This window comes from Kitasatospora sp. NPDC050463 (assembly GCF_040655255.1).
Classification (GTDB): Bacteria; Actinomycetota; Actinomycetes; order Streptomycetales; family Streptomycetaceae; genus Kitasatospora.
The window spans coordinates 1-110,068 of the sequence record NZ_JBFAJO010000029.1 but is presented as its reverse complement, the minus strand read 5'-3'; the positions used below and the strand labels follow the sequence as shown (position 1 = coordinate 110,068).

At 73.2% G+C, this 110,068-nt stretch carries 85 protein-coding genes, 1 pseudogene and 2 riboswitches; of the genes and pseudogenes, 36 read left to right on the top strand and 50 right to left on the bottom strand.

Translation table 11 applies throughout. The features are described from left to right. Positions 1-164: 164 nt before the first annotated feature. The 9 genes from pgm to AB0J08_RS19910 form a co-directional block, all read right to left on the bottom strand. Positions 165-1,820, bottom strand: a complete 1,656-nt coding sequence (gene pgm, locus AB0J08_RS19950; RefSeq protein WP_360635495.1) for a phosphoglucomutase (alpha-D-glucose-1,6-bisphosphate-dependent) — start codon at positions 1,818-1,820, stop codon at positions 165-167. A gap of 194 nt (positions 1,821-2,014) precedes the next feature. Continuing rightward, positions 2,015-2,602, bottom strand: a complete 588-nt coding sequence (locus AB0J08_RS19945) for a hypothetical protein (protein ID WP_360635492.1) — start codon at positions 2,600-2,602, stop codon at positions 2,015-2,017. Beyond that, positions 2,599-4,224 (bottom strand): DUF58 domain-containing protein, encoded by a 1,626-nt coding sequence (locus tag AB0J08_RS19940; RefSeq protein WP_360635489.1) that lies wholly within the window; start codon positions 4,222-4,224, stop codon positions 2,599-2,601. Before AB0J08_RS19940 ends, AB0J08_RS19945 begins: the two co-directional genes overlap by 4 nt. Beyond that, positions 4,221-5,318, bottom strand: a complete 1,098-nt coding sequence (locus tag AB0J08_RS19935; protein WP_360635486.1) for a MoxR family ATPase — start codon at positions 5,316-5,318, stop codon at positions 4,221-4,223. Before AB0J08_RS19935 ends, AB0J08_RS19940 begins: the two co-directional genes overlap by 4 nt. 113 nt (positions 5,319-5,431) lie before the next feature. Beyond that, on the bottom strand, positions 5,432-6,070 hold the full coding sequence (locus tag AB0J08_RS19930) for a hypothetical protein (RefSeq protein WP_360635483.1): 639 nt from the start codon (positions 6,068-6,070) through the stop codon (positions 5,432-5,434). After that, positions 6,067-7,119: a DUF4129 domain-containing protein gene (locus tag AB0J08_RS19925; RefSeq protein ID WP_360635480.1), complete on the bottom strand. Its 1,053-nt coding sequence runs from the start codon at positions 7,117-7,119 to the stop codon at positions 6,067-6,069. The genes AB0J08_RS19930 and AB0J08_RS19925 overlap by 4 nt, the downstream gene beginning before the upstream one ends. Positions 7,120-7,274: 155 nt before the next feature. Beyond that, positions 7,275-8,333, bottom strand: a complete 1,059-nt coding sequence (locus AB0J08_RS19920; RefSeq protein ID WP_360635477.1) for a phosphatidylinositol-specific phospholipase C domain-containing protein — start codon at positions 8,331-8,333, stop codon at positions 7,275-7,277. A 185-nt stretch (positions 8,334-8,518) separates the two neighbouring features. Then, positions 8,519-9,745 carry a tetratricopeptide repeat protein gene (locus tag AB0J08_RS19915; RefSeq protein ID WP_360635474.1) on the bottom strand — a complete coding sequence of 409 codons (1,227 nt, stop codon included), beginning with the start codon at positions 9,743-9,745 and terminating at the stop codon, positions 8,519-8,521. A 33-nt stretch (positions 9,746-9,778) separates the two neighbouring features. Beyond that, positions 9,779-13,258, bottom strand: coding sequence for a CHAT domain-containing protein (locus AB0J08_RS19910; RefSeq protein ID WP_360635471.1), 3,480 nt, complete (start codon positions 13,256-13,258; stop codon positions 9,779-9,781). Positions 13,259-13,416: 158 nt separating this feature from the next. Between AB0J08_RS19910 and AB0J08_RS19905 the strand changes: the two genes are divergently transcribed. Further along, positions 13,417-13,845: a hypothetical protein gene (locus AB0J08_RS19905; protein WP_360635468.1), complete on the top strand. Its 429-nt coding sequence runs from the start codon at positions 13,417-13,419 to the stop codon at positions 13,843-13,845. Next, a complete protein-coding gene (locus AB0J08_RS19900; RefSeq protein ID WP_360635465.1) occupies positions 13,842-14,753 on the top strand; it encodes a hypothetical protein in 912 nt (303 codons plus the stop codon). The genes AB0J08_RS19905 and AB0J08_RS19900 overlap by 4 nt, the downstream gene beginning before the upstream one ends. A 23-nt stretch (positions 14,754-14,776) precedes the next feature. Here the strand turns inward: AB0J08_RS19900 and AB0J08_RS19895 are convergent, their stop codons facing one another. The 6 genes and pseudogenes from AB0J08_RS19895 to AB0J08_RS19870 form a co-directional block, all read right to left on the bottom strand. Beyond that, positions 14,777-15,529, bottom strand: coding sequence for a hypothetical protein (locus tag AB0J08_RS19895; protein ID WP_360635462.1), 753 nt, complete (start codon positions 15,527-15,529; stop codon positions 14,777-14,779). 185 nt (positions 15,530-15,714) lie between these two features. Next, positions 15,715-18,777, bottom strand: a complete 3,063-nt coding sequence (locus AB0J08_RS19890; protein ID WP_360635459.1) for a bpX6 domain-containing protein — start codon at positions 18,775-18,777, stop codon at positions 15,715-15,717. Next, positions 18,774-20,453, bottom strand: coding sequence for a hypothetical protein (locus tag AB0J08_RS19885; protein WP_360635456.1), 1,680 nt, complete (start codon positions 20,451-20,453; stop codon positions 18,774-18,776). The genes AB0J08_RS19890 and AB0J08_RS19885 overlap by 4 nt, the downstream gene beginning before the upstream one ends. Then, positions 20,450-20,977, bottom strand: a complete 528-nt coding sequence (locus tag AB0J08_RS19880) for a hypothetical protein (protein WP_360635453.1) — start codon at positions 20,975-20,977, stop codon at positions 20,450-20,452. The genes AB0J08_RS19885 and AB0J08_RS19880 overlap by 4 nt, the downstream gene beginning before the upstream one ends. Then, positions 20,974-22,206 (bottom strand): AAA family ATPase, encoded by a 1,233-nt coding sequence (locus tag AB0J08_RS19875; RefSeq protein WP_360635450.1) that lies wholly within the window; start codon positions 22,204-22,206, stop codon positions 20,974-20,976. The genes AB0J08_RS19880 and AB0J08_RS19875 overlap by 4 nt, the downstream gene beginning before the upstream one ends. A 185-nt stretch (positions 22,207-22,391) precedes the next feature. After that, positions 22,392-22,580, bottom strand: a pseudogene (locus AB0J08_RS19870) (IS5/IS1182 family transposase); the annotation flags it as partial. 192 nt (positions 22,581-22,772) lie between these two features. On the opposite strand from AB0J08_RS19870, the gene AB0J08_RS19865 reads away from it, so the two are divergent. Continuing rightward, positions 22,773-24,203, top strand: coding sequence for a cytosine permease (locus AB0J08_RS19865; protein ID WP_360635447.1), 1,431 nt, complete (start codon positions 22,773-22,775; stop codon positions 24,201-24,203). On the opposite strand, the gene AB0J08_RS19860 is transcribed toward AB0J08_RS19865, so the two are convergent. Both AB0J08_RS19860 and AB0J08_RS19855 read right to left on the bottom strand, forming a co-directional pair. Beyond that, entirely contained in the window at positions 24,086-24,766 is a 681-nt protein-coding gene (locus AB0J08_RS19860; protein WP_360635444.1) for a helix-turn-helix domain-containing protein, read from the bottom strand. The genes AB0J08_RS19865 and AB0J08_RS19860 overlap by 118 nt on opposite strands. Positions 24,767-24,770: 4 nt before the next feature. Beyond that, positions 24,771-25,532 (bottom strand): PucR family transcriptional regulator ligand-binding domain-containing protein, encoded by a 762-nt coding sequence (locus AB0J08_RS19855; RefSeq protein WP_360635441.1) that lies wholly within the window; start codon positions 25,530-25,532, stop codon positions 24,771-24,773. A gap of 168 nt (positions 25,533-25,700) precedes the next feature. On the opposite strand from AB0J08_RS19855, the gene AB0J08_RS19850 reads away from it, so the two are divergent. The 3 genes from AB0J08_RS19850 (at position 25,701) to AB0J08_RS19840 (ending at position 28,502) form a co-directional block, all read left to right on the top strand. Then, a complete protein-coding gene (locus AB0J08_RS19850; protein ID WP_360635438.1) occupies positions 25,701-26,135 on the top strand; it encodes a nucleoside deaminase in 435 nt (144 codons plus the stop codon). Between the two features lie 36 nt (positions 26,136-26,171). Beyond that, positions 26,172-27,140 (top strand): 2-oxoglutarate and iron-dependent oxygenase domain-containing protein, encoded by a 969-nt coding sequence (locus tag AB0J08_RS19845; protein WP_360635435.1) that lies wholly within the window; start codon positions 26,172-26,174, stop codon positions 27,138-27,140. A 678-nt stretch (positions 27,141-27,818) separates the two neighbouring features. Beyond that, the gene (locus tag AB0J08_RS19840) at positions 27,819-28,502 is read left to right on the top strand and encodes a response regulator transcription factor (protein ID WP_360635504.1); all 684 of its coding nucleotides are present in this window, start codon (positions 27,819-27,821) and stop codon (positions 28,500-28,502) included. A 67-nt stretch (positions 28,503-28,569) separates the two neighbouring features. On the opposite strand, the gene AB0J08_RS19835 is transcribed toward AB0J08_RS19840, so the two are convergent. From AB0J08_RS19835 to AB0J08_RS19820, 4 genes are all read right to left on the bottom strand, one after another. After that, on the bottom strand, positions 28,570-29,847 hold the full coding sequence (locus tag AB0J08_RS19835) for a sensor domain-containing protein (protein WP_360635432.1): 1,278 nt from the start codon (positions 29,845-29,847) through the stop codon (positions 28,570-28,572). Then, positions 29,840-31,345: an ABC transporter permease gene (locus AB0J08_RS19830; RefSeq protein ID WP_360635429.1), complete on the bottom strand. Its 1,506-nt coding sequence runs from the start codon at positions 31,343-31,345 to the stop codon at positions 29,840-29,842. Before AB0J08_RS19830 ends, AB0J08_RS19835 begins: the two co-directional genes overlap by 8 nt. 17 nt (positions 31,346-31,362) lie before the next feature. Beyond that, a complete protein-coding gene (locus tag AB0J08_RS19825) occupies positions 31,363-32,115 on the bottom strand; it encodes an ABC transporter ATP-binding protein (RefSeq protein ID WP_360635426.1) in 753 nt (250 codons plus the stop codon). A gap of 151 nt (positions 32,116-32,266) precedes the next feature. Next, positions 32,267-32,758 carry a nuclear transport factor 2 family protein gene (locus AB0J08_RS19820; RefSeq protein ID WP_360635423.1) on the bottom strand — a complete coding sequence of 164 codons (492 nt, stop codon included), beginning with the start codon at positions 32,756-32,758 and terminating at the stop codon, positions 32,267-32,269. A gap of 329 nt (positions 32,759-33,087) precedes the next feature. On the opposite strand from AB0J08_RS19820, the gene AB0J08_RS19815 reads away from it, so the two are divergent. From AB0J08_RS19815 to AB0J08_RS19785, 7 genes are all read left to right on the top strand, one after another. After that, a complete protein-coding gene (locus AB0J08_RS19815) occupies positions 33,088-33,954 on the top strand; it encodes an alpha/beta hydrolase (protein ID WP_360635420.1) in 867 nt (288 codons plus the stop codon). Between the two features lie 493 nt (positions 33,955-34,447). Next, a complete protein-coding gene (locus AB0J08_RS19810; RefSeq protein WP_360635417.1) occupies positions 34,448-46,525 on the top strand; it encodes an amino acid adenylation domain-containing protein in 12,078 nt (4,025 codons plus the stop codon). An 87-nt stretch (positions 46,526-46,612) separates the two neighbouring features. After that, the gene (locus tag AB0J08_RS19805; protein WP_360635414.1) at positions 46,613-47,920 is read left to right on the top strand and encodes a hypothetical protein; all 1,308 of its coding nucleotides are present in this window, start codon (positions 46,613-46,615) and stop codon (positions 47,918-47,920) included. Between the two features lie 11 nt (positions 47,921-47,931). Next, complete coding sequence (locus tag AB0J08_RS19800; protein ID WP_360635411.1) at positions 47,932-49,356, top strand: MFS transporter; 1,425 nt, start codon at positions 47,932-47,934, stop codon at positions 49,354-49,356. A 52-nt stretch (positions 49,357-49,408) separates the two neighbouring features. Beyond that, positions 49,409-50,617: an acetyl-CoA C-acetyltransferase gene (locus AB0J08_RS19795; protein WP_360635408.1), complete on the top strand. Its 1,209-nt coding sequence runs from the start codon at positions 49,409-49,411 to the stop codon at positions 50,615-50,617. Then, entirely contained in the window at positions 50,614-51,465 is an 852-nt protein-coding gene (locus AB0J08_RS19790; RefSeq protein WP_360635405.1) for a hypothetical protein, read from the top strand. The genes AB0J08_RS19795 and AB0J08_RS19790 overlap by 4 nt, the downstream gene beginning before the upstream one ends. Before the next feature lie 497 nt (positions 51,466-51,962). Continuing rightward, positions 51,963-53,480: an MFS transporter gene (locus tag AB0J08_RS19785; protein WP_360635402.1), complete on the top strand. Its 1,518-nt coding sequence runs from the start codon at positions 51,963-51,965 to the stop codon at positions 53,478-53,480. An 87-nt stretch (positions 53,481-53,567) separates the two neighbouring features. Here the strand turns inward: AB0J08_RS19785 and AB0J08_RS19780 are convergent, their stop codons facing one another. From AB0J08_RS19780 to AB0J08_RS19770, 3 genes are read right to left on the bottom strand one after another with little or no spacing between them, the layout of a single operon-like run. After that, complete coding sequence (locus AB0J08_RS19780) at positions 53,568-55,658, bottom strand: PQQ-dependent sugar dehydrogenase (RefSeq protein ID WP_360635399.1); 2,091 nt, start codon at positions 55,656-55,658, stop codon at positions 53,568-53,570. Then, complete coding sequence (locus AB0J08_RS19775; protein WP_360635396.1) at positions 55,658-56,977, bottom strand: glycosyl hydrolase family 8; 1,320 nt, start codon at positions 56,975-56,977, stop codon at positions 55,658-55,660. The genes AB0J08_RS19780 and AB0J08_RS19775 overlap by 1 nt, the downstream gene beginning before the upstream one ends. 11 nt (positions 56,978-56,988) lie before the next feature. Continuing rightward, positions 56,989-58,011, bottom strand: coding sequence for a chitinase (locus tag AB0J08_RS19770; RefSeq protein WP_360635393.1), 1,023 nt, complete (start codon positions 58,009-58,011; stop codon positions 56,989-56,991). 366 nt (positions 58,012-58,377) lie between these two features. On the opposite strand from AB0J08_RS19770, the gene AB0J08_RS19765 reads away from it, so the two are divergent. Further along, complete coding sequence (locus AB0J08_RS19765; RefSeq protein ID WP_360635501.1) at positions 58,378-59,763, top strand: APC family permease; 1,386 nt, start codon at positions 58,378-58,380, stop codon at positions 59,761-59,763. Between the two features lie 59 nt (positions 59,764-59,822). On the opposite strand, the gene AB0J08_RS19760 is transcribed toward AB0J08_RS19765, so the two are convergent. Beyond that, a complete protein-coding gene (locus AB0J08_RS19760) occupies positions 59,823-59,996 on the bottom strand; it encodes a hypothetical protein (protein WP_360635390.1) in 174 nt (57 codons plus the stop codon). A 46-nt stretch (positions 59,997-60,042) separates the two neighbouring features. Beyond that, positions 60,043-60,225 carry a hypothetical protein gene (locus AB0J08_RS19755; RefSeq protein WP_360635387.1) on the bottom strand — a complete coding sequence of 61 codons (183 nt, stop codon included), beginning with the start codon at positions 60,223-60,225 and terminating at the stop codon, positions 60,043-60,045. A gap of 656 nt (positions 60,226-60,881) precedes the next feature. Between AB0J08_RS19755 and AB0J08_RS19750 the strand changes: the two genes are divergently transcribed. Both AB0J08_RS19750 and AB0J08_RS19745 read left to right on the top strand, forming a co-directional pair. After that, the gene (locus tag AB0J08_RS19750) at positions 60,882-61,727 is read left to right on the top strand and encodes a helix-turn-helix transcriptional regulator (protein WP_360635384.1); all 846 of its coding nucleotides are present in this window, start codon (positions 60,882-60,884) and stop codon (positions 61,725-61,727) included. Beyond that, positions 61,724-61,942, top strand: a complete 219-nt coding sequence (locus AB0J08_RS19745) for a DUF397 domain-containing protein (protein ID WP_360635381.1) — start codon at positions 61,724-61,726, stop codon at positions 61,940-61,942. Before AB0J08_RS19750 ends, AB0J08_RS19745 begins: the two co-directional genes overlap by 4 nt. 68 nt (positions 61,943-62,010) lie before the next feature. On the opposite strand, the gene AB0J08_RS19740 is transcribed toward AB0J08_RS19745, so the two are convergent. Next, entirely contained in the window at positions 62,011-62,820 is an 810-nt protein-coding gene (locus AB0J08_RS19740) for an arylamine N-acetyltransferase (RefSeq protein ID WP_360635378.1), read from the bottom strand. Positions 62,821-63,138: 318 nt separating this feature from the next. Between AB0J08_RS19740 and AB0J08_RS19735 the strand changes: the two genes are divergently transcribed. From AB0J08_RS19735 to AB0J08_RS19725, 3 genes are read left to right on the top strand one after another with little or no spacing between them, the layout of a single operon-like run. Continuing rightward, complete coding sequence (locus AB0J08_RS19735; RefSeq protein ID WP_360635375.1) at positions 63,139-63,612, top strand: GNAT family N-acetyltransferase; 474 nt, start codon at positions 63,139-63,141, stop codon at positions 63,610-63,612. A 16-nt stretch (positions 63,613-63,628) separates the two neighbouring features. Continuing rightward, a complete protein-coding gene (locus AB0J08_RS19730) occupies positions 63,629-64,447 on the top strand; it encodes an IS982 family transposase (RefSeq protein WP_360635372.1) in 819 nt (272 codons plus the stop codon). A 53-nt stretch (positions 64,448-64,500) separates the two neighbouring features. Beyond that, complete coding sequence (locus tag AB0J08_RS19725) at positions 64,501-64,863, top strand: hypothetical protein (protein ID WP_360635369.1); 363 nt, start codon at positions 64,501-64,503, stop codon at positions 64,861-64,863. Between the two features lie 34 nt (positions 64,864-64,897). Here the strand turns inward: AB0J08_RS19725 and AB0J08_RS19720 are convergent, their stop codons facing one another. Continuing rightward, a complete protein-coding gene (locus AB0J08_RS19720) occupies positions 64,898-67,990 on the bottom strand; it encodes a tetratricopeptide repeat protein (RefSeq protein WP_360635367.1) in 3,093 nt (1,030 codons plus the stop codon). A 490-nt stretch (positions 67,991-68,480) separates the two neighbouring features. Between AB0J08_RS19720 and AB0J08_RS19715 the strand changes: the two genes are divergently transcribed. Further along, the gene (locus AB0J08_RS19715) at positions 68,481-69,887 is read left to right on the top strand and encodes a lamin tail domain-containing protein (RefSeq protein WP_360635364.1); all 1,407 of its coding nucleotides are present in this window, start codon (positions 68,481-68,483) and stop codon (positions 69,885-69,887) included. A gap of 44 nt (positions 69,888-69,931) precedes the next feature. On the opposite strand, the gene AB0J08_RS19710 is transcribed toward AB0J08_RS19715, so the two are convergent. Both AB0J08_RS19710 and AB0J08_RS19705 read right to left on the bottom strand, forming a co-directional pair. Then, entirely contained in the window at positions 69,932-71,158 is a 1,227-nt protein-coding gene (locus AB0J08_RS19710) for an ROK family transcriptional regulator (protein ID WP_360635361.1), read from the bottom strand. Between the two features lie 221 nt (positions 71,159-71,379). Then, complete coding sequence (locus tag AB0J08_RS19705; protein WP_360635358.1) at positions 71,380-72,225, bottom strand: SDR family NAD(P)-dependent oxidoreductase; 846 nt, start codon at positions 72,223-72,225, stop codon at positions 71,380-71,382. An 89-nt stretch (positions 72,226-72,314) separates the two neighbouring features. On the opposite strand from AB0J08_RS19705, the gene AB0J08_RS19700 reads away from it, so the two are divergent. Beyond that, positions 72,315-72,788, top strand: coding sequence for a MarR family transcriptional regulator (locus tag AB0J08_RS19700; protein ID WP_360635355.1), 474 nt, complete (start codon positions 72,315-72,317; stop codon positions 72,786-72,788). 173 nt (positions 72,789-72,961) lie between these two features. On the opposite strand, the gene AB0J08_RS19695 is transcribed toward AB0J08_RS19700, so the two are convergent. The 7 genes from AB0J08_RS19695 to AB0J08_RS19665 form a co-directional block, all read right to left on the bottom strand. Next, the gene (locus AB0J08_RS19695; protein ID WP_360635352.1) at positions 72,962-74,155 is read right to left on the bottom strand and encodes an aminotransferase class I/II-fold pyridoxal phosphate-dependent enzyme; all 1,194 of its coding nucleotides are present in this window, start codon (positions 74,153-74,155) and stop codon (positions 72,962-72,964) included. 170 nt (positions 74,156-74,325) lie between these two features. Further along, positions 74,326-74,622 (bottom strand): hypothetical protein, encoded by a 297-nt coding sequence (locus tag AB0J08_RS19690; protein WP_360635349.1) that lies wholly within the window; start codon positions 74,620-74,622, stop codon positions 74,326-74,328. 142 nt (positions 74,623-74,764) lie between these two features. Continuing rightward, positions 74,765-75,517, bottom strand: coding sequence for a hypothetical protein (locus AB0J08_RS19685; protein ID WP_360635346.1), 753 nt, complete (start codon positions 75,515-75,517; stop codon positions 74,765-74,767). Positions 75,518-75,739: 222 nt separating this feature from the next. Continuing rightward, positions 75,740-76,819 (bottom strand): signal peptidase I, encoded by a 1,080-nt coding sequence (lepB, locus tag AB0J08_RS19680; RefSeq protein WP_360635343.1) that lies wholly within the window; start codon positions 76,817-76,819, stop codon positions 75,740-75,742. Positions 76,820-76,875: 56 nt separating this feature from the next. Next, complete coding sequence (locus tag AB0J08_RS19675; RefSeq protein ID WP_360635340.1) at positions 76,876-77,559, bottom strand: helix-turn-helix transcriptional regulator; 684 nt, start codon at positions 77,557-77,559, stop codon at positions 76,876-76,878. Positions 77,560-77,656: 97 nt separating this feature from the next. Further along, on the bottom strand, positions 77,657-78,742 hold the full coding sequence (locus tag AB0J08_RS19670; RefSeq protein WP_360635337.1) for a helix-turn-helix transcriptional regulator: 1,086 nt from the start codon (positions 78,740-78,742) through the stop codon (positions 77,657-77,659). A gap of 233 nt (positions 78,743-78,975) precedes the next feature. Continuing rightward, a complete protein-coding gene (locus AB0J08_RS19665; RefSeq protein ID WP_360635334.1) occupies positions 78,976-79,890 on the bottom strand; it encodes a TIGR03620 family F420-dependent LLM class oxidoreductase in 915 nt (304 codons plus the stop codon). A gap of 193 nt (positions 79,891-80,083) precedes the next feature. Between AB0J08_RS19665 and AB0J08_RS19660 the strand changes: the two genes are divergently transcribed. Continuing rightward, positions 80,084-80,695: a helix-turn-helix domain-containing protein gene (locus AB0J08_RS19660; protein ID WP_360635331.1), complete on the top strand. Its 612-nt coding sequence runs from the start codon at positions 80,084-80,086 to the stop codon at positions 80,693-80,695. A 46-nt stretch (positions 80,696-80,741) separates the two neighbouring features. Here the strand turns inward: AB0J08_RS19660 and AB0J08_RS19655 are convergent, their stop codons facing one another. Together AB0J08_RS19655 and AB0J08_RS19650 are read right to left on the bottom strand one after the other, a co-directional pair. Continuing rightward, the gene (locus AB0J08_RS19655; RefSeq protein WP_360635328.1) at positions 80,742-81,911 is read right to left on the bottom strand and encodes a magnesium and cobalt transport protein CorA; all 1,170 of its coding nucleotides are present in this window, start codon (positions 81,909-81,911) and stop codon (positions 80,742-80,744) included. A 444-nt stretch (positions 81,912-82,355) separates the two neighbouring features. Next, positions 82,356-82,529: riboswitch (M-box (ykoK) riboswitch) on the bottom strand. 190 nt (positions 82,530-82,719) lie between these two features. After that, positions 82,720-83,679 (bottom strand): alpha-L-glutamate ligase, encoded by a 960-nt coding sequence (locus AB0J08_RS19650; protein ID WP_360635325.1) that lies wholly within the window; start codon positions 83,677-83,679, stop codon positions 82,720-82,722. Between the two features lie 490 nt (positions 83,680-84,169). Between AB0J08_RS19650 and AB0J08_RS19645 the strand changes: the two genes are divergently transcribed. Next, on the top strand, positions 84,170-84,577 hold the full coding sequence (locus AB0J08_RS19645) for a sugar dehydrogenase complex small subunit (protein WP_360635322.1): 408 nt from the start codon (positions 84,170-84,172) through the stop codon (positions 84,575-84,577). Between the two features lie 22 nt (positions 84,578-84,599). Continuing rightward, positions 84,600-86,291, top strand: a complete 1,692-nt coding sequence (locus AB0J08_RS19640; RefSeq protein WP_360635319.1) for a GMC family oxidoreductase — start codon at positions 84,600-84,602, stop codon at positions 86,289-86,291. Between the two features lie 34 nt (positions 86,292-86,325). Here the strand turns inward: AB0J08_RS19640 and AB0J08_RS19635 are convergent, their stop codons facing one another. Further along, on the bottom strand, positions 86,326-86,940 hold the full coding sequence (locus tag AB0J08_RS19635; protein ID WP_360635316.1) for a histidine phosphatase family protein: 615 nt from the start codon (positions 86,938-86,940) through the stop codon (positions 86,326-86,328). 159 nt (positions 86,941-87,099) lie between these two features. Continuing rightward, a riboswitch (cobalamin riboswitch) is annotated at positions 87,100-87,193 on the top strand. A gap of 60 nt (positions 87,194-87,253) precedes the next feature. Here AB0J08_RS19635 and AB0J08_RS19630 point away from each other — a divergent pair. Then, complete coding sequence (locus AB0J08_RS19630; protein ID WP_360635313.1) at positions 87,254-87,478, top strand: CbtB-domain containing protein; 225 nt, start codon at positions 87,254-87,256, stop codon at positions 87,476-87,478. Between the two features lie 17 nt (positions 87,479-87,495). Beyond that, the gene (locus tag AB0J08_RS19625) at positions 87,496-88,263 is read left to right on the top strand and encodes a CbtA family protein (RefSeq protein WP_360635310.1); all 768 of its coding nucleotides are present in this window, start codon (positions 87,496-87,498) and stop codon (positions 88,261-88,263) included. Positions 88,264-88,421: 158 nt separating this feature from the next. Here the strand turns inward: AB0J08_RS19625 and AB0J08_RS19620 are convergent, their stop codons facing one another. Together AB0J08_RS19620 and AB0J08_RS19615 are read right to left on the bottom strand one after the other, a co-directional pair. Then, a complete protein-coding gene (locus AB0J08_RS19620; protein ID WP_360635307.1) occupies positions 88,422-89,447 on the bottom strand; it encodes a hemolysin family protein in 1,026 nt (341 codons plus the stop codon). After that, the gene (locus AB0J08_RS19615; RefSeq protein WP_360635304.1) at positions 89,444-90,841 is read right to left on the bottom strand and encodes a hemolysin family protein; all 1,398 of its coding nucleotides are present in this window, start codon (positions 90,839-90,841) and stop codon (positions 89,444-89,446) included. Before AB0J08_RS19615 ends, AB0J08_RS19620 begins: the two co-directional genes overlap by 4 nt. A gap of 361 nt (positions 90,842-91,202) precedes the next feature. Here AB0J08_RS19615 and AB0J08_RS19610 point away from each other — a divergent pair, with 361 nt between their 5' ends. Further along, a complete protein-coding gene (locus tag AB0J08_RS19610) occupies positions 91,203-92,564 on the top strand; it encodes an MFS transporter (RefSeq protein ID WP_360635498.1) in 1,362 nt (453 codons plus the stop codon). Between the two features lie 37 nt (positions 92,565-92,601). Here the strand turns inward: AB0J08_RS19610 and AB0J08_RS19605 are convergent, their stop codons facing one another. Together AB0J08_RS19605 and AB0J08_RS19600 are read right to left on the bottom strand one after the other, a co-directional pair. After that, positions 92,602-93,396: a metal-dependent hydrolase gene (locus AB0J08_RS19605; RefSeq protein ID WP_360635301.1), complete on the bottom strand. Its 795-nt coding sequence runs from the start codon at positions 93,394-93,396 to the stop codon at positions 92,602-92,604. A 296-nt stretch (positions 93,397-93,692) separates the two neighbouring features. Further along, positions 93,693-94,349, bottom strand: a complete 657-nt coding sequence (locus AB0J08_RS19600) for a TetR family transcriptional regulator (RefSeq protein WP_360635298.1) — start codon at positions 94,347-94,349, stop codon at positions 93,693-93,695. A gap of 80 nt (positions 94,350-94,429) precedes the next feature. Between AB0J08_RS19600 and AB0J08_RS19595 the strand changes: the two genes are divergently transcribed. Together AB0J08_RS19595 and dnaE are read left to right on the top strand one after the other, a co-directional pair. Beyond that, positions 94,430-95,368, top strand: coding sequence for an oxidoreductase (locus tag AB0J08_RS19595; protein ID WP_360635295.1), 939 nt, complete (start codon positions 94,430-94,432; stop codon positions 95,366-95,368). A gap of 382 nt (positions 95,369-95,750) precedes the next feature. After that, entirely contained in the window at positions 95,751-99,308 is a 3,558-nt protein-coding gene (gene dnaE / locus AB0J08_RS19590; RefSeq protein WP_360635292.1) for a DNA polymerase III subunit alpha, read from the top strand. 166 nt (positions 99,309-99,474) lie between these two features. Here the strand turns inward: dnaE and AB0J08_RS19585 are convergent, their stop codons facing one another. After that, positions 99,475-99,894 (bottom strand): helix-turn-helix domain-containing protein, encoded by a 420-nt coding sequence (locus AB0J08_RS19585; protein ID WP_360635289.1) that lies wholly within the window; start codon positions 99,892-99,894, stop codon positions 99,475-99,477. Positions 99,895-99,999: 105 nt separating this feature from the next. Between AB0J08_RS19585 and AB0J08_RS19580 the strand changes: the two genes are divergently transcribed. After that, positions 100,000-100,944, top strand: a complete 945-nt coding sequence (locus AB0J08_RS19580; RefSeq protein ID WP_360635286.1) for an NADP-dependent oxidoreductase — start codon at positions 100,000-100,002, stop codon at positions 100,942-100,944. A 128-nt stretch (positions 100,945-101,072) separates the two neighbouring features. Here the strand turns inward: AB0J08_RS19580 and AB0J08_RS19575 are convergent, their stop codons facing one another. Then, entirely contained in the window at positions 101,073-101,474 is a 402-nt protein-coding gene (locus AB0J08_RS19575; RefSeq protein ID WP_360635283.1) for a hypothetical protein, read from the bottom strand. A 10-nt stretch (positions 101,475-101,484) separates the two neighbouring features. Beyond that, positions 101,485-102,057 (bottom strand): IS3 family transposase, encoded by a 573-nt coding sequence (locus AB0J08_RS19570; protein ID WP_360635280.1) that lies wholly within the window; start codon positions 102,055-102,057, stop codon positions 101,485-101,487. 25 nt (positions 102,058-102,082) lie between these two features. On the opposite strand from AB0J08_RS19570, the gene AB0J08_RS19565 reads away from it, so the two are divergent. The 4 genes from AB0J08_RS19565 to AB0J08_RS19550 all read left to right on the top strand — a co-directional run bounded on the left by AB0J08_RS19565 (position 102,083) and on the right by AB0J08_RS19550 (position 104,727). Beyond that, positions 102,083-102,631 carry a hypothetical protein gene (locus AB0J08_RS19565; RefSeq protein ID WP_360635277.1) on the top strand — a complete coding sequence of 183 codons (549 nt, stop codon included), beginning with the start codon at positions 102,083-102,085 and terminating at the stop codon, positions 102,629-102,631. A gap of 340 nt (positions 102,632-102,971) precedes the next feature. Next, positions 102,972-103,190 (top strand): hypothetical protein, encoded by a 219-nt coding sequence (locus tag AB0J08_RS19560; RefSeq protein WP_360635274.1) that lies wholly within the window; start codon positions 102,972-102,974, stop codon positions 103,188-103,190. A gap of 22 nt (positions 103,191-103,212) precedes the next feature. Beyond that, positions 103,213-103,503: a hypothetical protein gene (locus AB0J08_RS19555; protein WP_360635271.1), complete on the top strand. Its 291-nt coding sequence runs from the start codon at positions 103,213-103,215 to the stop codon at positions 103,501-103,503. 243 nt (positions 103,504-103,746) lie between these two features. After that, a complete protein-coding gene (locus tag AB0J08_RS19550; RefSeq protein WP_360635268.1) occupies positions 103,747-104,727 on the top strand; it encodes a hypothetical protein in 981 nt (326 codons plus the stop codon). A gap of 360 nt (positions 104,728-105,087) precedes the next feature. Here the strand turns inward: AB0J08_RS19550 and AB0J08_RS19545 are convergent, their stop codons facing one another. The 3 genes from AB0J08_RS19545 to AB0J08_RS19535 all read right to left on the bottom strand — a co-directional run bounded on the left by AB0J08_RS19545 (position 105,088) and on the right by AB0J08_RS19535 (position 107,437). Further along, the gene (locus AB0J08_RS19545; RefSeq protein ID WP_360635265.1) at positions 105,088-105,984 is read right to left on the bottom strand and encodes an SDR family NAD(P)-dependent oxidoreductase; all 897 of its coding nucleotides are present in this window, start codon (positions 105,982-105,984) and stop codon (positions 105,088-105,090) included. A 215-nt stretch (positions 105,985-106,199) separates the two neighbouring features. Then, complete coding sequence (locus AB0J08_RS19540; protein ID WP_360635262.1) at positions 106,200-106,571, bottom strand: hypothetical protein; 372 nt, start codon at positions 106,569-106,571, stop codon at positions 106,200-106,202. 149 nt (positions 106,572-106,720) lie between these two features. Beyond that, positions 106,721-107,437: an FCD domain-containing protein gene (locus AB0J08_RS19535; protein WP_360635259.1), complete on the bottom strand. Its 717-nt coding sequence runs from the start codon at positions 107,435-107,437 to the stop codon at positions 106,721-106,723. A gap of 426 nt (positions 107,438-107,863) precedes the next feature. Between AB0J08_RS19535 and AB0J08_RS19530 the strand changes: the two genes are divergently transcribed. Together AB0J08_RS19530 and AB0J08_RS19525 are read left to right on the top strand one after the other, a co-directional pair. Further along, on the top strand, positions 107,864-108,640 hold the full coding sequence (locus AB0J08_RS19530; RefSeq protein ID WP_360635256.1) for a TnsA-like heteromeric transposase endonuclease subunit: 777 nt from the start codon (positions 107,864-107,866) through the stop codon (positions 108,638-108,640). After that, a complete protein-coding gene (locus tag AB0J08_RS19525; protein WP_360635254.1) occupies positions 108,606-109,997 on the top strand; it encodes a hypothetical protein in 1,392 nt (463 codons plus the stop codon). The genes AB0J08_RS19530 and AB0J08_RS19525 overlap by 35 nt, the downstream gene beginning before the upstream one ends. Positions 109,998-110,068: the final 71 nt, after the last annotated feature.

Below are 110,068 nucleotides of genomic sequence, written 5' to 3'. Positions count from 1 at the left end.
CGTCCGTCGCCGGCTTGACCTGCCCAGGGCGTGGCATCCAGGCACCTCCTGGGCAGGCAGCCTACCATCAGCGATCCTTAAGTCACTGGTATTGCACCTAGGGGCCCGGGCGGCGAGCGCAGGCTCGCCGCCCGGGCCCCGGTCCGGCGCCGTGCAGCGGGAGGTCAGGCCGCAGGGCCGGCGAGGACCTCGTTGACCAGCTCGCGCGCCTCGGCCTGGACCCGGGCGAGGTGGTCGGCGCCGTGGAAGGACTCCGCGTAGATCTTGTAGACGTCCTCGGTGCCCGACGGGCGGGCCGCGAACCAGGCGTTCTCGGTGCAGACCTTGATCCCACCGATCGCCGCACCGTTGCCCGGCGCCTCGGTGAGGACGGCGGTGACAGGCTCGCCGGCCAGGTCACCGGCACGGACCTGCGCCGGCGACAGCCGAGCCAGCAGCGCCTTCTGCTCCCGGTCGGCCGGGGCGTCCACCCGCGCGTAGGCGGGAGCCCCGAAACGGCCGGTGAGGTCACGGTAGTACTCGCTGGGCGTGCGGCCGGTCACCGCGGTGATCTCCGAGGCCAGCAGGGCCAGCAGGATGCCGTCCTTGTCGGTGGTCCAGACCCCGCCGTCCCGGCGCAGGAAGGACGCCCCGGCCGACTCCTCACCGCCGAACGCGATCGAGCCCTCCAGCAGCCCGTCGACGAACCACTTGAAGCCGACCGGCACCTCGACCAGGTCCCGCTTGAGGTCACCGGCGACCCGGTCCAGCATCGAGGAGGACACCAGCGTCTTGCCCACGGCCGCGTCGGCCGGCCAGTCGGCGCGGTGGCGGTAGAGGTAGTCGACGGCGACCGCCAGGTAGTGGTTCGGGTTCATCAGGCCGCCGTCCGGGGTGACGATGCCGTGGCGGTCGGCGTCCGCGTCGTTGCCGGTGGCGATCGCGAACCGGTCCCGGCGCTCGATCAGCGAGGCCATCGCGGCCGGCGAGGAGCAGTCCATCCGGATCTTGCCGTCCCAGTCCAGCGTCATGAAGCGCCAGGTCGGGTCGGTGACCGGGTTGACGACGGTCAGGTCCAGGCGGTGCGTCTCGGCGATCCGCCCCCAGTAGGCGACGGACGCCCCGCCCAGCGGGTCCGCGCCGATGCGCAGGCCCGACGCCCGCACCGCGTCGAGGTCCAGCACCGAGACCAGGTCCTCGGTGTAGGTGGTGAGGTAGTCGTGGCGGCCGGTGGTCGCGGCGGTCAGGGCGCGGGCGTAGGGCACCCGCTTGACGCCCCGCAGGCCGTCCCGGATCAGGGCGTTGGCACGGTCCTGGATCCAGCAGGTGGCCTCCGAGCCGGCCGGACCGCCGCTCGGCGGGTTGTACTTGAACCCGCCGTCCCGGGGCGGGTTGTGGGAGGGGGTCACCACGATGCCGTCGGCCAGCCCCTGCGGGTGGCGCCGGTTGTGGGCCAGGATCGCGTGCGAGACCGCCGGGGTGGGGGTGTAGCCGTCGGCGCTGTCCAGCAGGACGGCGACGCCGTTGGCCGCCAGGACCTCGACGGCGGTGGCCCGGGCCGGCTCGGACAGGGCGTGGGTGTCCGCGCCGAGGAACAGCGGGCCGGTGATCCCCTGCGCGGCCCGGTACTCGCAGATCGCCTGCGTGGTGGCGGCGATGTGGTCCTCGTTGAACGCCGCGTCCAGCGAGGAGCCCCGGTGCCCCGAGGTGCCGAACGCCACCCGCTGACCCGGCTCCTCCGGGTCCGGGTGCAGCGTGTAGTACGCCGTCACCAACCGCGCCACGTCCACCAGGTCGTCCGGCTGCGCCTGCTGCCCGGCCCGTGCGTGTGCGTGTGCCATCGTCTCTCCCACCAGTGTTCCTCGCCGTACGCCGGCCGCGCGGCCCGGCGCGTCCTGTGCCCCGTGCTCACCGATCGTAGCCAGCGCGCGACCTCCGGCCCACCCGGGGCGCCGGGGCGCCACGCGCGGACCGCGGCCACCCCACCCCGAGCCGAAGGGCCGCGCCGGTGCCGAAAGGGAGAAGCGAGGACGCCTCACTCGCCGGTGTGCGGCTCCGCCGGCCGCGCCCGGGGGCGGCGCCCCGGCCGGAGCGCCTGCGTGACGCCCCAGCCCGCGGCCGCCAGACCGGCCAGGGCGATCGGACGCGACCACTCCCCCGCCCCGGTCGACGCGGACGCGACGGACAGCACCAGGCCGGTCGCGGCGACGGCGGCCAGCACGTGCACGGGCCGGGCCCGGTGGCGCTGCGGGCCGAGGACGTCGACCAGCAACAGATAGCCGATCAGCAGGGCGGTCACCGCCGCGATCCGCCCGGACGGGGGCTCGCCCAGCGCGGCCAGCAGCACGCTCGCGGCCGCCAGTACGGTGCTGCGCGACGAGGCGAGCCGGCCGGTCCAGCTGTGCGGACGGCGCGGCGGGTCGTCGAGCGGTGGGGCGGCCCAGAGCGCAAAGGCCGCGGCGGCCACCGCGGCGGCGGGCCCGGCCCGGTCCACCGCACCGCCGGCGGTGCCGCCGACCCCGGCGGCGGTGAGCGCCAGCGCCACGCCGGTGCAACGCAACGCGGCCCGCTCGGCCCATGGGACCCACCGGGCACCGGTCGGAATGTCGTCGGTCGTGGTCATCGGGCTCCTCCCCCGATCCGGCGGCGCAGCAGTGGGGCGAGCGCCAGGTCGAGCGCCTCGCCCGGGGTGTAGCGCGCCACCGGGATGCCCCGGGCGCGCAGGGCCGAGCGCATAGCCTCGCGTTCGGCGTGCCAGAGCCGCCGGGCCACCGCGCCGATCTCGTCGCCGGGCTCCACCGCCGGTTCGCCGGCCGGGATCTCCACCACGACCAGCGGATTGCCACGGTCGCGGACCTGGCCGAGCACGTCCAGGATGCGCTGGTCGGCGAGCGAGGTGAACGCGTACACCAGTGCGTGGCCGGGCAGCGCCGCCGCCGGGAGCCGGGGCGCGAGGGGGCTGCGGTGGCCCCGGTCCTGACGGACCTCCAGCACGCTCTCCACCATCCGGTGGAACTGCCGGTCGCCGCTGCCCGCGGTGAGCCAGCGCAGCTTCCCGCCGACCGCGATCAGGCCGACCCGGTCGTGCCGGCGCAGGTAGGCGCGGGTCAGCCCGCCGGCCGCGCGCAGGGTCTCGTCCAGGCTGGACAGGCCGGTGGCCGCGTCCCGGAAGTCGGCCAGCGTGTCCAGCAGGACGACCGCGTCGGCGGCCCGCTCGGCGGCGAACTGATTGATCTGGACGGCGTCGCGGCGGGTGGTCGAGGGCCAGTGGATGCGCCGTTGGCGCTCGCCCGGTACGTGCGGGCGAACGCCCACGACCTCGACGCCGGTGCCCTCGTGTGCGGTGGTGTGCTCGCCGAGGCGCTCCGGCAGCCGCACCGGGATCGGGGTGAGGCGGGCCGCGCTCGGCACCGGGAAGACGTCCACCGCGCCGAGTTCGGTGCGCACCGTCCGGCGGGTCAGACCGCCGGCGTCGTAGACGTCGATGTCGACGCTGCCCAGGGTCCAGCGGCCCCAGCGTCCAGCCTGGACCACCAGGTCGACCTCGGTGGCACCGACGGTCACCGCTGTCAGGGTGACACCCGGGCCGAGGGCGACGGTCGGGTCGAGCCGGCCGATCCGCCCGTCGTGACGGACGGTGATTCGTACGCTGATCGCATCGCCCTCCAGGCAGCGGCGCGGCGCGACGGTGGTCTCGGCGGCCAGCCGGGACGGACGGCCGTTGCCCGGGGCCGCCAGGGCGAGCAGGACGGCCGGACCCGCCGCCAGCGCGAGCACCCAGGCGTGGCCGGTGGCCAGTGCGGCGACGGCCGCGACGGTGGCCACCGTGAGCAGACGCAGGGTCCGCTCACCGGGCCGCCAGTACGGCGAGGGCGGCGTGCTCGGCAGGCCGGCCAGCGTCGCCCGGGCGCTGCGGGCCACCAGGCGCGCGGCGGCGTGCTCCGGGCCCCGTGCGCCCGCCCGGCGGCCGGGGCGCGGACCGGTGTTCCGGCCGGTGCCAGGTCCGGCGGGCGGACCGGTACCGAGGCCGGTGCGCAGGCCGTTCCGCGTGTCGGTCGGGCTTCCGGTCCGGGCCGGGCGGCCTCGCGCGGGGCGCGGGGCGGGGCTCGCGGCCGGGCCGGCGAGCCGCCGGACCGGGCGCCCACCGGGTGCGCCGGTCTGGGCGGCGAGCCGGCGGGCCCGCTGCCCTGGCCCGTCGGCGGCGGAGCGCTCGGCGGAGGGCTCGGCGGAGGGCTCGGGGCTCACCGGGCGAAGCCCGGGGCGTCCACCCGGCCGCTCCCCGGCCCGCCGGCCGCGCGCGGCAGGGTCTGCGGCGCCGGAACGGCGGCGACCAGGCGCGCCAGGACGTCGTCCGCCTCGACCTGGCGCACCCACAACTCCGGGGTCAGGGTGATGCGGTGGGCCAGCGCCGGGACGGCGAGCGCCTTGACGTCCTCCGGAGTGAGATAGTCGCGGCCCTCCAGCATCGCGCGGGCCCGGGCCAGTTGGACCAGTGCGAGACCGCCCCGGGGCGAGGCGCCGACCTGGATCTGCGGGTCGTTGCGGGTGGCGTGGACCAGCGCGATCACATAGTCGACCAGGTCGTCGTCGACCTCGACCTGCTCCAAGGCCGCCCGCATCGCGAGCAGTTCGGCCGGGCTGCTGATCGTCTCCAGGACCGGCTCGGGCACCGCGCGGTCCAGCCGGGCCCGGAGCATCGAGGCCTCCAGGCCGGTGGAGAGGTAGCCCATCCGCACCCGGAGCAGGAAGCGGTCGAGCTGCGCCTCCGGGAGCGAGTAGGTGCCCTCGTACTCGATCGGGTTGGCGGTGGCGATCACCACGAACGGCTGCGGCAGGCGGCGGGTGGCCCCGTCGACGGAGACCTGGCCCTCGGCCATCGCCTCCAGCAGCGCGGCCTGGGTCTTCGGCGGGGTGCGGTTGATCTCGTCGGCCAGCAGGAGCTGGGTGAACAGCGGCCCGGGCCGGAAGACCATCTCGCCGCTGCGCCGGTCGTAGAACGGCGCGCCGGTGACGTCCGAGGGCAGCAGGTCGGGGGTGAACTGGATCCGGCGGAAGTCCAGGCCGAGGGTGGTGGCGAAGGAGCGTGCCAGCAGGGTCTTGCCGAGCCCGGGCAGGTCCTCGATCAGCACGTGGCCGCCGGCCAGCACACCGAGCATCACCAGCCGCAGGGCCTCGGGCTTGCCGACCACGGCCCGTTCGATCTCCTCGACCACCGCGCGGGCGCGCCGGCCGGCCTCCTGCGGCGTCAGCTCGGCCGCCTCGGTCGGACGGCCCGCGGTGGGTTCGGCCTCCGGGGCGTGCTCGGTGTCCGGGGCGGGGGCCTGGGGAACGGCGGTCATGGTTCTCCTGAAGAGCGGCGTCGGTCGGCCGACTGCCGGGACGACGGGGAGTACGGGGGTGCGGGGAGTGCGGGGAACGGAGCGTGCTGAGCGTCCTTCGGGGACGGCGCCGGCTACCCGGAGCTCGGCGGCTTGGGACCGGGCGGCCGCAGGGACTCGAGCCGGTCGACGAGCGCGAGGAGGACGGGGCCCGGGAGGGTCGCATCCGGGTCCGCGGCGTCCGGATCGATCCACGGCCACAGCCGGGGCCCGACCAGTTCGGCGGCCCGGTCGCGGTCCGCGGTGAGCGAGATGCCGTGGGTCTCGGACAGGCGCGCGGCGAAGAGCCGCCGGAGCCGGCCGCGCAACGGCTTGGCGTCGCCCTGCGGGTCGAGGCCCTGACGGACGGTCCAGCGCCAGTCGCCGAGGCCGGGCTCACGGGAGTCCATCAGGCGCTGCCGGCTGCGCAGGCCGATGTCGAGGAACCCCGCGCCGGCCACGTACCGGCCGGCGACCAGTCCGGCGGCGGTCAGCAGGACCGCTCCGGCGGCGGCCGCGGGCGCACCGCCGACCAGGGCGAACAGGACCTCGGCCAGCACGGCGGTCACCGTCAGCTCGATCAGGCTGTGCCGGACCGAACCGGGCGCGGCGAGGCCGCCACCGGCTCGGCCCTTCGGATCGGCGGCGTCGGCACGGTCGGCGCGGTCGGCGGCGTCGGCACGGTCCGCACGGTCGGCGCGGTCGGCCTTCCGCCCGTTCCGACGGGCGCTCATCGACGGCCTCCGGTCCGGGCCGCTCCGGCCACTGCGGCCACTCCGGCCGCCGCGGGCTCCGGGGACGGGCCCGCCCGGTCGGCCAGCCGCTCGGCGAGGGCGTCCAGCGCGCTCTGCGCCCGGCGCACGTGGGTCTCGTCCATCGGGTGGGTGGAGTACCGGGCCTCCCGGAACAGCACGGTGAGCGCCCGCGCGTGGACAGGGTCGACGCGGTCGTCGGTCACCGCACGCTCCAGCAGTTCGGTCGGGCTCTCCGGAGCCCGGCGGGACAGTCCGGAGGCCGCCAGCGAGGCCTCCATCGCGGCGTAGCAGGCGATCACCGCCGCCCGCGCGTCGGCGCCGCCGAGGGCGCGCCGACCGGTGTCGACCGCGGCGGCCAGGGCGTCCTCGCCCCGGGCCGGCGCGGCGGGCAGCGACGCCGGGGGCCGCCGCCGGATGATCCGCAGCCGCCGCAACAGCAGCACGGCGGCCACCACTGCGGCGACCACCAGGGCGATGGCGAGCCCGCCGAACACCACCACGATCACGGTCGAGAGCGAACTGTCGGCGGGCACCCGGTCGGGCCAGACCGGCGGCGGGGACGTCGGAAGCGGGGTGAAGTCCGGCAGGGGCGGCACCGACGGCGGATCGACCGAGTCGGTGTGCGCCCGGCGGTGGAAGACGAACATCAGCACCGGTACCGCCGCGGCGGCCCCGGGCAGCAGAACCGCGGCCGCCTCCCGCAGTCGCTCGGCCCACGGCGTCGGCCCGTTCAGGTGGCGGACCTCCGCGCGGAAGCGCACCGCGAAGCGGCCGATGACGACGAGCCAGCCGAGCGCGAGCAGCAGGACGAACCCGAGGGCCTCCACCGGCACCGTGGCGGGGGGCGTACCGAGCAGGCCGCCGTCCGGTCGCAGGGCCGAGGCGGCGAGCAGCAGGCCCACGACGGCCACCAGGACGCCGGCGATCCGGCCGCCCTGTCCGGCGGCGCGGTCGGTGGCACCCGCACCGTCGTCCGCGCGGCTCCGGCCGTCGTGCCGAGGCCCGCTCGGCTGCGCTTCGTCCTCCATGCGGCCGCCCCTCGGTCCCCCGCAACGCGGTCGGCTCCGCGCGAGGTGCAGCGTCGCACACCAACTGTCGTATTGTCACCCCGCGTCGCGGGCCGTCGACCGTCGCGCCCCCACCCCCGGACCTGCGGCGGGCGGGGGGCCCGACGGGTGGACGGTCAGCCTCGCGGCAGGGCGAGCGACTGCACGGCGGGGAGCCCCCGCCAGTCGCTGGAGACGATGCTCGCGTGCGCCCGGGCGAGCTGCTCCGTGCGACCGCGGGCCTGGTCGGCGGTGGGGTCGGTAGCGCTGATCGCGGGCGCGACGTTCTGCGCGTCGGTCATCGTCAGCAGGTAGTGCCGGCTGTCGTACCAGGCGGTGTCGATGCCGCCCAGGTAGGCGGCGGCATCACCGTCGAAGACCACGAACCACGGGCGGATCGCCGTCTCCGCGTACTTCGTGCGGGGGTCGCCGGCCGCGGCGCCGTGCACGGCGGGGAAGACCTGGGCGTCGCCGATCCGCCCGGCCGCGGCGAGGTCGCGCAGGTGGCGCCCGTACTCGACGTCGGTGGGCAGGGTGTCGAACGGGTTGCCCTCCTCCAGCGATCCGGGGATCACGTACACCAGCACCCGCCCGGCGAGCGCCGCCCTGGTCGGCCAGTTGCCGGCCCGGACCGCCTCGTCGGCATTGGCGTACGAGCCGCCGCCCGGCTTGGCGAGCAGGTCGGCCGGGCGCAGCACGGCGGAGCCCAGGTGGCCGGCGATCAGGGAGTCCAGCTGCGCGGGGCCCATGCCCCGGTTGGCGGCGAAACCCGCCTTGAGCTCCAGCTTGACGACCAGCGGGCCGGCGCCGGGGTGCGCCCCGAGCCAGACCCGGACGTCGTCCAGGCAGGTCTCCAGGTTCTTGTTGGCGCCACCGGTGTAGAGCTGGGCGGGCGTGCTCGCGGTGACGCAGTTGTTGGCGTTGCCCAGCGGGTTGGAGTGGCTGACCTTCCACTCCTTGGTCACGGTGTCCGTCCAGGCGTCCAGCTCGATCATGCCGGTGCCGGTGTCCAGGCCCTGGGCGAGGTAGCCGAACGCGGCCGGGTCGTAGGTGTTGTGGAGCCCGACGGTGGTGGCCGAGCCGAACGGGAGCTCACCGGCGCCGCTCGCACCGGCCGACTGCACCGGCAGGAGGGCGGCGGCCGTGGCGAGCAGACCGGTGGCGATGGTGCCGGCGAGGGCACGGCGTGCGGTCACGATGACTTGTCCCCTTGTCAGAACGCGGTCGGCGGTCGCTTCCGCCGATCGGAAGGATGCCGCGGCTGAGCATCCCTCACATGAAGGGGACACAACAAGACCATGACGGGGGCGGGACGATCCCGCGGCGCCCTCCGGGGTTGCCCTGAGCTGACCGGCGGGGGGTGTCCGGCGGTGACCGGCGGTCAGGGCAGGTGTTCGCGCAACCAGTCCAGTTGCTCGCGGACGACCTGCACCCGGGGGTGGCCGGGACCGTGGATCCGGCTGTAGTCGGCGGCGCAGCGCGTCAACAGGCCGGCCGCCTCGGCGAGGAGGCCGGCGTCGATCAGGACGTTGGCCAGGTTCTCCCGGGAGCTCACCGTGATGGGGTGGCCGTCCCCGTGCAGGGCGGTCCGCCGGGCCAGGATGTCCCGAAGCAGGGGAACGGCCTCCTGGTAGCGCTCCATGCCGTGCAGGACGGCGGCCAGGTTGTTGCGGGCGGAGAGGGTGTTCTCGCCGTTCGGCCCGGTGAGCGCCTCCCAGGACGCCGCGACAGCCCGCAGCTGCGGCTCCGCCTCCGCGTGGCGGTCCAGCCGGACCAGGACGGCGGCGAGGTTGCCGCGAGCCGCCACGGTGCGCTCGTGGTCACGCCCGTAGCGCTGCTCCAGCGTGGGGACCAGGGATCGCAGGGACCGCTCGGCCTCCCGGTGGCGGCCACAGTTGATCAGGGCGGCCGCGTGCCGGTTGGTGGCGGACAGCACCTCGGGGTGGTCCGGGCCCAGCAGCCTGCTCCGGCGGTCCAGCGTGTCACGCAGCAGCGGCTCGGCCTCCGCGGAGCGCCGCAGGGACTCCAGGGCGGCGGCGAGCCCGTCGGCACTGTGCAGGGTGTCCGGGTGGTCCCGGCCGAGGGTCTCCGCCCTGGCACGGAAGTTGGCCTGCCAGAGCGACTCGGCCTGCTGGACCCGGCCGAGGTGGTGGAACAGGCCCGCGAGCTCCGCACGGGTGCGCAGGGTCTCCTCGTGACGTGCCCCGAGCACCGCGCGCTGGGTGCCCGCCACGTACTCGTAGAGCTCGACCGCGCGGTCGGTGCCGGCCGGGGTGTGGGCCAGGACCCGGGCGTACTCCCGGAGGACGGTCAGGGTCTCGGGGTGGTCGGCCCCCAGCCGCTCGATGGCCGCGTTGGCCCGCCACGCGGCCGCTTCCTCCGGCTCGACGCGGACCCGGACGATCTCCTGTTCCGGCCTGCCCTCCGTCACCTCGGTGACGGTGATGGTGGCTCCGGGCGGCTGCCAGCGCGGCTCCCGGAGCCCCTCGGCGGCGAGCGGCACCTCGTCGGGGCCTTCGCCGGACGGTCCCGACGGCGCAGGGCCGCCGCCCGTGCCGTCGGCCTGCGCGGCGCGCTCGGCCGCTCGTCTGCGCCACCATCCGCTCATCGGTGAAGCTCCCTCGTCGTCGGGTCCGGCAGGTCAGGCGCCGGCGTGCACATGGGCGGCCCAGAGGCCCGGACTGGTGGAGAACGCCGTCCGGCACTGCCGGACGGCGTGGTGCAGGGCCTCGGCCGTCCGGTCGGTGTCCAGCCCCGGCGCCCCTGCGGGCCGGCCCGCCCGCAGGCCCTGGTAGAGCAGCCTGGTCATCCGGAGCGCGAGCAGGTCGTGCACCGGCCAGAGGGTGCCGACGGCATGGGCGTACCCGGCGAGCTGGAAGGCCGAGGTGATGTGGATCGCCTCGTCGGCCAGTTCGCCGGCGCCCCGGGCCGTCTCGCAGGCCGAGAGGACGGCGAGCCGGGCCGCGGGCAGGTCGAGCCGGGCGATCCGGCGGACCGTCAGCGGCGCCGTCCGGTGGTCGTGGACGAGGAGCCGGGCGGTGGACGGGTCCTCCGGCTCGCTGACACCGTGGCAGGCGAAGTGCACGTGGGCGTGGCGGGGCAGCGCTTCGAGGACGCCTGCCAGGGTGGCCTCCTCGCCGATCAGCACCTCGGTCGGCAGCAGCCCGCGGAGCAGCTCGACCTCCCGCCGGGCGCCGGTGAGCGGGCGGGCGTCCGGGGTCTCGGGCATCGCCACCGCGAGCAGGCCGTCCGCGCCCCAGGGCCCGTCCGGCGAGCGCCCGTCCGGCGACGGCCCGTCCACCACCGACCGGCCCGGCTCCGGCGCGGTCTCCCGGGCCCGGGCGTAGGCGAGCGCGCGGACGGTCGGGGTGTAGGAGGAGATCACCCGGTCCAGCACCGTGCGCGGGCTCCCCGCGGTTGCCCCCGGACCGCGCCGCCCGTCGGGCACCGCATCAGGCAGCACGTCGGGCACCGCGTCGTCGTGGTGGCCCGCCGCGTGCAGCGGCAGGGCGGAGAGCGCCCCGCCCGGCGACCACCAGACCCGGGGCCACGGGCCGCCGGGGGCTGCCCCGGACAGGCCGAGCCGGTCGAGCACCGGTCCGGTGACGTGGTCCCACGTCCAGCCGAGCACTTCGCCGATCACCGTCTGGGCCACCCGGTCGGTCGCCGGATCCGCCGCCGCCACCAGTGCCTCCTCCAGCCGGCGGACCTGCTCGTCCACCGCCTCCGGCGTGGCCGCCGGCAGCGGGACCAGCAGGACCTGCCCCGACCACAGGACCAGCGCGTCGCTGCGGTACCCGCTGCAGTAGGCGAGCACCACCGGCCCTCGTTCGGAGGCCTCCGCCAGAACGGCCGGGGACGGCGGGGCGAGGAAGTCCGCGAAGCCCGGCAGCGCGCGGATCTCCGTCACCAGCCGCTCGAACCGCGCCGCCAGGGTGTGCCGCAGGTCGGTACCGCCGGCCGGCAGGCCCGACCGTGCCCCGGCCGGGTCGGCGGCGTCGAGCGCGTCGATCCGCTCGCTCAGCTCGCGGAACCGCTCGGCGGCCGCGGGATGGTCGCGGCGCAGCCGGCCCAGGCCGTCCCGGGTGGCGATGGTCCGGCCGAGCAGGACTCCCCGGCCCTGTTCCAGCAGTTGGACGGCGAGGACGAGGTCCCCGGTCTGCACGGCGCAGGCGGCCGCCTCGGCGGCCAGCCCGTGCACCCGGGAGAGGCTGCGTTCCTGGTCGCCCCGGGCCAGCCGGCCCGAGGCGACGAACGGCAGCAGCCGCACGGCCAGTCCGTAGCCGCGCAGGGCCTCCTCCCACCGTCCGGCCTCCGCCGCCGCGACGCCCCAGTCCCAGGCGGCCCGGATCCGTCCGTCGGCCGGCATCGCCTCGGTCAGGGCCGACTGCCGGTAGGCGTCCGCGGCGGCCCGCAGCACGGCGGGGTCGCCGTCCCGCTGGTGCAGGAACAGCAGGGCGTCGGCGTAGTGCTGCAGGTAGGTGCCGTGCGCCCCGGTGCCCTCGGCGCCGGCCCAGACGGCCCGGCCGAGGTCGCTCACCGCCCGGTCCAGTGCCTCGTCGTCCCCGGTCGTGCGGTACTGGTCGAGCCGGGAGTTGCCGAGGTTGGAGAGCGTCAGGGGGAGCCGGGGGTCGCCGTAGGGGCTGACTTCGACGGCGCGCTCCAGCAGGGCGACGGCCTCGTCCAGGTCCGCCCGCTCCCCGGTCGAGTCGAACCGGGCCCGCAGCGCGTTGGCGAGGTGGTTCAGCCGGTCACCCAGGGCCGGACTTCCGGACGCGGTCAGCGCGAGGGCCTCACGGGCCATCGCGATCGCCTCCGCGGCCAGTGCCGGCTCGCCGGTCTCGCCGTGCCGGCTCTGCAGCACCACACCGAGGTTGGCCAGCCGGTCGACCCGGTCGGCGGCCCGGACCGGCCCCTCGTCGACGGCCCGGCGGGCCAGCTCGGCCGCCTCCTGGACGGCCTGCGGGTCATTGGTCTGGAAACCGCGCTCGTGCAGGGTGACGGCGAGGTTGGCGAGGACCTCGCCGAAGACCTTCGTCCCGGGCGGCTGCCCGGCCAGCGCCTCGCGCAGCACCTCGACGGCCTCGTCGAGGAGTTCCACGTCACCGGTCCACTGCGCCAGCCGGTGCAGTGCGTTGCCGAGGCTGTTCAGCCGGCCCGCGTACAGCGTGGCGTCGCCCTCCCGCAGGGCGACGGCGCGGCGGAGCAGCTCGACGGACTCCCGTAGCGCCCCGAGGTCGTCGGTCTCCTCGGCGACCAGCCGCAGGGCCACGCCGAGCCCGGCCAGACACGCGCCGTGGCCCGGCTGCCCGGCCGGCGTCCCGGCCAGGGCCTCCCGGTTCACCCGGAGCATCTCCGCGCGGTCGGTCGGGTCGCCGGTGAGCGTGCTCCAGATCCGCAGCCCCTGGGCCAGGTTGTGCAGAGCCGGCAACCGGGCTTCGTGGCCGGCCGGGACCACGGCCGACACCGCGCGCCACAGCTCCAGTGCCTCCCCCAGCGCTTCGGTGTCGCCGCGGAGTTCGTGACGGTCGTGCAGCACGTTGCCCAGATCGAGCAGCAGGGCGGCGCGGTCCGTCGGGTCGGCCCACGGACCGTCCAGCGCGCGCCGGTAGGCGCTCTCGGCCCGCGTCAGGTCCTCCTCGCGGCCGGTGACCCGGAACCGCTCGGAGAGCGCCCCGCCGAGGCCGGCCAGCGCTTCCCCCACGGTGGGCGGCGGCTGCGGCAGGCCGGCCGCCCGGGCGAACATCGCCACCGCCCCGTCGAGGTCCGCCGGGCGACGGTCGAGGTCGAACCGGCTCCGGTACGCCAGGGCTAGCAGCCGGACGTCCTGGGCCGCGGGCGGCTCGGCCGCCGCGCACCGGACCCCGAGGGTGATCAGGTCGTCCAGGTCCCGCCGGTGGCCGAGCAGTTGCCAGCGCACCAGGAGCGCCACCAGGAGGTTGCCCGCGCGAGCGGACCGGCCCGGCTCGTCCGGCGGTGCGGTGCGCAGGTACCTCCGGGCGATCCGGACCGCCCGGTCCAGGGCCGGCCGATCGCCCGTTCTGAGGTGGTGCAGCAGGAGTTGGGCGGCCGGATCCGCTCCGCCTCCCGTCACCGAGAGCCGCGTCTGCGAGACGATCACCCCCAGGCGCTCCGTTGCGCCGATCAGCCTGTCCGCTTCACCTACCCGCACCTACCCGCCTCGGCGGGTGGACGCACTCGACACGATAGCGAACGCACCGTCAGAAGCCCGTCGTTATACTGATCCGGGATCCGCAACGAAGCCACGAAGGGGGCCGCGTGGTCGAGCCGGAGAGCCGCGAGCCGGACCGCCCGACGACCGGGCACGCGCGCTTGGGGGAGTTCTGCCGGCGGCTGACCGGCGCGCCCGGCTCGCTCGACCTGGGCCCCGCGGGGCGCCGCCTCGTCGAACACCTCACCTCCCAGCTGCGCGCCGGTCGGCCGCCGGCGGAACTCGACGACGCCTTCGACGAGTTGGAGGAGCTACTGCTGATGGCCGGGCACACCGCCGGGCTCGGCTCCTACCGCACCACCCCCGCCCCCGGGCCCACCTTCCGTGCCCTGCCGGTGGCCGGCCCGGGCCATCCGCCACTGCACGTCCTGGCCTGCCCGCACGGCCACTGCGGCCGGGTGGAGGTGCCCGACGCCGCGCACCCGTCGCAGTGCCTGGTGTTCGGGCAGCCGCTGCGCGCGGTGGGAGTCCGGTGACCAGCGCCTTCCTCAGCGCGCTGGGCGGCCGGATCGCCGAACGCTGGGTCGCCCTGCTCGCCCTCCCCGGCCTGCTCTACCTCGCGGTCCTGACCACCGCCGCCGTCCTCGGCCAGAGCCACTGGCGCGACGTCGGACGGCTCCGCTCACGGCTCGACGACCTGGCCGCCGCGCCCGGTTCGCACAGCGCCGCCGTGATCGCCGTCGCCGCGCTGGCCCTGCTGGTCGGCGCGGCCGCGGTCGGGGCGGCCGCACAGGCCCTCGGCGCGGCAGTGGAACTGCTCTGGTGCGCACCGGGCCACGGCCCGGTGCTGCGCCGGCTCGCCGACCGGCGGCTGCGCCGCTGGCGCAGCGCCGACGACGCCTATCGGTCCGCCCTGCTGGCGGCGGGCCGCGCCCGGATCGCCGGCACGGCCGACGCCGACGACCTGGCCGACACCGCGGAGCGCCGGTACGCCGAGCGCAACCGGATCGCCCCGGCCCGCCCACGCCACCCGTTCCGCACCGGGGACCGGCTGGCCGCGCCCGGCCAACGCCTCTGGCGCGCCTACCGGCTGGACCTCGCGGCCGCCTGGCCGCACCTGTGGCTGCTCGCCGCCGACGGCACCCGCGCCGAGCTGCACACCGCCCGCCTCCAGCTGAGCGCCGCCGCCCGGCTCTGCGCCTGGGGCGCCGGGTACCTGCTGCTGGCCGTCTGGTGGTGGCCGGCCGCCCCCGTCGGCGCGGCCACCGTCGGCATCGGCCTGCGCCGGGGGCGGGACGCCGCGGCGGCCTTCGCGGATCTCACCGAGGCCCTCGCCGACCTGCACGTCCGCGAGCTGGCGCAGTCGCAGGGGATCGACTGCCCCGACGGCTTCGACCGGGCGGCCGGCGAACGGCTCTCCCGGGCCCTGGCCAAGGTGGACTGAGCCGGCGAACTCTCCACGCGAGCTCAGACGTGGCAGCGCACGTTGACCAGAAGCGTGTCCCCGGGCAGGTCGTCGAGGTAGGCCTGGGCTCCGAGGTGTCCGCCGGCCATGTCCGGCTCGTGGACGCAGGTCGCACGACCGTGGCAGCCCCCGTGCAGGGGCTCTTCGTCCAGATCGTGCCACCACCCGTCGAGCGTGAGCACGTTGCGCCGGGGCAGCAGGCTGGCCGCGTACGTCGACACGTAGTCCTGGCGACTGCGTTGGCCGATGCCGACCGGGTCATGGCCGAAGGTGAAGTGGTCCGCGATATCGGGCCGGCTGAGGGTCGGTGCGATCTCGGCCCAGTCGCGAACCGCCGGTTGGAGCCGGTAGTCGACGGCCTCCGACGAGGCCGGGTAGGAGGCCCTGGTCCCGCCGGCGGCAAGGTGGCGGTGGTAGAACACGGACTCGTCGTGCGCGACCGGGTGGCCGGCGGCCACCTCCTGCCAGCGGTCCCAGACCCGGCCCGCGTGCTCGGCGGCCGCCACGCGCTGCCGGTCGCCGAAGTCGATCAGCTCGCGCGGCGCGCCCGCGTACCAGCCCACCACCTCGGGTTCCCGCGTCCCGTCCCAGGAGGGACGACCGGTGATCAGACGCGGGTCGCGGGCGTGGCCGGCCAGGACGGGCAGACCCGCGTGGCCGCCGCAGATCCGGTAGCTGTCCCACACGTCCCGCTCCACGGCACCCGTACCGTCTCTCGCGAAGGGCTTCATCGCCTTCGCGACCGCCTCGTCCACTCTGTTCGCTCCGTCAACTCCGCCAACCCCGTCAAGTGTCGAGCCGGGCAGACATACGATGATCGACATTCCAGCCATCCCGGGATCCTAGACAGCAGAGCCGACGACAGCGACCCGTGCCCCGGCCCCTCGGGCGGCCGCGGGCCCTGCCGACGACGGCCGTCGGGTGGGGCCGCGACCCGGCGTCAGCCGACGGTGACCCGCAGATTGGCGAGGACGGCCGAGCCGTCGGTGGTGGTGGCGAGCACCCGGCCGGAACGATGCCAGAACGTCAGCGCACCGCCGTGGTGGCGCAGGCCCACCGTCGGTGCTCCGGCCCCCACCTGCCCCGCCGCCGTCGCGTTCGGGAGGAGCAGCGTCCGCGGTCCCTCCGTGGCGCTCGCCGTGCCGGTGCGCACGCGCACGGTGCCGTCGGCGGCCGGGGACAGGGCGAGCGCCCAGTGGTCGCCGTCGACGACCGGGCCGGCCGGGGCCACGCCCGCGACGAGCTGCTCCGCCGGCGGCCGGTCGGTCGACCAGCGCAGCGTGGTGCGGCCCTGCTCCCGGTCCGGCTCGGCGGTCAGCAGCCGGCCGCTCGCCAGCACCGCCGTGCCCTCGGTGAGGTGCTCGGCGTCCAGCCCGGTGCGCGAGCGCAGCTCCCAGCCTGGCTGGTCCCAGCGCCACAGCTCCGTCAGGACCTTGCCCCTGGGCAGCCGGGAGGACACCACGGACGCGCAGGACGTCGGCGTGCGCACGACCGGGCCGACCGGCCGTTGCTCGCCGCCGAGCTCGCGCCACACCACGGTCGGGCGCGCTGCCAGGGTGTCGAGGACGGCGATGCCGTCGTCGTCCACGGTCAGCAAGTGCCGGCCGTCGAAGGACGGCACGAGCCGGCGTACCCGCAGCGTGGTCCAGTACCGGACGGCGCGGGTGCCGAGGTCCAGCCGCGAGATCTCGCGGAGCTGCCCGTAGCGGGCCACCAGCAGGGCGGCGCCGCCGTGGTCGGCCAGCACCAGCTCGTCCGCCGGGACGTCCCAGCGGGCGCGCACCCGGCCGTCGGGCCCCAGCAGCCGCACCCCCGCCTGGCCGCAGGCCACCAGCAGCAGGCCCGACTCCAGCCGCGCCGCGTCCAGGACCGGGAGCGTCCCGGGCCGGTCCGCGAAGGACAGCTCGCTCCGGCCGTCGACCGTGGGGCGGGCGGTGCGCCGCGGTCGCGGCAGATCCGCCGCCGTCAGCGGGTCGGCGCGCTTCATCAGCCGCTCGAACAGCGCCTCTTCGGTGCGCTGGTCGAGCGTGCCCGCATCGCCGAAGCCGCCGTCCCGGACCACGGCGCGGACCGCCGCCGTGGCGAGCTCCCGGTCGCCTGCCGGATCCGCGCCCGGCAACTCGGCGAGCGCGGTGGCCAGCGCGGACCGGCCGGTGGCCCGCGCGCGAGCGCCCTCGCCGGCGGCGGAGGCCTCCGAGCTGCCGGAGCTGTTTGAACCGTCCGAACCGTCCGAACCGTCTGAACCGGACGAGCCGTCACCGCCGTCCTCCAGGACGGCCAGCGCGAACGCCCGAGTCGCCTCCCCCGCGCCGAGCGCCAGCAGGTGGGCCAGGGCCCGCCCGCGCGCCGGGCCGCCGAGCGCGACCGCGTCCCGCAGATCCGCGACCACCGAGGGCCGCAGCGCCTCGTCCGGCCAGGCTGCTTCGACCGCGCCCAGCCGGTCGCCGCTCGCCCGGCAGTGCTCGACCCAGGCGGTGCGCAGCTCGCGCCCGGCCTGCGGGTCGTCGGCGCTCAGCCGGTCGACCGCGCCCGCGAAGGCGGCCCGCCGGTGCGCCGTCCGGATCGCCCGGTCACGCTCGCCCGCCTGCCACCAGAGCCGCACCACCAGGTCGGCGGCCAGGTCACGGCCCTCGGCGAGTTCGGCGGCCTGGGCCGCCCGGCCGTGCCGGTCCAACAGGGCGGCCGCCTCGGCCGGGACGTCCAGCAGGTCGGCCAGCACGAACGCCGCCTCGTCGATCCGCCCCTCGCGCTCCAGAGCGGCGGCGGCCTGCCGGTAGAGGTCGGCCAGCATCGACTTGACGGTCGGTCCGGACAGCGGCGAGACCCCCGCCGGCCCGCCGGCGGTGGGCGTCGGGCGCAGCGGGCCCGTGTGGCGTCGGGGCAGGCCGAGCGAGAGCCACCCCTGCTCGGCGCCGGAGGAGGCGTCCGCCAGGCGCAACGCGTCGCGCAGGGCGTCGTCCCAGCGGCGCTGCTCGAAGGCGCGGGTCAGCTCCCGCAGGTAGCGGGCGTGGCGACCCTGGACGAGCCCGCCGGCGGGGGTGCGCATGGCGAGGCGGGCGAGCAGGCCGGCCAGCGGGGGCCGGCGGGCGCGGGTCGGCCGGGGAACGGCGCGCGAGGCGAGGGCGCGCGGGGCGACGGCGCCCGAGGCGGGCTTGCCGGCACCGGAGGTAGCGGCGATGTGGTACCGGCGTCCCCGTCCCCCGAGGACCGCGGCGGCGGCGACCAGGGCGAAGACGGACCCGGCGGGGTGGAGGCCGCGGCCCAGGATCAGGTGAACGGACCAGAGGGCCATGACGACGACGGCCACGGCCATCAGGACGGTCACCGTCACGAACGCCAGCCGTCCCGACGCGTCCGCCCACCGTGGCCGAAGGAACGACCTGGCCAGCCGGGGAAGCGAGAGCGAGCGGAGCGACTGGAGCAGCGGGAGCGGGCGGAGCGACCGGCGCAGCCGGGACAGGGGCCGCGGTCGGCCGCTCACCGGGGCCGCCTCGGTCAGGCGACGGGCCCGCTTCGAGCGGGCCCCGATGCCCGCCGCCGCCCGCAGGTCCGGCCGGGCCGGCCGCGACAGGTCCTCGGCGACGGGATCGGGTTCGGCCACCGAACCGACCGGCGCGAGCCGGTGGAGGGTGAGCCCGGCCGGGTCGAGCCAGCCCGACGGGTCCACCGGCCGCAGCTCCGCGATCCGGTGCGTCGTCACCGCTCCCGCCGTGGTGAGGGCGAGGCGACCGGCCGGCACCGGGGCGCCCTCGGTGCCGACGGCGGCCAGCCCGCCGCCGCCCGGGCGCCGCACCGGCAGCCCGGGCGCGCCGTCCGCCCGGATCCCGACCGGCGCCGCGAGGACGAGCAGCCAGCGGCCGTCCGGAAGCAGACGCAGGTCGGCGCCGTCCTCCCAGTGGGCCAGGACGCGCTCGGCGGCCTCGACCGCACCGATCACCGGAACGTCCAGGACGAAGCCGGCGGCGGTCACGGTGGCCCGAAACGCTGCGGCCGTTGCGCTCACTGCTCGCTCCCGAGGTGGTGGTCGATGCGGCCGGTGTTGGCGTCGCCGACCACCACCCGGCCGGGGCCCGGTTCGACGGCGAGCAGTGGCAGGGTCGGGTGGACGGCGGGCGGGCCCGAGCCGCCGGAGAGCCGGCTGAGCGTGCGGGTGCCGTCCGCCCGGATGCTGCGCACCACCCGCTCGCGCCCCCGGGTGCAGGTGATCAGTGCCGGGAGCACGCCGTCGTGGACGAGGCCGACCACGTCGGCCTGCTCCCGGAACGAGAGCTGGACGGGATCGCCCTGCCGGCACCGCAGCACCCAGTTCCTGCCGTCCTCGGACCAGCCCTGGGTGGTGCCGCTGTGGACGACGTGCCGGGCCCGCTCCGCCTCGGGCGCCAGCGGGTGCCGGAACAGCCGCCGCTCCCGGAACCGCTGGAAGCCGCGTTCCTCCGCGCCCGGTGCCAGCGGCCCGTCGTCCCGGGCGTTCCCGTCCCGCGTGATCCGCCACCACCGGCCGCCCAGCGGGCAGAGCAGGTCGTCACCGTCGCGCAGCACCGGCCGGACCGGGCCGGTGAGCAGGCTCTCCAGCGACGCCCGGTCGAGCCCGAGCACGTCCAGCTCGACGGTGTACGCGTCGCCCTCCCCGAGCGGGCGGCCGCTGACGTACGGGACGAGCCGCTCCCCCCTGATCTGCAGGACGATCAGGCGCCGGCCGGTCCGGCCGGCCGCGACGACCGGCCCGTGCAGGTGGTGGCGGCGGACCCGGATCGGGCCGGGCTGCTGTGACGCGCTCACCGGCAGGTTGACCGCGAGCAGCTCGGCGGGGTGCGCGCCCCGCAGCAGCAGGGTGCGGGCCTCGGTGGTGAAAGCCGGCGACGCCCGCCCGGTCGTCCCGGCCGGGAGGGCGACGACCGCCGGCGCGCCCCGGCGGAACTCGGCGCCGCGCAGCGCCCGGACGGCGATCTGCGTGGCGGGCAGCGGCAGGTCGACGCGCGTGCGCGCGAGACGCACGGTGACGCGGACGGCGCCGTCCGCGCTCCAGCCGCTCGGCTCGCTCGCCAGGACCCGCTGGTGCGAGCCGAGCCGGTCTGCCAGCCGGGGTGAGGTGAGTACCCAGGCCCGGTCGGCGGCGTCCAGCCCCTGCTGCGCCTGCCGGACGTCCTCGGGTGTCGGGTCGGCGTGGCGCCGGGCGTCGAGCCAGCGCGGCAGCAGCTCGGGGAGGTCGCCGGTGAGCCAGTGGCCGGGCGGGTCGCCGAGGATGCCGACGACCAGCTCGGCGCCGTGCGCGGCCGCCCGGCGGTGCAGGACCAGCAGGGCGGCGAGCTGGACGAGCCGGCCGGCGCCGGCCTGGGACGGGCCGGTGTCGGCCAGCACCACGATCCGGCCGCGGACCGCCGTGGCACGGAACTCGGGTGCCAGATGCAGGAGTTCACCCTCGGTCAGGCGCCGCAGGAATTCGTCGGGGGCCTCGTCGGCGAGCAGCCACTCCGAGGGGAGCAGCTGGTCGGGCCGGCCGGAGCGGGCGAGCCCGCCGAACCCGTCCGGGGTGCCGCGGTCGTCGACGGCGGGCTCGCGCTCGCCGATCAGGGCGTCCAGGCGGCGCAGCAACGGGCCCAGCGCGACGGCGAGTTCAGGTGTCAGCGCGGCGAGGCCGGCGGCCCACGGGGCCAGCGCGGCGGGCAGGCGGGTGGTCATCGCGGGGCGCTCCCGGTGTCCGGGGCGGGCGCGGCCGGGGCGGGCGCGGCCGGGGCTCCGGTGCTCGCGTCCCCGCTCTTCCCGTCCCCGGGGTACGAGTCCTCGGTGCTCGCGTCCTGGGTGTACGGGTTCAGCGCGGCCGGGTCGGTGCTCGGGGGCGGCGGGTCGGCGACCAGGGCATGACCGGGGAGCAGCACGCAGAGCCGGTCGTCCTCGGCACCCACGGCGGTGCGCCAGAGCGCGGCGGCGGGCCGGGGGCGGGCAGTGGTGGGCACCAGCACGCCGGCGTCGAGGCCCAGGTAACGGGCGCCGTCCGCCCACGGCAGGTCCGTGTCGGCCCCCAGGACCAGCAGCGCGCCGTCGCCGGCGACCACGCCGAGCCGGGCGCCGCCGACCAGCCGCTCGCGCGTGGCCACGGCCAGCGCGGGCACGGCGTCGCCCAGGCCGAGCACGGCGGCGGCGGGCAGCGGCGGCTCACGGCGTTCCCAGCGGAGCGGGAAGGACGGTGGGGCGGTGACCGTCACGAGGGGACGACCGCCGCAACCAGCTCGGCGCGTATCCCGGCCAGGGCGCCGGACAGGTCGGCCGGGTCGAAGCCCGCGTCGATCTCGCGCAGTGCCGCCTCCAGCCGCAGCCGGGAGTCGCGCCCCTCGGGGAGGGTGCGGTGTGCGGCCAGCAGCGCGCTACCGGTGCGGACGAGCCGCTCGGCACGGGCCGCCGAGCTGCGGGACAGTTCCTCGGCGGCGTGCACCAGGCTGCGGTTGGCGGCCTTCTCGACCAGATCGGCGAGGGTGTCGCGGGCCTGCGCCTGGGCGTCGGCGGTGGGGGCGACCAGCGGCAGCACCCACAGGTCGCGAGCCGAGGCCCTGGTCCGGCCGTCGAGCACGGCGGCGGCGGCGACCAGCTTCTGCGAGCGGACCGCCCGCCGGTCGCTGATCGGCACACCCGCGGCGCGCAGCCGGCGCAGCGCGGCGGCCACCAGCGGGGTGACCTCGTCGAGGTCGCAGGCACGGGCGGCGGCGGCGAGCCGGTCGAGGGCGCCGAGCCGGTCGGCCGGGCCGGCGCGGTCGGCAAGGTCGCGCGGGTCGGCAAGGCCGCGCGAATCGGTCAGGTCGCGCGGGTGGAGCGGGGCGCGCGGGTGGAGCGGTGCCGTCGCGGGCCGGCGGCCGGCCTCCAGCAGCTCCTCCAGCCGGGCGTCCGCCACCGGCTCGACGAACACCCGGGCCAGGAAGCGGTCGGCGAACGCCGCGAGCGCCGGATCCTCCGGCAGGTGGTTGGCCGCGCCCACACAGACCCGCAGCGGGCTGTGCAACACGGTGCGCCCGCGCCGGAAGACCCGCTCGTTGAGCAGGCCGAGCAAGGTGTTGAGGACGGCGGTGGAGCCGAGGAACACCTCGTCGAGAAAGGCGATCTCGGCCTCGGGCAGCATCCCGGCGGTCTCGAACTCGACCCGGCCCTCGCGGAGTTGACGCAGGTCGACGGGGCCGAAAAGCTCGTTGGGCTCGGTGAACCGCCCGAGCAGGTACTCGAAGTATTGGCCGCCGAGCTGCCCGGCGATCCGGCGGACCGCCTCGGACTTCGCCGTGCCCGGTGCGCCGACGACCAGCAGGTGCTCGCCGGCGACCGCACACAGGACCACCACCTCGGCCACGGTCTCGCGGTCGATCATGCCCTGCCCGGCGGCGGCGACGGCGGAGCCGATCAGCTCGGCGTCGGCGGCGCGGGCGGCTGCGGTGGTACTGGTCTCGGTCACGAGCACCGGAGTCTACGGGCGGCTGCGACACGCCCACCAACCGGTTTCCCGCGCGAGGCCCGTGAACCGGCCCCGACGAGAGTCCCCGCGCCCGCTCGGGGGGGTGTCTCACGTGGCACGTTTCGCGAGCTTCTGGTAGCAGGTCAGGGCGGCGGCCAGGCCGGGTGTTCGGCGGAGAGCTACGCCCTGTCCGCGCGGAGTTCGACGGGTCGGCGCCGCCGTGGTCCCCGGCGGGACCGGACGGCGGGTATGCCGCGGATGAGCGGCTTGAGGGCGAGGCTGTCACGCGTGCTCGCGCCGGAGACGACGACGGCGAGCGGGATGCCCTGGGCATCGGACCGCACATGCGGCTTGCTGCCCTTCTTGCCGCGATCGGCGCCCGGACGTGCGAGCCGTCCACAACTCACCCAGCGGCTCAGCCGGCCGGCCGGAAACCGCAGGTTAACGGCTCGGCAACGCGCCGGCGCGTAAGGGGCGCGGTGCGTACAGAACGTACGCCACAGCGCGCCCGGCTGCGTACGGTCCGTACGTTGGCGCCGGTGCCCGTGGGCCCGAGATTTGTGGGTATGACGACAGCCCCCGCGAGAGGGGATGACGGTACGTCCGTCAGCGCCCCCGCAGACCCGAACGCCCTCATCACCGCCTATGGTTCCCACGTCCTCGCCGTCGAGCCCACGGGCGCGGAGCCGGTCCCCGAATCGGCCCGGCACGGCAGCGCGTTGGGGCTGCTCTGGACGTGGCTCTCCCCCAACATGGAGTTCGCGACGGTCTACATCGGCGTGATCTCGGTGCTCTTCTTCGGCCTCGGGTTCTGGACGGCCACCGCGGCGCTGCTGCTCGGCACCGCCGTCGGCTCGGCCACCCACGGGTGGCTCAGCGTGTACGGGCCGAGGTTCGGCGTTCCGCAGATGGTGGCCGGCCGGCTGGCGTTCGGGCGGTGGGGGAACGCCCTGCCGGCCGCCCTCAACGCGGCCGGGGCGGGCCTGGGTTGGTTCGCCGTCAACAGTGTCTCCGGCGCCTTCGCACTGGCCACCCTCTCCGGGATGCCGACGCTGCTCTGCCTGGTCCTGGTGGTTATCGCCCAGATCGCGGTCGCCTATCTGGGGCACAACTTCGTGCACGGCTTTGAGCGCTACGCACTGCCGCCGCTGACCGTGGTGTTCCTGGCAGCGTCCGCGGTCACCCTCGGCAAGGCCCACCTGGGCGGAGCCGCGAGCACCACGGGCACCACCGGCGGCTTCCTGCTGGCATTCAGTACGGCCTTCGGGTACGCCGCCGGCTGGAACCCGTTCGCCGCCGACTACACCCGCTACCTGCCCGCCGCGACCGCGCGCTGGAAGGTGGCCCTCTACCCGGCCGTCGGCGTGTTCGTGGGTGTCTCACTGCTCGCGGTGGTCGGCGCCGCCTCGGCGACCATCGCCACGGGTGAGCGGAACCCCACCGCCGCCTTCACCGGCCATCTTCCGGGCTGGCTCGGCAACTTGACGCTGCTCGCCATCATGCTCGGAGCCGTCTCGGCGAACGCCATCAACATCTACTCCGCCGGGATGTCCTTCGTCTCGCTCGGCCTGCGCAAGCTGCCGCGCGGCCCGGTGGCGCTGGTGATCGGCGCGCTCGGCTTCCTGGTCGCCTGGAGCGGGCTGAGCGACGCCGGGCACTCCTACGAGGCGTTCCTGCTGGTCATCGCCTACTGGGTGGCGCCCTGGCTGGCCGTGGTGTTCACCGACGAGTGGTTGCGCCGGCGGGCCGGGTCGACGGACGCCACAGCTGCCGAGCAGATGGCCGATGCCGGGTACGAGGTGTGGGCCGGCCCGATCGCGATGGTGGCCGGGACAGTGCTCTCCGTACTCCTCTTCAGCAGCCAGGAGCAGTTCACGGGCTACCTCGTCAGAGCGGCGCCCTCGATCGGCGACCTCACCTGCCTGGTCGGCTTCGCGCTGACAGCGGTGCTGTACGCGGGGCTGCGGCGGGTCCCCGCCCTGGCGCCCTCACGCTGATCGGCGCCCAGCCGGTCGACGGATCGGTCGACGGATCGGTCGACGGGGTGGTCGACGGGGTGGCCGGCGGGGCGCGCTCCGATGCGCTCACCGGATCGGAGCAGCCGGTGAGCGCAGGTGGCGAGCAGCCACTCGCCGTGCAGCTCCGGGTCGTCCACCTCGGACCCGAGCAGCAACTCGATCCGCTCCAGCCGTTGGTAGAACGACTGCCGTCCGATGTGCAGCAGCGCGGCCGTACGGGTCGGCGAGCAACCGTTGCGCAGGTGCACCTCCAGCGTCCGAACCAGGTCGCTCGGGTGGCGGGCCTCCCAGGCCAACAGTGGGCCGAGCGAGTCGTCCGCGAGGCGGGCCCACCGTTCGGGGCCGCCACTGCGGGTGAGTTCGCGCTCCAGGGCGAGGGAGCGGGCCGAGGTCACGTGCGGCTCGCCCGGGCGGGCGGCGGCGTCCGGCTCGGCGGGCGGGACGGTGACGGCGAGTTCGAGCGTGGTCCTGGCTTCCCGGAGCGTCTCCCCGTACCGCTCCCAGCCTGCCTCGGCGGCCACCGCCGGGCCGACCCCGACCACGGCTTCACCGGGCGCCGCCTCCCGCAGCGCACCCGTCGCGACCCTGACGGCGTCCGGGCCCGGTGGCACTCGGAGGAGAGCGAGCATCCCGCCGGGCAGCGCGGCCGTGAGCACGGAACCGCCCAGGGAGAGCGCCAGCCGACGGAGCGTCAGATCCGGCAGACCGCGGGCCGCGAGGCCCACCAACCGATGGCCCGGTATCGGGCGGAACCCCGGCAAGCTCGGCCCTGGCCGCCGCTTCGGCGCGGCCCACCGGGGCGGCGTCGGCCAGGTCGGCGAGCAGCGCCGCCGAATGCGCGGACCGGTCCGTCCCGGAGGCCGTGTGCGCGGTGTCGCGGTAGCGACGAGTGGTCCGCTCGGCGAGCGAGAGCGAGACGATCGCGGTGTTGACGGCCTCGGCAATCCGGACGAACGGCACCACCCGGCGTAGCGCCACCAGCGGCAGACCGCGCAGTTCGCTCTCGGCCACCACGGCCTCGGGCATGGTCGCCAGCGCACGCCCGATCTCGATGAACACGGCCGCCACACCCCGGGCGGCCAGCTCACGGATATAGGTCCTCTGCTGTCCCGCCGAGGTGTGTGCCAGCCCGAAGCCGTTGGTGAGCAGCAGCTCGCCACCGTAGAGAAAGGCGTAGCCCTCGTAGACCTCACTGGAGCGCACCCAGCGGACCGGCCGGTCCAGCGCCGCCCGGCCGGCGAGCAGGACGGGGGCGGCCGGGCCGAGCACGTCGAAGGCGAGGATCTCGCGGAGGGTGAGTGCGGTCATCGCGGGCTCCCGACAGGCAGGGGTGGGGTGACGCCGACGCCGGTGGCGGCGTTGAGCTGGTGCGGCACGAGCCGGTGCGGCGTGAGCTGGTACAGGCCTGGGAGGGTACGTTCCGAACGTTGCCGTGGTGTTTCCGCCGACAGGAGAGGGCGAGGTGGAGCAGTGGATATGGAACGGATTCTGGCCGTTGCGGTGGAGGAGGCCCGGGCCGGGCTGGCGGAGGGCGGCATCCCGATCGGGGCCGCGCTGTTCGGTCCGGACGGAGAGGTACTCGGCCGGGGGCACAACCGCCGGGTGCAGGACGGTGATCCGTCGATGCACGCCGAGACGGCGGCATTCCGGGCGGCCGGGCGGCTGCGCGGGTACGGGCGCACCACGATGGTGACCACCCTCTCGCCCTGCTGGTACTGCTCGGGCCTGGTCAGGCAGTTCGGGATCGGCCGGGTGGTGGTCGGCGAGGCACGGTCCTTCGTCGGCGGTCAGGACTGGCTGGCCGAACACGGCGTCGAGGTCACGGTGCTGGACGACCCCACGTGCCTGCAGCTGATGACGGACTTCATCGCGGCCAGGCCGGAGCTGTGGTTCGAGGACCTCGGCGAATAGCCGTATCGGAACGCCCAACTCTCTGGAGGAGCAAAGATGAACGAGGTTCGGATCCCCACCGTCGACCTGGGCCGGTGGCTGACGGGTACCGCCGCCGAACGCGAGCGGATCGCGCGGAGCGTGGACGAGGCGCTCGGACGGGCCGGCTTCCTGCTGATCACCGGTCACGGGGTGACGGAGCAGGAGCGGGAAGAAATCCGTTCGGCGGCGCGGGAGTTCTTCGCCCTTCCCGCGGAGGCCAAGAACCGGTACGCCGTGTCGGTGGGCGGCCGGGGCTGGCTGGGCCGGGGAGCCGAGGCCAACGGCTACTCGGAGGGAACGGAGACGCCACCGGATCTCAAGGAGTCCTGGACGATGGGATCGGAAGAAGCCACCGGTGACTCCGAGTTGGACGAGTTCTGGTTCCAGCGAAACGTCTGGCCGAGCGCGGAGGCGCCCGGACTGCAGGCGGTGGTCGAGCGGTACCTGGCCAAGATGCGAACCGTCGCGGACAACACGCTCCACCTGCTCGCGGCCGCACTCGGCCAGCCAGCGGACTTCTTCACCCGGCACACCGGCGCGTCGACGTACACCTGCAACATCAACTGGTACCCGAGCGTCGGCGTGGTGGGCCGGCCGCTGCCGGGGCAGTACCGGATCGGCCCGCACACCGACTTCGGCACGGTGACACTGCTGGACCGCCAGCAGGGCAAGGGCGGGCTGCAGGTCTGGACGGAGCAGCAGGGCTGGGCCGACGCCCCGTACGATCCGGCGGCGCTGACGGTCAACATCGGTGACCTGATGGCCCGTTGGACGGGCGACCGGTGGCGTTCGGGGCGGCACCGGGTACTGCCGCCGTCGCCGCAGGCCCCGGAGAAGGAGCTGATGTCGCTGGTGTACTTCTACGAGTGCGACCCGCACACCGAGGTCGCGCCGCTACCGGCGCCGATCGGGCGGGTCGAGTACGAGCCGGTGGACTCCACGGAGTACCTGCGGGCGAAGCTGGACGCGATCACCGTCGCGTGAAGGGCGACGCGTCCGCCGGTAAGGCGAACATCCGGGACCGTGACGGCGCGCGTCGCCCGCTGCTGTGGACCCGCCTTGACCACCCCAGCGTCCGGAAGATCCGGGCGGATCAAGGCTTCGCCGGCCGCCTGGTCCGCGCGCTACGTTGCGATGTTCTGGCACCGGGTCACCCCGGGCTCGGGAGCGCGGAGAGCAGGGCCGCGGCGGGTCGGTCGAAAGGCGCGATGCTGCCCGCTGCGTGACGGAGGACGTGGGCACCTTCGAGTGTGACGATCACGAGGGTGGCCAGATCGGCGGCCTGGGATGAACTCATTCCGGCGCGGGTGAGCTTTCCGGTGAGCTCGCCGACCCGGCCGGCTAATCCCTCGGCCGCGACGGTGCGCAGGCTGCCCTGGTCGGCAATGGCCGCGTCGTACTACACCTGACACCGCAGAACGCCGTCGAGTCGACTCTGGACAGGCCTCGCTCCACCTCACGCGGCACACCGGGAACAGCGTGAGCTGGATCGACCTCGGCACCCCCGACGTGGGGACGACGACGGCGTTCTACACCGCGCTGTTCGGTTGGATCGTCGCCCCACCGGGCTCCAACGGCTACCGGCTCTGCGCACTGCGCACTGCGCGGACAACTCGTCGCCGCCTTGGAGCCGGCCGAAGGCCGCGCCCCGATAATGGCGTCATGATCGACAAGCAGCTGCGCGTGGTACTGGCCGAGGACTCCGTCGTCCTCCGGGACGGGATGGTCGAACTGCTCGGTGCCCGTGGGTGCGAGGTGGTCGCCGCCGTCGGAACGGCCCCCGCGCTGCTGGCCGCCGTCGCGGAGCACCGGCCCGACGTGGCCGTGGTGGACATCCGGATGCCGCCCACTCACACGGACGAGGGCATTCGCGCCGCCGTGGAGCTCCGGGCGGGCGCCCCCGAGGTCGGCATCCTGGTCTTCTCCCAGCACGTCGAGACCGCCTGGGCCGGTCGACTGCTGGCCGGCGGCGCGGCGGGGATCGGGTACCTGCTGAAGGAACGGGTCGCCCGGACGTCCGAGTTCGTGGACGCGCTGCGCCGGGTCGCCGAAGGCGGTACGGCGCTCGACCCCGAGGTGGTGACCCGGCTGATGCGGGGCGGCCGGCGCAACCGCGTGGACGCGCTGACGCCCCGCGAGCGCGAGGTGCTCGAACTGATGGCGCAGGGCCACTCCAACCGCTCGATCGCCACGCGGCTCGTGGTGTCGGAGCGAGCCGTGGAGAAGCATGTCGCCGCCGTCTTCACCAAGTTCGACCTCCCGGCCACCGAGGCGGACAACCGGCGGGTCAAGGCGGTGCTCACCTACCTCGCCTGCACCGGGGCGGTCGACGAGCGCCACCTCTGATCGCACGATCCGCGCCGCCAGGTCACCGTCCGGGCGGTTTGCCGCAGGAGGTCGGACCGGCGCCTCGTCAGAGCGAGTTCGGCAGCTCGGCGGTGACGACGGTCGGGCCGCCCGGCGGGCTCTCCACCCGCAGGACGCCGTCCACGGCGGCGAGCCGCTCGCGCAGCCCTGCGAGGCCGGTACCACCCCGAGCCGCCGGGCCGGCCCCGAAGGAGGCGCCACCGCGTCCGTCGTCACGCACCGTCAACCGGACCCGGCCGTCGGTGGCGGTCGCCGACAGCTCGGCCGTCCGGGCTCCGCTGTGCTTGGTGACGTTGGTGAGCAGCTCGGCGGCGCAGAAGTAGACGGCCTGCTCGATCGCCCCGTCCGGCCGCTCCCGCAGGTCGAGCCGGACGGTGACCGGCACGGCCGAGCCGGCGGCCAGCCCGGGCAGCGCCTCGCCCAGGCCGCCGTCCAGGGCCACCGGGTGGATGCCACGGGTGAGCCGGCGCAGCTCCGCGATGGTGTCGTCGGTCTGACCGCGGGCCCGGTCGACCAGGGTGCGCAGGCGGGTGAGGTCGGCCTGCGCGGCGACGGGGTCGAGCACGTCGTCGGCCAGCGAGAGGGTGATGGCGAGGGCGACCAGCCGGGCCTGGGTGCCGTCGTGCAGGTCGCGTTCCAGACGGCGGAGCCGGTCGGTGTTCTCGGCGAGGAGCGTCGCGCGGGCGGATTCGAGCGCGCGGACCCGCTGCTGGGCACGGGCCGGGCCGAGCAGCAGCCGGGCCAGGCGCCGGTTCGCCGCGCCGAGCGCACGATTGGCCCCCGGCACGGCGGCGAGGACGGCCAGGCCCAGCAGGGCGGCGACCGCGTCCAGTAGACCGGGGGGCCGGTCGCCCGGCTCCAGCAACCGTACCCAGAGCGGGAATCCGACCAGCCAGCCGCAGCCGAGCGGCAGGACGACGACTGCGGCGAAGCCGAGCAGACCCAGCGGCAGACGCAGCAGCAGGTAGAGCAGCGCCCGCCAGGCGACCGGGTCGACCAGGACGGCGCGGCCGCGGGCGAACACGCCGTCCTGGGTCGGCAGCGGAGCCGGGGGTTCGACGTGCTCGCCGAGCAGCCGGCCCACCAGCCGGCGGTGGATCGTGCCGAGGCCGCGCGTGCCGTGGAGAGCGGCGACCACGAACGGCAGGCCGAGGACGGTGAGGGAGAGCAGCGCCCCCGCGTAGAGGACGGCGAGCGCGTAGGCGCCGCCCAGGACGGCGAGCGGCAGGCCCGCGACGGCGAAGAGCAGCTCGCCGCCACGGACCGTGAAGTACCGCCGCCGGCTCTGGCCCGCCGGACCGCTCCCCCGCTGCCGTTCAGTCACGGCCGCCGCCGACCAGTTCCGCCGCCGGGCCGGCGACGGCGCGCAGACCGGTGCCCAGGACGGCGGGCACGGTCAGCGCTGCCGCGCCGACGGCGATCCACCCGCAGGTGGCCACCGGGACGGCCGGCAGGGCGGAGCCGGTGAGCGCTGCGCTGAAGGCCGCCGAGGCGGTGGCGGCGACCACCGAACCCAGCAGGACCCCGATGGCCGTGGTGAGCGCGGCCTCGACGGTGAGCATCCGCAGCAGCTGGCGGCGGGTCGCGCCGACCAGCCGGAGCAGGGCGAACTCTCGGCGGCGGTCGGCGGTCAGCGCCACCAGCGTGTTCACCGTGGAGACGGCGGCGAAGCAGACCAGCATGGCCAGCTCCGCCTGGCGCAGCCAGACATCGGTGGCGGAGGTCACGGAGGTGCCGCCGGCCGCCGCCCGGCTCGCCGCGTGCGCTGCGGTGCTTGTCATGATCGACATGGTGCCCGAGAGGCCGACGAGGAGCGAGACCGGCACCACGGCGGCGGACAACCGGTGTGCGTAGCCGCGCAGATTGGCGTCGGCCAGCCAGCCGGAGCGCGGCGCCGCGAGCCGCACCGGCGCGCCCAGCACGGCGGCGACCACGCGGGCCGCGAGCGGGCCCAGCAGGGCTACGGCGACCAGCAGCACCACCGAGGCGAGCAGGGCCGCCTGCCCGGCCTTGTCCGGCTGGTCGGCCGGGCGGGTCGCGGCCAGCCGAACCAGCAGCCCGCCGCCGACCAGCGCACCTGCCCCGGCGAGCAGCCGGGGCGGCCCGGTTCGACCGTGCTCGGTCGAACTCGCGGTCAGGGCGGCGGCGGGCGCGATCCGGGAGATCCGCCGGGCCGCGACGGCGCTCGCGGCCAGGGCGATGAGCAGCACCGCCGCGAGCGCGACCAGCATCGGCAGTGGCGTGCCCGGCACCCGCACGGCGGGCGCGGCCATCCCCCGCTGCTGCAGCGCGGCGAGGAACCGGCGGGCGGCGAACGCGCCGGCCGCGCAGCCGGGTACGGCCATCAGCAGGACCGTCGCGACCACCTGGCCGCGCACCAGCCGCCGGACCTGCCGGGGCGTCGCGGCGACGGTGCGCAGCAGCGCCAGCTCACGGTGCTGCCGGCGAACAGCGAAGCCCAGCGCGTTGACCACCACGAAGAAGGCGACCACCACGGCGATCTCGCCGAAGGCCCCGGCGATCACCATCAGTCCCGGTCCGGCGGGATCCCGCTCGGCGGCGGGAGCGGCGGCCGCGGCGGCGAAGAGCGAGCCGAACAGCGTCACCGCGGCGAGGGCGAGGAAGAGTGCCGCCGCCGACCCGGCGAAGGCTGCGGGGCTGCGGCGGAGCTGCCCGAAGGCCAGGGCCGCGACGGCACCCCGGCCCGGGCGTCGGAGCCCCGGTTCGGCGCGAGTGGCGCACGAGGCCGCCGTACCGGGCGTCGGGGCGGCAGGCGTCGGGGCGTTCGGCACCGGGGAGTTCGGCGTCGGGGCGTTCGGCATCGGGCCAGGCATCGCGCTCACCCGCCCAGCCGGCTCAGGCGCTCGCCGACCAGCGCCGCCGTGGGCCGCTCCAGCTCGTCCACCAACAGGCCGTCGGCGAGCAGCAGGACGCGGTCGGCGTAGCCGGCCGCCACCGGGTCGTGGGTGACCATCACACAGGTCTGCCCGTCCCGGTCCACGCCGGTCCGGAGCAGAGCGAGGATCTCGTGACCGGTGGCACGGTCGAGCGCGCCGGTGGGTTCGTCGGCGAAGAGCACGTCCGGGCGGGCGACCAGGGCCCGGGCGATCGCCACCCGCTGCTGCTGGCCGCCGGAGAGTTGGCCCGGCCGGTGCCGCTCGCGCCCGGCCAGGCCGACCCGGGCGAGCGCGTCCGACACGGCGGCCCGGCCGGGTCGGACTCCGGCCAGCCGACCGGGGAGCTCGACGTTCTGGGCGACGGTCATCGCGGGCATCAGGTTGAACGCCTGGAAGACGAACCCGACCCGGCGGCGGCGCAGTTCGGCAAGGCGTCGCTCGGACAGCCGGGACACCTCGGTGTCGCCCCACCGGACGGTGCCGCGGGTGGGCCGGTCCATGCCTGCGAGGCAGTGCAGCAGGGTGGTCTTGCCGGAGCCGGAGGGCCCCATCACGGCGGTGAAGGTCCCGGGCGCGAACGCCACCGACACCCCGCGCAGCGCCCGCACGGCCGCACCGCCCCGCCCGTACTCCCGGTGCAGGTCGTCCGCGCGGGCGGCGGGCCCGGCGACCACTGTCGTTCTCGTCTCAGCCATGGCTCCATGCTGGCCGGGCCGGGCGCGGCGATCGATGGTGCTCGCCCCCGGATCGGGGGTTCGGAAAACCGAACCCCCGCCCCGTCGCGCGATGCCGACGCCAAGGGGTGTCGTGCCGATCAGCCGACCACCAGGAGTGATTGACGGTCAATCAGCGCCCGTCGTCCCCGCGCGGCCCGTGGATGGTGCGGTCGGCCTCGGTGATGGCGAGGTCGTTGATGCTGGCCTCGCGGCGTTGCATCAGGCCGTCCGGGGCGAACTCCCAGAGCTCGTTGCCGTGGCTGCGCCACCACTGGCCGTCGTCGTCGTGCCACTCGTACTGGAACCGGACGGCGATGCGGTTGCCGGTGAAGGACCAGAGTTGCTTGCGCAGCGCGTACTCGTGCTCCCTGGCCCACTTGTCGGCGAGGAAGGCGGTGATCTCCTCGCGCCCGTTGACGAACCGGTCGCGGTTGCGCCAGACGGAATCGGGCGTGTAGGCGAGGGCCACGCGCTGCGGGTCGCGGGTGTTCCACGCGTCCTCGGCCGCCTGGACCTTGGCGGCCGCGGTCTCCGCGGTGAACGGCGGGAGCGGGGGGCGTGCGGCCGACGCGACGGACTCGCGCGGCGAACCGGAGGCGGCGGGGATCTCGGCGGTGGCCATGCTAGGACTCCTTCAGAAGTGCTGGACAGGGCGGGAGTTACCGGCCGCTCCGTGGGCCGGGTGGCTTCGACATCGAGGAAACTAAACCGCTCAGTCTATTCTATCAACCGAACCGTTCAGTCTTGACGGTGAACTGAATCGTGTAGTTCAGTCGACCCATGACCACCGCCACACGGTCCACCGTCCGGCGTCGATCCGAGTCGGCGGCAGCATGCGGAACGGGCCACGCCGGCCCCGCGACAAACAACTCCGCGCCCGGGAATGAACGTTGCGGACCTAACCGTTACTCATGTGAATACCAGTTAGAATCGATGACAGGAGAACCTAACATGACCGACGTACGCCACACCACCGTCGAGATCCAGGGCCGGCCGGTCTTCTACCGGGAGGCGGGCGATCCGGCCAACCCGACGCTCGTCCTGCTGCACGGCTTCCCCAGCAGCTCGGCCATGTTCCGCAACCTGCTGCGCGAGCTGGGCGACACCTACCACCTGATCGCGCCCGACCACATCGGGTTCGGCCAGTCCGCAGCGCCGTCCGTCGACGAGTTCGAGTACAGCTTCGACAGGCTCACCGAGTACACCCTGGAACTGCTCGACACCCTGGGAATCGACCGCTTCGCCCTCTACATCCACGACTACGGTGCCCCGATCGGGCTGCGCATCGCCTCCCGGCACCCCGAGCGCGTGACCGCGATCATCACCCAGAGCGGCAACGCCTACCTGGAGGGCTTCACCCCGTTCTGGGAGCTCCTGTTCGCGCACGCCAAGGACCGGGCCGCGCACGAGCCGGCCGTCCGGCAGCTGCTCGAAGCCGACGCCACCCGGTGGCAGTACACCCACGGCGTCCCGGCCGACCGGGCCGACCGGATCAGCCCTGACGCCTGGACCCTCGACCAGGCCTACCTCGACCGTCCCGGCAACAAGGAGATCCAGCTGCAGCTCTTCTGGGACTACCAGTTCAACCTCGACGGCTACCCCGACTTCCAGCGCTACTTCGCCGAACACCGCCCGCCGGTCCTGATCGCCTGGGGCGAGCACGACGAGATCTTCGGTGCAGACGGCGCCCGCGCCTACCTCCGCGACCTCCCCGACGCCGAGCTCCACCTCCTCGACGCCGGCCACTTCGCCCTGGAAACCCACGGCCCCGAAATCGCCGCCCTCATCCGCGACTTCCTCGGCCGCACGCTCGCCTGACCGGCGGCCCCGGCCCGTCGAACCGGCAGGAGACGCAGACCGGCCCGCTCAGGACGACGAAGGCGCCCGGCGGCGCGGGCCGCCGGGCGTCCGGGAAGCACCCGCCTTCACCCGCACCGGAGCGACCGGAGCGACCGGGGCCGCCCCGAACGGCGAGGAGCGCACGCCCTCCCCCGGCGGACCGCCGCCCGCAGAGTTCGAACGGATCATCGGCGAAGCACGAGCGGGCCGCCCGCACGAGGGCGCCTGGGCTGTCCAGGGAGGCTGCTACCAAACCAGGGGATTGACAGAACCACGCCCGAGAGGAACGTGACGCGGTCACCGAGATAGCCGACACCAATTGATGTCATGTCAGTTGGCAGGGCCTTAACGACCTTGAGAACGAAGCTTCTTGACGAGCATCAAGTAGTGACACATCATGACCACGCGTCGCCGATGTTGATCGCTCTGAAAACTCCGCGACGGGGGAACTGGAACTGAAGGGGAAACAGTGATGCGGACTCTCAACGTGGTTCTGATCGGCAAGGGTGGTGTCCTCGCTCGCTGCGGTGAGGAGCTGCTGTCGGCAGGGCACCGAATCCGGGCGGTGGTGACCGGCGACGCCGTGGTCCGCGCCTGGGCCGTCAGATCGGGGATCGGCCACCACTCCCTCGATGACGCGCTTCTCGCCCCGGACCGGCTGTCGTGCGACGTGCTTCTCAGCATCGGGAACGACGCCCTGATCCCCGAGGCACTGCTGGCCTGCGCGCACGGGACGAGCGTCAACTACCACTACGGTCCGCTGCCCGAATACGCCGGCCTGAACGCACCCTCCTGGGCCGTCGCCAACCGGGAGAGCGACTACGCCATCACGTGGCACCGGATCGGCGAGCTGGTCGACGGCGGCGACGTCCTCAAGCGGATACCGGTACCGGTCGAGCCCGACGAGACCGCGCTGTCGCTGGGCGTGAAGTGCGACGAGGCGGCTGTCGCGAGCGTGACCGAACTGATCGGCGACATCGCCGAAGGCCGTGAGTCCGCCGTCCCTCAGGACCTGGCCGCGCGTCGCTACTTCTCCCGGCACACGCAGTTCTCCGCCGAGGGCCTGATCGACTGGGCCCGCGAGGCCGAGGACATCGTCGCCATGGTCCGGGCGACCGACCACGGGCTGTTCGGCTGCCCGCTCGTGTGGCCCAAGGTGAACGTCAACGGGCGCATTCTCGCCGTCCGCGAGGCCCGCGTCGGCATGGCGACCCCCGGTGCCGCCCCCGGCGAGGTGCTGACCTGCGACGCGGACGGCCTGAACGTGGCCACGGCCACCGGTGCCGTTCACCTGATCCGGCTGAGCACGCTGGAGGGCGAGCCGGTCGACGCGGACAGCCTCCGGACGGAGAACGCGGTCCGGACCGGCCTGATCCTCCTGGCTCCCGGCGACGCGCTCCGGGACGCCATCACCGAGACCGGTACCCGGGCGTCGAAGGCCGCCGCTCACTGGCGCAAGCGGCTTGGCACCGACGCCCACCCGTTCCGCCTGCCCTTCACACCGCAGGCCTCCGGCACCGAGCAGGACACCGCTCCCGTCGTCGCGCGCTGCGCCGCTCCCGGCGGAGTGTCCGCCCTGGCCGGCCTGGTGAGCACGTACCTGAGCCGGGCGGCCGCGACGAACGACGTCACTCTCGCCGTCGCCGCGCCCCGCGACGGGATCGACCCCGGCTACCGGGACCTGTTCGCCGCCTGGCTGCCGCTGCGCGCCACCGTCGACCCCGGCCGGACGGTCGCCGACAACCTCCGGGCGGTCGCCGAGGAGTTCCGTCTCGGGCAGGAACGGGGATGGCTGCGCCGTGACCAGATCGGACGGGACGAGACGCTGCGCCGGCAGTGGGACGCCGGCGACCTGACGCCCGACGTGATGATCTCGTGGGCCGATGCGGCGGAGCCCGCGGACGGCCGGCGCCCGGCGCTGAACCTGGTCGTCCGACCCGACGGCGAGACGGTCGAGTTCCACTTCGACGCCCGACGTCTGGCCCGCGGCGACGTCGCCCGCCTCGCCGCGCAGCTCGGCGGCTGGTGCGACCGGGTACCCGGGCTGGCCGACGAGACCCTGGCGTCCGTCGACATCCTCTCGGCGTCGGAGCGCGCGTCGTTGACCGACGCCTTCAACGCCACCGACGACGACACCCTCCTCGGCCACCGCCTGCACACGCTCTTCGAGCAGGCCGCCGAGCGCCACGCCGACAACGTCGCACTGATCTGCGCCGACACGCGGCTGACCTACGGTGAGCTGAACAGCCGGGCGAACCGTGTCGCGCACACGCTGATCGAGCGCGGCATCGGACGCGGCGACCTGGTCGGCATAGGGCTGGACCGCTCGCCCGACGTCGTCGTGGCCGTACTGGCGGCGCTGAAGACCGGTGCCGCCTATGTGCCGGTCGACCCGGCGTTCCCGGCGGAACGCATCCGCCAGATGATCGACGACGCCGACCCCCGGATCATCCTCACCCCGACCGCGGCACCCGCCAATCTCGCCGAGTGGTCGACGCGCTGTCTGAGCATCACGGACGCCGCCGGCGAGCGTGCCGACGCCGACAACCCGGGCGTCGAGGTCCAGGCCGACGACCTCGCCTACGTCATCTACACCTCCGGCACGTCCGGCACGCCCAAGGGCGTGGAGATCAGCCATGGCGCGCTGTGCAACCTGCTGGAGTCCATGCGCCGGGAGCCCGGCTGCGCCGAGACCGACCGGCTGCTGGCGGTCACCACCATCTCCTTCGACATCGCGGTCCTGGAACTGTTCCTGCCGCTGCTCAGCGGGGCCGCCACGGTCATCGCCCAGGCCCACGAGACGATCGACGCGAACGCGCTGATCGGCCTGATGGAGCGTCACGGGATCACGATGATGCAGGGCACGCCGGCGACCTGGCAGCTGCTGCTGGACGCGGGCTGGCAGGGCGACCCGCGCCTGGGCAAGATCCTGTGCGGAGGTGAGGCCCTGCCGCGCGCACTGGCCGACCGCCTGCTCGGCTGCGGCGACACCGTCTGGAACCTGTACGGGCCCACCGAGACCACCGTCTGGTCCAGCATCTGGCGGGTGGAGCCGGAGGGCGACGTCGTCATCGGCCGGCCGGTGGCCAACACCCGGCTCTACATCCTGGACGAGAACCTCGCGCCGGTGCCGCCCGGCTTCCCCGGAGAACTGTGCATCGGCGGCGCCGGCGTGGCACGTGGCTACCACGCCGCCCCCGAGCAGACCCGGGGCCGCTTCGTCCCCGACCCGTTCCGCACCGGCAACACGCTGTACCGCACCGGCGACCTGGCCCGGTTCGTCGCACCCGACGCGCTGCGCGTACTCGGCCGCAACGACAGCCAGGTGAAGCTCCGCGGCTACCGCATCGAACTGGGCGACATCGAGACGGCGCTGACCGCCCACGACGACGTCGCCCGCGCAGTCGTCGTCGGCCGCAACGAGCAACTGGTCGCCTACTGCGTCCGCGACGCTGCCGCGCCCACCGAGTCCGCCCACGACGAGGAGGTACAGCGCGCCGCGCTGGCCGAGTGGGCCGGCGCCTGGGACCGCGCCTACGAGTCCGACGCCGATGACGCCACCTTCAACCTGGCCGGCTGGCGCAACAGCTACGACGGTTCGCCGTTCTCCGTGGCCGAGATGCGTGACTGGCAGCGCGGTTCGGTCGACCGCATCCTGTCCTACGCACCCCAGCGCGTGTTCGAGGTCGGCTTCGGCACCGGCCTGATGATGTTCGCCGTCGCACCGCACTGCACCACCTACCACGCGGTGGACGCCTCGGCCCAGGCCGTCGAGGTCACCCGGCAGCACCTGCGGTCGCTGCCGAACGTCACGTGCGAGCACCGCCCGGCGCACGACCTGCCGGCCGTGGCCGCCGGCTCCTTCGACACCGTGATCGTCAACTCGGTGGCCCAGTACTTCCCGAGCGTCGACTACCTGACCTCGGTGCTGGAGTGGGCGACCACCGCGGTGACGGAGGGGCGGGTGTACCTCGGTGACATCCGCGACCTGTCGCTGCTGCGCTTCTTCCACTCCGACGTGATCCAGTTCCGCCACGACGACCTCTCGCCCGAGGAGGTGGCCCGCCGCGTCGAACGCGCGGTCCGGGCCGAGCGCGAACTGGTCGTCGCGCCCGACTACTTCGCCGACCTCCCCTCCCTCTTCCCGCAGATCACCCGCGTCGACGTCATGCTGCGCAACAGCCGGCACGTCAACGAGATGACTCGCTACCGCTACGACGTGACGATCCACATCGGCGGCGGACCGCAAGCGCACGCCGCCGGCACCGAGCACGACTGGCGGACCGAGTCGCTCGAGATCGCAGCCGTGCCCGCGCTGCTCGCCGGCCTCGACGGCGGGCCGCTGCGCCTGACCGACGTGCCCAACGGCCGGCTCGCCGAGGTGCCCGATCGCGTCGCGGCCCTCGGCGAGGCGACGGAGCCGTACGCCCTCCCGGTGGATCCCCGTGACCTCACCGAGGTCGCCCAGGAGGCCGGACTGGAATGCGCTTTGCTCCCCAGCCGCTCCGGTGACAAGTGGACGTTCGACGCGGTGTTCTGGCACCCGGGCCTGACGCCGGACCTGAGCCTGCGCCCGGCCGCCGCCACCGACCGCGCCACGCTGGCCCGGTATGCGAACGTGCCCGCGGCGGGCGAGCCGGCGAAGGAGCCGATGGGCCGCCTCCTTCGCCCCTGGCTGGCCGAGCGGCTGCCCACCTACATGGTGCCGACGTTCTTCGTCGAGCTCGACGAGTTCCCGCTCACCCCCAACGGCAAGATCGACCGCAACGCCCTGCCGAGCCCGGTCGCCGACGCCGGAGCCATGGCCAAGCCCGCCAACGAGCTGGAGCGGGACATCCTCGCGATCTGGTCGGACGTACTGGGCCACGACCGCATCGGCGTCAACCAGAACTTCTTCGAGATCGGCGGTGACTCCCTGCGCGTGGTCCGCGTCCAGACCCGGCTGGAGAAGGTGCTGGGCCGGCCGATCTCCTCGGCCAAGCTCTTCGAGCACTTCACCGTCAAGGCCCTGGCGGCGCACCTCACCGGCGCCCGGACCGGCCCGACGCAGATTCCGTCGAGCCGCCGGGCGGAGGACGAGCCCATCGCCATCGTCGGCATGGCCTGCCGGCTTCCCGGCGACGTGAGCAGCCCGGACGAGCTGTGGGACCTGCTGGAGCGCGGGGCCGACGGCATCAGCGAGGTGCCCGCCGACCGATGGGACGCCGACGCGATCTACGACCCCGACCCGGATGTGCGTGGCAAGTCGGTGACACGCCGCGGGGGCTTCCTCGCCACGCCGATCGACATGTTCGACGCGTCGTTCTTCGGTATCGCGCCGCGGGAGGCGCACGCGATGGATCCGCTCCAGCGGCTGATGCTGGAGACGACGTGGGAGGCGTTCGAACGCGCGGGCTACACGCTCGACCAGCTGCGCGGAAGTCAGACCGCCACGTACATCGGCGTCGGCAAGAACTCCTCGTACCAGGAGTACGGCATCACCACCGGCGGGTCCATAGCCGACCTGGACGGTTACGTGGGTACGGGCTCCGCGCTCGCGACCGCGTCCGGCCGGATCTCCCATGTGTTCGGCCTCGAAGGCCCGACCATCACGATCGACACGGCCTGTTCGTCGTCCCTGGTGACCACTCACCTCGCCGCCAACGCGCTGCGTGACGGCGAGTGCGACCTGGCCGTCTCCGGCGGCGCGACCATCCTGCTCACGTCCAACATGAACGTCGAGTTCAGCCGGCTGCGCGGGATGTCGCCCGACGGGCTGTGCCGGTCGTTCTCCGCCGACAACGACGGGACCGGATGGAGTGAGGGTGTCGCCGTCGTCATCCTCAAGCGGCTCTCCGACGCGCAACGCGACGGCGACACCATCCATGCCGTCCTGCGCGGCACCGCCGTCAACCACGACGGCCACGCGGCGAGCCTGACCACGCCCAGCGGACCCGCTCAGCAGAAGGTCATCCGCACGGCCCTCGGCGCCTCCGGGCTTCAGCCGAAGGACATCGACTACCTGGAGGCCCACGGCACCGGCACCCGCCTCGGCGACCCCATCGAGGGCACCGCCCTCGGCGAGGTCTTCGGCGGCAGTCACCCCGACGAGCCGCTGTGGGTCGGCTCGGTCAAGTCGAACCTCAGCCACACCCAGGCGGCCGCCGGCCTGGCGGGGGTGATGAAGGTCGTCCTGTCCATGCGGCACAACGTGATTCCGCGCACCCTGCACGTCTCCGAAGCCACCCCGGACGTGGACTGGGCGGGCGCGAACATGGCCCTGGCCCGGGAGCCGCAGCCGTGGCTGCCGAAGGACCGGCCGCGCCGCGCCGGCGTGAGCTCGTTCGGCATCGGCGGCACCAACGCACACGTCATCGTGGAGGAACCGCCGGCGCCCCTCCCGTCCGACCGGCCCGCGGCCCAGCCGCCGTCGACGCTGCCGTTCGTGCTGTCCGGGTCCACCGACGCCGCCCTTCGCGCACAGGCCGACGCGCTTCACCAGTACGTGGGCATGAACATCCAGGACCGGCTTCTCGACCTGGCGTATTCGCTGGCCACCACCCGCAGCCACTTCCGCAAGCGGCTCGTGGTCACGGCGAAGGACAGGTCCGAACTCCTGGACAAGCTGGGTACCTTCGCCCGCAGCGGGGAGACCCCGCCCGGCGCCGCGCGGACCGGTGACAGTGCCCAGGAACAGAGCCTGGCCCTGCTGTTCACCGGGCAGGGCAGTCAACTGGTCGGCATGGGAAGGGATCTGTACGAGACCCATCCGGCGTTCCGCGACGCGCTCGACGAGATCGTCGCCCACTTCACCGAACTGGACCGTCCGCTGCTCGACGTCATGTGGGCCGAGGAGGGGTCCGCCGACGCCGCGCTGCTCGACCGGACCGACTTCACCCAGCCCGCCCTCTTCGCGCTGGAGGTGGCGCTGTGGCGGCTGTGGGAGAGCTGGGGCGTGCGGCCGCAGCTGCTCCTGGGCCACAGCATCGGTGAACTCGCCGCCGCGCACGTCGCCGGCGTCTTCGACCTGGCCGACGCGTCCCGTCTGGTGGCCGCCCGGGGCCGCCTGATGCAGGCGCTTCCCAGCCGCGGCGCGATGGCTTCGATCGAGGCCGGCGCTGCCGAGGTCGAGGCCGCGGTGCGGGAGCTGGACCTGACCGGCACGATCGATCTGGCCGGCCTCAACACCCCGACCCAGACCGTCGTCTCCGGCGACACCGACGCCGTGCGGGCCCTGGTGGCGCACTTCGCCGGCCAGGAACGCCGGGTCAAGGAACTGACGGTGTCGCACGCGTTCCACTCCCACCACATGGACGCCATGCTGTCCGGTTTCCAGGCGGTCGCCGAGACCGTGACGTACCGTCCCCCGACGATCCAGCTGGTCAGCAGTCTCACCGGAGCTCTGGCCGCGCCGGGCGAGTTCGAGCAGGCCTCCTACTGGGTGCGCCAGGTGCGCAGCGCGGTGCGCTTCAGCGACGGCATCGCGGCCCTGCACCGCGAGGGCGTCACCACCTTCCTGGAGCTCGGTCCGCAGCCGGTGCTCTCCGGCATGGGCGTGGCGTGCCTGGCCGACGAGACCGACGTCGCGTGGCTGCCGTCGCTGGCCGCGGGCAAGGACGGCTCCGCCGTCGTCCGGCACAGCCTCACCGAGCTGCACGTGCGGGGCGTGCCGGTCGACTGGTCGGCCTGGTTCGGACCCTGCGGCGGTGAGCGGGTCGCCCTGCCCACCTACGCCTTCCAGCGTGAGCGCTTCTGGTTCGACCCGTCGACGCCACGCTCGGTCGGCGCCGGTCTGGACGACACCGACCACCCGCTGCTGGGCGGCGCCGTCCGGATCGCCGGCACCGAGACGGTCGTGTTCACGACCGTGGTGGCGCCCGAGGAGCCGGCGTGGGTGCAGGACCACCAGATCATGGGCACCGTCCTGATGCCGGGCACCGCGTACATCGAGGCGATGCGCTCGGCCGCCGACGCCACCGCACCCGGCGAATGGGACGTGGCCGACGTCGACTTCCTGTATCCGATGGTGTTCGCCGGCGGCGCACCCGCCCGCCTGCAGGTCGTCGTGGGAGAGGAGTCCGAAGGCTCCCGGCCGGTCCAGGTGTACAGCGCACCTGACCGCAGGGACGGCGAGTGGCTGCTGCACGCCGAGGGCCGGATCGTGCCCGCGAAGCCCGTCACGGCAGACGCCGTGGTGCTGCCGCCGCCGGGTGCCGAGCGTCTCGACATCTCCGCGCTCTACGCCGAACTGGACACCGTCGGCTACGAGTTCGGCCCGGTGTTCCGGGGCATCCAGGAGGCCTGGCAGGCCGACGGGGTGGTCTGGGCCCGGGCGGCGCTGCCCGAGGAGGCCGCGCACACCGCCCGCGCCTACGCACTGCACCCGGCTCTGCTGGACTCGGCGATGCAGTCGCAGCTCTTCAGCATGCGGATGCACAACACGAACCCCGAGGACGTGCTCGTGCCGTTCGAGGCGGAGCGCCTGTCGATCCGGGAGAAGGGCCTCGCGGAAGTGTGGGTCCGGGTCGCCGAGTTCGACATGGGCGAGGGCGAGTTCCACGCGTCCCTGGACCTCTTCGACTCGGCCGGCCGGAACGTCGGCCGGCTGGAGCGGATGCACGCCCGGCGGGTCGACCGCGCGGTGCTGCGCAGGCTGGCCGCGGAGGGTGTGGACCGGCTCCGGTTCGAGGTGAACTGGCGGCCGACCGACACCGGGAAGGCGGAGATCGGCGGCTCCTGGGGCCTGCTGTCGCCGGGCGGTGAGGTGCCCTGGGCGGCGGAGGTGAAGAAGGCGCTGAGCCGGGCCGGTGTCCAGGCGTTCAAGGTGCGCGACCTGGAGGAGGCCGAGGAGCTCGACGGCGTCATCTGCCTGTGGGACGCCGGCAAGGACACCCTGGCCGGGACGCGCACGCTGTCCGCCGCGGCACTCGGCCAGCTCCACACCGCGGCCGGGACCGGGTTCGCGCCGCCGTTGGTGTGGCTGACCCGCCGCGCCGTGGGCGTCAACGCCGACGACATGGCCTCCGGGCTCGGCGCGGGACCGCTGTGGGGCCTGATGCGCACCGCCCGCAGCGAGCACCCCGACCTCGCGCTGCGTCTGCTCGACCTCGGCGACGAGGACGCCGATCTGGCCGCCCTCGCCCCGGCGCTGATGCTCTCCGACGAACCGGAGTGCGTGCTGCGGCGCGGCGAGGTACTCGTCCCCCATCTCGAACGGGTCGGCGCCTCGGGCGAACTGACGCTTCCTCCGGAGGGCCGCTGGCAGCTGGAGATCGCCGCCAAGGGCCGTCTGGACCAGCCGCTGTCGGTGCGCCGGGTGTCCCCGAAGCCGCTGGCGGCGGGCATGATCAGGGCCGACGTGAAGGCCGCCGGGGTGAACTTCCTGGACGTGCTCAACGCACTCGGCATGGTCGAGCTCCCGGTGTTCGGCATGGAGTTCTCCGGCGTGGTCACCGAGGTCGGGGCCGGGGTGAAGGACCTCCAGGTGGGCGACCGCGTCCTGGGCCTCGGCCAGGGATCGTTCGCCGCGGAGGTCGTCACCGACGCGCGCTGGGTGGTCCGCGTCCCGGAGAACCTCACGTTCGAGGAGGCCGCGACCATCCCGATGACGTTCCTGTCGGCCTGGTTCGGCCTGCACGACCTGGCCTCGCTGCAGCCGGGCGAGCGGGTGCTGGTCCACGCCGCGGCGGGCGGCGTCGGCATGGCGGCCGTCCAGCTGGCACGACTGCACGGCGCCGAGGTGTACGGCACCGCCAGCGAGCCGAAGTGGGCGGCGCTGCGCGAGATGGGGCTGGACGACGACCACATCGCGTCCTCCCGCGATCTGGGCTTCGTCGAGTCGTTCGGCCGCACCGCGCCCGGACGCGGCTTCGACGTCGTCCTGAACTCGCTCGCCGACGAGTTCATCGACGCGAGCCTCGGCATGCTGGGCGAGGGCGGACGCTTCCTGGAGCTCGGCAAGATCGACCTGCGGGAGCAGTCGTGGGTGGACGAGAACCACCCCGGCGTGAAGTACCGGGTCTACCACCTGCTCGAGGCCAGTCCGGACCAGATGCAGGCGATGCTCGTGTCGCTGGCCGAACTGTTCGCCTCGGGCAAGCTCACGCCGCTGCCGCTGCGCACCTTCCCGATGACGGCCACGTCCGACGCCCTGCGCTTCATGGCCCAGGCACGGCACGTCGGCAAGGTGGTGCTGACGCCCACCGAGCAGAAGGAGTTCATCCAGCCGGGCGGATCGGTGCTGATCACCGGTGGCGTCGGTGGCCTGGGCGGGCAGGTCGCCACCTGGCTGGCGGAGACCCACGGGGTGCGCGACCTCGTGCTCACCTCGCGGCGCGGCCCGGACACCCCCGGCGCGGCCGCGCTGGTGGCCGGCCTGGAGAAGCTCGGCGCCACCGCGACGGTGGTGGCCGCCGACTCCGCCGACCCGGACAGCATGGCCTCGGTGCTGGCTCTGTTCGACGCCGAGCGTCCGCTGCGCGGTGTGGTCCACGCGGCCGGTGTGCTCGACGACGGCGCCCTGTCGGCGCTGACGCCCGAACGGCTGGACACCGTCTTCTCGCCGAAGGTGGACGGGGCCTGGCACCTGCACCAGCTGACGCAGGACGCCGACCTGGACTTCTTCCTGCTCTTCTCCTCGATCTCCGACATCCTGGGGGCGCCGGGCCAGGGCAACTACGCGGCGGCCAACGCCTTCCTGGACTCGCTCGCGTACCTGCGCCGGGCCCAGGGCCTGCCGGCCACCTCGGTGGCCTGGGGACCGTGGGACGGCGAGGGCATGGCCGCGACGCTCAGCGAACGCGACCGCGCCCGGATCAGCCGTACCGGCATGGACGCGCTCGCTCCGCAGGACGGTCTGGAGCTGCTGGAGGAGACGGTGCGCAGCGGTCGCCCGCTGACCGTGGCGGCCGCGCTGGACCTCGCCTCGCTGCAGAGCTACTACCAGGACCAGGGCGGGGTGCCCCCGCTGCTGCGCTCGTTGCTCAGCTCCCAGGGTGGCAGCGGCCCGCGTGCCAAGGGTGACGGCGGGGCCGGCCTGCGCAAGCTGCTCGGCCAGACCGCTCCGGCGGAGCAGGAGTCGGTCGTGCTGGACATGGTCCGCGAGGGCGTGGCCAGGACGCTGGGCTTCTCCTCGATGAACGACGTGGACCCCGGCCTGCCGCTGCAGGACCTCGGCATCGACTCGCTGACCGCCGTCCTGATGCGCAACCAGCTCGCGGACATGACCGGCCTCGCGTTGCCGGCGAAGATCGCGCTCGACCGTCCGAACCTGAAGTCGCTGGCTCAGTTCCTGCTGGAGAAGCTGCTGGAGCGCGGCGTGGACCAGCCGTCGGAGGAGGCCCTCTCCACCGGTGAGGACCCGGCCGGTGCGGCGGACCCGGACAACGCGGCCAGGCTCGACATGGCACCGGTCCGCAAGGGTTACCTGGACCCGCAGCTGCGGTTCGACAACTGCCGGGGCGACCTGGGGCGTCCGGAAGCCGTGTTCCTCACCGGCGCCACCGGCTTCGTCGGCGCCTTCCTGCTGCACGAACTGCTGGCCGCCGGCGTCGCCACGCACTGCCTGGTGCGGGCCGATGACCAGGAGACCGCCACCCGGCGGCTGACCGGTGTGCTGTCGAGCTACGGCATGTGGCAGGAGGACTTCGCGTCGCTGCTGCATCCGGTGGCGGGCGACCTGTCCCAGCCCCTGTTCGGGCTGACGGACGAGGCGTTCGGCCGGCTCGCCGACGAGGTCGACGCGGTGTGCCACTCCGGCGCCCTGGTGGACTGGGTGCGGCCCCTGAGCGAGTACATCGGCCCGAACGTGGTCGGTGTGCACGAGGCCCTGCGGCTGGCGTCGACGGGCCGCGGCAAGACGGTGCACGTCATGTCGACCTTCGGGACCCTGCCGCGCCACCTCGGGTACGAGGTAACGCCGGACGAGATGGAGTACGGCTACGTCACCTCCAAGTGGATGGCGGAGCAGATGGTGACCGCGGCACGCTGGCGCGGCGCCAAGGCCTCGGTGTACCGGCTGCCGTTCGTGGGGCCGTCCGCCACGACGGGCCACTTCCGGCTCGACCGCGGCGACTTCCTGCACAACCTGGTCTCCGGCAGCCTGGCCCTGGGGTGCTTCCCCAGCACGGGCGCCAGTCTCGCGGCCGTCCTGCCGGTCGACCACCTGGCCCGGACCATCACCTCGATCATGCTCGACGAGCGGGACCGCATCGGCCGGGACTACGACTTCGTCAACGCCGGGGCGCCGAGCTTCGACCGCTTCTTCGAGATGGCCGTCGCGGCGACGGGCTCCGGTGAGCTGGTGCCGTTCGACGAGTGGAAGCAGCGGGCCCTGGCCTTCGCGGCCGCGGACACCACGAGCGCGCTGGCCCGGATCGCCGCGCTCGTGGACGGACTGACGCCGGACAACCTGACCCTCACGTTCGGGGCCGGCCTCGCCGGCGAGCACGTGCTGGGCGGCGACGACCACCCCGCGGCGCCGTTCGACGAGCAGTTCGTCGAGAGGTACGTCCACCGCATCATCGCCTCCGACGAGGCGGGCGCAAGGAAGCACGGCCCCGTCGGGGCGTAAGGACACCAGGCACGGTGGAGCCGCCCCGGGGCGGGCGGCTCCACCGGCCCCGGAACGTCACCCTCATCGACAGGAGAGTGGAACGGCATGAGCGCAGAATCCGAGCGGGAACCCGTCATGACGGGCACCTACCAGCCCAGCGGGACCTTCCTGCACACGTCCGCCGGCGCGCACGCCGAGAAGTTGATGCCGGTTCTGGACAAGTACCCGGTGGACGCCGGGGAGGTCGAGTCGCGGCTGCCTCCGAAGCGTGTCCTCAATCCCAGCTGCTTCTATCCGGACACCACCCCCACCGTCGTCGAGCAGATGAACCTCGACGACGGCCTCGCCGACAACCTGGCCCGGCAGCTGCGGTGCCAGGCCGTCATCCAGGAGAGCTTCGCCCAGGCGTCGATCGGCAGCTACTTCCCGCTGTCGACGATGTTCGAGAACTGCGTGCTGTTCATACCGTCGGCCAAGCGCTTCTACGACCTCAACCAGGAGATCGTCCACAAGCACTTCCCCGAGGTCGAGACCGCCGTGGTCAACGCCTTCGTGGTCACCGCGAACAAGCGCTCCTACGGCACCCACTCGGCCAGCGGCATCGCGCTGCAGATCCCGTCGCTGGTGAAGAAGCGGCTCGGTTTTCCGACCGAGTACCGCAGCTTCCACACCGCGGTGACGCCGACCCCGCTCGACCGGCAGCCCTTCGTGATCTTCGAAGAGGCCGAGGTCGAGGCGCCGAACCTGCAGTTCGCGTACGAGAAGATCATGGAATACGGCGTGGACAAGGAGGAGAAGGCCGCCGTCGACAAGGCCCTCTACCTGTTCCTGGAGGGCAAGCTCTCCGAGATCGACCTGCCGACCGTGCGCGACTTCCTGATGGCCAAGTACTGGGAGAAGCGGTACGCCGACACGCCGTCTCCCGGCTACTACTGCGACTCGCGGGTCGGTGACGCGCTGGTCTTCGACAACTACCGGGCCCACGGCGACGGCACGCTGCCCGGCTCGCCGAAGGACCGGCTGACGATCGACTTCCGCTGCTTCAACAAGGTGCACTACCCGGCGGGCATGTCCAGCGGCCTCGACTTCATCGTCGACCCGGACGAACGCAACTACCAGATCACCCGCAAGCGGGACTCCATCGACTTCCTGCTGACCACGCTGGGCTACGAGGGCATCGACGAGTTCCTGTACCTCGTGTTCGGCACCCGGCACACCGAACACATCAACCCCTTCGGGCTGATGACCGACCTTCAGTTCGGTGTCTACAACAAGTCCGAGTACCACCTGCTGGACCGGAACCTCGACGCCCACTACGAGCGCGTGGAGCAGCTGTACGACCAGATCGAACGGGACGGCGAGTACGTCCTGCCCGAGCGCGCGAAGCAGCGCCTCCAGGCACTCGCGCAGTAGGGGGACGCAGCATGTCGAACAACACGGTGGCCGCGCGCCCCGAGACGGCGTCGCGCGGACTCCTCGCCGTTCTGCTGACCGGGGTGTTCATCGCGATCCTCGACGTCGCCATCGCCAACGTGGCGGCACCGAGCATCGGCACCGACCTGGACGCCAGCGGCGCCGAGCTGCAGCTCGTCGTCGCCGGCTACATCGTCACCTACGCCGTCCTGCTGATCACCGGAGCGCGGCTCGGCGACCTCGTCGGCCGCAGGCGGATGTTTCTCGCCGGGGCCGCCGTCTTCACGGCGGCGTCGCTCGCCTGCGGCCTGGCCTGGACGGCTTTGGCACTGATCGTCTTCCGGTTCGTGCAGGGAGCCGGGGCCGCGTTGATGGTGCCGCAGGTGCTCAGCCTCATCCAGCTGAACTTCGCGGGCGCGGCTCGGGCCAAGGCGCTCAGCGCCTACGCCACGGTGATCGCCGGCGGCGCGATCGTCGGCCAGATCGCCGGCGGTGTCCTGGTCAGTGCCGACATCTTCGGCACCGACTGGCGGCCGGTGTTCCTGGTCAACGTGCCCGTCGGTCTGGTGCTGCTGATCGCCGGAGCGCGCACGCTGCCGAAGGACGCCGGCAATCCGTCCCGCAAGCTCGACCTGCCGGGTCTGGCCACGCTGTCCCTCGCCGTGATCGCGCTGGTGCTGCCGCTGGTCCTCGGGCACGAGCTGGGCTGGCCCGCGTGGACGTGGGTGAGCCTGGTGCTGTGCGTGATCTTCACGCTGGCCTTCGCACTGGTCGAGAGCCGGTCGAGCCGGACCGGCGGTTCACCGCTGGTCCCTGGTGAGCTGCTGCGCGCGCCCGGCCTGGTGGCGGGCGCGCTGGCCCTGCTCGCCGCGACCGCGAACTACGGCGCCATCCTCTTCCTGATCGCGTTCTTCGTGCAGACCGGCCTGGGCCACGGCGCGCTGGCCGCGGGGCTGGTGTTCCTGCCCAGTGCGTGCGCCTTCGGCTTCGCCAGCATGAACTGGCGCAAGCTGCCCGCCAAGTGGCATCGTCTGCTGCCCTCGGCAGGTCTGCTGCTCACCATGCCGGCGCTGGTCGGTCTCGCTCTCACCATGGACACCGGTCACCTCTCCGTCTGGATGGAGATCTGCATCCTGCTCTTCGGCCTCGGCATGGGGTCGGCGTTCAGCCCGCTGTTCACCATCGCGCTCTGGAAGGTGCCACCGGCCATCGCGGCGGACGCCAGCGGCGTGCTGACCACGGTGATGCAGCTCGGCCAGGTCATCGGCGTCGCGGTCTTCGGCTCGGTGCTCCTGAACCTCATGCACGCTCCGTCCGACGCGCCGCACGCCGGCTTCGTCACCGCGCTCGTGATGGCCGCCACAGGGGCGCTCGGAGCCCTGATCGCGCTGGGCCTGCCCCACGCGAACAACACCCCTGGGGGGTCGACCAGCTGACCGTCAGGTCCAATAATCAGAGGCAAGTCAGTCGTCGTTGCATGGGAGAAACATGTCAGGCTCTGTCATCGTCGGTGGCGTGCGCACGCCGATGGGCCGGCTGCTGGGCTCGCTGAAGGACTTATCCGGGGTTGACCTCGGCGGCCTGGCGATCAGGGCGGCGCTCGAGCGCGTGGGCCTCGCGCCGGAGGCCGTGCAGTACGTGATCATGGGTCAGGCGCTGCAGGCCGGCCAGGGGCAGATCCCGTCGCGCCAGGCCGCGGTCCGGGCCGGCATCCCGATGAGTGTGCCGTCCCTGACCGTCAACAAGGTGTGCCTGTCGGGGCTGGACGCGATCGCCCTGGCCGACCAGCAGATCCGCCTGGGCGAGTTCGACATCGTGGTCGCGGGCGGCATGGAGTCGATGACCAACGCCCCGCACGTTCTGCCCGGATCCCGCTCCGGCACCAAGTACGGGCCGGTCGAGATGCTGGACGTCACGGCGCACGACGGTCTCACCGATCCCTTCGACCAGGTCCTCATGGGTGCGCTGACCGACCAGCACAGCGCGAAGGCCGGCATCACCCGCGAGGACCAGGACGCGTTCTCCGCGCGCTCGCACCAGCGCGCCGCCGCCGCGATCAGCAGCGGCCGCTTCGCCGAGGAGATCGTGCCGGTCGAGGTCCCGCAGCGCAAGGGCGATCCGGTCGTGGTGGACACCGACGAGGGCGTGCGGCCGGACACCACGGCCGAGGGACTGGCGAAGCTCCGCCCCGCGTTCGGCGCGGACGGCACCATCACCGCCGGTTCGGCCTCGCAGATCTCCGACGGCGCGTGCGCCGTCGTCGTGATGAGCAAGGCCAAGGCCGAGGAGCTCGGCCTCGAGTGGCTGGCCGAGATCGGCGCCCACGGCAACGTGGCCGGTCCGGACAACTCCCTGCTGTCGCAGCCGTCCAACGCGATCAGGCATGCGCTGGGCAAGGAGAACCTGTCGGTCGACGACCTGGACCTCATCGAGATCAACGAGGCGTTCGCGGCGGTCGGCCTGCACTCCGCGCGCGAACTCGGGCTCGGTGACGAGGACATCGCGGCGAAGGTCAACGTCAACGGCGGCGCGCTCGCCCTGGGGCACCCGCTCGGCATGTCCGGTGCCCGCCTTGTGCTCACGCTCGCGCTTGAGCTCAGGCGCCGCGGTGGCGGCGTCGGTGCCGCGGCGCTGTGCGGTGGCGGCGGCCAGGGTTCCGCTCTGATCGTCCGCGTCCCGGAAGCGGTGGACGCATGAGCACGCACCCGGCACGGCGGCTCTGGCACAGCCTGGAGGTGCTCTACCAGCCGGCGCTGTCGGTAGCTCACACCCGGGCCGTCGGGAAGGAACTCGGCCTCCGGGGATTCTGGATGACCTTGATCGCCTTCCGGTCGGCTCCGCTCGGCGCGGTGGACGCCGCGACGGTGGTCGCCACGTTCGGCGGCTTCGCGCCGGAGATGGTGGGCAAGGCCGTCCCCGCCGCGTGGACGCTGGTGCCTCCGGCGAAGTGCGTCGAGCGCCGGAACGCCCTCGCGGGCGAGCTGCTCCGGGAGGCCGGCGTCACCGACGAGATCGCCGGGCCACTGGTCGCGCAGCTGGCCGTACTGCCGTCGGCGCTCGAGACGACCGGACGCCCGCTCGGTGCCGCCAATGCCGCTCTCCCGCTCCCGGACGACCCGGTCGCGGCACTGTGGCAGCTCGCCAGCACGGTGCGGGAACATCGCGGTGACGGGCATCTGGCCGCCTGGGTCACCGCCGGCGTCACCGGGCTCCAGTCCCATCACATGCTCGTCGCCGACCTCGGTCAGCACGAGATGATGCGGGAGCTGCGGGGCTGGACACCGGAGGAGTGGTCCGCGGCGGCCGAAGAGCTGGTCGCCCGCGGCCTGCTGGACGCCGATTCCGGTGCCCTCACCACCGCGGGCAGGGAACTGCGCGACAGGGTGGAGCAGCAGACGGACGAGCTGTCCTGGTCGGGGGGCCTATCCGTGCTGGGCGAGGAGGGCGTGGACAAGATCTGCGCAGATCTCGCCCCGCTGGCGAGTTCGGTCCGCGGCTCCGACCTGGCGCCCCTGTTCACCCTGCTCGCGGGAAGCGAGGCCTGAGGCTCCGTTCCCTCCCGGGAGACGCTCCCCGCCCCGCCCGCCGGCTGATCACCGCGGCGCCGCGGAGCAACCCGCCCCGGGTCGCCGAACCGGCGGCGACCTCGGGCGGCGGGACGACGAAGGCGCCCGGCAGCGTGGGCTGCCGGGCGCCTCCACCGGTGCACACCGTCGGCGCGGGCCGTCGGATCAGGCCTGCCACACTTCGTTGGCGGATCGAGACCTGACAACCACGGAGCGTCAGCGACGGGCCTTCGCCGCCCACCCCTCGTCGAACCTAGCCCTCCACCGGACCGCCACCGCCACCGGACCGCCACCGCGCCACCATGGCCCCGTCCGTCACGGCGGACACGGGAGTCGCACCCGGACCGCCGTCTCCGCCGGACAGGGCCTAAATGCGCCGGCCCGGCCGCGTTTGCCCCGGTTCGAACCATGACGTTGCGTACGGTCGGTGCCTTCCCGACCGAACCCCGGTCGGCGGGCCAAGGAGACCGGCTGCCGTGCAACGCAAGTGGTGGACCCTCATCGCCGTCTCGGTCGCGACCTTCATGTTGCTGCTCGACATCACGGTGGTGAACGTCGCCCTTCCCTCGATCCGCAAGGACCTCGGTGCCGACTTCACCGATCTGCAGTGGGTCTTCGACGCCTATGCGCTGTCCCTGGCCGCGCTGGTACTGACGGCCGGCTCGCTGGCCGACCGCCTCGGGCGGCGCCGGATGTTCGCCGCCGGTCTGGTGATCTTCTCCGCCGCCTCGCTGCTGTGCGCCCTGTCGCCGAACCCGACCTTCCTCAACGTGTCCCGCGCGATCCAGGGCGTCGGCGGCGCGGTGATGTTCGCGGTGTCGCTGGCCCTGGTCGCCCAGGAGTTCCCACCCGGCCGCGAGCGGGGCACCGCGATGGGCCTCTACGGGGCGACCATCGGGGTGGCGGTCGCGGTCGGCCCGCTGGTCGGCGGGGCGCTCACCGACTCGCTCGGGTGGGAGTGGATCTTCTACCTCAATGTGCCGATCGGGGTGGCGGCGCTGATCGTCACCTATCTCAAGCTGGCCGAGAGCCGCGACCCGAACGCCACCAGGGTCGACTGGGCCGGGGTCGCGGCGTTCAGCAGCGGCCTCTTCCTGCTCGTCCTGGCGCTGGTGCGCGGCAACGCCGAGGGGTGGGGCAGCGCCCTGATCGTCTCGCTGTTCGCCGGCTCGGCTGTCCTGCTGCTCGCCTTCGTGGTGATCGAGCTCCACGTCCCCGAGCCGATGCTGCCGCTGCGGCTCTTCCGCCGGCACGCGTTCACCGGCGTGCAGCTCGCCGCGTTCGCGGTCTCCAGCTCGCTCTTCGCCCTGTTCCTCTATCTGACGCTGTACCTGCAGAACTACCTCGGGCTCTCCCCGTTCGCGGCGGGTGTGCGCTACCTGCCCATCACGGTCCTCAGCTTCGTCGTGGCCCCGATCGCCGGCCTGCTGCTCTCCCGGGTGCCGGCCCGGTTGATGCTCTTCGTCGGCCTCCTCGCGATCGGTGCGGGCCTGCTCCTGATGGGCGACGTCCAGCCCGGGGACGACTGGACCGGTCTGCTGCCCGGCTTCCTGGTCGGCGGCGTGGGCGTCGGCCTGATCAACCCGGTGATCGCCGACGTGGCGGTCAGCGTCGTGCCGAAGGAGAACAGCGGGATGGCGGCCGGCATCAACGACACCTTCCGGCAGGTGGGGATCGCGGTGGGCATCGCCGTCTGGGGGGCGATCTTCGTCGGCCGGGGCGCCGACAAGGTCCGCGAACTGACGGCGGGCACGCCGACCGGGGAGGGCGCCCACCCGCGCGAACTGACCGAGGCCGTGTCCTCCGGCAGCCTGCCGGAGGTCCTCGCGACCCTCCCCGAGCAGGCCCGGCAGGGCGTCGCGGACGCCGCCCGCGCGGGGTTCCTGGAGGGCCTCAACGCCGTGCTGCTGCTGGGCGGAGTGGTCAGTCTGGTCGGCGCGGCGCTCGCGCTCTGGCTGGTCCGGGAGAGCGAGATCGACCGCGACACCGCGTAGCCGGGAGGTCCCGGCCTCCGACGCACCGAGCGGCTCGGGCCCGGCGGGAGGTGCCGCCGGGCCCGAGCCGCTCGACCTCACGAACGCCTAGCCGATCGAGACCGTGAAGATCTTGTCAGCCCCGTCCGCCGCCCCGCCGTTGTTGTCGGCGTTGGTGGTGGTGAGCCAGAGCCGGTCGGCCCCGGGCACCTTGGACACCGTCCGCAGCCGGCCGTAGGCGCCGACGTAGTAGGAGGTCGGCGTGCCGACGTTCTCGGTGCTCCCGTCGATCGGGATGCGCCACATCCGCTCACCGCGCAGCGCGGCCATGTAGACCACGTTGCGGACGATCGCGATGCCGCTCGGTGAGGCCTCGTTGACCGGCCAGCTCGCCTTGGGATTCGTCATCCCCGCCACGCTGCAGGGGCCCTCGCAAGTCGGCCAGCCGTAGTTGGCCCCGGGCTTGACCAGGTTGAGCTCGTCCCGCTTGGAGTCGCCGAACTCCGCCTCCCAGAGCCGTCCGTCGCGGTCGAAGGCCAGGCCCTGCGGATTGCGGTGGCCGTAGCTGTAGACGTAGGTGCCGAACGGGTTGCCGGGGGCCGGCTTGCCGTCGGTGGTGAGCCGCAGGATCTTCCCGTTGAGGGAGTTCTTGTCCTGGGCCAGCGAGGACGTCTGGGCGTCGCCGGTCGACGCGTACAGGTACCCGTCGGGGCCGAACGCCAGGCGCCCGCCGTTGTGGTAGCGGTTCTTCTTGATGCCCTGGAGCAGGACCTTGTAGCCGCTCAGCGTCTTGCCGTCGTACGTCATCCGCACGATCCGGTTGCCCTCGGCGGCGGTGTGCATGAGGTACACGTAGTGGTTGGCCGACCAGCCGGGGTCGACGACGATGCCGAGCAGGCCGCCCTCGCCGTCGGTGGTGACGGCGTTGGGCACGGTGCCGACCGCCGTCCTGGTGCCGCCCGTGGTGAGCCGGGAGACCTTGAAGCTGTCCCGCTCGGTCACCAGTGCGCTGGTGCCGTCCGGCAGCCAGGCGATGCCCCAGGGGATCGTCCACCCGGTGGAGAGGGCGGTCGGGGAGCCCGGGACGCCGCCGTCGGCCGAGCAGGCGCCGGTGGTGAAGGAGACCGTGCCGGACGGCGCCGAGGAGCTGCCCGCGGTGTCCCGGGCGACCACGGACAGCGTGAACGGGGCGTCGCAGGCGAGCCCGGTGACCGTCGCCGTGGTGGCCGGCGGGGTGCCGGTGACGGTCTTCACCACGGCGGAGCCGCTGCGGATCTCGTACGCCACCACGCCCTTGTCGTCGGTGGCGGCGGCCCACGTCAGGGTGGCGCCGGTGGCGGTGACCGCCGAGACGGTCGGGGTGCCCGGCGCGCTCGGCGGCGGGTCGGTGCTCGCCGTGGTGGTGCAGTCGACCGCGACGCTGGCCGGCGAGGCGTTGCCGGAGCCGTCCCGGGCGATCACGGTGAGGTTGTAGGTGGTCGCCGGGGTCAGCCCGGTGAGCTGCCAGGACGTCGCGGTGCCCGGCGCCTCGGCGAGCTTGTTGCCGTGCTCGTACAGGTCGTAGGCGGTGACGCCGACGTCGTCGGTGGCGGCTCCCCAGCCGAGCGTGAGACCGTTCGGCCCGACGGCGGAGCAGCTCGGCGGGCCGGGCCGGCTCGGCGCGGTGGTGTCGGCCGCCGCGCCCACCCGGAGGCGGTCGAGGTTGGGGCCGCCGTCGGCGGTGGTGGCGGTGGCCCGGATCCGGTTGGTCCCGGCGGCGAGGTCGACGCCGAGGGTCTTGTCCGCCCAGGTGTCCCAGTCGGCGGTGGGCGGGAAGGCGACGCCGGCGGCGACGACCTTCCCGTTGACCGCGATGTCCATCGGCCGGTTCGCCGCCCCGGCGTTGGCGTACCGAAAGGTCAGGGAGGCGCTGCCGGCCGTCGTGGCGCTCACCGTGAACTCGACGGCGGAGCCGGTGGTGTTGGTGTAGTCGACGAAGCCGGTACCGGTGTACCCGGTGTGGTTGGTGGCCGTCTTCGCCTGCGCGAGCTGGGCGTTCTCGGCCTGGTAGTCGGTGCTCGCCGTGATCGCCGCCGTGGCGGCGGTCGCCGCGGGCGGCGCCGCCACTCCCCCGAGGACCAGCCCGGCGGCGGCGAGTACCCCGCCGCCGGCCCTGACCGCCGCGGTCCGCGCGTGGCGCGGCCCTCCTGCGGCCGCCACTACGGCACCCAGTGGTTGCCGGAGGCCACGATCATCGACTGGAGCTGCACGCTGCTCCCGTAGTAGAGCGTCCTGTCCACGGGAGTGGCCGCCAGCTTCGTCCAGAGCGCGTCCAGCCAGGCCTGCGAACCGGGGTCGGTCATCGCGGTGACGACGAACGGGGCGGTGAAGGCCATGTCGTGCCCGCTGTCGAAGACCGTGCCGTTGAGCTTGTAGCCGGTGACGATGTTGGCCGGGTTGCCGCCCGCCTTGCCCTTGATCCAGGCGTTGATCCTGCGCGCCGAGGCGAGCGAGGCGGCGTCACCGCTGGTGACGGCGTCGGCGCCGATCCGCCACGGGTCGCGGCAGGCGTTCCAGGAGTAGTCGCCGTCGTTGGGGCTCTCCAGGACCTCGCCGGCCGCGGGCTTGGCCGTGCCGTTGGTGTTGACCACGAAGTCGGCGAGCAGCCCGGTGTTCGGGGCGTAGCCGCTCTGCTGCTTGGTGATCAGGCTCTGGTGCGCCGTGCGGATGGTGTCCCACGCGGCATCGCCGGTGGCGGCCCGGAAGGCACGGAAGTGGTCGATCATCCAGTCCGAGGAGCGGGTGACGTAGTAGGTCGAGTCACCCTTGGTCGACCAGTCGCCGAGCAGCGTCAGGTGCGTGGTCGGGTTGACCTCGCTCGCCTTGATCGCCTTGATGTGCTTCACGGCCAGGTCCTTGTAGTTGTACGTGCCCGCGCTGCCCCACTGCCGGTCGGCGAGCAGCAGCCCGTAGGCGACGTCGAGGTCCCCGTCGGTGGCCGAGTCGGAGCCGTTGACGGACTTGCAGGAGGAGTCCTGCTCGGCCGCCAGCAGATCGGCGTTGTTGACCGACCTGTGGGCCAGCACGTACTTCACCAGGCCGTCGAAGACGGTCTTGGCGTTGGGGTCGGCGCCGGCCATGGTGGCGGTGACGACCATGCCGTACCCCTGGGCCTCGGCCACGTACGGGTGGTCGGCGTCCGGCGAGATCACCTGGTACCAGCCGTTGCCGCAGTTCTGCTTGACGAACGCGGCCTTCCAGGCGGTGTAGACGTCGATGACCTTCTGGTCGAGGTCGGCCTGCGCGCCGGTGGGCTTGAGGATCCCGGCGGCGTAGGGGTAGCGGTGGCTGCCGAAGGGCACGGCGGGTGCGGCGGCGGCCTGCTGCGGGGCGGCGGCGGACGCGACGAGCCAGGCGGCGGCCTGCTCCGGCACGGCGGCGGACGCGACGGGGGCGGCGAGCAGCCCGGCCGCCAGGCCGGCGCCCGCGAGCAGGCCGGCGGTGGTGCGACAGAGGCGCGTGGTGGTCAGCGGTGACATCGGCGTGCTCCTCAACCCTGGTACTGGACGACGATCTTGGTGAACTCGTACGGGGACTGCGCGACGCCGCTGCAGGCGTCGGCGTCCGTGCCGGAGCCGCAGGCACGGTCGCGGTTGACCGACCAGAAGGCGTACCGGGCCAGGTGGTGCTGCCGCGCGTAGCCGAGGATGGTCCGGAAGTCGGCGGTGGTGACGGTCTCGCCCGCCTCGTCGGTCTTCCCGTTCATCGAGGAGACGCCGATGTGCCGGTAGGCGGCGTCGTCGGTGTAGCCGTAGGCGCTCTTGACCGCCGCCTTCAGGCCCTCCAGTGCGCTGACCGAAGCCTGGCCCATGGTGCCGCTGTGGCCGCCGAAGTCGAACGGCATGATCACCCAGCCGTCGTTGGCGAGGCCGGCCGCCGCACCGCGCTTGATCAGGTCCTTGCCGGTGGCGTCCGGGCCGCTCGGGGTGGTGCCCATGGTCACGTAGGTGACGATGCCCGGGTTCTTCGTCTTGACGATCTTCAGGGCGTCGACGACGCGCTGACGGACCGTCGCGTTGGAGAACTCGGTGTCCTCGATGTCGATGTCCAGCGCCTTGAGCCGGTAGGCGTCGATCACCTTCTGGTAGGCGCCGGCCAGCGCGCTCGCGCTGGAACACTTCTCGCCCAGCTTGTTGCCGCTCCAGCCACCGACGGAGACCACGACGTCGCCGCCGGCCGCCCGGATCGACTTGATCGCGGCCTCGTCGGAGCCGCCGGTGAGCGCCCGGCTGCCGTCCCACTTCGGGTTGCAGCCGCCGTCGGAGAGGACGAACGCCAGGGTGAACCACTTCACCCCGGCCGCCTTCATCACGTCGGTGGGCTTCTGCGGGCTGCCCCAGCCCAGGTACTCGTACGGTGCGGCGGCCATCGCGGGCACGGCCGCGATCGCGCCGGGCGCGGGGGCGGTCGGGGCGGCCGACGCAGTGGCCGCCGGGGCCAGCAGCAGGGCGGCCGACCCGAGAGCGGTGGCCAGCAACGGGGCGGCGCAGCGGACTCCAATGGATTTGTGCATGCCAACTCACTTTCGTCAACCCGCCACACGGGGGCGACGGGCCAGGGGGAGGACGGGCGAGGGGGGAGGGCGGACGGACCGGGGGGAGGGCGGGCGAGCACTCGCAACGGGCGACGGCGGTCATGGCGGGCGCCACCAGAATCGGGGCACCGGGCCGCCGGGTCAATGACTTTCGTTAGGAAAGTTTCCCAACGGTCGCCGCCGCAACCCCTCTCCCACCCTGACATCTTGACGAAATAAGTAAATCTCCCTAACTTGAGCCGCCCCGGCAACCCGACCGGCACTCCACTCCCCCACCGTCCGGAGGCCCCGGTGTCCCCTGGTCTGACCCGAAGAATCGGCCTGTTCCAGGCCACCGCCCTCAACATGAGCCAGATGTGCGGCATCGGACCCTTCGTCACGATCCCGCTGATGGTCGCCGCCTTCGGCGGCCCGCAGGCGGTGATCGGCTGGATAGCCGGCGCCGTCCTCGCCCTCGCCGACGGCCTGGTCTGGGCCGAGCTCGGCGCCGCACTGCCGGGGGCCGGCGGCACCTATGTCTACCTGCGGGAGGCCTTCCAGTACCGGACCGGGCGGCTGATGCCGTTCCTCTTCGTCTGGACGGCCATGCTCTTCATCCCACTGATCATGTCCACCGGCGTGGTCGGCTTCGTCCAGTACCTCGGTTACCTCTGGCCCGGGATGACGAGCGGTCAGGGCGACCTGGTCGGGCTCGCGTTCTGCGCGCTGGTGGTGGTCCTGCTCTGGCGACGGGTCGAGAACATCGCCCGGCTCACCACCGTGATGTGGGGCGTGATGATCCTCTCGGTGCTCGCCGTGATCGTCGCCTGCTACACCCACTTCAGCCCGGGCCGCGCCTTCGACTGGCCCGCGCACGCCGTCGAGCTCACCCACGGCCAGTTCTGGATCGGATTCGCGGCCGGCCTCACCATCGGCATCTACGACTACCTCGGCTACAACACCGCCGCCTACCTCGGCGCCGAGGTCCGGCAACCCGGCCGCGTCCTGCCGCGCGCCATCGTGCTCTCCATCGTCGGCATCATGACCATCTATCTGCTGTTGCAGATCGGCGTGCTGGGCGCGATGGACTGGCACGCGATGCTCGACCCGGACTCGGTGGCCTCCAAGTCGGTCGCCTCGGCGGTCCTGGAGAGCACCTGGGGCAAGGGCGCCGCCCAGGTCGTCACCGTGCTCATCCTCATCACCGCCTTCGCCTCCGTCCTCGCCGGCCTGCTCGGCGGCTCCCGGGTGCCGTACGACGCGGCGCGCGACGGCGTCTTCTTCCGCGCGTTCGGCCGGCTGCACCCCAAGCACGGCTTCCCCGTCCTCGGGCTGGCAGCCATGGGTGTGCTGACCGCGGCGGGCTTCCTGCTCGGCCGCCACCTCGGCGCGAGCACCGCCCACCCCCCGCTGACCCTGCTGATCAACCTGCTCACCACCGTGATGGTGATCGTCCAGGCGCTCGCCCAGATCGCAGCGGTCACCGTGCTGCGCCGCCGGCAGCCGGGGCTCGTCCGGCCGTACCGGATGTGGCTCTACCCGGCGCCCGGGATCGTCGCCGCCGTCGGCTGGCTGGTCATCTACGGCTACGCGGACCGCAACGCGCCCGGCTTCCACCCCATCGAGTGGTCACTCGCCTGGGTCGCTGCGGGCTGCGGCGCCTTCCTCCTCTGGGCACGGGCCGAACGGACCTGGCCGTTCGGCCCGCGCGAAGTCCGGGAGGAGTACCTGACGGCGGACGCGGCGGCCTGATCCGCCTGATGGCAACGCCGGTGCGGCCTCGGAGCTCCGACTCCGAGGCCGCAGGCGTGTCAGGGGGCTTCGCGGTCGAGCTCCTCGTGGATGCGCAGCCTGATACGGCGGGCCGCATCAGGGAGGAGGTGCGCCGACGCCGCGTCGAGGCGGCGACGCTCGGCACGGAGCAGGCGGGCGACAGGTGCGCGCGAGCAGTGCAGGAACCACCAGGAGGAGAGGTGACGGATCATCGGTCACCCCGAGCGGTCCAGCGGATCCGCGAGCGGTGGACACTCCTCATGCGGCGCACTCCTCGGAGCTGGTCACGGAGGTCGACTCCACGGTGACCTCAGGGCCGTACTCGGCCCAGACGATCTTTCCGACGCCCTGGCGCGGGCAGCAACCCCAGCGGCTCGAAAGGGACTTGACGAGGATCAGCCCCCGGCCGGACTCGTCCTCGCTGGAGCCCGCGCGAAGCACCGGCCCCGCTCCGCACGTGCGTCGTGCACCTCGATCCGAAGACGCTCACGGTCGACGGAGAGCACCAACTGCACCCGGTTACCGACGGGCGTGCCATGGAGGACGGCGTTGGTGACCAGCTCCGAAACGAGCAACAGCCCGACATCGGCGAAGCGTTGGCCACCGGGAGTGCCGGCGAGGAGCCTTTCGAGGAGCCGGCGCGCCTCGGCGGGAGAACGCCGGCTGCGCAAGAGCCAGCAGTTGGCCGAACCGGCGGAGAGGGGAGGCTGGTCAAGGGTTTCGGGCATGGCGTAGCCACCTTCCGACTGTGGGGCATCAAACCACGGAAACGGCAGGCACGAGGCAAGGGGAATGCCTGGCGACGAGCCGTCATGGTCACTCACGTGAACTGCGAGGCGAAGGGACGCGAAACGCATTGAGGGCGTGAACCATCAGCGGAGACAGTGCTGCCACCAGCCATCCATGTCACCGTGCGTCAGCTATCCGCTACGCCCAGCATGCTGCACAGCGCAGTGGAGCTGCAAGTCATGTCGGGCAAATATGAAAACTTTCACCCCCGAAGCCAAGGTGCCGCCTCTAGGCTCGTAGCAGCGGTGGCGAAGCACCGCCGAGGGCATGCACACTGGTCCACGGACAGGTCAGGAGGGGTTACGTACATGGCAGTTGCAGTGCCAGCCGTGCGCTACCGGCGCATCGCGGCCGAGCTCAGGAGACTTCGCGAGCTCAAGAACCTGTCGGCCGAAGAGGTGGTCGCCCAGGTCGAGGGCGTCAACCTGGTGAAGCTCAGCAGATATGAGAACGCCCGCGTCCAGCTGAAGCCCGACGTCGTCCGCGCGCTCCTCGACTTCTACGAGTGCGACGAGGAGTTGAAGGAAGTCCTCGTCGAGATCCTCCGGGACAAGCGCCGACCCGGCTGGATGGCCGGATACGAGCAGCTGAACCCTCTCTACACCGACCTGATCCGGCTCGAAGAGACCGCAGTTGGCAACAAGTCATACGAGTCGGCCTATATCCCTGGATTGCTTCAGACTCGGCAGTACGCGCACGCCATCATCTCCAGCGGCGTCCTGACGAAGCCCGGCGTAGAAGAACGCGTCGAGGTTCGGATCAACCGCCAGTCCGTCCTGACCAGGTCCGAGAATCCGCTGAAGCTCTGGGCGGTCATCCACGAATCGGCGCTGACAATGGCCGCAGCGCCCGGCGTAATGGTCGACCAGCTGGACAAGCTGCTGCAGTTCAGCAGACTCCCGAACGTCACCATCCAGGTCATGCCGGCGATGGCGCCGCCCCACCCTGGAATGACCGGACCGTTCGCCCTCCTGGAGTTCCGGCAACGGGATCTCGATCTCGTCCTGCTCAGCGGAATGCTCAGCAGCGACTGGGTTGAAGACCCAGATCACGTGGACATCTACCGCGCGGCCTTCAACGAGATCATGGCGACCGCTCTGGATCTCGACCAGTCGTTCAACCTCATCACAGAGAAGAGAGACACGCTCAAGTGACCCACTTCCCCGTCGCCTCCGCCCTCCCCGTGAAGTGGAAGAAGGCACTCGCCAGCAACCCGAACGACAACTGCGTCGAGTGCGGCGTCCTGGGCAACGCCGTCATGGTCCGCGACAGCAAGGACGCCCACGGCCCCGCGCTCGCCTTCGGCGCCGACGCCTGGCAGGCCTTCGTCGCCGGAGTCCGCTCCGGGAACTTCCCCGCCGACAGCTGACCCGGCCCCCGAACGCCTGCAGCCCCGCGCCGCACGGGCGCGGGGCTGCAGGCGTTCACCTGCTGGGCTCAGAAGGCCGCGCCGACACCGGCCGGTGGGGTGATCCCGAACTCGGACTCCAGCAACTCGCCGAGTTCGTCCGCGCGTTCGACCTCCCGGACCGAGGTCGTGCCTTCGGCATCGGTACGGGTGAAGGTCTTCCCATCGAGCCGCAGGTGACCGGCGGTCAGGGTGCGCTGGATGTAGAACCGCCGGAAGGGCGATCGGGGGTAGGTCGCCACGGCCCAGTTGGCGATCCCGATGTCGGGGGTGGGGGCGGGGTCCAGAGTGAAGGAGGTCTGGTCGTCCCAGTTGTCGCCCGCCTTCACCTGGAGCACCCAGACCGGAGCGGGACCGTCCGCGTCCTCGACGGCGAGGCGGTGGGTGCGCCCGGCGCCCTCCCGGACCTGGTCGGGGATCATCGGTATCGGCTCCAACAGGCCGCCGAGGGAGCCGAACCCGACGTCGACAAGGTGACGGCCCTGGTCGCCGGGTGCCTGAACGGCCAGCACCATGTGCGTCCGCGGCCGGATCTCCCCGGGCCGTGCGCCGGCGCGGACGCGGCCGGTGAGCCGGACGACCTCGAACCCCAACTGGTCCAGTACGGCGGCGAACAGGGTGTTGTGCTCGAAGCAGTAACCGCCGCGCGAGCTCCCGACGAGCTTGGCCTGGAGATCCGCGAGGTCCAACGACGGCACCGAGCCGGTGACCACGTCGAGGTTCTCGAACGGGATACCCAGCACGTGCGCGTGGTGCAGGGAGCGAAGGGTCTCGATGGTGGGCGCGGGCTCGCCCTCCCATCCGATGCGGGCGAAGTACTTCTCAAGATCAACGGTCATCCCACCACGGTACGGACCGTACAGCCGTGCCGGCCTCCTCCCCTGGTCCCGATCGTGGTGGGTCTCACGGCTTAGGGCGCCGCGGCGGACCGGTAGGTCGAACCGTCCGGTGACACCCGTTCGATCAGGCCCGGCCTGAGCCATGGTCACCCGTAGGACGTCATGCCACCGGCGCCGCCCACCAGGTGCCGGCCACGGTCCGCACCGACCGGCTGTGACCGGCACCTTCGCGGCGGGCACTAGATGATCAATTCCAAGGGGTCGCTGAACGGCCATAGGCAGTTTCGTTCCGGGGGATCGGCCTGCGAGAGTGTGGCCATGAGTGACGTAGTTATCCGTCAGGCCGACTCTGATGACGCGCCCGCGCTGGCAGCCATGCGCTGGCGGTTCAAGGTGGAGGACGGCGGAGATGAGGTCCCGCAGGAAGAAGAGGAGTTCACCGCCGAGTGCACGCAGTGGCTGCGTTCCCGGATGGCCGGGCCGTGGCGTGTCTGGGTCGCGGAAGTGGGCGGCCGGCCCTGTGGGCACGTCTTCGTGTGTCTCGTGGAGAAGGTCCCGAGTCCCTACCCGGGCTCCGACGCCCTCGGCTACGTGACCAACTTCTACGTCGTCCCCGAACAGCGCAATCGCGGTCTGGGCAGGGCCCTGCTTGACGAGGCGACCGGCTATGCGCGCGCTCACGGCCTGGATACGTTGATCGTGTGGCCCTCCGAGCGCAGTGCGCCGTTGTACCGGCGCTGCGGATTCGACGGACCGGAGGAGCTTCTCGAACAGCCCGTGGCGCCCAGCTGAGCGAAGACGTCCGGCCGTGGGTATCGCTCCGCGGCTCAGCGACGCCGAGCTGGTAACGCTGGCGATGATGCAGGCGATGCTCGGCTTCACCTCCGAGGCCCGCTGGCTGCGTCATGCCGGCGCCCACCTGCGCCACCTCTTTCCGTACCTGCCCCAGCAGCCCGGCTACAACAAGCGTCTGCGCAAGGCAGCCGAGCTGATCCGCCGGATCACCCGGGTACTGGCCCGCGACACCACTCTGTGGAGCGACGACGTGTGGGTGGTGGACTCCACGCCCGTCGAATGCGGACGCTCCCGAGAGACCGTCAAACGCTCCGACCTCGCCGGATGGGCCCAGTACGGGTACTGCGCCAGCCACTCGCGCTACTTCTGGGGACTGCGGCTGCACCTGGTCTGCACCATTCACGGCCTGCCGATCGCGTTCGCGCTCACCGGGGCCAAGGCAGACGAGCGCGAGACCCTGCTCGACCTGCTCGCCGTTGACCCCCGTCTCACCGCCGAACACCCACGACAGACACTGATCGGAGACAAGAACTACTTCGGCCGAGAGTTCGAACAGCGGCTCGCCGACTTGGACATCCGCCTCCTGCGACCGACCCGCAAGAGCGAGCCACAGCGAGCCGGATCACAGCTGTTCAAACCACTGCGACAGGTCATCGAGTCGGTCAACGAAACCTTCAAGGGCCAGCTCGACCTCGAACGGCACCGAGGCCGCACCCCCAACGGTGTTGCCGTCCGAGTCCTGCAACGCATCCTCGCGCTCACCACGGCGATCTGGCACAACGACCGCACTGGCCAGCCGACCATGCGAGCACTCACCGCCTATGACCACTGAACCCCTGGAATTGATCATCTAGTCTGGCCACTCGATCGAGGAGGTGGCCCGGCATGGTCTCGGACGGGGACTGGTACGTGCTGGTCGAGGAGGACCGGAACCACGGGAGCAACTCCGACTTCAGCCCCGACGTGCACCGGTGGCAACTGTCCAAGGAACGGCAGGTCGCCGACCGGGACGCCGCGGGAGCCCTGGCGGAGGAACTGGCCGGGACCTACCTGCCGCAGTCGCCCTTCCGCATCAAGGCGGGACGCGGCCGACGGATCTACCGCCTGCCGGACGGCACCCTGCTGGTCCGGATCCGCGACGGGTCCACCCGCATCCACTTCCGGGTGACGGTGGCCGAGTTGGTGGCGGAGGTGGCGGAGGTGACGGAGGTGACGCCCCCGCCGAAGCGCAGGTTCTTCGGCCGCTGAGGCCCCCCACGCGGGCTCGCCGCGGGCTTCCCCGTTACACCCCCAGGGCCTCCCTGCCGAACAGTCCGGCCCGGCGGACCAGGACCACCAGGGCGAGGTACGCCACCAGGCTCGCCAGGCTCGGGACGGGCCCGGTGAGGAACAGTTCGCCGCGCGTCAGCGAGAGCGCGTGCAGCAGCAGGACCGGCACCGTCAGGAGCCGCCAGAGAACCTGCAGCGCCAGCTGGGCCGGCGTCGCGACGTCCGCGCCGGAGGCGCTGCGGAAGGAGAGCGCGGCCACCAGGGCCAGCGCCGCGCTCGCCCCGGTGACGGCGGCCGCCGTGGTGGCCCAGGGCCCGCCGGGGGCGAAGGCCGCCCAGGCGGCGACCGCCAGCAGGACGGCCAGCTGGGCGTAGGCGGTGGACGCGCGCCGGAAGTGCGAACCCTTCTCATGCGCCGCGCCGTCGCGCACCGCACCGCCCCCGCGGGGCCGCGACGCGCGGGCGGCGGCGCCCGGCGGAAGGGCGCCGGGCGGCACCGTCGCCTCCACCACCGTGACCGTCGGCGCCGCCGGCTGCTCCGGCCGGGCCGGGTGGACGGCCGCCCGGTGAACCGGCTCCCGGATCCGACGCACCGCCGCCCGGGAGCGCCGGAACGCGGCACCGGCCTCCGTGGACCGGCCCGCCACGGTGAGCGCGGAGCCGAGCAGGGCCAGCGCCCACACCTCGGCGGGCACATCGTCCTCGGCCACGGCCAGCGCCACCGCCTCGTGCAACGGGTCGACCGCCTCCAGCGGCCGCCCGGCGTCGTGCAGCGACCTGCCCAGACCGCTCAGCGCGGCCGACAGAACGGCCGGCCGACCGGCCTCCCGGGCCTGGGCGACCGCTTCGGTGGCCCGGTCCACGGCCTCGCCGTGGCGTTTCAGCCTTCCGAGGGAGGAGGCCAGCGCGGTCAGCGAGCGGGCCCGGCCGGCCTGGTCCCCGACGCGGGCGCGGAAGTCGGCGACCGCTCGGCGGACGGCGGCGGCCTGCTCGTGCTGTCCGAGGTCGGCCAGCGCGTCACCCGCCTCCTCCAACACGAGGTGGCCGGCGAGTTCGTCGCCCAGGTCGAGCAGGCCCTCCGCCGCCTCGGCCATGAACGTCAGGCCCAGGTCGCCGCTCGCCCGGCCGGCCAGACCGAGCGCGACGAGGTGGCGCCGCTGGTCCCCGGCCTCGCGGAGGGCGTGGAACGCGAGCGCGAACAGCGCGGCGGCGGGCAGCGCCCGGCCCATCAGGTCGAGGCCGACCAGGCCGAGCTGCACGTTGGCGACGCCGGTGCGCAGTTGGTCACCGGCGGCCTCGGCCACCCGGACGGCCCGGCTCAGGTCCTTCGCGGCGGCCTTCGCCCGCCCCTTCTCGGCGAACGCGATCCCCGCGTGCAGGCTCCCCCGGTACTCGACCTCCGCGTCTCCGGTCATCCGGGCGGCGATCGCGGCCGCGCGACGCCCCTCCCGCGCCGCCTCCTCCGAGCGGCCGACCGCCCGCCAGGCCTCCGCCAGTGCGGCCAGCGCCGCCGCCGCGGCCTCCCAGTGCCGGATCCGCCGCGCTCCCTCCGCCGCCCGGCGCAGCAGCGCCAGGGCCTGCTCGTGGTGCCCGTCCAGGCAGTGCAGCCGGCCGAGCCGTACCAGGGACGTCAACTCCGCGCCGGGGTCGCCGCGTTCGCCGGCCAGGGCCTGGGTGAGGGCGGCGGCATCGGCAAGCTCGTCGCGGTGCAGCCCGTGCTCCAGGTAGGGGTCGAGCGCCTCTGCGAGGCCCACCGCCACGTCGGGCCCGCCGGTGGACGCCGCCCGGCGCAGCAGCCCCGCCGAGGTGGGGTGCTCCGCGTCGAGCCAGGCGAGCGCGGCGACCCGGTCGGCGAAGGCCCGCGGGTCGGTTCCGGGGCTGCGCCGTAGGGGGGCCAGGTGGAGGCAGGCGGCCCGGACCCGCTCGGTGTGGGCGCGGACCAGCCGCTCCAGGGCCTCCCGTGCCTCGTCGACCGCGCCGTTGGGCGTCGCCGTGCGGGCCGGAACGGCCAGCGGCAGGTCGTCGTCGGCGTGCAGCGTGGACCGCCACCGGTCGGGGGCGTCGCCGCGCGCGACCAGCCCGACCGCCAGCAGCTCGGCGAGGTCGGCCGCGACCGTCCCGGCGGAGGGTCCGGCGAGGTCCCGGGCGGTGTCGGTGGAGAAGTCCGGCCCGGGGAGGACGCGCGTCAGCCGAAGCAGCCGGGTCGGTTCGCGGCCCAGGGCGCCCAGGGCGAGCAGGTGGACGGCCGCCAGGGTCCGCACGGGGCCGTCGAGCCGGTCCAGGCCCGCCCGGAGCCGGTCGAGTTCGCGGGAGGTCTCGACCGCCGTGGCACCGGTCCGGACCATGGTGGCCGCGGTCACGAGCAGCGCGGCCGGCAGTCCGTCGCAGGCCTTCGCGAGGCGCCGCAGTTCGAGTCCGTGCGCGGCGTCGGCCGGCACGCGGGCGCCGCGGGCGGCCAGCTCGGCCCGCAGCAGGTCGGCGGCGGCGGCGGTGGGCAGCGGCGCCAGCCCGTGGACCGTGCCCGGGACGTCCCGGGGCGTGCGTCGCGCCGTCACCAGTACGCCGGCCGTGCCGGGGGCGGGCAGCAGCGCGGTCAGGTCGTCGTCGGTGGCCGGGTCGTCCAGGAGCAGCAGCACGCGGCGCCCCTGGGCGGCGTAGGCCTCCAGGGTCCGGTGCAGCAGCCCGGCCCGGTCGGCCGGCTCGGGCGGGATGTGTTCGGGCGGCAGTCCTGCGGCGCGCAGGGCGAGGCCGAGGGCGCGTTCGGGTCGCCGGCGGCGGATGTGGTCGGAGCCGTGGAGCTCGATCGTGAGCAGGCCGCCCGGGAAGTGCCCGGCGGCCTGGAGGGCGTGGCCGGTCCGACGCGCCAGCGTGCTCTTGCCGACACCCGGCGGCCCGGTGACGACCACGCACGGGCCCCCGTCGGCGGTGAGCGCGGTGCTCAGCGCGGCGAGTTCCTCGTCCCGGCCGGTGAGTTCGGCGGGCGGGGGGCCGGAGAGGGGTGCGAGCACCCACGGGAGCCGGACCGCGTACGGCCTCTCCCCCGTCCACCCGTGGCAGAGCACGCCATCGCGTTCCTGGTCGGCCCACGACCAGTCCACCGCTTCCATCCAGCCCCTCGAAAAGTCCGTGCCGCCGACGGGGCGGCCCGATCGGGACCGCCTCGGCCACGGCCCCGCCCGACCCGCTCCCTCGACCGCTCCCGCCCCTGTCCCGGCTCCGGCACCGGCTCCGGAGTCGGCTCCCGCTCCGGCTCCGCCCCGGGCGGTGGCAGCCCCGGATCCGTTTGCGCGGAACCCATGACGCTACCTCACATCCGTTTCGCTGTAAGGACTTTGTACGTTCACCGGACGCACCGCGAGCACTCGCCCGCCACGGCGGAGAACACCGGCCCCGGGTGCCCCGGGGCCTCCGCGCCGACGCACGGCCCGACGCGTGCGGGCGAAGCGGTTCACCGGGCCGGCCAGGGGAACAACAGGCGTACCGACGTCCCCCGGTTCGCCCGGTGTTCATGCGGTGCTCGCCCGGCCGGGGGCGCCAGTTGGGGCGATGCCATGATGATGGCGACGGCCTGTCAGGACGACCCCGGGGACGCACATAGTGACCGAATCACGCGCACCGCGCTGGCGCCGAAGCCTCGCGTTCATCCTTGTCGCCGTCGCCGGCCCGGTGGGGGCGCTGAGCGCCACTCCCGCCCGGGCCGCCGCGGCCGCCGACATCCGGATCAACGAGGTGGTGACCACCGGGGACGTCGACGACTCGATCGAGCTCTACAACCGGGGCACCGCGACGGTGGACCTCTCGGGCTGGATCCTCAAGGACAACGACAACGGCTCGAAGTACGCGATCGCCGCCGGGACGACGCTGGCCCCCGGCGGGTTCCGGGCCTTCGACGTCCACGCCGCGTTCGGCCTGGGCTCCGCCGACAAGGCACGGCTGTACCTGCCGAACGGGAGCACGCTGGTCGACAGCTTCGGCTGGAGCGAGCACTCGGCCCCGTCGTGGTCGCGCTGCCCGGACGGCTCCGGCTCGTTCGGCAAGGCCGCGCTCACCCTCGGTGCCGCGAACGCCTGCGGCGGCGGCGCCGCGACACCGGTGGCCTGGCCCGGCAGCGGAACCGTGGCGACCGCCGACGCCGCCGACGCCCTCGGTTCGGACCTCAGCGGCCTCTACCAGGAGGGCGGCGTGCTGTGGGGCGCGCAGAACTCCGGCAAGCTGTGGCGGCTCGTGCCGAACGGGTCCGGCGGGTGGAAGCCGGACACCGCGAACGGCTGGACCTCCGGCAAGACACTGCGCTTCCCGGGCGGCTCCGGCACTCCCGACAGCGAGGGCGTCACGCTGACCGGCGCCGGCGCCTCGGGCGGCGTGTTCGTTTCGAGCGAGCGCAACGGCGATTCCTCCGGCACCAGCAGGCTCTCCGTCCTGCGGTACGACGTGGCCGGCACGGGCACCGCGCTGACCGCCACCAAGGAGTGGAACCTGACCTCCGCCCTCCCGTCGGTGGGCTCCAACCTCGGGCTGGAGGGCATCACCTGGATCCCGGACGGCTACCTGACCGGCGCCGGGTTCACGGACGCGTCGACCGGCGCGGCCTACTCCCCGGCCGGGTACGGCGCGCACTCGGGCGGGGTGTTCTTCGTCGGCGTCGAGGGCGGCACGGTCTACGGCTTCGTACTCCAGGACGGCGGGGCGTTCACCCGGGTGGCCACCATCGCCAGCGGGATGGCCGGTGTCATGGAGCTGCAGTGGGAGCCGCAGTCCTCGCGGCTGTGGGTCGTCTGCGACAACACCTGCAACGGCCAGCACCGGACGATGCAGGTCGGCGCGAACGGTGCCTTCACCACCACCGCGGTGTTCAACCGCCCGAGCGGCATGGCGAACCTGAACAACGAGGGCTTCGCCCTGGCCGGCGCCGCGGAGTGCACCGCCGGTTCCAAGCCCGTCTACTGGGCCGACGACGGCAACACCGGTGGCCACGCCCTGCGCAGGGGCACCGTCAGCTGCTGAGGCACCGCCGTGGTCCCGGTCGCCGGGGCCGGGACCACGGCCCGTCAGAGTGACGCGCCGTGGTCCGCCAGCGCCGAGCGGCGCTCGAAGACCTCGGGGCGGGCGGTGTCCAGGGCGGTGGCGACGGCGCCGAGCAGCACCGCCTCCTCCCCCAGCCCGCTCGGGGCGAGCTTCGGGCGCAGCGGGGTGAGGCGGTGCAGCTCGCGCTCCAGCGGCTCCAGCAGGAGGTCCGCGCTGCCGCCGATGCCACCGCCGAGGACCACCAGGTCCGGGTCGAGGACGGCCGCCAGCACCGCGACCGCGTAGGCGAGTTGCCCGGCCTCGCGCTCGACCGCGCCGACGGCGAGCGGGTCGCCGGCCCGGGCCGCGTCGAAGACCTGTTTGGCCGTCAGCGGGCCCCGCATCCCGAGGCCCAGTGCGGTGCGGACCACCGCGTCGGCCGCGACCGCCTGTTCGATCGTCCCGGTCGACCCGCCGTCGGTGCCGGGGGCCAGTGGCACCAGGCCGACCTCGCCCGCCGCCCCGTGCGCGCCGGAGAGCAGTTCGCCGTCCTTGAGGACGCCGACGCCCAGGCCGGTGCCGATCAGCAGATAGGCGAACATCCGGCTGCCCCGGCCGGCGCCGAGGGTGAACTCGCCGAGGGCGGCGAGGTTGGCGTCGTTGCCCACGGTGATCGCGGTCTCCAGGCCGGCCGCGATCCGGTCGAACAGCCCGCGTCTGCCCCAACCGGGCAGGCTGGTCGCGTACCGGACGCCGCGCCGCTGCTCGTCCCAGACGCCCGGGGTGCCGATCACGGCGTGGACGATGTCGGTGGCCGCCAGCCCGGCCTCGGCGGCGGTCTCCCGGGCGGCCGCCACCACGGCGTCGGCCACCGCGTTCGCCGAGCGGCCCTTGTTGGGCACGTCCCGGCGGGCGACGATCCGCCCGGCGAGGTCGGCCACCGCGACCCGCAGCCAGGCCCGGCCGATGTCCACGCCGAGCACGTGGCCGGCCGTCGGGTCCGGCTCGTACAGCACCGCCGTCCGGCCGCGCTCGGGCACGAACCGGCCCGCCTCGCGGGCCAGCCCGGCCTGTTCCAGCGCGGCCAGGGCCGCGGAGACGGTGGGCTTGGACAGCCCGGTGTCCCGGGCGAGCTGGGCGCGCGAGGACGGGCCGCCGGTGCGCAGCAGTTCGAGCAGCAGCCACTCGTTGTTGCTGCGCAGCCGCTGCCGGTTCCACGGCTGCGCCGGCGTCCCGCCCGGCGGAACGGTGGTCGGCAGGTGGCGGCTCATCGGTTCCTCCGGTCTGGGCGGTGCGCGGCGCCGTCGTCGGCGCCCCGGCCTGTGCTGAGGCCTCGCCCAGTATGACCGGTCGTCAGTCCGCGCAACGGCTGGAACCCCGTCCGGGTGGGCGCGGCAGTCCACCCCGCTGACCTGGCACGTCCTCGACCGCGAGGCCTGTGGCGACGGCTCCCGCACGCGGGTCGCCGCACCGGCACGGCGGCTCCGACGCGTCAGCCGACCCAGCTGCCGGTGAGCCGCTGCACCGCCGAGCCGTCCAAGTCGGCGAGCTTGGCGCCGACGAACGCGCGGGCCCGCTCGGCGGTCTGCACCCGGAACGGCGGGTGCTCGGCGGTCAGCGCCGCCACCACCGACTCGGCGGCCTGCTCGGGGGTCTGCGCCTGGTCGAAGGCGGCGCGGGTGCGGTCGACGTAGGCGCCCAGCGCGGGGGCGTAGGGGCCGGCGGCGGTCAGCAGGGCGGGGATGTCCAGCGCCTGGCTGGCGACGAACTCACTGGCCACGGCGCCCGGTTCGACCACGCTGACCGTGACTCCCACGGTCGCGGCGACCGGCGCCAGCGACTCCATGAAGCCCTCGACGGCGAACTTGGCCGCACAGTAGGCCTCGTTGAAGGGCTGCCCGACCACGCCGCCGACGCTGGTGACGGTGACCACCCGGCCGCCGACGGCCCGCAGGTGCGGCAGCGCGGCCCGGGTGACGTCGACGACGCCGAAGAAGTTCACCTCCATCGTGGCCCGGACGGGCTCCAGGCCGTCCTGCTCCACGGTGCCGACGTAGCCGGCGCCGGCGTTGTTGACGACGGCGTCGAGGCGCCCGTGCCGGGCGACCACCCCGGCCAGGCAGGCCTCGACCGATTCGGGCTCGGTGACGTCCAGGCGGGCGACCTCGATCCGGTCGGCGACGCCCGCCGCCCCGGCGGCGGCGAGCAGCGCGCCGGAGCGGCCGGTGTCGCGCATGGTGGCGACGACGTGGTACCCGGCGCGGGCGACGGCCACGGCGGCGGCGAGGCCGATGCCGGAGGACGTGCCGGTGATCAGGGCGATGCGGGTGGGGGTCATGTGGGCGCTCCCGGCGGGTTCGGCTCTATGTGTGTGCGCACACACCATAGATCCGTGTGCGCGCACACACAAACAGGTAGAGTGACGGCATGGCGCGCACCGAACTCACCCTGGGCGAGCTCACCGCCCGCGACCACGCCTTCTACGGCCTCGTCTGGGCCGGCACCGCCCTGAGCGCCAAGGTCGACCAGGCCCTCGGCAAGGCCCACGACCTGCCGCTCTCCTGGTTCGAGGTGATGCTCTGGCTGCACGGGCAGGACGAGCCGGTGGCCGCCTCCGACCTGGGCGCCAAGACCCTGCTCAGCCGGAGCCAGGTGTCCCGGGTGTCCGACTCGCTCCAGGCCCGCGGCCTGGTCGAGCGCGTCCCCTCCCCCGTCGACGCCCGCTCGGTGCGGATCGCCCTCACCGCCGAGGGCCGGCGGATCTTCGCCGCCGCCGACGCCACCCGGCGCGCCGTCCTGGCCGAGGCCTTCGACGACCGGTTGGACGACGCGGACATCGCGGCCCTGGAGGCCGTCTGGGCCAAGCTCAAGCGACCGGCCACGCCCGCCCCCGGAGCCTGAGCATTCCGGTGCCACGTCGCGGCCGGCCCCGCGGTGGCGACAGCGGTGGCGACAGCGGCGGCGGCCGCGAGCACCGCGGCCGCCGCCGGGAGCGCCGGGCCGGACCCGCTCCCCGGGATCCTCGCGACGGCGCCCGTCGGCGTGGCCCCGCCGGACGACCGGCCCCGGCGCACTCAGAGCTTGGCGAGCGCCTGGTCGAGGTCGGCCCAGAGGTCCTCGGGGTGCTCGATGCCCACGGCGACGCGGACGGTGCCGGGACCGATGCCGGCCGCGGCCAGCTCCCCGTCGTCGAGCTGGCGGTGCGAGGTGCTGGCCGGGTGCAGGACGAGGGTGTGCACGCCACCGAGCGAGGGGGCGAGCGAGGCCAGCCGCACCGACTCGGTGAAGGTCCGGGCCGCCTCGCGCCCGCCGGCCAGGTCGAAGGCGAGCACACCGCCGTGACCCTGCGGCAGCAGGCGGCGGGCGAGTTCGTGGTCCGGGTGGGCGGGCAGCCCCGGGTAGTGGACGGCGGTGACGGCCGGGTGGGCGGCCAGCCGGCCGGCCAGTTCGAGCGCGCTCTCGCAGTGCCGGCGCACCCGCAGGCCCAGGGTCTGCAGGCCGCGCAGCGTCAGCCAGGCGCTGTGCGGGTCGGCCGAGGCACCCAGTTCGACGGCGTACTCCCAGACCGTGCGGTGGAGTTCGGCATCGGCGAAGACGGCCAGGCCGGCCAGCACGTCGGAGTGGCCGCCGAGGTACTTGGTGGCCGAGTGGACCACGATGTCGGCGCCGTGCTCGATCGGCCGGCAGAGCAGCGGGGTGGCGAAGGTGTTGTCCACCACGCTGAGCACCCCGGCGTCCCTGGCGACCCCGATCAGCCCGGGCAGGTCGGTGACCCGGGTGGTCGGGTTGGAGATCGTCTCCAGGTGCAGCAGCCGGGTGTTGGGGCGCAGCGCGGCCCGTACCTCGGCCGGGTCGTCGCCCCGGACGTGGGTGACCTCCACGCCCCAGCGCCGGGCCAGGTCGGCGAGCACCGCGAAGGTGCCGCCGTACAGGCTCCGCTGGGCGATCACGTGGTCGCCGGAGCTCAGCAGCGCCAGCAGCACGGAGTTGATCGCCCCCATGCCGGAGGCGGTGGCGATCGCGCCCGCGCCGCCCTCCAGCCCGGCGACCGCCTTCTCCAACGAACGGACCGTCGGGTTGCCGAAGCGGTTGTAGAAGAACGCCTGGTCCGGACCGCCGAACGCGGTCGTCATGGCGTCGTTGTCCTCGAAGGCGAACAGGTGGCTCTGGTGCAGCGGCACCCCCAGCGGGCGGCTGCCGGTCACCTCCTCGACGGGCGGGTGGACGATCCGGCTCTCGGGGCGCAGCGCGCTGTCGAAGTCGCTCATGCCGCCCATCCTCGGCCGGTGCGACGGCCCGTGCCCAGGGCCAATTCCTATCAAGTGGCCCCCGGACCCCCGGCCTGCCCGGACCGGCCGGCGCCGCGCGCGGGTCCGACACCGCGGGCCGGTTCGGCGCCGCGGGCCGGTTCGGCGCCGCGGGCCGCCCGGCGGGACCGTCAGAGTCCGCCGACCGGCAGCAGGACCACCCGCGCCGGGTCGAACGGCTCCCAGCGGGCCGGACGCCCGCTCCGCGCCACCCGCAGCCGGCACCAGCGCAGCCCGCCCGCGTCCTGCCACCACCCGCTGATCCGCCCGAGCGCCCACGTGCCGTCGTCGAAGTGCACCTCGACCGGCTGGTAGACCCACTCCACCTCGTCGTCCACCGGGCCTTGGCCCAGTCCGGGTTCGCCGCGTCCGACGTCGCCTCGCCCCGGCCCGACCCGCCCGCCGCACTCGCCTTCGAGTACGGGCATGCCCCGACCCTCCACCACGGTTGCGCCCTCCCGTTCCGGTGCGGTCGACGGCTCCCCGACGGAACGGCCGTGCGACCGGGCGTCCAGCCCACCCGGCCGACTCTACAGCCGTGTAGAGAGTCTTGACCGGAAACCCGGCGGGTCAGGCCACCGGCAGCCGCCTCGCCAGGTCCTCCGCCTCACGCAGTTGCTCGACGCCCAGCCGCCGCAGATCCCTGAGCAGGAGGGCGGCGTCCGCCACCGCGTCGTCCGGTCGGGGTACCTGCGGCGGCAGCGGCATCCCGAGGAGCGCCGCGAGGTCACCCGCCGGCAGGCCCAGCACGGTCGCGAAGTCGGCGACCAGCTCCGGGGTCGGCTCCTGGGCACCGGAGGCGATCCGACCGTAGGCGTCGGACATCCAGTAGCGGCCGGTGAGTTGGTGGAAGATCTTCGCCGTGCCGGTCCACCCGAGGTTGCGCGACGCGACCATCCGCATCAGCAGGTTCCCGGCGGACGACGGATCCGGGGCCGGGGCCGAGGCCGGCAGCCCCTCGATCCGTCCCACCTGTCGGGCGTGCGGCAGGGACGCGACGAAGGCGCGCAGTTCGGCCCGCCGGTCCGCCGGCAGCGCTTTGCCGAACCGCACCACGCTCACGATCGAGGTGGTGACCATCCCACCGACCGGCGCCAGGTCCGCCGGCAGCGGGAGCGCCGCGATCTCGAACAGGTCGGCGGTGTCCAGGCCGAGTACGGGCGCGAGACGGCGCAGCAGCGCCGGATCCGGCGCGCCGCCGGCCGCCACCGCGGTCGGCTCCGCCCCGGCGACGTCCGCCCGACGTGTCAGCTCGGCGAGGTCCAGGCCCCGGTGGTCCAGCAGTCGGGCCAGCAGCGCGGGGAAGCCGGGAAGCTCAGTCATCCCGCCAGCATAGGACGGCCCGGCCGGCCCGGCCGGCCCGACGGACCGCCGTCCACCGGGGCGGCGGCGTGGGCCATGGCCCCGGGCGCAGGCCACCGGGAGTGCGCGTCGACCGGTGGAGCAGCGCGCTGCTCCACCGGCTGCCACCGCACCGGCCGCAGTACAGTTCGCGCGCAGCCGTCATCCCGGTTCCCCCGGGGACGGGCCGCGCAGGGCTGCGCCTCAGGACTCCCGGGTGGCGTCCCGGCGCCCGTGCCCCTCGGCGGTGCGGCGGCGGCGCCAGAGCGCGAACGGGACGGCCGCGGCGAGCGCGGCGGCCTCCGGGGCCGGCAGCTCCTCCAGCGCCCCGGGCCCGCCCGACGGCTGCTGGTCCACCTGCTGCCCACCCTTCGCGTTCTGGTCGTCCAGTGCCTTCCGGTCGAAGGTGTCGGGGACGGGGAGCGTGTCCCAGTGCCCGAGCGGCCAGGCGACGACGAACGCGCGGCCGATCACGTTGTCCACGGGGACGAAGCCGCCCCCGGGCTCATTGGTGTGGTACCGGGAGTCGCGGGAGTCGTTGCGGTGGTCGCCCATCACCCAGATCCGGTCCTTGGGCACCTTGACCGTGCCCGCCGGCGCGTCGCCGCAGGGCGTCGCCCCCGGGTAGAGGTAGGGCTCGTCCAGCGCGACGCCGTTCACCCGCACCGGGCTGCCGGCGTTGCACTCCACGGTGTCGCCACCGACCGCGATCACCCGCTTGATCAGGTCCTTCTCGTCCTCCGAGGGCATCAGGCCGACGACGCTCAGGGCCTTCCTGACGCCCTGCACGACAGAGTTGCCGGACGGCGCGGGCGCCTCGTCCAACCAGCCGCCCGGATCGCGGAAGACCACCACCTCACCGCGCTCGGGGGTGGCGCCGAACCACGGGGTGAACTTGTCGACCAGCACCCGGTCACCCTTCTCCAGGGTGTGCTGCATCGACCCCGAGGGGATCGAGAAGGCCTGCACGAAGAAGACCTTGATGCCCAGTGAGAGCAGCAGGGCCACGACCACCAGGATCGGCAGCTCCTGCCAGAACGGGCGTTTCCTGCGCTCCGCCCGGTGGGTCCGGCCCTTCGTGCCGCGGGCGGGGTCGGGGTCGGGGTCGGCGGCACCGGCAACCGGATCGGCACCGGCTTCGAGGCCGGCGCCGGCACCGACTCCGGCACCGGCTCCGGCACCGCCTTCGACAGCGTCGACCGTGCCCGGACCCGCAGTCGCGCCCCGGCCCGTTCCGGCCGAACCGCCACCCGTGCCGCTCCCCGCGCTCTCCTCGACACTCATCCCTGGGCCCCCTCCGAACGGCCTCGCGGGGCCCGGTTCGGAATCCCCGCTGTCAGCTAACGAACGGAGGTTCCCGGCCGCGCCCGAACGTGGATGCGCTCGCCCTGCGCCCCGAACAGGCTGAGGAACTCGACCGCGTTCGGACCGGCGTTGCCGAAGGCGTGCGGGGTCCGGGTGTCGAACTCCGCGGCCTCCCCGGCGGTGAGGACGAGGTCGCGCGAGCCGAGCAGCAGGCGCAGCCGGCCGGCCAGCACGTAGACCCACTCGTGGCCCTCGTGCACCCGCGGCTCCAGGTCGGGGCCGGCGCCGTGACCCGGCGGCATGATCTGCTTGTAGGCGTGCAGTCCGCCGAGGTGACGGGTGAGCGGGATGAAGGTCTGGCCGCCGCGGGTGAACGGGCGGGCGTGCACCCGGGGGTCGCCGGTGGCCGGGGCGCCGACCAGTTCGTCCAGCGGCACCCGGTACTCCCGGGCGAGCGGCAGCAGCAGTTCCAGGGTGGGCTTGCGCTGACCGGACTCCAGACGGGACAGCGTGCTGAGGGAGATTCCGGTCACCGCGCTCAGCCTGGCCAGGGTGGTGCCGCGCTCGCGCCGCAACGCCCGCAGCCGGGGGCCCACCGTGGTCAGGACGGCGGCGAGGTCGTCGTCGGCGGCGGCGGCGTCGCCGGCGCGGGCCGGGGCGGCGGTCCGGGCCGTCGCGTGGGCGGTGGCGTGGGCACGGTCGTGGGAGTGGTCGGCCATGCTCCAATCTGCCGGTCCGGCAAGGGGACTTGTCAAACGGGCATCGGCCGACCGGGTCCTGGGCGACGCCTCCCGACCCTCGCCCCCGACGCGCTCGTCAGGTTCCGCCGCCGAGCATGATCCGTGCGATCAGTTCGCGGCGGCTGGCCACCCCGGCCTTGGCGAACACCGCCTTGAGGTGGTCCTGCACGGTGTACGGCTTCATCGCCAGCAGCCGCGAGACCTCCCGGGTGTCGCAGCCGCGCACCAGCAGCAGGGCCACTTCCCGCTCGCGCGCGGTCAGCCCGTACGCGGAGAGGTAGAGCGGCATCGCGTCGGCCGGGGTGGCCGCCGACGCCACCACCGTCACCTCACCGGCCGCCGAGCCCTGCAGCGGCGAGGCGTGCAGCACGTACCAGCGGCCGTCGCCCGCCCGGATGCGGATCTTCGACTGGGGCACCGGCAGCGCGCGCGCCGTCCGGCGGGCCTGCTCGGCCGCCATCGCGAAGGCGAGCGGCAGCCCCAGCGAGGTGCGGGAGGGGTCCGCGAGCCGGGAGAACAGTTCCTCGGCCGGGCCGGAGAGGGCGAGCAGCCGGTTCGACGCGCCCAGCACCACGACGGCCGGTCCCGCGTCGGCCCCGACCGCGCCGAACGCCTCGCCGCCCGGCGGCAGGTGGCAGGCCCGCAGGGCGTTGCCCAGGTGCCGGGCCGCGGTGTCGGCGAGTTCGCGCTGGCGAGCCGGGAAGGGGCCGCGGTCGGCGGCCCGCATGAACGCGGCGCAGCCCCACATCCCGCCGTGCGCGTCGAACGCCGCGCGCAGCTCGTCTCCGAATCCGGCCGGGACGATCTGCTCGCGGTAGCGGACGGCACGCCCCGGCAGCCCCCGGGTCACCCGGCTGAGCGTCTCGGCCCGGACCCCGCTGCGCCGGATCTTGGGGAAGGTGGCGGGGTCGTCGGTCCAGACCTCCAGCCGGACGGCGTCCGCGAAGGAGTCCAGGCTGAGGTCGTCGCTCAGCACGGAGTTGACCAGCCCGGTCGCCGGGTCGGCGGTGTGCCAGCAGACGGCGTCGTACTCCAGGACCTCACGCAGCAGGTCGTCGGCCCGGCGGAACACGGCCTCGGCCGTCAGCCCCGCTCCCGCCAACTCCCTTACGCCCTCGATCGCCTGTTGTGCCGCGGCCGCACGTGCCCCCCGTGATCCCATGGCCCGGAAACTAGCACGCACACCAAGCACCGGACATGCGCCGATCGGCGGGTCCGGATCCGCCACGGGGAGGGGGTCGGGGTCCGACCGACGTACCCCCGCCACGAGGCTCCGACCGCCCCGGGGCCGCACCCCGGCGACACCACCTCCCGGTGGGCGCTCGGCCCCGGCCCTCCCCTCCCCGGCGCAGTGCTCCGGGCGCGGGCGGGGCACGGCCGGGGCTCGGGCGGGTGTCAGTGCAGCAGGGCCGGGGCGAGCTCGCGCCACTCGCGGTCCGGCAGCGCCGCCGGGTCCGCGGTGAGGACCTGGATGCAGACGTGGTCGGCGCCGGCGTCCAGGTGCTCGCGGACGCGGCGACGGATCGCGTCGACGTCACCATGGGCGACGATCGCGTCGACCAGGCGGCGGCTGGGGCCGCCCACGATGTCCTCGTCGCCGAAGCCGAGCCGTCGCACGTTCGCCTGCTGGTGGGCCGCCATCGCGACGTAGCCGGCGACGTGGGCGGTGGCCACCTCGCGGGCCCGGACCGCGTCGGTGTCCAGGACGACCGCCTGCTCGACGCCGAGGAAGGCGTCGGGGCCCATCGTCGCCCGGGCCTTGACGGTGTGTTCGACCGGGACGAAGTACGGGTGCGCGCCCCAGGTGCGGTCGGCGGCCAGTTCGAGCATGCGCGGTCCCAGCGCGGCCAGGACGCGGCGCGGTGCCGGCTCCGGCACCGGACCGTGCGCGGGCACGGCGTCCATGGCATCGAGATAGGCGCTCATGGTGGCCACCGCCCGCCCGCGGGCCGGCATCGGATAGCCGTCGACCTCGTGGACGGTGTCGTCCACCCGGTGACCACCGAGGCCGAGCAGGTACCGGCCCGGGAAGGCCTCGCCGAGGGTACGGGTCGCGGTCGCCGTGGCGATCGGGTCGCGGAAGGCGATGTTGGCGATGCCGGACGCGACGGTGATCCGCCGGGTCGCCGACAGCAGCAACCAGGCCTGGCCCACGGTGTCCCGGCCGAACGCCTCGCCGAACCAGATCGCCCCGTATCCCGTCTCCTCGATCTCCGCGGCCGCCTCGCGGACCCGGCCGGCCGACTGTCCCTCGAAACCGAAGGTCCAGATCCCGACCCGACCGAGACCGTTCCGTGCGTCGTCCGTCATCGGTACTCCTCGCAATGGTGTCGAACTCGGCCGGGGGCTCGGGCTCCCGGACCGGCCGAAGGCAGGCAGGCAGGCTTTCCGGAGAGGTTCTCCGGTTCACCTCGTCCTACAATACGGAGCACTTCTCCGTTTGACTACCGATCAGAACCGGTCCGGGCCACCCACTCAGGACCGAGGGCGAGGATCCCGACACATGACCGCAGTTCAACGCACCGACGCCCGCCGCAACCGGGAGCTCCTGCTCGCCGCCGCCCACGAGGCGTTCGGCGAGTCGGGGCCCGAGGCTTCACTCAACGACATCGCGCGCCGGGCGGGCGTCGGACCGGGCACCCTCTACCGGCACTTCCCCACCCGGGCGGCCCTGCTGGCGGCCGTCCTGCAGGAGCGCGTCGACCGGCTCTGTGCCCGGGCCGAGGAGCTCGCGGCGAGCCGGCCCCCCGGCCGGGCGCTCGCCACCTGGCTGCGCGCCTTAGTCGCCCACGCCCGCGTCAACCAGGGCCTCGGCGGCGCACTGCTGCTGGAGGGTCCCGACGCGCCGGGCACCGACGACTGCCACCGGCGGATCGAGAACGCGGCCGCCGCCGTACTGGCCCGCGCCCAGCGGGACGGCTCGGCCCGACCGGACCTGTCCCCCGCCGACCTCCTCCGGCTGACGCTCGGAATCGCCGTCACCTCCACCCGCCGGGGCCCGGAGGAGGAGGCTCGCGTCGAACGGCTGCTCGCCCTCGTCCTGGACGCCGCCCGGCCACCGGCCCCCACGGCGACCCCGACCACAGAGCCGGCCGGCCGGGACGGGCAACACTGACGGACGGGCGGGACGCCGGGGGCAGGGCGGCCCCCCCGGACGTGACTCAGAGCCAGTTGCGCCGCTTGAAGACCAGGTAGAGCCCGGTGCAGACCAGCGCCATCAGACCGATCGCGAACGGGTACCCGAAGGCCCACTTGAGCTCGGGCATGGCTTCGAAGTTCATGCCGTAGACGGTGCCGATCAGGGTCGGCGCGAAGAGGATGGCGGCCCAGGAGGAGATCTTCTTGATCTCGTCGTTCTGCACGTGTCCGGCCTCGGCGAGCTGCTTCATCTCCTCGTTCTGCCGCTGCGAGACCAGCGTCGCGTTGACGGTGAGGATGTTCTGCAGCATCTGCCGGAAGCCGTCCACGCGCTCGGCGGCGTAGGTGGCGTGGTCGGCGACGTCGCGCAGGTAGCGCTGGAGCTCGTCGTCGGTCCCGTACTTGCCGAAGCCCGCCTCCAGGCTCTTCATGATCTCCAGCAGCGGGCGGGTGGCCCGCTGGAGCTCGATCACCTCGCGGGAGAGCTCGTAGATGCGCCGGGAGACCTGCGGGTCGCCGCCGAACACCTCCGTCTCGATCTCGTCGATGTCGTGCTGCAGCCCGGCGATCACCGGGGCGTAGCCGTCCACCACGGCGTCCAGCACCGCGTACAGCACCGCCTCCGGACCGAGCGCCAGCAGCTCCGGATCGGCCTCCAGCCGACTGCGCACGGCGGACAGGTCCGGCGCCTGCGAGTGGCGCACGGTGAGGACGAAGTCCGGGCCGACGAACAGGTGGACCTCGCCGAAGTCGACCTCCTCCACGTCGTCCAGGTAACGGGCCGCGCGCAGCACCACGAACAGCGTGTCGCCGTAACGCTCCAGCTTCGGCCGCTGGTGGGCCACGATGGCGTCCTCGACCGCCAGTTCGTGCAGATCGAACCGCTCGGCGGCCTCCAACAGCTGCGCCTCGGCGGGCCGGAACAGTCCGATCCAGGCCATCGTGCCGGGCTTGCCGGGCAGCTGGCGGTAGATGTCGGCCAGGCTGACGGGCGGCTCGACCCGGCGGCCGTCGCGGTAGACGGCCGCCTCCACGACGGAGCGCTCCAGCGTGACGGGCTCGGCGGGCTGGTCGGGCCTCGGGTCCATCGAGTGCTCGGGCGCCGGCTGGGCTTCGCCGCCGTGGGCGGTGCTGTCGGAGCGGGAGAACGGACGCTTGCTCGCGCGCACGGCGCGCACACGCCAGTCGGACATGGCGGGTACCTCCACGGTTCGGTGTCAGCCGCTCCCCCGGGACCGGGGTCGCCGGGAGCTGGGCGGGTGGGGGGGGGGGAGGCGCCCGGCCGGCCTCCACCGCGCACGGCGCCCGGCCGCCTGGTGGCCCGTCGTCAGCGACGGGCGGTACGGCGGCGGGATGCGGGAGCGGTACGGGAGGAGGGGTGCCGGGGGCCAGGGCAAAAGGGGCCAGGAGAAGTGGGGCCAGGAGAAGTGGGGCCCGGAGAAGTGGGGCCCGGTGCGAGGGGGCCAGGAGAAGAGGGGGATGTGCCGGGGCAGGGCCGACTTCGGCCCGGACTACTGGAATCCACAGCTCTCACCTCCTCGCCGTCGGGGCGCCCGTCCCCCGGGTCGCCGTAACCGGGCCATCAGGGAACGAACCACGCCGTACGGTCGAGGGCACACGAGCCCCGCGGGAACGGGTGGGCACCCCTGATCTCGTCAGAGCTTTGGCACGCCACGGCGTAGCACCCGGGGGTGCAGCCACTTGGGGTCACCCCTTAGGCCGGGGAGACCTGTCCTGAACCTGGGCGTCTCTCGACGTCGTGGGGTCAGTGGCCTGTGTCCGTGGCGACGCCTCACCGAACGAGGTGCCTGCACAACTGTGCCGAGTCTAGTACCCGCGCGCGCCCGCCTCCGACCAGGGCCCGGTCTCAGGCGCGGACCCGCGCCGCAGGAGTCAGGCGCGGTGGCGGAAACGGGCGCGGTGACGGAGGCAAAGGCGGGCGCGGTGACGGAGGCGCAGCCGGCCGCCCCGGCCCGCACCGGAGCGGCCGGCAGCGCTCCCCTACCCCGCCGCCGCGAGGTGGGCGGCCACGTACGGGACCGCGACCGACTCCAGGCCGCCGACGGTGCCGAACTGCGGGTGGACGTTCACCTCGAAGACCACACCGCCGCTCTCGGCGGCGAGGTCCACGCCGGCCAGCGGGAGGTCGAGGGACTTGGTCGCCAAGATGGCCAACTCAGCGAGCCCGGCCGGGAGTTCGTTCTGGGCCAGGACGGTCGAGACGGCGCCGCGGCTCTCGTTGCACGGCGCGTCCGGGTCAGGCTGGACGTGCTCCACCGCGCGCACCACCCGCCCGTCGAGCACCACCACCCGGTACTGGTGTCGCCGGCCGGCCGCGGTGAAGTTCCGGGCGTCGCGGGCGATCAGCCAGTCGACCCCCGCCTCGGCGTAGTAGCGGGCGGCGGCGGTGAGTTGGGCACCGGTGGTGACGTGGAAGACGTCGTTGCCACCCATGCCGACGGTCGGCCGGGCCCACACGTCGCCGCCGAGACGGTCGAACGCCTCCGCGGCGGCCTCCGGGCTCGGCCGGGAGAACGCGACAGTGGGCATGTGCGGGACGCCGTCCCGGACGAACCGCTCGACGGTGCGGTCCTTCTCGGTGGCCGCCCGCCAGGCGTCGACGCCGGTGCCGAGCGAGCGGGCACCGTGGGCGCGGAGCAGCCGCTGGCAGGCCTCGAAGTCGCGGCGCCGGTGCGGCGGGATCTCGTAGACGATCACCGCCTCGGCCGTCACGGCGCAGCCCTCGCCGGGCACCTCCAGACACAGTCCTCCGCCCGCACCGGAGACAGCGGTACCGCTGCCGATACCGGTGTCGGCACCGGTACCGACGCCGGAGATCCGGCCGGTGCCGCCGGTCATGAAGTGCCGCGCATCGAGCAGGACGGGCGCTCTGCCGGTGAGCGCGCGTACGGCGGTGGACAGGATCTCCCGGCTGCCCTCGGTCGAGCTGTGATCGGTCATCAGAACGAGCTCGCGTCGGACCATGCCGCCATCGAACAGCCGCCCCGCCCGTCCCGGCAAGACCGTGTTCTGCGCCGCTTCGCCCGGCGATGGCCGAAACCACCCCCGCCACCCCGGGGCCCGGGCCCGACGCCGCGGGGCGCCGACGACCGCCTCGTCCCCGGGCACCGCGCGCACGGCCCCTCTCCCCCGATCGGGCGAGGCGGTCCCGTCGCGAACCCGCCGCCCGTCCGGCGGCCACCGTCCACCGGCTCGCCGGGCGACCCGACGGCGGGCATAGTTCGACTACACAGCACCGTCGGACGTCATCGGGCAGCAGTCGCACCCGTGCCGCCCGGCACCAGGACCCACGCGTGCGGTCCGTCGGCCGTCGGCTCCGGCCAGGCCCTCCCGTACGCCGTCCGGAGCAACGACCGCACCGTCATCACCACCACGACCCACCCCCGCGAGGCACCTCGCCGGGCGGTGACCGGGGAGAGGCCACCCGACCATGATCGACAGCACCGACTTCCGCACACTCTCCGAACACCTCACCGGCGAGCCCGCCCTCGACGGCCCGCTCGCCGACGCCTTCCGGCAGCGGCTGGAGCGGGCCTACCCCGCCGACCTCGGCCGGCTCGTCACCGCGTGGCAGCAGGCCGCCTCCTCCCCCGATCCCGGCGCGCAGCTCAAGGCCGCCCTCGACGGAGACACCGCCCTGGCGCGGGCGGCCCGCGCCACCGTCATCGTCTGGTACACCGGGCAGTTCCTTCGCCCGGACGGCAGCACGGACGGCCCCGAGACCCCCGAGCAGTACCGGTCCGGCCTGGTCTGGAAGGTGATCCAGGCCCATCCCGGGTCCGCCGCCCCCACGCCCCCCGCGCCGAGCGGGTACGGCTACTGGACCGAACACCCCTGACCGAGCGGAGGAACCCACCGCCATGGACTTCGACTACGACCTCGTCATCGTCGGCGCCGGCGTCGCCGGGGCACTCACCGCCTGGCAGGTCAAGACCGCCCGGCCCGAGGCCCGCGTCCTGATCCTCGACGCCGGCGACAACCCCGTCACCAGCATCCAACGAGCCAGGTTCGTCGACAGCTACCAGCTCTCCCCGACCAAGGGCGTGCCCTCGCCGTACGCCGCACTGCCCAACAACGCGCTCGGCGTCGCCGCCTCCTCGGACGGCGTGGGCGATCCGGTCACCATGAACCGCTACTACGTGGAGAACGGGCCGGACCTCTTCAAGAGCGGCTTCCAGCGGATGACCGGCGGCAGCACCTGGGCCTGGCGCGGCAACTGCCCGCGCTTCCTGGAGAGCGACTTCCGGCTCGGCAGCCGGTACGGGCGCGGCGTGGACTGGCCGTTCGACTACGCCGAGCTGGAGCCGTTCTACGTCCGGGCCGAGGCCGAACTCGGGGTCTCCGGCAACGGCACCGAATGGGCCCCGTACACCCCGCGCAGCGCGGAGTTCCCGATGCCCGGCATCGCGCCCAGCTACGGCGACGAGCGGGTCCGCGCCGCGCTGCACGGCATCGCGCCCATCGACGGCGTCCGGGTCACGCCGATCACCACGCCGCAGGCCCGCAACTCCGAGGACTACCAGGGTCGCGTCGCCTGCCAGGGCCACTCCAGCTGTCTGCCGATCTGCCCCTCGGGGGCCAAGTACGACGCCGGGCACCACCTCCGGCGGGCCGACAAGCTCGGCGTCGAACTCCGCACCGCCTCGGTGGTCACCAGGCTGATCCGGCGCCAGGGCGGCACCCCGATCGTCGCGTTCAAGGACTGGAACACGGCCGACCGGATCGAGCAGAGGGTCACCGCCCGACAGGTGGTGCTGGCGCTGAACGCCGTCGAGACGCCGAAGCTCTGGCTCGTCTCCGGTCTCGACAACACCAGCGACCAGGTCGGCCGCAACCTCATGGACCACCCCACCGAGGAGGTGGTCGGACTCTTCCCCGAGCCGCTGTTCCCGTTCCGGGGCCCGCAGACCATCCTCGGCATCGAGGACTTCCGCGACGGGCCGTTCCGGAGGAACAACGGGGCCTTCCGGCTGACCGTCGGCAACGACGGCTGGGGGCGCACCGAGTCCCCGGAGGCCGCGGTCGACCGGCTCCTCTGGGACGGCGCAGGCGGACGGATCCTGCGCACCGGCAGCGAACTCCAGCAGGCCGTGAACCACCGCGTCACCCGCATGCTGCGGTTCAGCTACGCCACCGAGCAGCTGCCGAACCCGGCCAACCGGGTCACCCTCTCCGACGAGCGGGACAGCCTCGACCAGCCCCGGCCCAAGCTCAGCTACCAGCTGGACGACTACTCCAGGCGGGCGCTCGCCTACGGGCACAGCGTCGCCCGCAGGCTCTGGCAGCACATCGAGTCGACCATCGGCGCCGAGGAGGTGGGTCCGCTGCAGCCGAGCCTGGCGTACAAGGGGTCGGGCCATGTGATCGGCACCATGCGGATGGGCACCGAGCGGTTCACCTCGGTGGTCGACGAGGCCGGGCAGTCCCACGACCACCCCGGCGTGTGGGTCGTCGGCGCCTCCGTCTTCCCCACCGGCGGCACCGCCAATCCGACCCTCACGCTGGCCGCCGTCACCCTGCGCACCGCGGACCGGGTGGCCGCCGCCCTGTGAGCCCGGGCGGGCCCGGGCTCACCCCGGGCCGGCCTCACCCCGGGCCGGCGCCGCCGTCCGCGTCCGCCCCGCCGCCGTCCGGAACCGGACCGAGGCCGGCGCCCAGGCGGACGTTCCACCGGCCGAGCCGCCCGCTGAGCTCGGTGGCCGTCAGCGGCGGGACGTCGAGCCGCCAGAAGGCCGTCGCCGGACTCCCCAACGCATGGACCACCGCCGCCCGGACGAGTTCCGGCTCCACCACCGCCACCACGCGCCCGCCGCCACCGGCCAGCGCGTCCAGCCACCCGGCGGCGCGCTCGCACAGCCCGGCCAGCGACTCCCCTCCGGGCGGCGCGGCGGCCGGGTCGGCGAGCCACGCGGCCACCGCGTCCGGCTGCTCGGCGGCCACCTCGTCGAGCGTCCTGCCGCGCCACGCGCCCATCGCCCAGCCGACCGGCGCCTCGCCCGAGGCGGTGAGGCCGAGGGCCTGTGCGGTCTGCCGACAGCGGAGCGACGGCGACACCAGGACGTGACCGGAGAGCGGCAGGGTGCCCGCCGCCGACCGCGCGGCGTCGAGTCCACGGGCGTCCAGGCCCGATCCGTCGTCGAACCGTGCCGTCCGCAGCGCCGTACCGGGCGCCGGTGAGATCAACATCACCCGTACCGTCATCCTGGAACCCCTTCGTCCACCACCCGCCCCGCGTAGGCGCGAACCCGCCCGCCGTCGCTCCCGCCCCGGCGGACGGGTTCGCGCCCCCGGCTTCGGCGCACGCCCTTGGCCGCTCGCCCGCCAGGCGGTACGGTCGCGGGCGTTGTGACGACGGTGCGAGGAAGCCGGTGAGACTCCGGTACGGTCGCGCCACTGTATGCCGCCCGGCACCGTACCCCCAGACCAGGGCGTGCGGGCCGACGGTGAGTCAGACCCCGAGCCGTCGTCTGTGCTCCATCGATTGGGACGCGAGTTTCCCCAAGGAGGTTCAGCCATGGCTTCGTCCATCGCCACCCCGCTCTCCCCCGCCACCGGTGAGGCTCCGGCCCCCATCCCCGTGCGGGCCGTCCTGCCCTGGGCGGCGTTCTTCGGCATCCTGATGCTGGTGCTGCTCTACTTCGTCGGCGCCGAACAGGGCGCCACCTCCCTCATCTCCGGCGAGAACGTCCACGAGTGGGTCCACGACGGACGCCACCTGCTCGGCTTCCCCTGCCACTGAGACGAGGAAGCACCGGCGTGAACTCCACCACCGTCAGATCCCTGCTGGTGCGCGGCATGCTGGCCGGCCTCGTGGCCGGCCTGCTCGCGCTCCTGACCGCCTACTTCCTCGGCGAGTCCCACGTGGACTCCGCCATCGCCTTCGAGGAGGCACACTCCGCCCACCACGGCATGGACATGGAGCCGGAGCTCGTCAGCCGGTCCCTGCAGTCCACCGCGGGCCTGGCGACCGGGATCCTCCTGTTCGCCGTCGCCATGGGCGGGGTCGCCTCGCTCGCCTTTTGTTTCGCCCTCGGCCGGATCGGGCGCTTCGGCGCCCGCGCCACCGCGATCGTCCTGTCGCTCGGCGCGCTGGTGACCGTCTACCTCGTGCCGTTCGTCAAGTACCCGGCCAACCCGCCGTCCGTCGGGGACCCCGACACCATCGGGAAGCGCACCGTCCTGTACTTCCTGATGCTGCTGCTCGCGGTGCTCCTCGCGGTGGCCGCCGTGATCGTCGGCAAGCGCCTGGTGCCGCGGCTCGGCACCTGGTACGCGGCCGTCGCGGCGGGGGCCGGCTTCGTGCTGGCAGTCGGCCTGGCCTACGCCCTGCTGCCCGCCGTCGACGAAGTCCCCGAGGAGTTCCCCGCCACCCTGCTGTGGCAGTTCCGCCTCGCGGCCCTCGCCATCCAGCTGGTGCTGTGGACCTCCTTCGGCCTCGTCTTCGGCGAGCTCGCCGAGCGCGTGCTGAAGCCCCGGCCCGCCACCGCCCAGGCGCCCGCCCGGGCCACCGCGGCCGTCCAGTAGGCCGCGCCGAATCCGACACACCACACCGTCCGGCACACCACAGCAGCACCGCGGAGTCGCCGGACACCCGACAGCCCGCCCCGGTTCCGACCGGGGCGGGCTGTCGTCGTTCGGGCCACCGGGGGCGGGCGGGCCTTCCCCACCCGCCCCCGGCCCCGCTACTGCCGCGCGGGGGCCGGGCGGACCAGCTCCTTGAGGACGTCCTCCATGGTGACCAGGCCGGAGGCGGTGCCGTCGGCGGCGATCGCGGCGGCCAGGTGGGTGCCGGAGCGGCGCATGGCGGTCAGCACGTCGTCCAGGGGGGTCGACTCGGGGACGCGGGCGATCGGGCGCAGCGCGCGGGCCGGGAAGGGCCGGTCGCGGGCGCCGTCCTGTTCGAGCGCGTCCTTGATGTGCAGGTAGCCGAGCACCGTCCGGTCCGCGTCCAGCACGGGGAAGCGGGAGAACCCCGTCCGGGCGGCGAGCTGCTCCAGCTCGACGGGCGTGGCACCGGGGCCGGCGAAGACGATCTCCTCGCGCGGGGTGACGACCTCCGAGACCGGACGGGAGCCCAGTTCGAGTGCGTCCCGCAGGAGTTCGGTGTCGCGGTCGCTGAGCAGCTCGGCGTCGGACGAGTCCTTGACCATGCGGGCCAGCTCCTCCTCGGTGAACACCGAGGCCACCTCGTCCTTGGGCTCGACCTTCAGCAGACGCAGGATGCGGTTGGCCAGGGCGTTGATGGAGAAGGCGATCGGCCGCACCGCGCGCGTCACCCCGACCAGCGGCGGCACCAGCAGGTAGGCGGCCTTCTCCGGCGCAGCCAGGGCGATGTTCTTGGGGATCATCTCGCCCAGCAGCATGTGCAGGTAGGTCGCCACGGTCAGCGCGACGACGAACGCGATCGTGTGGATCAGCGCGTCCGGGACGCCGACGCCGTGCAATGGCGGCTCCAGCAGGTGGGCGATCGCCGGTTCGGCGACCGCGCCGAGCACCAGCGAGGAGACGGTGATGCCGAGCTGGGCGGTGGCCAGCATCGCCGAGACGTGCTCCAGCCCCCAGATCACCGTGCGAGCACGCCGGTCGCCGGCCTCCGCGCGGGGTTCGATCTGGCTGCGCCGCACCGAGATGAGGGCGAACTCGCCGCCGACGAAGAAGGCGTTGGTCACCAGGGTGAGCAGTCCGATGACGAGCTGGACGGCGGTCATCGGTTCTCCTCCGGGCGACGTCCGGTGCCACTGGTCGGGCCGCCGGTCGGGCCGCTGGTCGGACCGGAGTCCGCCGGGGCGTCGGCGTCGGGTGCCGGCCCGGAGATCCGGACACGTTCGGCGACGTGGTGCGCGACGGCCGTGACGTGGAGGGTCCAGCCGTCGGTCTCGACGATGTCGCCGGGGACGGGGATGCGGCCGAGACGCTCGGCGATCAGCCCGGCGAGGGTCTCGTACGGCCCCTCGGTACCGGGCAGTCCGACGGCGTCGAGCTGGTCGGTGCGGGTGATGCCGTCGGCGTCCCAGCGGTGGCGGCCGTCCCGGCCCTCGCCGAGGTCGATGAGGTCGGGCAGTTCGGCGGGATCGTGCTCGTCGACGACCTCGCCGACGACCTCCTCGACGATGTCCTCCAGGGTGGCGATGCCGGCGGTGCCGCCGTACTCGTCGATGACCACCGCCATGGTCTCCTCGCCGCGGAGCAGGTCCAGCAGGCGGTCGACGGTGAGCGTCTCGGGCACCAGCAGCGGCTCGGTCATCAGGTTCGCCACCGGGTGCAGATGCCGCCGGTCGGCGGGGACGGTGAGCGCGTCCTTGATGTGGACCGCACCGACGACCTGGTCGAGGTTGGTGCGGTAGACCGGGAAGCGGGACAGGCCGGTGGCCCGGGTGAGGTTGGCGACGTCGGCCGCCGTGGCGTGCTCCTCCAGGGCCCGGACGTCGACCCTGGGGGTCATCACGTTCTCCGCCGTCAGTTCGCGCAGGTTGAGCGAGCGGACGAAGAGTTCGGCGGTGTCGGGCTCTATCGCACCCGCGCGGGCGGAGTGCCGGGCGAGCGCGACCAGCTCCTGGGGCGTCCGGGCCGAGGCGAGGTGCTCGGCGGGCTCCAGGCCCAGCCGCCGCACCACGTGGTTCGCGGAGTTGTTGAGGTGCCCGATCAGCGGCGAGAACGCGGCCGAGAAGTAGTACTGCGGCGCGGCCACCACCTTCGCCACGGCGAGCGGGCGCGAGATGGCCCAGTTCTTGGGCACCAGCTCGCCCGCGACCATCAGCACGACGGTGGACAGCAGGACCCCGAGCAGGACCCCGACGGTGTTCACCACGCCGCTCGGCAGGCCCAGGGCCTCCAGCGGGCCGTGCAGCAGCGCGGCCACCGACGGCTGGGCGACCATGCCGATCACCAGGCTGGTGATGGTGATGCCCAGCTGGGCGCCGGACAGCTGGAAGGTGAGGCGCCGGGCGGCCTTCAGCGCGGTCGCGGCGCCGCGCTCACCGGCCTCGGCGGCGCGTTCGAGGGCACCCCGCTCGACGGTGGTCAGGGAGAACTCCGCCGCGACGAAGACCGCGCACGCGGCGGTGAGCACCAGCGCGAGGAGCAGCAGCAGGACGTTGGTCACCGTGCCACCCCCGCCCCGGTGGATGAGGTCGTCCGGGCGGGAACAGCACGGTGAGAACTGGGAGGTTCGTCCATCGCGGGGACCGCGACTCCTTCACTGCGAAGAGGGTGGTCGGTTCGGCGGCGGCCTGGTCGGGAGACCGGGCGCCGGCTCTACAGGAGTGTAAAGGGTTGGCAAATCAGAGTGTCGTAAGGGCCGCCTCCGGGCGTCGCGGCGCCCGCCTGCCCGCCTGCCCGCCTGCCCGCCTGCCCGCCTGCCCGCCTGCCCGCCTGCCCGCCTGCCCGCAATCATGTGCACAGGTACGCACATGTTGGCTACGATGTCGGTGTACCCGCACGACGCCGACCCGGGGACGGACCGTATGCCGGCCATCCTGCGCAATCGCACCTACCGCCACCTGTTCACCGCCCAGATCGTCGCCCTGGTCGGCACCGGTCTGGCCACCGTGGCGCTCGGCCTGCTCGCCTACGACCTCGCCGGTGACCACGCCTCGGCCGTCCTCGGCACCGCCCTGGCGATCAAGATGGTCGCGTACGTCACGATCGCTCCGCTCGCCGGCGTCCTGGCGGACCGGATTCCGCGCCGGGCCCTGATGGTGGCCATGGACCTCAGCCGGGCGACCGTCGCACTCAGCCTGCCGTTCGTCACCCAGGTCTGGCAGGTCTACGCCCTGGTCTTCCTCCTCCAGGCCGCCTCCGCCGCGTTCACGCCGACCTTCCAGGCCACGATCCCGGAGGTGCTGCCCGCCGAGCGCGACTACACCCGGGCGCTGTCGCTGTCCCGGCTGGCCTACGACCTGGAGAGCCTGTTCAGCCCCGCGCTCGCCGCCGGGCTGCTGGCCGTGGTCTCCGCCGACTGGCTGTTCGTCGGCACCGCCGCCGGCTTCCTCGCCTCCGCGGCCCTCGTGCTCTCCGCCGTGCTGCCCAAGCCGGTGCCCGTCGAGCGCGCCGGCGGCGTCTACGCCAAGGCCGGCTTCGGCGCCCGCCTGTTCTGGGCGACCCCCCGCCTGCGGGCCCTGCTCGCCCTGGACCTCGGCGTCGCCGCCGCCGGGGCCATCGTCTTCGTCAACACCGTCGTCCTGGTCCGCGAGCACTTCCACCGGCCCGCCGGAGCCCTCTCCCTCGCACTCGGCGCGTACGGCGCGGGCTCCATCCTGGCCGCCCTCCTGCTGCCGCGTCTGCTCGGGCGGATCGGCGACCGCGCCGTGATGCTCCCGGCCGCGTTCGCCCTGCCCGTGGTCCTGGCGGCCGTGGCCGCCGTCACCGCCACCGCCCCGAGCGCCTGGTCCTGGGGCGCGGTGCTGACCGCCTGGGCCGCGATCGGCGCCGCCTGCTCGGCGGTCCTCACGCCGGGCGGCCGCGTGCTGCGCCGCTCCGCGGCCGACGCCGACCTGCCGGCCGCCTTCGCCGCGCAGTTCTCCCTCTCCCACTCCTGCTGGCTGCTGACCTACCCGCTGGCGGGCTGGCTGGCCGCCGGCGCCGGGCTGCCGGCCACCGCCGGGGCACTCGGCGCCGTCGCACTCGCCGCCGCGGCGGCCGCCACCGCACTCTGGCCCGCGCGCGACGCGGACGAACTCGACCACGTCCACGCCGACCTGCCGCCGGACCACCCCCACCTCAGCAACGCCCGCCCGGCCGCCGGCGGCTGGCGGCACGGCCACCACTTCGTCATCGACCAGCACCACCGGCGCTGGCCGGCACACGGCAACGTCCGGCCCGGATAGGACCGGACCGGACGAGCCGGAGCGCGGCGGCGCCGAGTCAGCCGATGTAGCCGAGCGCCCCCAGCGCGCAGACCCCGCCCAGGCCCATGAAGACCGGCGTGAGCACCTTGATCTCGACCCAGCTGCCCGCCCGGAACCGCAGGCCCTTCGGCGGCCCGACCGGGTACCAGCGCTTGCGCCCGATCGGGATCGGCCAGAACACCGGGCAGCCCGACACGGTCAGCGCGTCACCCAGACAGTGCACCAGCGAGCCGAGCGCGATCGGCACGCCGATCCACAGGTACTGCTGCCCGGGCTGGTCGAACAGCCACTGCGAACCGTTCCCCGGCTTGTCCAGGACGTCCGCCAGCACCCAGGCGCTGGTCGCCCCGAGCAGCCAGACCAGCACGTCGCTGGAGACCCGGGCATGGCGCCACAGCAACCCCTCGATCGCCAGCACCATGTGCACGAAGAGCACGGCCAGCACCCCCCAGCGGCCGCCGTACGACGCCACCGCGGCGGCTCCGGCGCCGCACAGCACTGCCCAGAGCCAGGTGTGGGTCAGCGTCCGGTGCCCGCCCGAGCGGCGCGGATCGCCCTTCTTCCGGGTCGACCGGTAGGCCGCGTACGAGAGCTTGTCGATCACCTCGCAGAGCGTGCGCGACACCGGCCCGAAGGCCCTGGATATCGTCGCCGCCTTGTGGTCGAGGTCCGGCGCGAGCGCGGCCCCCGCACAGATCAGCGTCCCCGCCAGCAGCACCGGCCAGGGCATCGGCTCGCCCAGCCCCGCCGCGAGCGCCCCCGCACCCAACCACGCCGCCGCGCCCGACAGCGCGTGCGCCGGTCCCATCATGAGCTGGCTCCCGTCCTCGTTCCCACCCGCCCTCCACGAGGACGTGACGGTGCAGCAGCCTAGCCGTCCATGATCCACTGCTTCGCCGGGGCCGGACGGGACGCCCTCCCCGCCCGATCCGCGCCGCTGCGCCGAGCGGCGGGGCGGCCGGGCTTCGGGCAGCTCGGCGACGGCGGACCCGGCGGCGTCGGGCTCGGCGACGAACCCGCCGACAGACCTCCGGCGGACCGCCGGCCAGGGCGGGCGCGCCAAGCGCCGGCAGGCCCGGGCGCCCCCGACCTACGGCCCGGGGCCCGTCAGGCGGACGGAGCCGTGCGCTCCGGCGGGGCCGTGCGCTCCGGCGGGGCCGTGGCCGCGTCGAGCGCCGGGGCGATGACGGCGAAGGCCCGTTCGGTCAGCTCGACGGGATCCTCGACACCGTCGCTGTCGCTCCACCGCTGCAGCACCGCGTCGAAGGCCGCCAGTGCCGTCCCGGCCGCCAGCTGCGGGTACAGATCGACCGCGGGATCGATGTCCAGGCGGCGCGCCAGCTCCGCGGACAGCTCCTCTCGCCACTGCACCTGACGCTCCAGGAAGCGTGCGAGCAGGGCCGGGGTCCGCAGGATCAGCTGGACCACGCGCAGAGCCCGGTCGGCGTGGTCACCGCAAGCCGCGGCGGGGACGGAGACGGCGTGCAGCAGCGCCACGGAGGGCGGCTCCCCGACGGGTCGGGCCGCCAGCTCCTGCTGGATGCCCGAGCCCAGGTCGGCGAGGAACTGGACGACCACGTCCTCCTTGGACGCGAAGTACCGGAAGAAGGTCCGCTTCGAGACACCCGCCGTCGTCGCGATGTCGTCGATGGTGACCGCGTCGAAGCCCTGCGACGCCAGTAGCTGGAGCGCGGCCTCGGTCAGCTCGTTCGAGACGAGCCGGCGCTTGCGCTGGGCCATGGTGACGTCCGGGCGGGAACTCATCGGGCCATGGTAACCCCCTGCCTCGGATGGCACTCGGGAGCATGTTGACACCGAGTGACACCAGCGGCAGCATGTGCCGCATGACAGCGCATCAGCAGTGGACGGCCGAGCAGATCCCGGACCAGACCGGGCGGGTGTTCCTCGTCACCGGCGCGAACAGCGGCCTCGGCCTGGCGACCACCCGGGCACTCACCGCCCGGGGCGCCCGGGTGATCCTCGCGGTCCGGGACGTGGCGAAGGGCCGCCGGGCCGCCGCCGGGATCACCCACGAGCAGCCGGGGGCCCAGGTCGAGGTGGGCCACCTCGACCTGGCCGACCTCGACTCCGTCCGGGCCTTCGCCCACCAGGTCCGCGCCGACCACCCGAGGCTCGACGTCCTGGTCAACAACGCCGGCGTGATGGCACCGCCACGATCGCTGAGCGCGCAGGGCCACGAGCTCCAGTTCGCCTGCAACCACCTCGGCCACTTCGCACTCACCGGCCTGCTGCTCGACCGGCTGAGCGTCGGACGCGACCCCCGCGTCGTCACGGTGAGCTCGCTCAACCACCGGAGGGGGCGCCTTCGCTTCGACGACCTCGACGGCGAGCGGGGCTACTCGCCGATGGCCTTCTACAACCAGTCCAAGTTCGCGAACGCCGTCTTCGGCCGGGAACTCCACCGGCGGCTGACCGCGGCGGGCAGCCCGGTGCGCAGCCTGCTCGCCCACCCCGGGTACACCGCCACCAACCTGCAGACCGGTTCGCCGATCGGCCTGTGGCGGGTGCTCCTCGGCCGGATCGGCAACCCGCTGCTGGCCCAGACGCCGGCCCGCGGCGCGTTGCCGCAGCTGTACGCGGCGACCGGCCCGGTGGCGGAGGGCGGCGCGTTCATCGGGCCGGACGGCCCGGCCGAACTGCGCGGCGGGCCGACGCCGGTTCCGCTGTCCCCCGCGGCGGCCGATGCCGAGACCGGCCGCCGTCTGTGGGAGGTGTCGGAACGGCTGACCGGTGTGCGCTACCCGGATCCCGCCTCGGCCTGACCGGCCGACTCGGACCACCGACCGGAGGAGCCGTTCCGAACGATCGGCGGGTCGGCGAGCCCGAACGATCGGCCGGTCGGCGAGTCCGGGCGATCGGCGGGTCGGCGCCGGATCGGGCGCGGGCGGCCGGACGGGCGAACGGGCGAACGGGCGCTGTCAAGGACCGGGGCCGCGACACGCCGCCGGCGCTGGTCCCTCCCGCCGACCCGCTAGCCTGGACGGCTTAGCCCGCACTGCCCGCCCCACCGGCATCCTGCACCACACTCCGCCCCGAGCCCGACCCGCACCGCCTCGCGTCCCGACCGAAGCGCCCCAGCACCGAAGCGCCCCGCACCGCCCTGCGCCGCCCGCCCCGCACCGCCCCGACAAGGAGCCCACTTCCGTGTCCGACACGTTCACGCACCTGCACGTCCACACCGAGTACTCGATGCTGGACGGAGCGGCGAAGAACGGAAAGCTCTTCGCGGAGGCCGAGCGGCAGGGCATGCCGGCCATCGCGATGAGCGACCACGGCAACATGTTCGGCGCGTACGAGTTCTTCCACGCCGCCGCCAAGACCGGCGTGAAGCCGATCATCGGCATCGAGGCCTACGTCGCCCCGTCCTCGCGCTTCCACAAGAAGCAGGTGTTCTGGTCCCCCGGCGGCCAGCGCCCGGCGAACGCCGACGGCGAGGGCGGCAAGGACGTCTCGGGCGGCGGCCGCTACACCCACATGACCATGTGGGCGCAGAACGCGACCGGGCTGCGGAACCTCTTCAAGCTCTCCTCGCTCGCGTCGATGGAGGGCTACTACATGAAGCCCCGCATGGACCGCGAGCTGATCGCGGCCAACGCGACCGGCATCATCGCCACCACCGGCTGCCCCTCGGGCGAGGTGCAGACCCGGCTGCGGCTCGGGCAGTACGACGAGGCCGTCAAGGCCGCCGGCGCCTACCAGGACATCTTCGGCAAGGAGAACTACTTCCTGGAGCTGATGGACCACGGCCTGTCCATCGAGCGGGACGTCCGCGAGGACCTGCTGCGCCTGGCCAAGGACCTGAACATCCCGCTGCTGGCGACCAACGACTCGCACTACGTCACCGCCGACCAGGCGGACGCCCACGACAGCCTCCTCTGCGTCGGCGTGGGCAAGAACAAGGACGACCCGAACCGGTTCAAGTTCCAGGGCACCGGCTACTACATCAAGACCGCCGAGGAGATGCGCGAGCTGTTCCGCGAACTCCCGGAGGCCTGTGACAACACGCTGGCGATCGCCGAGCGGGTCGAGTCGTACGACGAGGTCTTCACCTACGTCGACCGGATGCCGCAGTTCGACGTCCCCGAGGGCGAGAGCCAGGCGTCGTTCCTGCGCAAGAAGATCGCCGCCGGGCTGCAGCTCCGGTACGGCGACAACCCGAGCCAGGAGGTGCTGGACCGGATCGAGCTGGAGATGGGCGTGATCACCCCGATGGGGTTCGACGCCTACTTCCTCGTGGTCGCCGACATCTGCCAGTACGCCCGGGACAACGGCATCCCGGTCGGTCCGGGCCGAGGCTCGGCGGCCGGCTCGATGGTCTCCTACCTGACCCGGATCACCGAGCTGGACCCGCTGGAGCACGACCTGCTGTTCGAGCGGTTCCTGAACCCCGAGCGCATCAACCCCCCGGACGTCGACATCGACTTCGACGACCGCCAGCGCGACCAGATGGTGCGCTACGTCACCGACAAGTACGGCTCCGCCTACACCGCGCAGGTCAACACCTTCGGCACGATCAAGGCCAAGGCCGCCGTCAAGGACGCCAACCGCATCCTCGGCTACCCCTTCGCCATGGGCGACCGGATCACCAAGGCGATGCCGCCGGACGTCATGGGCAAGGGCGTCCCGCTGGCGGACCTCTTCAACGAGAAGCACCCGCGGTACAACGAGGGCACCGAGATCCGCTCGCTGTACCAGAACGAGCCCGACGTCAAGAAGATCATCGACACCGGCCTGGGCATCGAGGGCCTGATCCGCGGCACCGGCGTGCACGCCGCCGCCGTCATCCTCTCCTCCACCCCGCTGCTCGACCTGATCCCGCTGCACATGCGGGACAAGGACGGCGTGATCATCACCGGCTTCGACTACCCGTCGTGCGAAGCCATGGGCCTGATCAAGATGGACTTCCTGGGTCTGCGGAACCTGGGCATCATCGATCACTGCATCAAGATCGTCAAGGCCAACCGGGGCGTGGACGTCGACATCGAGAAGATCGCGCTCGACGACCCCACCACCTACCAACTGCTCGCCCGGGGCGACACCCTGGGCGTGTTCCAGCTCGACGGCGGCCCCATGCGCGCCCTGCTCAAGCTGATGAAGCCGACCGAGTTCGCCGACATCTCCGCCGTCTCGGCGCTGTACCGGCCGGGCCCGATGGGCATGAACTCGCACACCAACTACGCCCTGCGCAAGAACGCCCAGCAGGAGATCGTCCCGATCCACCCCGAGCTGGAGGAACCCCTCAAGGAGGTCCTCGGCCCCACCTACGGTCTGATCGTCTACCAGGAGCAGGTCCAGCGAGCCGCGCAGGTGCTGGCCGGCTACAGCCTCGGCCAAGCCGACCTGCTGCGCCGCGCGATGGGCAAGAAGAAGAAGGAGGTGCTGGAGAAGGAGTTCGTCCCCTTCCACGCGGGCTGCAAGGAGCGCGGCTACTCCGACGAGGCCATCCAGGCCGTCTGGGACGTCCTGGTCCCGTTCGCCGGCTACGCCTTCAACAAGTCGCACTCCGCCGCCTACGGCTTGGTCTCCTACCAGACCGCCTACCTCAAGGCCAACTACCCCGCCGAGTACATGGCGGCGCTGCTCACCTCGGTGGCGGACGACAAGGACAAGATGGCGGTCTACCTCGCCGAGTGCCGCCAGATGGGCATCAAGATCCTCTCGCCCGACGTCAACGAGTCCGTGGTCGACTTCACCGCCGTCGGCAGCGACGTCCGGTTCGGCCTGAAGGCCGTCCGCAACGTCGGTGTGCCGGTCATCGAGTCGCTGGTCAGGACCCGAAAGGAGAAGGGCAAGTACACCTCCTTCCCGGACTTCCTGGACAAGGTCGAGCTGGTGGTGTGCAACAAGCGGACCGTCGACTCGCTGATCAAGGCGGGCGCGTTCGACTCCCTCGGGCACACCCGCCTGTCGCTCAGCACCGTGCACGAAAGCGCGATCGACGCCGTCACCGGCCTGAAGAAGCAGCAGGCGATCGGTCAGGACGACCTGTTCGGCGCCCTGGACACCGGCGACGGCGACGGCCCGGCCATCGGGCTGGACTTCGAACTGACCGACCGGGAGTGGCCGCGCCGGCAACTGCTCAGCCTGGAGCGGGAGATGCTCGGCCTGTACGTCTCCAGCCACCCGCTGGACGGCGCCGAGCACATCCTCTCCCGCAACCGCGACACCTCCATCGCCGAACTCCTCGGCTCCGGCCGCACCGAGGGCGAGGTCCGCCTGGCCGGCCTGATCACCGCCGTCGACCGCCGGATCAACAAGGCCGGCAACGCCTGGGCCATCATCACCCTCGCCGACCGCGACGGCTCGGTCGAGGTGCTGTTCTTCCCCGCCACCTACAACCTGATGGCCGACCAGATGGTCGAGGACAACGTGATCTCGGCCCGGGGGCGGCTCAACGAGCGCGACGGCTCCCTGAGCATCTTCGGCCAGGAGATCACCACCCTCGACGTCTCCTCCGCCGAGCTCGGCACCAAGCCGCCGGTACAGATCACCGCACCGCTCGGCAAGATCACCCCGACGGTGGTGGGCGAACTGAAGCTCGCCCTCCAGGCCCACCCCGGCGACGTCCCGGTCCGGCTGCTGACCACCAACTGGGACAAGGACACCCTCTACGAGCTGGGCTTCCTGGTGAACCCCGACAACGGCCTCGCCTCGGACATCAAGACCCTGCTCGGCACCAACTCCTGGGCGGGCACGCTCTGACCGGCGGCTACTGAGCGGGCGTGCCCGCGCGCTCAGTAGCCCGGCTCGGCGCACCGGTTCGGCGCACCGGTTGACGGCCCCCGAGCGGACCCTGACCGACGGGGTGTAGCAGGCCGGCAGCGCGCGGCAGAGGTCACGCCTCGCCGCTCCGGCTGCCGTCACGGCGTCACGGCGTCACCGGCCGTGGTTCGGCGCGACGTTCGACGTCGAACGCCTCGCGGGCGGCGGCGATCTCCGGGACGTGCGCCACCGACCACTCCGCGATCGCCGTGGTCAGCCGTCCGGCCTCCACGCCCAGGTCGCTCAAGGCGTACTCCACACGCGGCGGAACGGTGGCGTAGACCGTGCGGCGGACCAGGCCGGCCCGTTCCAGCTCGCGCAGCGTCTGGGTCAGCATCTTCTGGGTGATGCCGCCGAGGAGGCGGCGCAGTTCGTTGAAGCGCAGCGGCCCGTCCTGCCGTCGCAAGGCCGCCAGGACGTACAGCGTCCACTTGTTGGCGAGCATCTCGACGACCGTGCGCGAGGGGCAGTCGCGGCGGTAGGTGGAAGCCCAGCGGTCGAGATCCTGTCCTGAGGTAGTACCCATGAGGTACCTAGGTATCAAACAGGTGCCTTCTATGCAATGGGTACCGTGGCCCACCAGGATGGGAGCCGCGATCAAGCGGTCGCAGTCCCATGAGGAGGGGTCCCCATGTCCAGCAGCATGCACGCGGTGAGCCAGCGGTCCTTCGGCGGCCCCGAGGTGCTCGCGCTCGTCGAGAGCGACCGGCCGAAGCCGGGGCCGGGCGAGGTCCTGGTGCGGGTCCACGCCGCCGGGGTCAATCCCGCCGACTGGAAGATCCGCTCCGGGAACGTGCGCAGGTTCGGCGAACCACCGTTCACGCTGGGGCTGGACCTGTCCGGTGTGGTCGAGGCCGTCGGCGCGGAGGTGAGCCGGTTCCGGCCCGGTGACGCGGTGTTCGGGAACGCCTTCCCACCGCACGGCGCCTACGCGCAGTACGCGGTCACGTCGGAGCGGTGGCTCGCCTCCGTTCCGCAGGGTCTGGACCATGTGCACGCCGCCGCGCTGCCGACCGTGGGCCTCACTGCCTGGCAGTCGCTCACGCGCGCCGTCTCACTGAGCGCGGGGCAGCGAGTCCTCATCCACGGGGCGGCCGGCGGGATCGGCCACCTGGCCGTGCAGATCGCCAAGGCGCGCGGTGCCTACGTGATCGGCACGGCCCGCGCAGGCAAGCACGCCTTCCTGTACGACCTGGGCGCCGACGAGGTCATCGACTACACGCAGGTCGACTTCTCCCAGGCCGTGCGGGACGTCGACGTCGTCCTGGACCCGATCGCCGACGACTACGGGCCCCGCTCCCTGACCGTTCTCGCGTCGGGCGGGTCACTCGTCGACGTGCGCGGCACCGGTCCCGACCGCAGCACCGTCCGCGAACAGGCCGCAGCACGCGGCCTGCGGTTCGTCGAGTTCGGCTTCACCCCGTCCGGGACCGATCTGGAGAGCATCGGCGAACTGGCAGAAGCCGGCGCCCTGCAGGTGTCGGTCGAGAAGGTGCTGCCGCTGCGCGAGGCGTCCGAGGCCCATCGACTCAGCGAGGGGGGCCGGGTCAAGGGCAAGGTCGTCCTCACCGTCTGACGCAGGCTCACGCCAGCGGCGTTCGCGGTCGCCCCGGTGGCAGCTGTGCCGGTTGCCCTGACTGGACAGGGGTTGGCCATTGTTCGTCCACCGGTTTCAGCAGCTGCTGCTTCACGGGCGGTTCCGACTCAGGAAGACGCCGGTTCATGGACCAGCATCCAGATGCCGCTGAGAACCAGGGCCAGGACGATCAAGCAGCCCAGACGGAACGCGAACAGGCCCCCGTACTCCGCCAGCCGACCGGCAGGAGTGTTGAGGCGCCAGACCGACGGGATGTCGACGCGGCCTTCGGCGATGGCCGTCGCGGCTCGCCGCGCATCCCCGGGGTGATAGTCGTAAAAGGTCAGTGCCGCCCCCCACGTGCCCCGGCTCTCCCCGCCGTACTGGCGAACGCGGACATCCGCGAGAGCGGCGACGCTCGGCAGCCAGTGCTCACGTACCCGCCACAGCTCGGAGACCTTGTCACTGCCCAGCCAGGGCTCCTCCTCGCGATCTGACTCAGGTGTTCCCGAATCCGGCGTTCGCGTCATGCTCCCCCTCTCATGCGGCACCCCCCAGTACACACCCGCTGCCCCGCATGCCGATAGTGAGCTTGCTCCGCTTTGACGGACACCGTTGGTGTGGTGGTGAGGCCGCGAGGACTGTCTCGTATTCGGCGGGACTGCGGTAGCCGAGGCTGCTGTGCAGCCTGCGTAGGTTGTACCGGGCTTCGATCCATTCGAAGATCGCGGTCCGTGCTGCGGCCCGACCGGGCCAGGGGCGGTCGCCGAGCAGCTCCCGTTCGAGGGTGGCGAAGAAGGACTCGGCGAGGGCGCTATCCCAGCACTGGCCGGCCCGGCCGACCGACGGCTGACCGCCGAACTCTTCTGCGAGAGCGGCGAATTCGCGGCTGGTGTATCGGCAGCCGCGATCGGAGTGGAAGATCACCGGCCCGGTCGGGCGGCGGGTGCGGCAGGCGGCCCGCAGGGCGTCGGCGACCAGTTCGGTCCGCAGGTGGTCGGCGGTGGCCCAGCCGACGACGCGGCGGGAGGCGATGTCGATGACGGTGGCGGTCGCTACCAGAAACGGACTTAACGTCCTCTGACAGCGGCAGGCGTGTGGTTGGGCTCCCATGAGCGCCGTCTAAGGTGTGGGAACTATGCAACTGGTCGAAATGGAGATAGCCCGGCAGGACTGGAAGAGCATGCTGTGCGGGTGCGGCGGCTCGGCAGAGCACCTGGCCCGGGATCTGCTGCAGCTTGCGGGTAGGGCGCCCGAGCGGGAACCGAGCCATGTCAGCCTCGAAGAGCATGTCTGGTCCCCGACAGTGCTGTGGGAGCCGGCTCCTGCGGTGACGTCCGTTGCTCTGGCGGCGCTCGCGGACGATGTCGCACCGACAGCTCGCAAGTGGTTCCTCGATCTCCTTCAGTGCATGGTGGCAGGCGAGGGCACGGACTGGGAGTCCGCCCGACGAGGACTCGATCTTCCGGAGCTGTGCCGAGACATCGTTGTGCAAGGTCTCTGGCTGCTCTATGAGGAGGTGATGTCGAATCGATCCCTCTGGGCTGGCATCGCGTTCGAGGTCCTCACGGTGGTCGAGCCCAACAAAGCTCGCCTGCAACGTGTTCGGGAGATCGCGGCCGATTGGTTGCCCGCGTGTTGCCGGACAGGTCTGTGCGACGACGACCTGCGCGACCTCGAACGCTGACTCGCTCGGTTCGGTCACGGTTGAACTGTCCGGCCGGCCGCCGGTGAGGGCGGCCAGCCGTCGCCGGGGGTGCGCGGGGGTCAGCTGGCCTTGGCGGGCACTTCGGCCCGCGCCTGCGTCGAGGCGAGCCTGTAGGAGTGCGGTGAGGCCGAGACACGTGCCCAGTTCGAGGCAGAGCCCGCCGCCTTCCGGTGGATCTTCTACCGCGCAGGCGAGCCGTGCTCGTGCGGGAGGTGACGGTCCAGCAGCAGCACCTCTATCAGCGTCCCCTCGGCGTCGCCGTGCTCCCTGATCACGTGTCGGCGACAGATGACATGATCCCGAGCAAGGAGGTGACGCCATGCGCATGGACGTGATGCGGTTCGCTGAACTGGCCGACCTGGCGGCCGAGCCCGCCGGACCGTCGCTACCGTGGGACCGGTCGCGCGAAGCGTGCGCCGCGGACTACCGCGAGTTCATCGACCAGTTCGGGCCCGGAGAGGTCCGCTCCGTAGCCATGGGCAGGCGCATCGCAGGATGGAGCGATCTTCCGTGTCTTCACGTCGAGGACCGTCGATGACCTTGGTCCGGTGTTCCGGGAAATGCGTAACGAGGACCCGACCCTGTGCCCGTACCCACTCCTGCCAGAGGCGGGGGGGCTGCTCAACTGGGGCGGCACCGTGCAAGGCGATCAGTTCTTCTGGCTCACCAGCGACCCAGACCCCATGGAGTGGCCGGTGGTGGCGTGGTTCCGAGGGAAGGACCTGAGGGACGCGTGGCGGCTGTACGACATGCGCTTCGTCGCCTTCCTCGTCCATGCCTTGTCGGGCAAAGACCAGGACATGGATGACCTGCTCAACTGGCCGAACGAGCCGATCTGGAAAAGGGGCTGACCAAGGGAGTTGCGGAGAGTGGTCGCCTCACAGAAGTTCGGAAGTTGACCCGAACTCGTGACCGAACCACTGGGATGGGCCCGAACCGGTATGCCGTAAGGACATAACGTAACCATTTGATTTCAGACAGTAATGATCCGATTTCCGGTCACACCCCTGACTTCAGCCACCGACCCCAGCCCGCTGACTCCACTCTGGTGCAGCCGCAGCCACCGAACCGGCCCGCGTATCCAGGGGGAGACCGTGACCCAGACCGGCCGCAACGTCGAGAAGATCCTCGACCAGGCCGCCCGACTACTCAACGACGCCACGAGCATCAAGGGCCTGATCGAGGCCCTGCCCGACCACGCCGAACAGCAAGCCCAGGCCGTGCTGGCGGAGCTGCGAGCGCACCGGGACCAGCTGATCGGTGTGATCAACAAGGAGCAGAGCGAGTCGGCCCGGTACCACCGGGAGTCCGGCGTCCAGCAGAAGCGGATCGAGGAACTCCTGGAGCAGCTCGGTGAGCTGCGGCTGCAGGTGGCAACCGGCTCACTCGTGCCGACCACCGCAGAATCACTCGTCGAGTACGAGCCAGTCGATCCGGCCCGGGCCGAGCACGTCATCGGCACACACGAGGACCAGCCCGCCGGCGACCCCCCGGAGAGCATCGACTCCTTCGCCGGCCCGGAAACCACCGTGCCGTCCGTCCCCAGCATCGAGGAGAACCAGAACGTGGCCGAGCCCACCGTCCCCAACCCCGCCGTCGCGCGTCCCGATGCGGACCGGCTGCTCGGCGGCACGACGGACCTGATCCCGGCTGTCTTCGCATGGTCCGCGCACGTCGCCACCCTGCGCAAGGCCGGGGCGATCCACACCCTGGTCGTCGAGTGCCACCCGCACACCTGGGACTTCCTCAACGAGCAGGTGCGCAGCGTCGTCGCGGGCAGCGCCTCGCACTTCAACACCCCGGAGGAGCGGTCCCGGGAGTGGGACCGTCCGAACCCGGAGAAGCCGTTCACCACGGACTTGTCGGGGCGCTCCACCGTCGCGTTGCTCAACGCCCTCCACGCTGCCGTGCACCGCGGCGTCGAGCAGCCCCGGGACATCGAGACCTGGTCCCTGGCAGTCACCGTCTACGAGCGCATCGCGGAAGTGGTGGCCACCACCCGTCCGCGCGGCGACCAGGACGCGGAGCTCGGCAGCGGCCCACGAGTCGTCCTCGACGACCGCACCAGCGGTTGACCTGGGTACGTGAACACGCCAGTGCGCTGATGGCCGGGCCCCCGCTTCGACGGAAGTGGGGCCCGGCCATTTCGTTCTGTGGGGCGATCGCGCTCCGGCCCGGCTTTTCTGCGGACGCGGGGGTGGCCGTCAGGCGCTCTGGCGAGCGCTCAGGGCGCCGTTCCTACCAGTTATGCCACCACCGATCCGCGTAGCCGCAGTCGAATTGGACGGCCACAGTGTCATTGGCGAAGCCCCGGCCGACCAGGCACTTTCCGCTGTGATCGTTCACGGCATGACCGTGCGCCCACAGAACAGTTTGCGGCGGGTCGTCCGCTCGCCGGGCTCGTGATCCTGAGGCAGGCTCACGAGGCATCGGACTCACGTCGGCTGGACGCCGGGACCGCCGTGAAGGGGCGCCAGCTGTCGGCTGAGCCTGAGGACGTTGTCGATGACCTTGGGGTCGGTGGTTGCGCGGAAGGCGGGAACGGGGTGGGCCTGAGGGCCGATGAGCAGGCCGGTCTTCCCGTCGAGCGAGGCATCGGTGGCGGCGAGGACGGACGGCCGGGCGGCAACGGAGGCGGGGCCGGCGGTGGAGCGTTCGAAGGTCCGGCGTACCAGCGGCCACAGCAGGCGCAGTCCCGGGGAGACGATCTCCGGTGAGGTCATGGTGCCGTCGGTCATGTCGGTGGCGGCGCCGCCGGGGTCGGCCGCGAAGACCGTGATGCCGGTGCCGCGCAGGCGCTCGGCCAGGTACAGGGTGTAGGCGAGGTTGGCGAGCTTGGCGCGGCCGTACCAGTGGAAGCCGTAGTAGCCGCCCGGTGGTTCGACGGCGTCGAAGGTGCGCTTGGCGACCTTGATCGCGCCGGAGGTGACGTTGACGATCCGGCTCGGTCCGCCGGCTCGGAGCTGGTCGAGCAGCAGCTCGGTCAGGAGGTACGGCGAGAGGTGGTTGACGGCGAACGACGCCTCGATTCCGTCGACCGTCTGCTGCCGCTGCGCGAACATCGCGCCGACGTTGTTGACCAGCACTGTCAGCGGCCCCTCGTCCGCCAGTTGCGCGGCGAGCGCTCGTACCTGGTCGAGCGACGCGAGGTCGGCTGCCACGAACCGCGGAGCGGTTCCGGTGGCGACCGCCGTGATCCGCTCGATGGCGCTCGCACCGCGCTCCGCGTCGCGACCGACCACGGTCACGGCGAGCCCGCGCGCCGCAAGTCCCATCGCGGTTTCGAGGCCGATGCCTCCGGTCCCCGCCGTCACCACTGCCCGTTGGTCCACAGGTCTGCCCTCCGCGTTCCGCATTTATTCGGATAGCTATCCGCTTCAACGAGGGCACGCTAGCACAACCGGATAGTCATCCGTTTATTGCTGGGCGAGACGAACCGACCGACCCCTCGGGACCGGTCGGCGGACGCCGGGGGGCGTGCTGCCGTCAGCGCGGAGGGCGCAGCCCCTCAAGAAGCACGTCCGGGTAAAGCCCGCGGCGCGCAGGGTCACAGTCGCGGAGGGCACGGCATGCTCGACGCCGCAGAGGAGGCGGCGCACGTCGTCCGCCCGAAGCCGCCCCGGCTGGGGCCGACCAGACGTGCGCGGTCCAGCAGCTCCGCGACGGCGCGGTCCAGCTCCGCCTTCATCTGCGAGGTCTGCGCCTCGGCATCGCTTGCGGACCCCGGCACGGACGCGAACCCCACCAGCGTCTTCTCGCTGGGAGGGACCTCGATGTGCGTCTCCGCCGCCAGCAACTCCTGGCGGCGATCGTGGAGTTCGGTGCGGCCGGAGTAGGTGAACTTGCCGACGGCGGAGGCGTGGGAGAAGTGGACGACGTACAGGTCGTCCTGCAGTCCGGAGGTCTTGCCCCCCTGCATCCGTGCTCGTACAGCCGGCCGCGAGCACGCTGACCGGTCGACGCTGGCGGCATACGGGGTAGGTCAGTCCAGGACAAGGCCATCGCGCACCTCTCACTCAACGAGCATGTCGACTCGGAGAGTTGCGCGATGGCTCCTTTATGACAGGGTTACGCCGAGTTCCCCGCTGCACCACTCGGCGGGACGCCATCGTCGGGCAGGTAGCCGCGCAACCACTTCTCGGTGTGGGCGGCGTGGGCGGCAGCCGCGGTGGCCGCGGCGACCGGGTCCCGGTTGGCGATGGCTTCGGCGATCACGCGGTGGTCGTCGTCGCTGGCGCGCTTGATCCGGACGCCTTCGGGGAGGTCGTAGACCTGGTAGTTGTGGCTACGGGGGCGGAAGACCTCAAGCATGGCCTCCAGGGCGGGGTTGCCGCTGGCCCTGGCGATCTCGGCGTGAAACCGCTGGTTGGGGGCGAAGGTCGCGGCCGGGTCGCTGGTGGCCTCCATCTCCTCGATGCAGGCGTAGAGAGTCCGGATGCCTGATTCGGTCATCCGGGCGGCAGCCTGGGCTGCGGCGTGCGATTCCAGGACGCGCCGGATCTCGTACAGCTCCAGCAGGCCGGTCAGCGGCAGCAGGTCGACGGTGAGCGAGAGGCTCCCGATGATGTCCTCCGACCGCAGCTGGGAGACGTAGGTCCCGGAACCGTGCCGCGGCTCGATGACGCGCAGGGCGGCGAGCATGCGGATCGCCTCGCGCAGCGACCCGCGGGAGACGTCGAGCTCGTCGCAGAGCTCGGATTCGGGCGGCATACGCTGCCCGGCGACCAGCCGCTCAGTGGCGATCATGTGCCGGAGGCCGTGGAGGGCCCGGTCGACTGCGGACACTGTGCTGTCCCTTCCGGTGGACTGTCCCCACCCTACCGAGTCATCTGACTTCTCCCTGAAGATCGGCAAAGTCATTAGACAACATAACTGACAGTAGCCACCTTCTCTTGTGTCACTCTGCGAACAAGTCCAAGGTACTGAGAAGTAATTGGCTCCCAGCCCTTGCCGCGCCACAGCACTGCATGTGAGCATTCCCCGCAAGTCATCGGACAACTCTCGGATGATGACCGATGATTTCGAATTGGAGACCTACGTGAATGTCCGGTCTCTGTGAAGGTGAACCAGTCTCGGTCGTTCTGCACCAAATGACCGCGTGTCTCAGTCGACCTCGGCCAACTTCTGATCTGTCTCGGTCTTCCTGACCTGGAGCTCGTGCTCGCCCCCTACGGTCGTAATGCCAGGTCAGCGCCGAGCAGGGGGTGGCTGGTGGAGGCGGAGGATTTCTGCCTGGAGTACGTCGATGCGCACGGGAAGCCGCACCGGGGGCCGCTTGAGGTGACGTGGTCGGCCCGGTTCGAGGACGGGATGCCCGTACGCGGCTTGTCGTCGTTCAAGGGGCAGCGCAACTTCACCGGCTGGTACTGGGCGGCAACAGGCGCCGTGCACGTCGGCTTTGAATCCTGGGTGGAGCGGGATCACCTGATGCGGCTGGACTTTGATCCGCAGGTGTCCGCGATGGTGTCGCAGCCGTTCCGGTTGTCGTGGCGGGTGGAAGGCCGCCGGCGTCGGGTCGAGCACACGCCGGACTACTTCGTGCGGCGCACGGATGGCAGCGGGCTGGTGATCGACGTTCGCCCGGACGAGCGGATCGAACCTGAGGACGTGGCGAAGTTCGCGGCGACGGCGGTGGCCTGCGCCCGGGTGGGCTGGGACTTCCAGCGGTGCGGCGTCATGGGTCCGGTGCTGATGGCGAATCTGCGCTGGTTGAGCGGTTACCGGCATCCGCGGGTCATGCGCGAGTCCGTCGCGGATCGGCTGAGGGCCGCGTTCGCCGTCGAACGCGGCCTGCTGGAAGGTGCCCAAGTGGTCGGAGATCCCGTGGCCGTCCTGCCGGTGCTCTACCACCTCCTTTGGCGCCAGGAGCTGGCGGTCGAGCTGGAGACCACGCTGCTGTCGGCGGCCTCGTCGGTGAGGCCGGGCCGCACTGTCCGGGAGGTGGTGACAAGCGATGGTGTCCCGTCCGCAGCTGCTGTCGGTTGGTGACCGGGTCCGTTTCGACGGCCGCGAGCACACGGTCGCCGCGCTGTCGGGCACCTCGGTGCGGCTGGTCAACGACGGTCAGGTCGCGAGCGTGGTCCTGCTGCCGCATCTGCTGGCCTCGGACGGATTCACGGTGCTCAGCACCGGGCCGACGCGTCCTTTGTTGCCCGCCGCTGATGCGCTGGACGGGCTGCCGAAAGCGGCGGTCGAGAGAGCCGAGTGGTGGCAGCGGCACCTGGTCGAGATGCTGACCGGACATCAGGGAGGCGATCCGCGCGGGCCGGTCCGCGCGGAGTACGACCCGGCCATGCGCTCGCTGCGGCAGCGTGAGCTGACCAAGCTCACCGAACTCCTGGCCGCCGGCGAGGAGGTGGCTTTGAGCACCCTGCGCCGGATGCGCTCGCGGTTCGAGCGCGAGGGGGTGGCCGGTTTGGTGGACGGCCGGCTTCGCAAGCCGTCCACGGGGACCGGGCGGGCCGATCCCCGGGTGGTGGCCGCGATCGAGAAGGTGGTGGCCGGACAGACGGAGCGGTCCACGGTCTCCGGGCAGGTGCTGCGGCGCCGGGTCGAGCGGGCGATCGTGGCGGAGCACGGCGACGGGACGGTCCCGATGCCCTCGCGGGCGACGTTCTACCGGTTGCTGGAGGCGGTTTCGACGGGTCGGCACACCCTCGGTTCGGCCCGCACCCGCCGTTCGCTGGCCAAGCGGCCGGAGCGGGTGTTCGGCCAGCTGACCGCCGCACGTCCGGGGGAGGTGATGGAGATCGACTCCACGCCGCTGGACGTACTGGTCGTCCACGACGACGGCGAGGTGGACACCTGCGAGCTGACAGGACTGGTGGACCTGGCCACCAGGACGCTGGCCGCCGTGGTGCTGCGGCCTTCGACCAAGGCGGTGGACGCCGCGCTGCTGCTGGCACGGGCGATGACGCCGGAGCCGATGCGGCCCGGGTGGGCGGACGCTCTGCGGATGTCGCGCTCGGTGCTGCCGCACTCCTCGTTGCTTCCGCTGGACGAGCGCCTGGCCAAGGCCGCGGCGGTCCCGGTGATCGTGCCAGAGACAGTGGTCAGCGACCACGGGAAGGCGTTCCTCTCCGACACCTTCCGCCAGGCATGCCGGTCACTCGGGATCTCGTTCCAGCTCGCCCACCCCGACACCCCGACCGACCGTCCCCACATCGAACGCACCCTCGGCTCGGTGGCGACGATGTTCGCCCAGTACGTCGCCGGCCACAAGGGCCGCTGCGTCGAGATGCGCGGCAAGGACCCCGCAGCCGAGGCCGTGTGGTCCATCCACGCGCTCCAGGACATGCTCCAGGAGTGGGTTGCCAAAATCTTTACCGACCGCAGGAGCTCGTGAACCGGCTCTGAACTGCGACGATACATAGACTACATGTTCGCGACGGTGAGTTGGGGGCGTTGTTGTCGCTC

Coding starts and splice junctions, on each gene's coding strand:
- pgm (WP_360635495.1), bottom strand. CDS start 1,820: ATGGCACACGCACACGCACGGGCCGGGCAGCAGGCGCAGCCGGACGAC.
- AB0J08_RS19945 (WP_360635492.1), bottom strand. CDS start 2,602: ATGACCACGACCGACGACATTCCGACCGGTGCCCGGTGGGTCCCATGG.
- AB0J08_RS19935 (WP_360635486.1), bottom strand. CDS start 5,318: ATGACCGCCGTTCCCCAGGCCCCCGCCCCGGACACCGAGCACGCCCCG.
- AB0J08_RS19930 (WP_360635483.1), bottom strand. CDS start 6,070: ATGAGCGCCCGTCGGAACGGGCGGAAGGCCGACCGCGCCGACCGTGCG.
- AB0J08_RS19925 (WP_360635480.1), bottom strand. CDS start 7,119: ATGGAGGACGAAGCGCAGCCGAGCGGGCCTCGGCACGACGGCCGGAGC.
- AB0J08_RS19915 (WP_360635474.1), bottom strand. CDS start 9,745: ATGAGCGGATGGTGGCGCAGACGAGCGGCCGAGCGCGCCGCGCAGGCC.
- AB0J08_RS19885 (WP_360635456.1), bottom strand. CDS start 20,453: ATGACCACCCGCCTGCCCGCCGCGCTGGCCCCGTGGGCCGCCGGCCTC.
- AB0J08_RS19865 (WP_360635447.1), top strand. CDS start 22,773: ATGACGACAGCCCCCGCGAGAGGGGATGACGGTACGTCCGTCAGCGCC.
- AB0J08_RS19855 (WP_360635441.1), bottom strand. CDS start 25,532: ATGACCGCACTCACCCTCCGCGAGATCCTCGCCTTCGACGTGCTCGGC.
- AB0J08_RS19850 (WP_360635438.1), top strand. CDS start 25,701: ATGGAACGGATTCTGGCCGTTGCGGTGGAGGAGGCCCGGGCCGGGCTG.
- AB0J08_RS19845 (WP_360635435.1), top strand. CDS start 26,172: ATGAACGAGGTTCGGATCCCCACCGTCGACCTGGGCCGGTGGCTGACG.
- AB0J08_RS19840 (WP_360635504.1), top strand. CDS start 27,819: ATGATCGACAAGCAGCTGCGCGTGGTACTGGCCGAGGACTCCGTCGTC.
- AB0J08_RS19830 (WP_360635429.1), bottom strand. CDS start 31,345: ATGCCGAACGCCCCGACGCCGAACTCCCCGGTGCCGAACGCCCCGACG.
- AB0J08_RS19825 (WP_360635426.1), bottom strand. CDS start 32,115: ATGGCTGAGACGAGAACGACAGTGGTCGCCGGGCCCGCCGCCCGCGCG.
- AB0J08_RS19820 (WP_360635423.1), bottom strand. CDS start 32,758: ATGGCCACCGCCGAGATCCCCGCCGCCTCCGGTTCGCCGCGCGAGTCC.
- AB0J08_RS19815 (WP_360635420.1), top strand. CDS start 33,088: ATGACCGACGTACGCCACACCACCGTCGAGATCCAGGGCCGGCCGGTC.
- AB0J08_RS19810 (WP_360635417.1), top strand. CDS start 34,448: ATGCGGACTCTCAACGTGGTTCTGATCGGCAAGGGTGGTGTCCTCGCT.
- AB0J08_RS19805 (WP_360635414.1), top strand. CDS start 46,613: ATGAGCGCAGAATCCGAGCGGGAACCCGTCATGACGGGCACCTACCAG.
- AB0J08_RS19800 (WP_360635411.1), top strand. CDS start 47,932: ATGTCGAACAACACGGTGGCCGCGCGCCCCGAGACGGCGTCGCGCGGA.
- AB0J08_RS19795 (WP_360635408.1), top strand. CDS start 49,409: ATGTCAGGCTCTGTCATCGTCGGTGGCGTGCGCACGCCGATGGGCCGG.
- AB0J08_RS19790 (WP_360635405.1), top strand. CDS start 50,614: ATGAGCACGCACCCGGCACGGCGGCTCTGGCACAGCCTGGAGGTGCTC.
- AB0J08_RS19775 (WP_360635396.1), bottom strand. CDS start 56,977: ATGTCACCGCTGACCACCACGCGCCTCTGTCGCACCACCGCCGGCCTG.
- AB0J08_RS19770 (WP_360635393.1), bottom strand. CDS start 58,011: ATGCACAAATCCATTGGAGTCCGCTGCGCCGCCCCGTTGCTGGCCACC.
- AB0J08_RS19765 (WP_360635501.1), top strand. CDS start 58,378: ATGAGCCAGATGTGCGGCATCGGACCCTTCGTCACGATCCCGCTGATG.
- AB0J08_RS19760 (WP_360635390.1), bottom strand. CDS start 59,996: ATGATCCGTCACCTCTCCTCCTGGTGGTTCCTGCACTGCTCGCGCGCA.
- AB0J08_RS19750 (WP_360635384.1), top strand. CDS start 60,882: ATGGCAGTTGCAGTGCCAGCCGTGCGCTACCGGCGCATCGCGGCCGAG.
- AB0J08_RS19740 (WP_360635378.1), bottom strand. CDS start 62,820: ATGACCGTTGATCTTGAGAAGTACTTCGCCCGCATCGGATGGGAGGGC.
- AB0J08_RS19735 (WP_360635375.1), top strand. CDS start 63,139: ATGAGTGACGTAGTTATCCGTCAGGCCGACTCTGATGACGCGCCCGCG.
- AB0J08_RS19725 (WP_360635369.1), top strand. CDS start 64,501: ATGGTCTCGGACGGGGACTGGTACGTGCTGGTCGAGGAGGACCGGAAC.
- AB0J08_RS19720 (WP_360635367.1), bottom strand. CDS start 67,990: ATGGAAGCGGTGGACTGGTCGTGGGCCGACCAGGAACGCGATGGCGTG.
- AB0J08_RS19710 (WP_360635361.1), bottom strand. CDS start 71,158: ATGAGCCGCCACCTGCCGACCACCGTTCCGCCGGGCGGGACGCCGGCG.
- AB0J08_RS19705 (WP_360635358.1), bottom strand. CDS start 72,225: ATGACCCCCACCCGCATCGCCCTGATCACCGGCACGTCCTCCGGCATC.
- AB0J08_RS19700 (WP_360635355.1), top strand. CDS start 72,315: ATGGCGCGCACCGAACTCACCCTGGGCGAGCTCACCGCCCGCGACCAC.
- AB0J08_RS19695 (WP_360635352.1), bottom strand. CDS start 74,155: ATGAGCGACTTCGACAGCGCGCTGCGCCCCGAGAGCCGGATCGTCCAC.
- AB0J08_RS19690 (WP_360635349.1), bottom strand. CDS start 74,622: ATGCCCGTACTCGAAGGCGAGTGCGGCGGGCGGGTCGGGCCGGGGCGA.
- AB0J08_RS19685 (WP_360635346.1), bottom strand. CDS start 75,517: ATGACTGAGCTTCCCGGCTTCCCCGCGCTGCTGGCCCGACTGCTGGAC.
- lepB (WP_360635343.1), bottom strand. CDS start 76,819: ATGAGTGTCGAGGAGAGCGCGGGGAGCGGCACGGGTGGCGGTTCGGCC.
- AB0J08_RS19675 (WP_360635340.1), bottom strand. CDS start 77,559: ATGGCCGACCACTCCCACGACCGTGCCCACGCCACCGCCCACGCGACG.
- AB0J08_RS19670 (WP_360635337.1), bottom strand. CDS start 78,742: ATGGGATCACGGGGGGCACGTGCGGCCGCGGCACAACAGGCGATCGAG.
- AB0J08_RS19665 (WP_360635334.1), bottom strand. CDS start 79,890: ATGACGGACGACGCACGGAACGGTCTCGGTCGGGTCGGGATCTGGACC.
- AB0J08_RS19660 (WP_360635331.1), top strand. CDS start 80,084: ATGACCGCAGTTCAACGCACCGACGCCCGCCGCAACCGGGAGCTCCTG.
- AB0J08_RS19655 (WP_360635328.1), bottom strand. CDS start 81,911: ATGTCCGACTGGCGTGTGCGCGCCGTGCGCGCGAGCAAGCGTCCGTTC.
- AB0J08_RS19650 (WP_360635325.1), bottom strand. CDS start 83,679: ATGACCGATCACAGCTCGACCGAGGGCAGCCGGGAGATCCTGTCCACC.
- AB0J08_RS19645 (WP_360635322.1), top strand. CDS start 84,170: ATGATCGACAGCACCGACTTCCGCACACTCTCCGAACACCTCACCGGC.
- AB0J08_RS19640 (WP_360635319.1), top strand. CDS start 84,600: ATGGACTTCGACTACGACCTCGTCATCGTCGGCGCCGGCGTCGCCGGG.
- AB0J08_RS19635 (WP_360635316.1), bottom strand. CDS start 86,940: ATGACGGTACGGGTGATGTTGATCTCACCGGCGCCCGGTACGGCGCTG.
- AB0J08_RS19630 (WP_360635313.1), top strand. CDS start 87,254: ATGGCTTCGTCCATCGCCACCCCGCTCTCCCCCGCCACCGGTGAGGCT.
- AB0J08_RS19620 (WP_360635307.1), bottom strand. CDS start 89,447: ATGACCGCCGTCCAGCTCGTCATCGGACTGCTCACCCTGGTGACCAAC.
- AB0J08_RS19610 (WP_360635498.1), top strand. CDS start 91,203: ATGCCGGCCATCCTGCGCAATCGCACCTACCGCCACCTGTTCACCGCC.
- AB0J08_RS19605 (WP_360635301.1), bottom strand. CDS start 93,396: ATGATGGGACCGGCGCACGCGCTGTCGGGCGCGGCGGCGTGGTTGGGT.
- AB0J08_RS19600 (WP_360635298.1), bottom strand. CDS start 94,349: ATGAGTTCCCGCCCGGACGTCACCATGGCCCAGCGCAAGCGCCGGCTC.
- AB0J08_RS19595 (WP_360635295.1), top strand. CDS start 94,430: ATGACAGCGCATCAGCAGTGGACGGCCGAGCAGATCCCGGACCAGACC.
- AB0J08_RS19585 (WP_360635289.1), bottom strand. CDS start 99,894: ATGGGTACTACCTCAGGACAGGATCTCGACCGCTGGGCTTCCACCTAC.
- AB0J08_RS19580 (WP_360635286.1), top strand. CDS start 100,000: ATGTCCAGCAGCATGCACGCGGTGAGCCAGCGGTCCTTCGGCGGCCCC.
- AB0J08_RS19575 (WP_360635283.1), bottom strand. CDS start 101,474: ATGACGCGAACGCCGGATTCGGGAACACCTGAGTCAGATCGCGAGGAG.
- AB0J08_RS19570 (WP_360635280.1), bottom strand. CDS start 102,057: ATGGGAGCCCAACCACACGCCTGCCGCTGTCAGAGGACGTTAAGTCCG.
- AB0J08_RS19565 (WP_360635277.1), top strand. CDS start 102,083: ATGCAACTGGTCGAAATGGAGATAGCCCGGCAGGACTGGAAGAGCATG.
- AB0J08_RS19560 (WP_360635274.1), top strand. CDS start 102,972: ATGCGCATGGACGTGATGCGGTTCGCTGAACTGGCCGACCTGGCGGCC.
- AB0J08_RS19555 (WP_360635271.1), top strand. CDS start 103,213: ATGCGTAACGAGGACCCGACCCTGTGCCCGTACCCACTCCTGCCAGAG.
- AB0J08_RS19540 (WP_360635262.1), bottom strand. CDS start 106,571: ATGCAGGGGGGCAAGACCTCCGGACTGCAGGACGACCTGTACGTCGTC.
- AB0J08_RS19525 (WP_360635254.1), top strand. CDS start 108,606: ATGGTGTCCCGTCCGCAGCTGCTGTCGGTTGGTGACCGGGTCCGTTTC.